Source organism: Micromonospora endolithica (assembly GCF_003626595.1).
Lineage (GTDB): Bacteria > Actinomycetota > Actinomycetes > Mycobacteriales > Micromonosporaceae > Micromonospora > Micromonospora endolithica.
The window spans coordinates 170,592-283,568 of sequence record NZ_RBAK01000007.1 but is presented as its reverse complement, the minus strand read 5'-3'; the positions used below and the strand labels follow the sequence as shown (position 1 = coordinate 283,568).

Here is a 112,977-nt window from a genome sequence, read left to right as displayed (position 1 = left end):
CCGGCGACGATCCGGGTGGTGCAGATGGCACCCGGCCCCACGCCCACCTTGACGCCGTCGGCACCGGCGTCGACCAGTGCCTTCGCGCCGGCGTAGGTGGCCACGTTGCCGCCGACGACGTCGACCGTCACGTCCTTCTTGAGCCGGCGGACCATCTCCAGCACGGCCCGCTGGTGGCCGTGCGCGGTGTCCACGATCAGCACGTCGACGCCCGCGTCGACCAGGGATCGAGCCCGCTTGTAGGCGTCCTCGCCCACCCCGATGGCGGCGGCGACCCGGAGCCGGCCGGCGTCGTCCTTGCTGGCGTCCGGGTACTGCTCACTCTTGGTGAAGTCCTTCACCGTGATCAACCCGCGCAGCCGGCCCGAGTCGTCCACGATCGGCAGCTTCTCGACCTTGTGCTGGCGCAGCAGCGCCAGCGCGTCGTCCTTGCTGACCCCGACCGGGGCGGTGACCAGCGGCGTCCGGGTCATGATCGAGTGGACCGGGGTGGCCGGGTCGGAGACGAACCGCATGTCGCGGTTGGTGACGATGCCGACCAGTTGGCCGTCCCGGTCGACCACCGGCACGCCGGAGATGCGGTACCGCCCGCACAGCTCGTCGACCTCGCGGAGGGTGTCCTCGGGGCTGGCCGTCACCGGATTGGTGATCATGCCGGACTCGGAACGCTTGACCAGGTCGACCTGGAGCGCCTGGTCCTCCGCGGAGAGGTTGCGGTGCAGGACGCCGATGCCGCCCTGGCGGGCCATGGCGATCGCCATCCGGGCCTCGGTCACGGTGTCCATCGCGCTGGACAGCAGCGGGATGGACAGCTCCACGTTGCGGGTCAGCTTCGTCCGGGTGTTGACCCGGCTGGGGACGACGTCCGACTCGCCCGGCTGGAGCAGCACGTCGTCGAAGGTCAGACCGAGGGGCACCACCCGGGCCGAGCCGGCGGGCAGCTCCGGCAGGTGGCCGCCCAGCTCGCCGTTGTCGACGCCGGCCGGAAGATCGGTGCTGGGCGAAATTTCCACTATTGCTCCCCTGAGCTGCTCGGTCGGGCTTCAGCGAGGTGGCGCGGCGGGCACCGGAACGCGCCGGCCTACGGCGCGTCGTCCCATCGTACCCAGTGGCCCTCCCGCCTCCCGCCGGTGGCGGGGCAGGTCACCGGGCAGGCGTCGGTGAGGCGTTGGGTCTACGGTGAGGGGGTGCACGACGAGCCCATCGACCCGTTCAACGGCGACCCCGCCGACCCATCGGCGGGGCTGCACGATCCCGGCGACGAACCCCTCGACCCGTTGACCGACGTCGAGCGGCAGGACGTGCTGGAGGACCTGGCCGACCTGGAGATCTACCAGGCGCTGCTGGCCCCGATCGGCGTACGTGGACTGGTCATCGACTGCGAGGACTGCCGCGAGCCGCACTACTTCGACTGGGACCTGCTCCGGGGCAACCTGCGGCACCTGCTCAGCTCCGGCCGCCCCCGGGTGCACGAACCGGCGTACGACCCGGACCCGGACCACTACGTCACCTGGGACTACGCGCGCGGCTACGCCGACGGGGTGCACGACACGCTGACCGAGAACGCCGACGAGGAGCCCGGCGAGCGCGGTCGCTGACCCGCCTCGGGTCGCTCCGCGGGCGGCGGCGTTCAGGCGACCAGACCGGCCCGGAAGCCGGCGGCGACCGCGTGCGCCCGGTCGCGTGCGCCGAGCTTGCGGAAGAGCCGTCGGGCGTGGGTCTTGACGGTGTCCTCCGACACGAACAACTCGCGACCGATCTCGGCGTTGCTCTTGCCCTCGGCCATGCCGAGCAGTACCTGCAACTCCCGCTCGGTGAGCCCCACCGCGGCGCGACCGGTGCGCCCGGCGGCCGCGGTCCGGGTCCCGCCCGTCGCCGGTTCGGGCTCGCCCGCCGGGTCGGCCGGGTCGTCGCCCCGCTGCACCGGCACCACCGCCGGGATGCCGCCCCCGCCGTCGGCGGGGCCCGCCGACCAGGACGTCGACTCGGCCGACGACCGCTTCGGCGGCGTGGCGCGGGCCGCGCCGCCGACCGTCGCGGTGTCCCGCGCCGGGTCGGTGATCCGGGGGCGGTTGGCCCGGCCCGGCGAGGACAGCAGCAGCAGCGCCTTGGCGACCGCGCTGGTCAGGTCGTGGTCGGCGCCCTGGATGAGGCCCCGGGCGCCGGCGTTGATGGTGGCCGCGGCCGCCTCGGACTCCTCGGTGCCGAGCAGCACCACGGCGGCCTGCGGCGCGCGGGCGAGCACCCGCCGGACGAAGCCGGCGCTGTCCGGCCGGGTGAGGGCCGTGTCGGCGAGCACCACGTCGGCCGGGCGCTCGGCCAGTCGCAGCATCACCTCCGGATCGGAGACGGCCGTCCGTACGACCGCGGACAGCCCCAGCCGCGCCGCGGCGGAGGTAAGGTGCTGCGCCGCCAATGGGGTCCGAACGCACACGAGAACCGTACGCACAGTGGGTCTCCTCTCCGCCAACGAGCAGACCATGGTCGGGTGCGCTCGGGAGGAGGTTCGGAGCAATCCTTCGAACTTTTCCGACATCTGGGGCATATGCCGCGATTTGTTCGAGGTTTTCGATCACAGACGTGTGAGTGCCGAATCCCGGGGGTACCGAGGGTCTCAGGCCGGAAACGGCGCGCCTGCGCGGACCGCCGCCCGGACGCCGGTTCACATGATCTCCGCGGTGCCGCGCGGAAGGAGGGGTGCTGATGTCGAACGTACGTAGGCTGCCCGGACCCATCGTCGATCTCTGGGACTGGCAGCGTCTCGGTGCCTGCCGGGGTCGCGACAGCGCTCAGTTCTTCCACCCCGACGGCGAGCGGGGCTCGTCCCGGCTACGGCGGGAGTCCGGTGCCAAGTCGGTCTGCCGGGCCTGCCCGGTGCGGGCCGAGTGCGCCGCGCACGCCCTCGCCGTACGCGAGCCGTACGGCGTCTGGGGTGGCTTCAGCGAGTCCGAGCGGCTTCGTCTGCTGGCCCTGGGCTGGGAGGACGTCGCCGATCGCCGGCAGAGCCGGGTCGACGTGGCGCGCCTGGAGGCCCGCCTGGGCCGCCCGCACAAGTCGACCGTCCCGGACCAGCGCAAGTCCGTCCCGGATCAGCGCAAGGTCGCCTAACCTCTTCCCGAAGACATTCACCGGCGCCGCGCCCCATCGGGGCGCGGCGCCGTCGTCCCACCACTGCCTTCCCACAGCACCGCCGTGCCCGCCACCGCCGTGCCCGCCACCGCCGTGCGCGACCGGGGTCGCCCCAGTCATGCGGGGGTGCCGCCTCACGCCGAGGGATACCAGACGCGATCGCTTCATGTCTCTCTGAAATAAATATGTCTCACAGAAATAAGGCGATCCCACGTCATGCCGTCCGGATCCAGAATCGGCGCACCGCACGGATCGGCGTACCACACCGGTCGGCTCAGGAGCGGCGCGGCGCCGCCCCGGGCCGGATCAGGAGTCGACCGCCCCCGAGCCGGGCCCGAGCCGCCCCGGGAGGCGGTCAGTCGACGGACACGTTGACGGTGTGCCAACCGGTGGCGCCGTCCGGGGCGACCGCGGTACGCCGCGCGGTCTGCGTCTCACCGGTCGAGTCGGTCGCCCGCACCTGGAGGGTGTGGTCACCGGGTGTCGCCTCCCAGCGCCAGGACCACTGCACCCAGGTGTCCACCGACACCGCGGCGGCCAGGGTGGCCTCCTGCCAGGGGCCGTCGTCGACGCGTACCTCCACCCGGCGGATGCCGCGCTGCTGGGCCCACGCCACGCCCGCCACGGTGACCGGGCCGGCGGTCAGGCGGTTGCGGCGGCGGGGGGTGTCGATCCGTGACTGCGTCTTGATCGGTCCCTGGGCGGACCAACCGCGCGGAACCCAGTACGCGTCGAAGTCCGCGAAGCTGGTCAGCTCCAGCTCGGTGACCCACTTGCAGGCGGACACGTAGCCGTAGAGGCCCGGCACCACCATCCGCACCGGGAAACCGTGCTCGACCGGCAGCGGCTCGCCGTTCATGCCCACCGCCAGCAGCGCGTCCCGGCCGTCGCGCAGCACCGCGGTCGGGGTACCGCAGGTCCACCCGTCGACGGACCGCCCGACCACCTGGTCGGCGCCCTCCTCCGGCTCCGCCTCGGCGAGCAGCTCGCGGATCGGCACGCCCAACCAGCGGGCGTTGCCGATCAGGTCACCGCCCACCTCGTTGGACACGCAGGCCAGCGTGATGTGCCGCTCCACCATCGGCCGCGCCAGCAGGTCGTCGAAGCTGAGCGTGATCGGGTTGCGCACCCGGCCGTGGATCCGCAGCTCCCAGGTGGCCGGGTCGACCTGCGGCACCACCAGGGCGGTGTCGATGCGGTAGAAGTCGGAGTTCGGCGTCACGTACGGCGCCAACTGGGAGACCTTCAGGTCGGCCGCCGCCGGCACCGGCGACGCGGCCGACGACGGGGTGGGCAGGGCCACGGCGGTCCGGGCCGCCGAGACGCCCCGCCGGCCGGCCAGCCACCGGCCACCCAGACCCACCGCACCGGCCGCCCCGAGCAGCACCGCGGTCGAGGTGAGGAACCGCCGCCGCGACTCCGGGTCGGTGACCCGCGGTGCCGCGGCGGGCCCGGGAGCGGCGGGCTCGGGAGCGGGCTCGACGGGCGCGGGCTCGGCGGGCGCGGGTGCGGCGGGGGTCGGCGAGGTCCAGGGCCAGGGGTTCAGCTCCAGGGGACCGGCGACGAAGGCCCAGAGCACCAGCGCGCCCAGGCCGGCGCCGACCAGGGCGGGTAGGGCGTCGAAGGCGTCCGCGCCGGCGCGGGTCAGGGCGGCGGCCACGCCGAGCGCGGCGAAGGCGGCGATGCCGGCCAGGCCCACCCACAACCGGCGCAACGCCAGGACACCGAGCAGGGCGGCGAACGCGCCGAGCAGCAGCGCCGTCCCCACCAGCAGGGCGATCTTGTCGTACGTGCCGAAGAGCGCGATGCCGAACTGCTTGAGCGGCTCGGGAACCGTGTCCACGACCAGTCCACCGACGGCGACCAGCGGCGCCGAACGGGGACCGGTCGCCACCGCCACCAGTTCGGCGGAGCCGATCGCCACGGCGGCGGCGGTGAGTCCGGCCAGGGCGGCGTACCGGGGCGTCGTACTGCTCATCGGACCAGTCTTTCCGATCGGCGTGGCGATCGGCCAGCGACGTCAGCGTTCCGTAACCACCACCGCCGGAACGCGGCGGGGCGCACCGTCGGTGAGGACGGTGCGCCCCGGTCGGGCGTACGGCAGGGGTCAGAAACCCGGGCCGTGCTGGTGGCCGTGCCCGTGCGAGTGGCCGTGACCACCCGCGGCGGCCGGCTCGGCCTGCTCCGGCTTCTCCACCACCAGGCTCTCGGTGGTGAGCAGCAGCCCGGCGATCGACGCGGCGTTGGAGACCGCGTTGCGGGTCACCTTCACCGGGTCGAGGATGCCGGCCTTGGCCAGGTCGACGTACTCGTCGGTGGCCGCGTTGAGACCGGTGCCCCACGGGCTCTCGACGACCTTCTGCACCACCACGTAGCCGTCGTGGCCGGCGTTCTGGGCGATCCAGCGCAGCGGCTCGACCAGCGCCTTGCGCACGATCGAGACACCCACCTTCTCGTCACCGGTGAAGCCGAGGTCGTCGTCGAGCACCGGCAGGATCTGGGCCAGGGCGGCACCGCCACCGGGCACCGTGCCCTCCTCGACCGCGGCCTTGGTCGCGGCGATGGCGTCCTCGATGCGGTGCTTGCGCTCCTTCATCTCGACCTCGGTCGCCGCGCCCACCTTGATGACGGCGATGCCGCCGGAGAGCTTGGCCAGCCGCTCGGCGAGCTTCTCCCGGTCCCACTCGGAGTCCGAGGCCTCGATCTCCTTGCGGATCTGGGAGACCCGGTCGGTGACGTCGGCGGACTGGCCGCCCCCGTCGACGACCGTGGTGGTCTCCTTGTCGACCACGACGCGCCGGGCGGTGCCGAGCACCTCCAGGCCGACCTGGTCCAGCTTGTAGCCCAGCTCCGGGGCGACCAGCTCGGCACCGGTCAGGATCGCCATGTCCTGGAGCATCGCCTTGCGGCGGTCGCCGAAGCCGGGCGCCTTGACCGCGCAGACCTTGATGGTCTTGCGCAGCGCGTTGACCACCAGGGTGGACAGCGCCTGACCCTCGACGTCCTCGGCGATGATCAGCAGCGGCTTGCTGTTCTGGAGGACCTTCTCCAGCAGCGGCAGCAGCTCCTCGATCGCCGAGATCTTCTGCGTGGTGATCAGGATGTACGGGTCTTCGAGGACCGCCTCCTGCCCCTCCACGTCGGTGACGAAGTTCGGCGAGATGAAGCCCTTGTCGAACTGGAGACCTTCGGTGACGTCCAGCTCGGTGGTGAGCATCGAGCCCTCCTCGACGGTGATGACACCGTCGCGGCCGACCCGCTCCATCGCCTCGGCGATCAGCTCGCCGATCGTGGCGTCCTGCGCGGAGATCGTCGCCACGTGCGCGATCGACTCCTTGTCGGAGACCTCGACGGCCTTGCCGAGCAGCGCCTCGGAAACCTTGGCCGCGGCGGCGTCGATGCCCCGCTTGATGCCCGCCGGGTTGGTACCGGCGGTCACGTTGCGCAGGCCCTCGCGGACCATCGCCTGGGCGAGCACGGTAGCGGTGGTGGTGCCGTCCCCGGCCACGTCGTTGGTCTTGGTCGCCACCTCCTTGACCAGCTGCGCGCCGAGGTTCTCGTACGGGTTGGTGAGCTCGATCTCCTTGGCGATGGTCACGCCGTCGTTGGTGATCGTGGGCACACCGAACTTCTTGTCCAGGACGACGTTGCGCCCGCGCGGTCCGAGGGTGACCTTGACCGCGTCCGCGAGGGCGTTGACACCGTGCTCGAGCAGGTGCCGGGCGTCGTCCGAAAAGCTCAGGATCTTCGCCATGGATGTCCCTTCGAAGCGACGTTGCCCCGGCCCGGCGAGCCGGACCGGGGCAACGACACTGATCGGTTGGTTACTTCTCGATGACCGCGAGGACGTCGCGGGCGGAGAGCACCAGGTACTCCTCGCCGGCGTACTTGACCTCGGTGCCGCCGTACTTCGAGTAGAGGACGGTGTCGCCGACCTTCACGTCGATCGGCACGCGGTTGCCCTTGTCGTCGATCCGGCCCGGGCCGACAGCGAGGACGGTGCCCTCCTGCGGCTTCTCCTTGGCGGTGTCGGGGATCACGATGCCCGACGCCGTGGTGGTCTCAGCCTCGTTCGCCTGGACCACGATCCGGTCCTCGAGCGGCTTGATCGCAACCTTGGTCGCGGTAGTCACGGGCATACCCTCCTGGGGTACTGGTTTCGTTACCGGCCGACCGGGGCCGGCCGGCGTCAATCTGCCACATGCCACCGGGCGGGGCCGTCGTCGCGGGTGCCGGTCCGCCTGGCGTTCAACCACCGGACACGAGGGCCCGGAAGTTGGCACCCTCAGGGTGAGAGTGCTAATCGCAGGTTATTCCTCGGCTAGCACTCCGTCAAGGAGAGTGCCAGCCGCCAACCCTCCGTGTCGCCACTCGTCCGCCACTTCTCCGCCACTGTTCACCGCGACACGCCGGCATTCACTTCCGGAGCGCGCGAGCACGCCACTACGTTCCGGCATCGACCGGACGACGGAGGGCGAGCGGATGATCGACATACCGACCCTGGGGTTCCTGCGCGACCAGCTGCGCCGGGCCCGGCAGACCCGCGGCCTCAGCCAGGAGGAGCTGGGCCGTCTGATCAACTATTCCTCGTCGGCGGTGAGTGCCGTCGAGCTCGGCCACCACCACCTCAACCCCGACTACCTGGGCCGGGTCGACACGGTGCTGGAGACCGGCGGGCTCTTCGTCAGCCTGCTGGAGCTGATCCGGCTGCACGCGGCACCGGACTGGTTCCGCCCGTGGGAGGAGGTGGAGCGGGAGGCCACCGCCCTGCGCTGGTACGACCCGACGGTGATCCCCGGGCTGCTCCAGACCGAGACGTACGCCCGGGCGATGCTCCGGGCCGGCCCGTTGCTGACCGACGACGAGGTCGACAAGCGGGTGCTGGCCCGGATGGCCCGGCAGGCGGTGCTGACCCGGGACGAGCCGCCGCAGCTAGTCGCCGTGCTGGACGAGCAGGCGCTGCGCCGCCAGGTCGGCGACCGGGCCACCATGCGGGAGCAACTGGAGCACCTGCTGACCATCGGCGGCACGCCGCACGTGCAGGTGCGGATCGTCCCGGCCGAGACACCGTGGCACGTCGGGCTCGCCGGGCCGTTCGTCCTGGCCCGGCTCGCCGACGGCACCGAGGTGGCCCACCTGGACAACCAGCTCCGCGGGCACACCGTGGACGGCCCGAACGACCTTGCCACCCTCGGACGGCGCTGGGAGACTGTGGCCGGTGAGGCGCTGCCGCGCCGGCAGTCCGCCCGCCTGATCGAGGAAGTGGCGAAGACATGGACCTGACCCACGCCGCCTGGCGCAAGTCCACCCGAAGCAACCAAAACGGCGGGGCCTGCGTCGAGGTCGCCGACAACCTGCCCGGCGTGGTCGCCGTCCGGGACAGCAAGGACCCGACCGGACCGGCACTGACCTTCACCCCGGCCGGCTGGCGGGCCTTCGTCGCCGCCGTCCCCGCCGACCGCTGACCCCGCCGCCTCCGCCGACACCCGCGCCCCACCAGCCCGCCGACACTGGCTGACACCGCCGGCCGGTCGGCCGGACCGGGGTCGGACAATGGGCGGGTGGACCTGGAACAACTGGCGGCGCTGCGTACCCCCGAGGGGTCGGCGGTGCTGGACGCGGCGGCGCGGGTGGCCGGCGGCGACCCGCTGACGGCGGCGGCGGCGCTCCGCTCGGCCGGCGTGCCCGCCGGGCTCGGCGCGGCGGCGCTCACCCAGACGGAGCTGCGCCGTCGCGCGGTCGGCAAGTTCGGCCCGGCGGCGGCCGGCATGTTCCTCACCCGGGCCGGCCTGGAGCAGGCCACCCGGGGCGTCGTCGCGGCCCGGCGCGCGGCCCGGCTGCACGCCGCCGGCGTCACCCGACTCGCCGACCTGGGATGCGGCCTCGGCGCGGACGCGCTCGCCGCCGCGCGTGCCGGCATCCGGGTCCACGGGGTGGAGGCCGACCCGCTGACCGCCGCGCTGGCCGCCGCGAACGCCGAGGCGGCCGGGCTGGCCGAGGTGTTCACCGTCGAATGTGGCGACGCCACCGCGTTCGACCTGTCCACGGTCGACGGGGTGTTCTGCGACCCGGCACGGCGCAGGGCGGGATCCGGCCGGCGGATCTTCGACCCGAACTCCTACTCACCGCCGTGGGATTTCGTCACCGCGCTGGCTGAACGGGTGCCGCGCACGGTGGTCAAGGTGGCCCCCGGGTTGGACCACGCGTTGATCCCGGCCGGCGCCGAGGCGGAGTGGGTGAGCGTGGACGGTGACCTGGTCGAGGCCGCACTGTGGTGCGGCCCGCTGGCCGAAGTCCCCCGCCGCGCCACCGTGCTGAAGGAAGGGCCCCTTCTTAACGCCTCCGGTAGAGGAAGGGCCCCCTGTTATCAGCTGACCGGCTCCGGTGACGTCGAGGCCACGGTAGGGCCGGTGCGGCGCTACCTGTACGACCCGGACCCGGCGGTGGTACGCGCACACCTGGTGGCCGAGCTGGCCGACCAGCTGGGCGCGACGATCGCCGACCCGAGCATCGCCTACCTGTACGCGGACACCCCGACCGCGACGCCGTTCGCGCGCTGCCTGGAGATCACCGACGTGCTGGCGTTCTCGCTCAAGCGACTGCGCGCACTGCTGCGCGAGCGCGGGGTCGGCCGGGTGGAGATCCTCAAGCGCGGCTCGGCGCTGGAACCGGAGAAACTGCGCCGCGACCTGAGACTGTCCGGCACCGGCGCGGCGAGCCTGGTGCTGACCCGGGTGGCGGGAGCGCCGACGGTGCTGGTCTGCCGTCCGGTCGACGGTTAGGTTGACGGGCGTGGCGGGACAGGGCACTCCGGCGACGGCGCTGCTGGCGAAACGGAAGGTGGCGTACCGTACCCATCCCTACGCCGTGTCGCCGGACGCGCCGAACTACGGCGCGCTGGTCGCGGCGGCCCTGGGTGCGCCGCCGGAGCGGGTGTTCAAGTCGTTGGTCGCCGAGGTCGACGGGGCGCTCGCGGTGGCGGTCGTGCCGGTGACCGGCGAGCTGGACCTCAAGGCTCTCGCGGCGGCCCTGGGCGGCAAGCGGGCCACGATGGCCGACCGGGTGGTCGCCGAGCGGGCCACCGGCTACGTACGGGGTGGCATCAGTCCGCTCGGCCAGCGCAAGCGCCTTCCGACGGTGGTCGACGAGTCGGCGCTGCGACACGAGACGGTGTACGTCTCGGCCGGCCGCCGCGGCCTTCAACTGGAACTGTCCCCCGGGGACCTGGTGAAGCTCACCGCGGCCGCCACCGCCCCCCTCGCCGCACCCTGACCCGTCCCGGCCCCGGACACATCCCGGCCTCTCCCGGCCGCGGCCCAGGTCCTCCCGCCGCCAAGACCAACACGCGATCAGTGAAGTTGGGGTATCTACGCCGGCCGGACACCCCGACCTCAATGACGTCGAGTTGATCTCGGTGTCGAGGTCCACCAGGTGGACAACGCCACCACCATCCGGAACGGCGCACTCGGGTGACGGCCCATGGAGCGGAGACGCGCGCGAGACCGGAGAAACCCCAACCCCCTGGCGAGCGGAGGCGAGAACGCGGGGTCGCCCAAGATCGACGGGCGCTCCGGAAGAGAGCGCTTCCCGGGCGGTGAAGGGGAGGCGTCGGGCACGTTGCTGAATTGTTACCGCCGCCAACAAACTCATGACCTCGACGCTCTTGTGTGCAACGTGCGCCGGGGAATACGTTGCCGGGCACAACAAAAGAACACCATCCCCCACCCTTCACCCTCTGAAAGGACCCTGCACATGCGCAAGGGCTTCCTCGCCGTCGCCGCCGTGGGCCTGCTGGCCACCGGCAGCATGGCGGCCTGTGGCGACAACTCCGGCGACGGCGACCAGGCCGGCGGCGCTCAGAAGACTCCGAAGATCGGCGTGATCCTTCCGGACAGCAAGTCCTCCGCCCGCTGGGAGGGCGCGGACCGCAAGTTCCTGGAGGAGGCGTTCAAGGCCGCCGGCGTCCAGTACGACATCCAGAACGCCCAGGGCGACAAGTCGCAGTTCTCCACCATCGCCGACCAGATGATCACCAACGGGGCGACCGCCCTGATGATCGTCAACCTGGACTCCGGCACCGGCAAGGCCGTGCTGGAGAAGGCGAAGTCCCAGGGTGTCGCCACGATCGACTACGACCGGCTCACCCTCGGCGGCGGCGCCGAGTACTACGTCAGCTTCGACAACGAGGCCGTCGGCAAGCTCCAGGGCGAGGGCCTGAGCAAGTGCCTGACCGACAAGGGCGCCAAGAACCCGGTCGTGGCCTACCTGAACGGCTCCCCGACCGACAACAACGCCACCCTGTTCAAGAACGGCTACGACTCGGTCCTCAAGCCGAAGTTCGACGCCAACGAGTACGTCAAGGGACCGGACCAGGCCGTTCCGGACTGGGACAACGCGCAGGCCGGCGTCATCTTCGAGCAGATGCTGACCGCGCAGAAGGGCAAGATCGACGGCGTCCTCGCCGCCAACGACGGCCTCGGCAACGCGGCCATCTCGGTGCTCAAGAAGAACAAGCTCAACGGCAAGGTGCCGGTGACCGGTCAGGACGCGACCCCGCAGGGCCTGCAGAACATCCTCGCCGGTGACCAGTGCATGACCGTCTACAAGGCCATCCGCGAGGAGGCCAAGGCCGCCTCCGACCTGGCCATAGCGCTGGCCAAGGGCGAGCGCAAGGACACCGGCCAGACGGTCAAGGACCCGGAGTCGGGCAAGGACGTCGCCTCCGTGCTGCTCACCCCGAAGGCGATCTACAAGGAGAACGTCAAGGACGTCATCGCCGACGGCTTCGTCACCAAGGACGAGGTCTGCACCGGGGCGTACGTCCAGCTCTGCGCCGCCGCCGGCATCAGCTGAACCCCGCCGTGGTACGGCCGCCCGGCACGGGACAACCCCGTGCCGGGCGGCCGGCCGCCGACGGACGGGCCCCGAGACCCTCCCTGAGCGCGTAAGGAGACACCCGTGTCCGCGACCCCCCTGCTGGAGCTGCGCGGGATCGACAAGAGCTTCGGTCCCGTCCAGGTCCTGCGCGACGTCGCCCTCACCGCCTATCCCGGCGAGGTGACCGCACTGGTCGGCGACAACGGCGCCGGCAAGTCCACGCTGGTCAAGTGCATCAGCGGCATCTACCCCACCGACTCCGGGGAGTTCGTCTTCGCTGGCACGCCGGTGAGCATCACCAGCCCGCGGGACGCCGCCGCCCTGGGCATCGAGGTCGTCTACCAGGACCTCGCGCTCTGCGACAACCTCGACATCGTGCAGAACATGTTCCTCGGCCGGGAGAAGCGCAGCGGGCTGGTGCTCGACGAGCCGACCATGGAGCAGATGGCCGCGGAGACCCTCGCCGGGCTCTCCGTGCGGACCGTCAAGTCGCTGCGCCAGCACGTGTCCAGCCTCTCCGGTGGCCAGCGGCAGACCGTCGCCATCGCCAAGGCGGTGCTCTGGAACAGCAAGCTGGTGATCCTCGACGAGCCCACCGCCGCCCTCGGCGTCGCGCAGACCGCGCAGGTGCTCGAACTCGTCCGCCGGTTGGCCGACAACGGTCTCGCGGTGGTGCTCATCTCGCACAACATGAACGACGTCTTCGCCGTCTCCGACCGGATCGCCGCGCTCTACCTCGGCCAGATGGTCGCCCAGGTGAAGACCACCGACATCACCCACGCCCAGGTGGTCGAGCTGATCACCGCCGGCCGGTCCGGCGCGCTCGGCCTCGGTGCGGGCAAGGGGCAGACCGACAACGGCGGCGAGCCCGCCGCGAGCACCCCGGGAGCCGTCCGATGACCACCACCACCACCGTCCGTAAGGACGGGCCGGCCGGGGTGACCCCGGCGCCCACCGTGGGCAGTCACGTCCGCAACTACCTGGGCCGGGTACGCGGCGGCGACCTCGGTTCCCTGCCGGCCGTCACCGGCCTGGTCGTCCTGTGCGTCGTCTTCGCGATCGTCCGGCCGGTCTTCTTCTCGGCGGCGAACTTCGCCAACCTGTTCACCCAGGGCGCGGCGGTCACCGCCATCGCGATGGGCCTGATCTTCGTCCTGCTGCTCGGCGAGATCGACCTCTCCGCCGGCTTCGCCAGCGGCGTCTGCGCGGCGATCCTGGCCAACGTGGCGACCGTGCTCGGCTACCCCTGGTACGTCGCGGTGGCCGCCGCGCTGGCCACCGGCATGGTCATCGGCCTCACCCTCGGCGTGCTGGTCGCCAAGGTCGGCATCCCGTCCTTCGTGGTCACCCTGGCCGGCTTCCTCGCCTTCCAGGGCGTGGTGCTGCTCCTGATGGAGGAGGGCACCAACATCTCGATCCGCGACGAGACGATCATCGCGATCGAGAACCGGTGGGTCTCGCCGCTGCTCGGCTGGGTGCTGTTCGCGGTCGCCGTCGGCGGGTACGCCGCCGTGCAGTTGCTGCGCCACCGCAACCGGACGTCCCGGGGCCTGGTCACCGACCCGATCCTGGTGGTCTTCGGCCGGATCGCCGCGCTGGCGGTCATCCTGGGCATCGCGGTGTACGTGCTCAACCAGGAGCGCAGCATCAACCCGCTGATCAGCTCCAACAAGGGCATGCCGATCGTGGTCCCGATCCTCGCCGTGCTGCTGGTCCTGTGGACCTTCGTGCTCAGCCGCACCGCGTACGGACGCCACCTGTACGCCGTCGGCGGCAACCGCGAGGCGGCCCGCCGGGCCGGCATCAACGTGGACAAGATCCGCATCTCCGCGTTCGTCATCTGCTCCGCGATGGCGGCGGTCGGCGGCATCATCGCGGCCAGCCGGGACAGGTCGGTGGACCCCAACACCGGTGGCAGTAACGTGCTGCTCTACGCGGTCGGCGCGGCGGTCATCGGCGGCACCAGCCTCTTCGGCGGCAAGGGCCGGGTCATCGACGCCGTCCTCGGCGGCGCGGTGGTTGCGGTGATCATCAACGGAATGGGACTGATGGGGTACAGCTCGGGCGTCAAGTACGTGCTGACCGGCCTGGTGCTGCTGCTCGCCGCCGGTGTGGACGCGCTGTCCCGACGGCGCTCCGCGTCAACCGGTACCCGCTGACCCCGCTTCACGGAAGTAACCACCCATGCGCGCAGGACCCAGCCAGGACGAGATCCGTCGGCAGAACCTGGGTGCCCTGCTGCGCCACGTGCACGTGCACGGGGCCACCTCACGGGCGGAACTCACCACCACGCTGGGGTTGAACCGGAGCACCATCGGCGCACTCACCACCGACCTCGCCGCGGCCGGACTGGTGAGCGAGGGGGCGCCGAAGGAGACCGGCCGGGCCGGACGACCGTCACTGGTCGTCCGGCCCGAGTCGGCCCGGGTGCACGCGTACGCGTACAGCATCGAGGTGGACCGGCTGCGGGTCGCCCGGGTAGGCCTGGGCGGTGTGGTACTCGACCGCCGGGAGCTGGACCGCCCGCCGGGGCTCACCGCGGCCGAGGCCGCGCCGCTGCTGGCCGGTGCGATCAAGGAGATGCGGCAGGCGGTGCCGGCGGACGCGATCTGCGTCGGTGCCGGCGTCGCCGTGTGCGGCATGGTCCGCCGCGACGACGGGCTGGTCCGGCTCGGCCCCACCACCGGCTGGGTGGACGAGCCGATCGGCGCGGCGCTCGTTGCGGAGCTGGGCCTGGACGTGCCGGTGATGGTCGGGAACGTCGCCGACGTCGCCGCGTTCGCCGAGCACGCCCGGGGCGCGGCGGCCGGCTGCGACAACGTCATCTACCTGTACGGCGACGTCGGCGTCGGTGCCGGCATCATCGCCGGCGGGCGGCGGCTGACCGGGCACGGCGGCTACAGCGGCGAGGTCGGGCACATGGTCGTGGTGCCCGACGGCAACCGCTGCGCGTGCGGCTCCCGGGGGTGCTGGGAGACCGAGATCGGCGAGTACGGGCTGCTCAGCGCCGCCGGTCGCGCCGAGGCACGCGGCCGGGAAGCCCTGCTGGCCGTCTTCGACGCCGCCGACCGGGGCGACGCGCGGGCCCAGACGGCGGTACGCAAGGCCGGCGACCTGCTCGGCTTCGGCGTGGCGAACCTGGTCAACATCTTCAACCCGGAGATGGTCATCTTCGGCGGCACCATGCGTGACCTCTACCTCGCGGCGGCGGCCCAGGTACGCAGTCGACTCAACTCGATCGCGCTGCCCGCCTGCCTGGAACACGTCCGGCTGCGGACCCCCACGCTCGGCGACGACGCGCCCCTGCTCGGCGCGGCCGAACTGGCCTTCGAGCGGCTGCTCGCCGACCCGCTCGACGTCGGCTGACCCCGTCGGCGGTTTCCGCGCCGCCGAAGTGAACTGATCCGGCACTCAATCCGTACCTCTGGACGGACGGGCGGCCGGTGGGTGCGGCGGCCCGGGCCACCCGTGTTCGGTCCGGCCCCGAGGAGGCACCGCAGACATGGCACCGCTCAGATCCCCCCGTCGCCGGCAGGGACACCGGACCCGCGTCGCGGTGCTGCTCGTCACGATCGCCGCCGGGCTGGGGCTGCTGCCCGGCGTGGCCGTCGCCGCCCCGGTCGGCCAGCAGCTCAACGCGGCCGACGCGGCGCTGCTCGCCGGCGTACGGCTGGCCGGGCTGTGGGAGATGCCGGCCGGGCAGATGGCCGCCGAGAAGGGCCAGAACCCCACCGTGCGGGAGATCGGCGCGGAGATCGCCAAGCAGCACGAGGAGTTGGACCGGATCACCGTGGACGCGGCCAACAAGCTCGGCGCGGCGATCCCGACCGATCCGACGCCCGAGCAGCAGGGCTGGTTGAAGGAGATGAAGGACGCCACCGGCGCCCGCTTCGACCAGATCTTCGTGACCCGGCTGCGGGTCGCCCACGGCAAGATCTTCCCGGTCATCGGCGCGGTTCGGGCCAGCACCCGCAACCCGGTCATCCGCGACCTCGCCGAGGCGGCCAACACGTTCGTCAACGACCACATGACCATGTTGGAGAGCACCGGCCTGGTGCGCTGGGCGGAACTGCCGCCGGCCGCGCTGCCGGCGCCGGGGCAGGACGGTCTGCTGGCCGCCGCCTCGGCCAACACCGGCCCGCGGATGAGTGTCAGCAGCACCCTGGTCTGGCTGGTCTTCCTCGCCGCGATCGGCACCGGGGGCGTCGCCACCTGGCGGATGCTCCGTCGAACCTGAGCACTCCGTGTCGACGGTGACCGCACCGGCGAGACCGCGACCGCCGCACGGACGTACCCGTGCGGCGGTTCTGCTCGCGCTGGTCCTGGCGGCGCTCTGCGGCACCCTGGCCCCGGCGAGCCCGGCGTCCGCGCACGCCGTGGTGGTCGCCACCACCCCGCAGCGCGACGCGGTGCTGGGGTACGCGCCGCGGGAGGTGCTGGTCACCTTCAGCGAACCCGTGTCGCCGGTGCCGGGCCGGGTCCAGGTGCTCGCGCCCGACGGCAAGCGGATCGACACCGGCGGCCCCCGCGTCCGGGGGACGACGATGCGGATCGCGCTGCGGGTACCCGGCCGGCCGCTCGGCACCTACCTGGTGAGCTACCGGGTGATCTCGGCCGACGGCCACCCGGTCGCCGGCAGCTTCACGTACTCCGCCGGGGCGCCGTCGGCCACCCCGCCGCGACCCGCCGACGCCGACGGGTCGCCGGGCGGGCCGCTGGTGCCGGCGGCCCGCTACCTCGGCTACCTGGGACTGGTCGCGGCGGTCGGTCCGCCCCTGCTGGCGGTCGCGCTCTGGCCCCGCCGGCGCTCCCGCTCCGGCGCGCTCGTCCTGGCCCGGGTGGGGCTCGGCCTGGTCGCCGTCGCCACCGCCGCGACCTGGGTGGGACAGGCGGCGCAGGCGGTCGGCGCGCCGGTCCGGCGGCTGTCCCCGGAGGACCTGGCCGCGGTGGGTACCGGCGGCACGGCTGCGGTGTTGGTGGTACGGCTGGCGCTGGTGGGCGTCGCCGCGATCCTGCTGCCGGCCGTGGTACGCGGTACCGCGGGCGGTCGACGCACCGCCCTGCTGGCCCTGGTGGGGCTGGCCGGGTTCGCCACCTGGCCGCTCGCCGGGCACCCGGTCGCCTCGCCGCTGCCGGCGGTGAGCATCGTCCTGGCCACCATCCACGTCGCGGCGGTGGCGGTCTGGCTGGGCGGGCTGCTCACCCTCACCGTGTTCCTCCTGCGCCGGACCCACGAGCGGGTACTGGCCCGGGTGCTGCCCGTCTGGTCGCGGTGGGCCACCGTCGCGGTGGGCTGGCTGCTCATCGCCGGGCTGGGCCAGGCGGCGATCGAACTCGGCCGGCCGGCCGCGCTGCTGGACAGCGCGTACGGGCGGCTGCTGGGTGCGAAGGCGGCACTGCTGGCCGTGGTCCTGGTGGTCGCCGCCGGCCAGCGGCGCCTGATCCGGCTGCGGGTGGCCGCCGGCCGTACCCGATGGGTGGTCCGCGCGGCCGGCGCGGAACTCGCGGCGACCGCGGTGGTGCTGGCCCTCACCGCGGTGCTGGTGCAGACCCCGCCGGGACGCACCGCCGGTACGGAGGCCGCCCGGGCCACCCGGGAGGGCGTCGCCCGCTCGCTCAGCACCGACCTGCTGACCGTGCAGTTCGACGTCTACCCGGCCCGGGCCGGTGAGCTGAACAGCCTGCACGCCTACGTCTACACCCCGGAGGCCGTACCGCAGCCGGTCGTCGAATGGACCGTCACCGCGGCCCTGCCCGGCGCCGGCATCGAGCCGATCACCGTCGACGTCGACGCACCGGAGCCGCACCACGGCAGCGCGGCGCTGCGCCTTCCCGTACCCGGCGACTGGACGCTGCGCATCACCGCGCGGATCTCCGACATCGACCAGTCCACGGTGACGGCGACCGTGCCGGTGCGCCCCTGACCGGTCGGCCGCGCCTCCGGCTACTCGCCGGTCGCCGGACCGAGCAGGCGGATCTCCTCGATGTCCAGGGCGGCCTGCACCTCGCGCAGGACGATGTCGTCGATCTCGTTGGCGTCCCGCAGCCGGGTCAGCTCGCGGCGCTTGTGGTCGAGTAGGGCCAGCCGCAGCCGCCGGTCCCGCTCGACGGCCTCCTCGGCGTCCTGGTCGGTGTCCGCCGACAGGGTGCGGTCGAGGTGGTCGGCGTAGTCGCCGCGCAACCGATCCACCGCGTCGGGCTCCACCCCCAGCCGGTCAGCGATTCCGGGCAACGCCGCCAGGCCGGCCTCGCCGGCCCGCCTGCGCGCCAGCCGCACCTCGTCACCGCGCCGCTGGTCACCGACCAGACCGGCCCACCGGACGACCAACGGCAACGTGGTGCCCTGCACCAGCATGACCAGCACGATGACCAGCACCGTCACGAAGACGATCAGGTCGTGCTCGAAGACCGGGTCGCCGCCGGAGGTCACCCTCGGCACCGCGAGGGCCGCCGCGAGGGACACCGCACCCCGGAAGCCGGCCCACCCGGCCGCCGTGGCCACCCGCGGCCGAAGTTCGGGGTCGTGCCGGGCCGACGGCCGGAGGGCCCGGGCCGCGAAGGTGCTCGCGTGGATCCAGACCAGCCGCACCGCCACCACCACCACGGCGATCACCACCGCGATCATCACCGCCCGGGCGGTCGTCACGCTGCTGACTCCGCGCAGGGCGCGCGGAACCTGCATGCCGAGGAGCACGAACAGGCTGCCGTTGAGCAGGAACGTGGACAGGTCCCAGAAGGCGTACGCCACCACCCGGGAGCGGGCCCGGATGACCCGGGGACCGGCGTAGGCGAGCACCAGTCCCGCGACCACCACCGCGAGGACCCCGCTGGCGTGGACCACCTCGGCGAGCAGGAAGGCGGCGAACGGGGTCAGCACGCTCAACGCGCCCTCCCGCATAGGATCGTCCAGGCGTCGCCGGACCTGGATCACCAACCAGCCGACCAGCAGACCGGCGGCGACACCACCGACCGAGGCGCCGACGAGCCGCTCGGCCAACGCCAGCGGCGTCGGTTCGGTACCGGTGACGATCAGGTCCACCGCGACGGCGAACAGCACCAGCGCGGTACCGTCGTTGATCAGGCTCTCCCCGCGCAGGGTGGTCAGGATGCGGCGGGGCATCCGCTTGGCCAGGCCGGCGACGGCGGCGGCGTCGGTCGGTGCGAGCACCGCGCCGAGCACCCAGGCCACCGCCGGGTCGACGCCGAGCCGCATGCCGACCACGGCGACCACGACCATGGTGGCGCCCACCAGGCCCACCGCCAGCAGGGCGATCACCAGAATGTTGGCCCGGATCTCCCGCAGGCTGGTGGTCAGGCTCTCCCGGTAGAGGATGGGCGGCAGGAACAACAGCAGCACGACCTCGGGGTCGAGCACGACGTGCGACAGCGGCGGGAGCAGCGCCAGCAGCGCGCCCATCGTGATCAGCAGGACCGGAGGCGCCACCCGGTACCGCCCACCGATCGTGGTGCCGACGATCACGGTGAGGCTCAGCACCACGATCAGGACCAGAGCTTCCACCGTCACGTCCCCGTCGCCCCGCCGACCGGCCACCCGGGCCTCTCCCCATGGTGTTACGAACCGCGGCGGAACACCCCGCAAACGCCGAACTGACGGCCGTCGGACGGGACATCCGAGGGAGCGTCGCACCGCTAGGCTGCGGCGGGACGTGAATCGTCTACGCTCCACAGTCGATCAGGGATCGAGGTTCAGGTGACCGACCAGTACGCCGGGCCGGACGGCCTTCTCGGCCGCTTCTCCGCCACCCGGGCCTCCGCCACGGCGGCGGACGGCCTGGTGCACCTGACCGTCGACGGCACCGGGGATCTCGTCGACCTCGACCTCGACCCGCGCTCCCTGCGGCTGCCGGCGGCCGACCTGGCGGCGGCCATCCGCGAGGCCTTCACCACCGCCCGCGGCGAGGTGCAGGCGGCCCTCCAGGAGCAGCTCACCGCCGCCCCGGTGACCCTCCCGGAAGGGCTGGGCCCCCTGCTGCGCGAGGTCTCCTCGAACGCACAGCGGAGGTTGGACGACCTGACCGCCACCGCGCAGCAGATCGCCGACCGGCTCGGCCGGACACACTGACGGGAGAGCACGATGAAGCCGATGCACACCGAGCCCGCGGTCCTGGCCGGCTCCGCCCAGGCGATCGCCGGGGCGGCGGTGGAGCTGGAGGACGGCCTCCGAGCCCTCGATGCCACCGTCACGTCCGGGAACCCGTGGGGCGCCGACGAGCCGGGCAGCCTGTTCGGCGCGGCCTACACCGAGGTCCTGTCGCACGCCCTCCAGACGTACGACTCCCACGTGCAGCAGCTGCTCGGCGCGGCGGAGGGGCTGGCCGACTGGGCCGGGCAGGTGGTCGAGGCCGACCAACGGTCGGAGGAACTGTTCCGGTCGTTGCACGGCCGACTGGGCGGCTGAGCGGTGGGCCTGGAGCTTCCTCCCGAGCTGACCGAACCGCTCGGCTGGGTCGGCCTGGAGTGGCCGGAGGCCGACGAGGAACTGCTCTTCGCCGCCGGCCAGCAGTGGTTGGCGTTCGGCACCCGGTTACAGAACGCCGCCGGGCGCGCCGACGCCGCCGCCGACGCGGTACGCCAGCACAACTCCGGCACCACGGCCGACGCCTTCGGACGCTGGTGGGACGCCGACGACGGCCCCCGGCGGCGGCTGCTGGAGGACGCGATCGCCGCCCAGCTCATCGGCAGCGTCCTCATCGTCTTCGCGGCCATGACGCTCGCCCTGAAGATCGCGTTCATCGTTCAGTTGATCATCCTGCTGGTGCAGGTGACCATGGCGATCGCCGCCGCGGTGGCCACCTTCGGGGCGTCCACGGCCACCGTGCCGGCCTTCGTCGCCGCCACCCGGCTCGCCTGCCGGCAACTGGTCAAACAGATCGTCAAGCAGGTGCAGACCCTGCTCAGGCAGATCCTCGACCGGGCGAAGAAGCTGCTCAAGATGGTGCGTACGGTCGGGGCGAAGCGGGCCGCGCGCAAGGTGGAGAAGCGCATCGCCGACGACCTCGCCCGGGTGAACCCGAAGTTCGACACCAGCACCCCGCACTACTCGGCCAACTGCACGCACTGCGTGCAGGCGTACGAGTTGCGCCGGCGGGGCGTCGACGTCGAGGCGACCGCCCTGCCCGACCGGTTCCACCTCTTCCGTGGACGCCCGCTCGCGGACGTGGAGAACACCTGGGGACGGAGCCTCGTCGACGGCACCCGGGACGACATCGAGAAGGCGTTCGACGGCTTCGGGCCCGGCTCCCGAGGTGTCGTGTACATCGAGTGGAACAACGGTCAGGGTGCCCACGTGTTCAACGTCGAGAACGTCGCCGGCAAGGTCCGCTTCGTTGACGGCCAGAACGCCGGCCGCGAGGTCTCCGACTACTTCGACCAGGGCGGGAACACCTCCTTCGTGCGCCTCGACGACATCCCCACGCCCAACGGCCTGACCGAGTTCGTCCAACCGCCCGGATAGGATTCCGCCCCATGGCTGTCACCTACGAGCAGGCCCGTGAGGTCGTCCGACGGGCGACCGAGCCGGACTGGCCCTTCGGCACCTACTGTCTGGACGACCGGCAGATCACGGAGAACGACACCGTCTTCGTCTTCCGTGTCGGCGCGCGGGAGCACATCGTCGACGGGAACAAGTCCTACGCCATGGTGGGATCGGTGCCGGTGGTCCACAAGGCCGACGGCCGCCTGGAGTGGGTGCCGTCCTTCCAGGTCGGCACCGACCGCTCGTTCCGAAACCGACCGAATCCCGCGCCCACGCTGCAGGTCTGAGTCGTCAGCGGTCGACCTGGGTGAAGTCCCAGGAGTGCGGTGGCCGGGCGAGCAGCATCGGCGGCGGGTCGGGCAGCGGGCGAGGGTTGCTGCGCCACTTGGAGATGACCACGACCCGGTGGTCGGTGGAGGAGAACACCTCACTGGACACGTGCAGCGGGTCGTGGTCGAAGTCCGGCAGGGCGGTGTCGCAGACCCAGGTGACCAGGTCCGCCACCCCGTACGACTCCGCCCGCGCCTCCCACATCCGTACGATCACGTCGGCCGTCCCCTCCCTCACACGCTGACCGTGGTCAGCGGCATCGCCGAGTCGGCGGGCAGGTCGAGCCGGCTGGCCGCGACGCCCGAGGCGACGAGATGCGAACCGAGCGCCGCGACCATCGCGCCGTTGTCCGTGCACAGCTGCGGCCGGGGCACCCGGACCCGGATCCCCCGCTCCGCCGCCCGCCGCTCGGCCATCACCCGCAGCCGGGAGTTGGCGGCCACTCCCCCGCCGATCACCAGGGTGTCCACGCCGTTGCTCCGGCAGGCGTCCAGCGCCTTGCCGACCAGCACGTCGCACACCGCCTCCTGGAAGGACGCCGCGACGTCGGCGACCGGCACCGGCTCGCCGGCCCGCTGCCGCGCCTCGACCCAGCGGGCCACCGCGGTCTTCAGCCCGGAGAAGGAGAAGTCGAAGCGGTGGGCGGCCAGGTCCTTGGCGGCGGTGAGCCCGCGCGGGAAGGCGATGGCGGCCGGGTCCCCGGCCCGGGCCTCCCGGTCGACGTACGGGCCGCCGGGGAACGGCAGGCCGAGCAGCCGGGCGACCTTGTCGAAGGCCTCACCGGCGGCGTCGTCGATGGTGGCGCCGAGCGGGGTGACCCCCCGGGCGAGATCGTCGACCAGGAGCAGCGAGGAGTGCCCGCCGGAGACCAGCAGGGCGACCGCCGGTTCCGGCAGCGGACCGTGTTCCAGGGTGTCCACGGCGACGTGCGCGGCCAGGTGGTTGACGCCGTAGACCGGCTTCTCGGCGGCCAGCGCGTACCCCTTGGCGGCGGCCACCCCGACGAGCAGGGCCCCGGCCAGGCCGGGACCGGCGGTGACCGCGATGGCGTCGATGTCGGCCAGGGTGACGCCGGCCTCGCGCAGCGCCCGGTCCATGGTCGGCACGATGGCCTCCAGGTGGGCGCGGCTGGCCACCTCGGGCACCACCCCGCCGAAGCGGGCGTGCTGCTCGACGCTGGAGGCGAGGGCGTCGGCGAGCAGGGTGTGCCCGCGGACGATGCCGACGCCGGTCTCGTCGCAGGACGTCTCGATGCCGAGGACCAGGGGTTCGTCAGCCATTGTCCACCGCCTCCTCGGGTCGCTGCATCACCAGCGCGTCGGTGTTGCTGGGTTGGTAGTAGCCGCGTCGGACGCCGATGACGTCGAAGCCGTAGGAGGCATAGAGCTTCTGGGCCGGGCCGTTGTTCGCCGCGACCTCCAACAGGGTGCTGCGGGCACCGAGCCGGGCCGCCTCGGCGAGCAACGCCTCCAGCAGCAGTCGACCGACGCCGCGCCGTTGGGTGTCCCGCCGGACGGCGACGACCTGCACCCACGCCTCGTCGGGCGGGGCGGCGGTGAGACCGGCGTAGCCGAGCACGGCGCCGTCGTCGTCCACCGCGACCAGGTAGTGGTGGCCGTTGGCCAACTCGTTCCAGAACATCGCCGGGGACCACTGCTCCGCAACGAACAGGTCCGCCTCGATCGGCTGCACCTCATCGACGTGCCACCAGCGGAACCGTTCCAGCCGTACGGCGCTCACGGCAGGACCGGCTTGCGCGCCGTCGCCGCGACGGCATCCGGCCGGCGCAGGTAGAGCGGGGTGAGCGCCTCGCCGGGCGCGCCGGCCCGAATCCGCTCGGCCGCGAGCGCCGCCAGCACGCCGGCCTCCGGGTAGCGTGGCTCGTCGCGCACCGGCAGGCCCAGCGTCTCCGCGTACCGGTGCGCGCCGTCGCCGACGGCCACGGTGACCGCCAGGTCGCGGGCCCGCTGCGCGGCGACCGCCGGGGCGGAGACCTCCGGCCCGGCGATCCGCTGGCCCGCGCCGTCGTAGACCGCCCAGTAGATCTCCCGGCGCCGCGCGTCGCTCGCGGCCAGGACCGGTTCGCCGGCGGCCGCCGGGTGGCCGATCCCGTCCAGCGAGCAGACACCGTACGTGGGGACGCCGAGCACCTGCCCCATCGTGGCGGCGGTGACCAGCCCCACCCGCAGCCCGGTGAACGGTCCCGGGCCGAGGCCGGCGACGATCGCGCCCAGGTCCGCCGGCCGGGCGTCGCAGTCGGCGAGGACCACGTCCACCTGCGGTGCGAGCAGTTCGCCGTGCGCCCGGGCGTCGACCGTGCGGCGGTGTGCCCGGAGCACGACCCCGCCCGCCGACACCTCCGCGAGGGCGGCCGTCACCGCGGGGGTCGAGCTGTCCACCACCAGTACGAGCACGGTGAACCAGCCTAGCCGCACCGGCGTTCCCGTCGTCCTCAGCCCGGACACGTCCTCCCCGGCACCCGCCCGGCCAGTCAGTGCCCGGCCCGCCACTGCGCGGGCCACCACTGCGCGGGCCACCACTGCGCGGGCCGCCAATGCGCGCGCCGCTACCGCTCGTAGCCGATCCGGGAGGCATGACTCACGACGGAGATATTTCTGCCTGACATAAGTATGTCTCAGCGAAATAATCTGTCTCCGGATCCGTCATCCTCGGTGGATGCCGGAGCAGCGCCTCGCCGTCCAGATCGCCACCGTGCTCCGCTGGGAGCGGGGCAAACGGTCGCTGACCCAGCAGGCCCTCGCCGAGCTGGCCGGGGTGAGCCAGGGCGCGGTGGCAAACATCGAGCGGGGCAACCGGCTGCCGAGCGTGACGCTCGTGGCGCGGGTGTTCGAGGCGATGGGCCTCCAGCTCACCGTCGGTGTCGAGCCACTTGACGCCCAGGTCGACGCACGGCTGGCCGAGCTGGCCAACCGGCCGCTTGCGGAACGGCTCGACGCGATCGGCCTGGACCGGATCATCGACCGGCTCGGTGACCTGCCCTTCGTGCTCACCGGGGCGACCGCCGCGCTGCTCCAGGGCGCGCCGATCCCGGTGGACATGCCGGAGATCGCCATCCGCTGGACCGACTCGGCCCGGTTCACCGGGTGGCTCAACGCCGCCCTGGCGCAGCGCTGGAACGCGCGGTGGGAGGAGTACGGCGGCGTGTACGTCGAGCCGGAGGAGCCGGGCGAGCACCGGTGGCGAACGAAGTACGGGGAGGTGCGGGCCCACATGTGTGACGAGCTGCCGGAGACGATCGAGGTGCGACACGGTGACCGGAACTACCAGGTGGTGCCACTGGTCGCGGTGGAGCTGACCGATTCGCACGCCGCCGACCTGCTGCGCCGCCACCGGCACCGGGCCGATGCCGCGGCGAGGTCAGCCGGCTGAGCGTTCCCAGTCGATCGTCGGCAGGCCGGCGTCGGCGAGGGCCTTGTTGGCGGCGCTGAACGGGCGGCTGCCGAGAAAACCCCGGGGATTCATCGGGCTCGGGTGGCCGGCCTCCAGCACCACGTGCTGCGGGTTGGTGACCAGGGCGGCCTTCTTCCGCGCGTAGCCGCCCCAGAGCAGGAACACCACCCGCGACCCCATCGCGTCCAGGGCGCGGATGGTGGCGTCGGTGAACTCCTCCCAGCCGGAGTTCGCGTGCGAGCCGGGCTTGGCCTCGCGGACGGTCAGCACCGCGTTGAGCAGCAACACGCCCTGCGCCGCCCAACCGCTCAGATTGCCGCCCCGTGGCTTGGGCACCCCGAGGTCCTCGCCGAGTTCCTTGAAGACGTTGCGCAGCGACGGCGGCACGGACACCCCGTCGCGGACGCTGAAGCTGAGCCCGTGCGCCTGCCCGGCCCGGTGGTAGGGGTCCTGCCCGAGGATCAGCACCCGACAGTCCTCCGGACGGCACAGCCGGTAGGCCGCGAACAGGTCCTCGACCGGCGGGAAGACCGTGCCGGTGGCGTATTCCCGGGCGACGAATCCGGCCAGCGCCTCGGTGCGGGCCGGGTCGAGGTGCGGGGTGAGCACCGCCCGCCACTCCTCCGGCAGCAGCGCCAGCAGGTCCAGGGTGGGTGCGTCGTCGGGCATCGGCAGCCTTCCGCCGGTGGGGTCAGGTCCCGGGCACTCTAAGCCGACGGTGCGACAGCCCTCAGCCCAGGGGCGCGAGGCGGCGCGCCCAGTCGCCGCCGACCGGCTCCAGCTCCACCACCCGCGTGTCGTCGTCCCGCCGATCGATGCGGACCCGCAGGTGGGCGTCGACCAGTTGCTCGACCAGCCCCTCGCCCCACTCGACCACGGTCACCGACTCGTCCACCGAGGCGTCCAGGTCGAGGTCGTCGATCTCGGCACGGGGGTCGGCCGCGTCCCCGAGGCGGTACGCGTCGGCGTGCACCAGCGCCACCCTGCCGCCCCGGTCCGGGTCCGGCCGGTGCACCCGGGCGATGACGAAGGTGGGCGAGGTGATGTCGCCGCGTACGCCCAGCCCGGCGCCGATCCCCTGGGTCAGGGCGGTCTTGCCGGCACCCAGTGGACCGGTCAGCAGCAGCAGGTCACCGGCGCGCAGCACCCCGGCGAGCCGGCGCCCGAAGTCCCGGGTGTCGTCCACCGTCGGCAGCTTCACCACGAGACTCACGACGCCGCCCCGCCGCAGGTCTCCAGGAAGCCGGTCAGCGCGTCGTTGACCTCGTCGGCGTGCTCCAGCATCACCACGTGCCCACTGTCGTGGATCTTGACGAAACCGGCGTGCGGCAGCCGCCGGACGATCTCCTCGGAGTGGACCACCGGCGTGATCATGTCCTTGTCCCCCACGATCACCAGCACCGGCGTGTCGGCCAGCGCGGCCAGCGCCGGGAACCGGGAGTGGGTGGCCAGCGTGCGCAGGTAGCGGGTGACCGTGTCGGCGGAGGTGCGCGAGTTCATCGTCTCGACGTAGGACACCAGGGCCGGGCTGGGTCGGGCGGTGCCGAAGCCGTACCTGCGGGTCAACAGCCAGGCGACGTTGGTGGTGGACCGGCGCGCCCGGTCGATCACCGGCCCACCGTAGCGGGTGACGTTGCCGACCATGTGCAGCACCGGCGCGCCGACCCGGCCGAGCAGCGCCGGCGCGACCAGCTTGGTCTCCGCCAGCAGACCGCCCGACGTGGCCATCAGCACGGTGCCGATCACCCGGTCGCCGAACATCTCCGGAAACAGCTCGGCGAACGCCATGATCGTCATGCCGCCCATCGAATGCCCGACCAGCACCAGCGGCCCCTCCGGCGCGGTCCGGTCGATCACCGCGCGCAGCGTGCGGCCCAGGGCGGTGAGGTCGTACTCGCCGGTCTCCAGGCGTCCCGAGCGGCCGTGGCCCGGCTGGTCGTACGCGACGATCCGGTGCTCACCCCGCTCGGCGAGCAGCTTGCGCTGGAAGTGGAAGGTGCCCATGTCCAGGCAGAAGCCGTGCACCAGCACGACCGTCGGGTTGCCGGGCCGGGGCCGGGTCGGCTCGACCACCTCGACGTGGATGTCGGTGCCGTCCGGCATCTCCAGCTTGACCGCCTGGTCGTACCGCTGCTCGTCGAAGGGCTCGTCGGCGTACCGGTCGGTGGGGTCGGTCTTGAACCGGCGGACCAGGGCGCGCTCGGTGGCCACGCCCGCCGCGAGCCCGGCGGCGGCGACCCCGACGGCCGCCAACGCGCCGACGGCGGCCCGGGCGTGCCCGGAGCGCGGGAACGGGATGCGGGGGCCGCTCATGGGCGCTCGCCGTCGTAGTGGCGGGGCACCCGGGTGCTGCCGAACCGGGTGACGATCTCGTAGTTGATCGTGCCGACGGCCTCCGCCCAGTCGTCGGCGGTCGGCTCCCCGTCGGCGCCGCTGCCGAACAGGGTGGCGACGTCGCCGGCGGCGACCGGGTCGTCGCCGCAGTCGAGCACGAACTGGTCCATGCAGACCCGGCCGGAGATGGTCCGCCGGACGCCGCCGAGCTGCACCGGGCCGCTGTTCGAGGCGTGCCGGGGTACGCCGTCGGCGTAGCCGAGCGGGACCACCGCGAGGTTCGCGTCCCGCTCGGTGACGTAGGTGTGGCCGTAGGAGACCCCGGAGCCGGCCGGTACCCGCTTGGCGATCATCACCCGGGCGCGGGCGGTCATCGCCGGCCGCAGGCCGTAGCTCTCGCCGGCCACCGGGGAGAGCCCGTAGACGGCCAGGCCGGGCCGGACCAGGTCGAAGTGGGTGTCCGGGCGGGTCAGCGTGGCGGCGGAGTTGGCCAGGTGCCGGTAACGCGGCCGGAGCCCCGCCTTCTCCACCATGCCCAGCCCCTCGTGGAAGACCGCCAATTGGCGGTCCGTGGTGGGGTGGCCGGGCGAGTCGGCGTACACGAAGTGGCTCCACACGCCGACCACCTCGACCAGGCCATCGGCCTGCGCCTTGGCGGCGGCGTCCAGTAGTGCCGGCCAGTCCGCGACGGTCGCCCCACCCCGGGCCAGCCCGGTATCGATCTTGAGGTGCAGCCGGGCGGGGCGGCCGGCGGTCCGACTGGCCTCGATCATCTCGTCGAGCTGCGGCATGCTCGCGGCCCCCAGGTCGACCCCGGCGGTGATCCCCTCGTGCAGGGGCAGTCCGGGCGCGAGCAGCCAGGCCAGCACCGGGACGTCGATCCCGGCACGGCGCAGCGTCAGCGCCTCGTCCAGCGTGCAGACCCCGAGCCAGTCCGCGCCGGCGTCCAGCGCCGCCCGGGCGGCCGGGACCATGCCGTGGCCGTACCCGTCGCCCTTGACCACCGCCATCAGCTCGGCGGTGGTACCGGAACGGAGCCGGCTGACGTTCTCACGGATCGCGTCGAGGTCGACGCGTACCTCGGCCTGCCACATGCCGACAGCCTACTTCCGCCGACGATCACCGCAGGCCGCGAGTCGCCGGACGGTAGGTACCGGTGGTTCGCGGCCCGCGGCCGGCCTCATTCGTCGGCGAGCAGATCGCCGGTCGTCGCGTCGACGTCGACCTCGCCCACCCGGGCACCGGCCAGCTTCATCTCCCAGATCGGCCGGCCGTCCTCCTCGTCCAGCTCGGCCCGGACCACCCGGCCACCGAACCGGTCGGTGACGATCCCGGCCGCCTGCACCGCGTTCACCCGGCGCGGACCGAACCGGGCGTCCAGCTCGGGGTCGATGCGCAGCTCGAACGCGGGCCCGCCGGGCGGGCTGGCCACCCGGTCCCGCCCGTCCTTGGCCGAGGCCAGGGCGGTGCCCACGACCAGCGGCACCACCACCCCGGCGACGGCGACGGACCAGGTGACAGCTCTGCGCATGGTTCCTCCTCAGGAACGTGTGCGGCCGGCCGCGTCCTCGACGCCCGCACACGCTGGAGTACGGACGTCCGTCGCCCCCGGTTCAGCGGGCGCGCCCCTCAGGGCAGCCGGCTCAGCACCGGGCGCAGCGCGACCGCCACGTCGGGCGCGGTCACCGGGCCGCCCCGGGCCGCCTCCCGGCCGGCCAGCCCGTGCAGGTACGCGGCGGCGACGGCGGCCCGGTCGGCGGGCAGGCCGGCGGCGAGCAGCGATCCGAGCAGGCCGGCCAGTACGTCGCCGGTGCCCCCGGTGGCCAGCGCCGGGGTGCCGGTCGGGTTGACGTACGCCCGCCCGTTTGGCGTGCCGACCACCGTGCGGTCCCCCTTGAGCAGCACCACCGCGTTCATCCAGGCGGCCAGCCGCAGCGCGGCGGAGACCCGGTCCGCGCCCGGCATCTCCCCGCAGAGCCGGGTGAACTCGCGGTCGTGCGGGGTGACCACGATCGGGGCGTCCCGCTTGCGGAGCCGGTCGGCGAGGGAGCCGTCGACGAGCAGGGTGAGCGCGTCGGCGTCGAGCACCACCGGCACCGGCGCGGCGAGCACCGCTCGCAGCTCCCCCGCCGCCTCCTCGCCGGTGCCCAGGCCGGAGCCGCAGACCCAGGCCTGCACCCGGCCGGCATCGGCGACCCGGTCGGTGGCGATCACCGAGGGATGCTGGTGCACCACCTCGGCCCGCGCCGAGCCGGCGTAGCGGACCAGACCGGTCGGGCCGGCCAACGCGCCGCCGACGGAGAGCACCGCCGCTCCCGGGTAGGTGGCCGACCCGGTGGCGACGCCGACCACGCCCCGCGTGTACTTCTCCGACGCCGCACCCAGCCGGGGCCACCAGTCGACGATGTCCGACCACTCGGTCACCCGCAGCGCCGGGCTGCCCCGCAACCACGGCCCCAGGCCGATGTCGACCAGCTCGACCGCGCCGGCCAGTGTGGCCGCCGGCCCCACCACCAGCGCCGGTTTCATCGCGCCGAACGCCACCGTCACGTCGGCGCGCACGGCGTTCGGCCGGCCGGACGCCGACAGCGGCACGTGGCCGGTGTCCACCGCCACGCCGCTGGGCACGTCCACCGCCACCACGGTCGCCCGGCCGCCGTCGCGGCCCCGCAGCTCACCGAGGCCGGTAACCAGCTGGTCGGCGGCCTCCCGCAGGCCGCCCGTGCCGCCGATGCCGACGATGCCGTCCACCACCAGGTCGACCACCGCCGGCGGCGTCCCGACCACCCGCCCACCGGCGGCGCGCAGCGCGGCGAGCCCCTCGGCGTGCGCCCGGCCAGGGGTCAGCAGCAGCGCCGACACGGCCGCCCCACGCCGGGCCAGCCGCTCACCGGCGAAGAGCGCGTCGCCACCGTTGTCGCCCGAGCCGACCAGCAGCAGCACCGGTGCCGCGTACACGCCGCCCCGCTGGGCGAGCACGACCGCGCAGCGCCGGGCCAGGCCGGCGGCCGCGCGCTGCATCAGCGTCCCCGGCGGGAGCGTGGCCATCAGGCCGGCCTCCGCCGCGCGTACGTCGGCAACCCGCCACACCGGTCTCATGCCATCACGTCCCGTCCTTGTCCGGCGCACCCGGCACGGCACGCCGCCGATCTCAGCGTTCCGCCACCACCATCGCCGACGCGATCCCACCGTCGTGCGACAGCGAGAGATGCCATCGGCTGACGCCCCGCTCGGTCGCCGCCGCCGCGACGGTGCCGGAGACGGTCAGCCAGGGGCGGCCGTCGGGGTCCGGCACGATCTCGCAGTCGTGCCAGCTCAGGCCGGCCGGCGCACCGAGCGCCTTGGCCACCGCCTCCTTGGCCGCGAAGCGGGCGGCCAGCGACTCCGGCGAGCGCGGATTGCCCGAGCGGGTGAAGCGCTCCGCCTCGGTGAAGAGCCGGTCGGCGAGCAGCGGCGTGCGCGCCAGGGCCCGGGTGAACCGGTCGACGAGCACGACGTCGATGCCGACAGCGACGATCACGGAACTCACCCTACCGGCGGGCGGGGGCGCAGATTAGCCGCCGTCGTCACCCGGGGCAATGCCTGTGGACAACGGGTGGGTAGGGCGGGTCGCGGCTGTCCACAGGGCACACCCGGGCCGACCCGGGCCGCCTAGCGTCACGCTGGTCGCTGTCGTCGTGCCACGGGGGGCCGGAGATGACCGAGGAGACCTTGACCGTCCGACCGGACGTGCTGCGCCGGAGCGCGGGTGCGCTCGGCGAGGACGCCTACCGGCTGGCGCACGGGCTGACCGGCCGGCCGGGGCTGGTGGTGCCCGCGCCGGAGTGGGCCACCGGCGCCGCCCTCGCCGGGCTGGAGTCGGCGGTGCACGGCTGGTTCGGCGGGCTCGCCGCCCGGGTGGCCGCCACCGGCGAGGCGGTCCGGGCGGCCGGCACCGCCTACGAGGCCGTGGACGACCGGGCAGCCGGCCGGTTCGCCAGGCTGTCCCGGTGACCGCCCCGGCGGCGGTGTCCCCGGCTCCGGCGGGTCGGGTCGGCTACCGGCAGCTCTGGGCGGCCGACCCGGGCGCGTGGCGGGCCGCCGGAGCGACGTGGCGCGACGGGGTGGGGGTCATCGAGCGCCGCGCCGGCGAGGTGGCCGCCGACGCGGCGACGCTGCGACAGGGGTGGGTCGGTCCGGCCGCCGCTGCCGCCGACGCCCGGCTCACCGCGCTGCGGGCCGACCTTGCCGCCGCGCTGCCCGCCCTGGTCGAGGTCGACCAGGTGCTGGACGGGTTCGCCGTCCGGCTGCGCGTGGCGAAGGCCCGGCTGGACGCGGCGGTCACGCTCGCCGATCGCAGCGGCGTCCGGGTGGACCGGCACGGTCGCGTCACCGTCGACCCGTCCGGCCCGGCGCCGCACCGGGCGGGGCCGGTGGTGGCCGGTGTCGCCGCCGCGCTGGACACCGCGCTGGACCTGGCCACGGCGGCCGACCGGGAGGCGGCCGGACTGCTGGCCGGACTGGCGGCGGCCGCCCGCACCACCTGGACCACCCCGCCCCCGCCCGGCCGGCCCGCGCCGGGCACCGGTCCCGCACTGGTGCACGCCTGGTGGGACGGGCTCACCGCGGCGCAGCGCCGGTGGCTGGTGGCGCACGAGCCGGAGCGGGTCGGTGCCCTGGACGGGATCCCGGTGGCGGCCCGGGACCAGGCGAACCGGCTGCTCCTCGCGGTACGCCGGGAGGAGCTGCTCGCCGAACGCCGGCGACTGTGCCTGCGGGTTCCGCCGGGGCCGGTCGAGGTGGCCGGGCTGCTCCGGGTCGACCGGTCGCTCGGTGGGCTGGACGCGCTGACCGGGCGCCTGGCGGCGGCCGAGGGTCCCCGGGCGTACCTGCTGGGGCTGGGCACCGGCGGTGAGGGACGGGCGGTGGTGGCGTTGGGCGACCCGGACCGGGCCGGCCGGGTCCTCACCTACGTGCCGGGGATGACGGCGGGCCTGGACGACGTGCCCGGCGAGCTGGACCGGGCAGGGCGGGTGCTGGCCCGCTGCGCCGTGCTGGCCCCGGGTGAGGAGAGCGCGGCGGTGCTCTGGCTGGACTACGACGCACCGGACTTTTTGCACGAGGCGGCCGGACCGGGGCGGGCGGTCGACGCCGGTCCGGCGCTGCACCGGTTCCAGGAGGGCCTGCGGGCCACCCACGACGGGCCGCCGGGCCGGCAGACCGTGCTGGGGCACAGCTACGGGTCGCTGGTGGTGGGCGCGACGGCCCGGGACCACGGGCTGGCCGCCGACGCGCTGGTCTTCGTCGGCTCGCCCGGGGTCGGCGTGGCCCACGCCGGGGAGCTGGGGGTGCCTCCGGGACAGGTGTGGGCCAGCACCGCCCCGGACGACGTGATCCGGGCGGTACGGTCGCCGGAGGAGTTGCTGCGCCGCCCGCTGCGGGCCGTCTCGCCGCTCGGCGCGGCGCTCACTCTGCTCGGCGGACCGGCGGACCGGCTGTGGTTCGGCCACGACCCGGCCGACCCGGGGTTCGGTGGGCGCACCTTCCCCAGTGGGCGGCACGGCCACAGCGGCTATTGGGAGGAGGGGAACCCGGCCCTGGACGGTATGGCCCGGGTGGTGCTCGGCCGGTGACGTCGGGCGGCGGTATCGACCTCTCACCGCCGCGAACGCGCCGACCCCGGGTCACCGGCGTGGTGGCCCGGGGTCGGCGGCGGTGCGGGCGTGGTTACTCGACGGTGACCGACTTGGCCAGGTTGCGCGGCTGGTCCACGTCGTGTCCCCGGGCGGCGGCGATCTCGGCGGCGAGCACCTGGAGCGGCACGGTGGTCACCAGTGGGGCGAGCAGCGTCGGCGTACGCGGCACGTAGATCAGGTGGTCGGCGTAGCGGACGACCGCCTCGTCGCCCTCCTCGGCGATGACGATGGTCCTGGCCCCCCTGGCGCGTACCTCCTGGATGTTGGAGACCACCTTGTCGTGCAGCATGCCCCGGCCCACCGGCGACGGCACGATGCAGATCACCGGGGTGCCCTTGTCGATCAGCGCGATCGGGCCGTGCTTCAGCTCGCCGGCGGCGAAGCCCTCGGCGTGCATGTACGCCAGTTCCTTGAGCTTGAGCGCGCCCTCCAGGGCCACCGGGTAGCCGACGTGCCGGCCGATGAACAGCACGGTCGGCTCGGACTTCAGGTCCCGGGCCAGCTCCCGGACCGGTTCGATCCGCTCCAGCAGCTCGCGCAGCTTGCCCGGCATCTCCTGGAGCTGGGACACCACCGCGGCCACCTCGTCGGCGAACTTGATCCCGCGCACCTGGGCGAGGTGCAGGCCGATGAGATAGCAGGCGACGAGCTGGGTGAGGAACGCCTTGGTGGAGGCGACGGCGATCTCCGGACCGCCGTGGGTGTAGAGGACCGCGTCGGACTCCCGGGGGATGGTCGACCCGTTGGTGTTGCAGATCGCCAGGACCCGGGCCTTCTGCTCCTTGGCGTGGCGCAGCGCCATCAGGGTGTCCATCGTCTCGCCGGACTGCGAGATCACCACGATCAGCGTGGACCGGTCGAGGACCGGGTCGCGGTAGCGGAACTCGCTGGCCAGCTCCACCTCGCACGGGATCCGGGTCCAGTGCTCGATGGCGTACTTGGCGACCATCCCGGAGTGGTACGCGGTGCCGCAGGCGACGATGAAGATCTTGTCGACGTCCCGCAGGTCCTGGTCGCTGAGCCGGACCTCGTCGAGCATGATCTCGCCGGTGTCGGTGAGGCGGCCGAGCAGCGTGTCGGCGATGGCCTGCGGCTGCTCCTCGATCTCCTTGAGCATGAACCAGTCGTAGCCACCCTTCTCCGCGGCCGAGGAGTCCCAGTCGATGTGGAAGTCCTTGCCGCTGGCCGGCTGGCCGGCGAAGTCGGTGATCTCGATGGTGTCGCCGGTGATCAGGACGATCTGGTCCTGGCCCAGCTCCACCGCCTCGCGGGTGTGCTCGATGAACGCGGCCACGTCGCTGGCGAGGTAGTTCTCCCCGTCGCCCCGGCCGACGACCAGCGGCGAGTTGCGCCGGGCGCCGACCACCGCGCCGGGCACCGAGGCGTCGACGGCGAGCAGCGTGAACGCGCCCTCCAGCCGCTGGCAGACCACCCGCATACCGGCGGCGAGCAGCTGCGGGCCGTCCGGTTGTCCGGCGGCGCGCAGGTCGGCCAGCGCGGCGGAGAGCAGGTGCGCGGCGCACTCGGTGTCGGTGTCGCTGGTGAACTGGACCCCGTCGGCCTCCAGTTCGGCGCGGAGCTTCGCGAAGTTCTCGATGATGCCGTTGTGGATGACCGCGACGCGGCCGTCCGGGGCCAGGTGCGGGTGGGCGTTGCGGTCGGTCGGCCCGCCGTGGGTGGCCCAGCGGGTGTGCCCGATGCCGGTGGTGCCGTCGCCGATGCCGATCGGGCTGGCGGCGCAGGAGGCCGGGTCCTCGGCGGCCCGCTCGGAGAGCACCTTCTCCAGGTTGGCCAGCTTGCCGGCCTTCTTCTCGGTCAGCAGCACGTCGTCGCAGACGATGGCCACGCCGGCCGAGTCGTAGCCGCGGTATTCCAGCCGCCGCAGTCCGTCCAGCACGATGCCGAGCGCCGGCCGGGCACCGGCGTATCCCACAATTCCACACATGGGTGGCAGCCTAACCCAGCTTCGCTCAGCACACGTGCTCGGAAGTCGGCAAAACGAACAGTTACTTTGAGCGAAGGGAACTATCCGCTACTCACGGTGAGGAAACGCCCCGGGTTGATCGGACCGCCGGAGTCCGTAGGCTGGCGGACGTGACGACCGCCGATGTCGATCCCCTGGTGCAGCGGATGCGCCCGTTCGGGACGACGATCTTCGCCGAGATGTCCGCGCTCGCCGTACGCACCGGCGCGGTGAACCTCGGCCAGGGCTTCCCCGACACCGACGGCCCGCCGGAGATGCTGGCCGCCGCCGAGGCGGCGCTGCGCGCCGGGCAGAACCAGTACCCGCCGGGACCGGGCATTCCGGCGCTGCGCACGGCGGTGGCCGCGCACCAGCGCCGCTTCTGGGGCCTGGAGTACGACCCGGACGGCGAGATCGCGGTCACCGCCGGCGCCACCGAGGCGGTCGCCGCCGCGATCCTCGGCCTCTGCGAGCCGGGCGACGAGGTGATCTGCTTCGAGCCGTACTACGACTCGTACGCCGCCTCGATCGCCCTGGCCGGCGCGGCCCGGCGGCCGGTCACGCTGCGTCCCGGCGCGGACGGCCGGTACGCCTTCGACCCGGACGCCCTGCGCGCCGCGTTCGGGCCCCGCACCCGGCTGGTCCTGCTCAACTCCCCGCACAACCCCACCGGCAAGGTGTTCACCCCGGACGAGCTCGCGCTGGTGGCCGAGCTGTGCCGGGAGAACGACGCCTACGCGGTGACCGACGAGGTGTACGAGCACCTGGTGTTCACCGACGCGGCCAGCCCCCACGTGCCGCTGGCGACGCTGCCCGGGATGCGCGAACGGACCCTGCGGATCTCCTCGGCCGGCAAGACGTTCTCCTGCACCGGGTGGAAGGTCGGCTGGGTCAGCGGCCCGGCCGCACTGGTGTCGGCGGTGCTGCGGGTCAAGCAGTTCCTCACCTTCGTCAACGCGGCGCCCCTGCAACCGGCGGTCGCGGTGGCGCTGGCGCTGCCGGACGACTACTTCACCGGGTTCCGCGACGGGATGCAGGCCCGCCGCGACCAGCTCGTCGGCGGCCTCACCGAGGCCGGGTTCGAGGTGCTGGCACCGGAGGGGACCTACTTCGTCACCGCCGACGTCGGCGCGCTCGGCGGCCGGGACGGGGTGGAGTTCTGCCGGGCCCTGCCCGAGCGGTGCGGGGTGGTGGCGGTGCCCACCCAGGTCTTCTACGACGACCCGGAGGCGGGCCGCCGGCTGGTCCGCTTCGCGTTCTGCAAACGCCCCGAGGTGCTGACCGAGGCGGTCTCCCGGCTGCGCCGGCTGGCGGTGCCGCGGTGAGCGGCTCCGACGCGTCCGCCCTGCGCACCCGGCGACTGCGGGCGCTGCGCGGCTGCCACACGGTGCTCTCCGGGATACGTCCGACGTCGGTCGCCGAGCAGCTCGACGCGATGCGGGCCGGCGCACCGGACGACCTGCTGCCGGACTTCTACGGCGAGGGCGGTGCGGTGGAGGCGCTGGAGCGCCGGGTCGCCGACCTGCTCGGCACCGAGACGGCCGTCTTCTTCCCGACCGGCACGATGGCCCAGCAGGTGGCCCTGCGGTACGGCGCCGAGCTGACCGGCCGGACCGGCGTCGGCCTGCACCCGCTCGGCCATCCGCGGCAACACGAGCGGGACGCGTACGCCGTGCTCGGCGGCCTGCGCGCGGTGCTCACCACCCGGGACCCACGCAACCCGACGGCCGAGGAGGTGGCCGCCCTCGACGAACCGGTCGGCAGCCTGATGCTGGAGCTGCCGCTGCGCGAGGCCGGCTTCGTGCTGCCCACCTGGGACGAGCTGGTCGACGTCGTCCGGGCGGCCCGGGACATCGGCGCCCGGGTGCACATCGACGGCGCCCGGCTCTGGGAGTCGACGGTCCACCTGGGCCGGCCGCTCGCCGAGGTGGCGGCGCTGGCGGACAGCGTCTACGTCTCCTTCTACAAGTCTCTCGACGGCATCTCCGGTGCGGCTCTGGCCGGTGACGCGGCGCTGGCCCGTTACGCGCGCGCCTGGCGGCACCGCTTCGGCGGCATGGTGTTCCAGCAGTGGCCGGCGGCCCTGGCCGCGCTGCACGGGCTGGACCACGAGCTGCCCAGGCTAGCCGGTTACGTGGCGCACGCCCGCACGGTCGCCGAGGTGCTCGCGGGCCTGCCGGGGGCGCGGGTGTTCCCCGCCCCGCCGCACACCCACCAGTTCCGGCTGTGGCTGCCGTACCCCGCCGACCTCCTCAACGACGCCAACCTGGCCCTCGCCGAGCAGGAGCAGGTCTGGTTCGCCGGCCAGTGGCGGGACGGTGAGGTGCCCGGACTGGCGATGACCGAGGTGACGGTGGCCGGGCCGGCGCTGGCGCTGGACGCCGAGCGGATCGTCGATCTCGCCGCCCGCTTCCTGCGCCGGGTCACGGCGGCCTGACGCCGTCGCCCCGGGGCGTCGCCGTCGCGTCCCCGCCACGTCAGGGAAGAGACCGGGACGCGAGGACCCGAGAACCCGGGGCATCGCGCGAGTGCGGCTGCCTCGCTTGCCGCCCTGTCGAGCTGATGTCGCCGATGCATCACCCGTGGACGGCGCACCGGAAGACGCCCGCATGAGCAGGAACCCCGACGCGCGGACGCCCACGGCGACAACTTCGGGGAAGATGCTGGCTCCGGTGCACGGGAGGGGACATCTTCCCCGAAGTTGTCGGCTCGTCCACGCGCACGACCTCGGCACGCTCCCCACGCCGGCGGACGCGTGACGTCATGGATGGCTCAGCTCGACAGTGTGCGTTGGCGAGATCGGCCGGTGGCAGCGGTCAAGAGGCACGGCGCTGCGACGCGGATGCACGCAGGACAGGGCGGCGGTGCGACGCGGAAGCGTGCAGGACAGGGCGGCGGCGCGACGCGGGGCGCGGGCCCCGGGAAGCGATGCGGGCGAGGTGACCACGTGGAGTCGACCTCGCCCGACGGCGGGGCGAACCGGACCTCAGGCGGGCGGGCTGGCGGCGCGGACCTGCTCGGCGATGCGCTCGGCGACCTGGCGGGCGGTCCGCTCGGTGGCGGCCTCCACCATGACCCGCACCAGCGGCTCGGTGCCGGAGGGACGCAGCAGCACCCGCCCGGTCTCGCCCAGTTCCGCCTCGGCCCGGGAAACCTCGGCCTGAACGGCGGGTGCCGCCGCGCCGACCGCACGGTCACCGACCGGCACGTTGATCAGCACCTGCGGCAGCCGGGTGATGACATCCGCCAGCTCGGCCAGGGACTTCCCGGTGGCCGCCATCCGCGACATCAGGTGCAGGCCGGTGAGGACGCCGTCGCCGGTGGTCGCGTGCGCGGGCATCACGATGTGGCCGCTCTGCTCGCCGCCCAGGGCCAGGCCCGAGGCGCGCAGCTCCTCCAGCACGTACCGGTCGCCGACCTTCGTCTCGACCAGCCGGATGCCCTCGGCGGACATCGCCAGGCGCAGGCCGAGGTTGCTCATCACGGTGGCCACCAGGGTGTCCCCGGTCAGCGTCCCGGCCTCCCGCATGGCCAGGGCGAGGATCGCCATGATCTGGTCGCCGTCGATCTCGTCGCCGTCGGCGGTGACCGCCAGGCACCGGTCCGCGTCGCCGTCGTGGGCGATGCCCAGGTGGGCGCCGTGCTCGACCACGGCGGCGCGCAGCGCCTCGATGTGGTTGGAGCCGCACTCGTCGTTGATGTTGAGCCCGTCCGGCTCGGCGTGGATCGCGACGACCTCCGCGCCGGCCTCCCGGTAGGCGACCGGGGCGACCTCGGCCGCCGCGCCGTTCGCGCAGTCCACCACGACCTTGATCCCGTCGAGGCGGTGACCGACGGAGGAGACCAGGTGCTGCACGTAGTGGTCGGCGCCGTCGAGCAGATCGTGCACCCGCCCGACGCCGGCCCCGATCGGCCGTTCCCAGGCGGTGGTGGCGTTCGTCTCGACGGCCGCCTCGATCTTCATCTCGATCTCGTCCGGCAGCTTGTGCCCGCCGGCGGCGAAGAGCTTGATCCCGTTGTCGGGCATCGGGTTGTGCGACGCGGAGAGCATGACGCCCAGGTCCGCCTTGGCCTCGGCGGTGAGGAACGCCACGGCGGGGGTGGGCAGTACCCCGACCCGGACCACGTTCGCGCCGGCGCTGGTGAGCCCGGCCACCACCGCGGCCTCCAGCATCTCGCCGCTGGCCCGGGTGTCCCGGCCGACCACGGCCAGCGGCGGATGGCTCCGGTCCGACTCGGCGAGTGTGTGGGCGGCGGCGACCGCCACCGCGAGCGCCAACTCGGGCGTGAGATCCGCGTTCGCGCGTCCGCGTACGCCGTCCGTGCCGAACAACCGGCCCATACCCGCCAACCTCCGATGAAACTGCCGATGAAGGAGAAAGCGAACGGCCGGACCACCTCCCGTCGTGGGGAGGCGATCCGGCCGTCCGTCAGAAGTACAACGCGACGCTGGTGGTCAGCGCTTCGAGTACTGGGGAGCCTTACGGGCCTTCTTGAGGCCGTACTTCTTGCTCTCCTTGACCCGGGCGTCCCGGGTGAGGAAGCCGGCCTTCTTGAGGGCCGGGCGGTCGTCGGGCTCGTTGACGATCAGCGCGCGGGCGATCGCCAGGCGGAGCGCGCCGGCCTGACCGGTGGTGCCGCCGCCACGCAGGTTGGCGATGACGTCGAACGCCTCGGGCTTCTCGGCGGTCACCAGCGGGTCCTTGATGAGCTGCTGGTGCACCTTGCTCGGGAAGTAGGCCTCGAGGTCCCGGCCGTTGCAGGTGATCTTGCCGGTGCCCGGGACGATGCGGACCCGGACGATGGCCTCCTTGCGGCGGCCGACGGTCTGGATCGGGCGGTCACCACGGGGGGCGCGGGCGACGGGCGCCGGCGCCTCGGTGGCCTCGGGGGCGACCTCGGTGGCGGTGATGTCGGTCATGCTGCTTTCCTCGCCCGCGCTCACTGCGCGATCTGCTTGATCTCGAACGGCACCGGCTGCTGCGCGCCGTGCGGGTGCTCGGCACCGGCGTAGACCTTCAGCTTCTTGATCAGCTGACGGCCGAGCTTGTTGTGCGGGAGCATCCCCTTCACGGCAAGCTCGATGGCCCGCTCGGGACGCTTGGTCAGCAGCTCGTCGTAGCCGACCTGCTTCAGACCACCCGGGTAACCGGAGTGGCGGTAGGCAATCTTGGTCTGCCGCTTGTTGCCGGTCAGCGCGATCTTGCCCGCGTTCACGACGACGACGAAGTCGCCGGTGTCGACGTGCGGCGCGAAAGTCGGCTTGTGCTTGCCGCGCAGCAGCGTGGCGGCGTGGGTGGCCAGGCGGCCCAGCACGACATCAGAGGCGTCGATGACGTGCCACTGACGCTCGATCTCACCCGGCTTCGGGCTGTACGTACGCACAGGTCTACCTTGTCTCGTCGTCGGTCTGGGGTCGCGCGCCGAGGTGACCAGATGTACCAGGCCGGACCAGCGCGCACGAACGACCAAGCGTACCTTACGCGGCACGCCTCTGGATGTCGTACAACAGCGGGCAACGATACTCGCCGCCCGGCGGGCAGGTCAAAACGGGGTGCCGCCCGCACCGGACGTCACCCCGGACCCCGCCGCAGAACGTCGCCGGCGTCACACCCCGGGCAGCTCCCGCCGGCCGGGACGCAGGTAGACCAGCCAGGTCACCCCAAAGCACACCGCGTACGCGACGATGAAGGCGACGTACGCGGCGTCGGCGCTGCCCCGGGTCAGGAACGACTGCCGGAAGGCGATGTTGACCAGCACCCCGCCGGACGCGCCGACCGCGCCGGCGATGCCGATCAGCGCCCCGGTCATCCGGATCGACCAGCGCCGGGCGGCCTCCGCCTCGCGCCGGCCGTCGTCCACGGCGGCGGTGGCCCGGGCCCGGAAGATCGCCGGGATCATCTTGTACGTCGATCCGTTGCCGATCCCGGAGAAGACGAACAGCGCCAGGAACCCGGCCAGGTAGAGCGGGAACGAGCGCTCGCGGGCGGCCCACAGCACCAGCCCGGCCCCGGCCGCCATCGCCACGAAGTTCCAGAAGGTGACCCGGGCCCCGCCGAGGCGGTCGGCGAGGTGACCGCCGACCGGGCGGATCAGCGAGCCGATCAGCGGGCCGAGGAAGGTCAGCCAGGCGGCGTCGACCGGGGTCGGGAAGCGGTCGGCGAACTGGAGCTGGAGCACCTGGCCGAAGGCGAAGCCGAAGCCGATGAACGAGCCGAAGGTACCGATGTACAGCAGCGACATGATCCAGGTGTGCGGGTCCCGGGCGGCCTCGCGCAGCGCGCCGGGCTCGTTGCGGGCGCCGGGGATGTTGTCCAACCAGCGCGACGCGGCCAGCGCGGCCAGCACGATCAGCGGGATGTACACGGCCGGGACCAGCCGGGGGTACGCGGCGCCGGCGGTGGCCAGCACCGCCAGGCCGACCAGCTGCACCGCCGGTACGCCGAGGTTGCCGCCACCGGCGTTGAGCCCGAGCGCCCGCCCCTTGAGCCGTTGCGGGTAGAACAGGTTGATGTTCGCCATCGAGGAGGCGAAGTTGCCGCCGCCGACACCGGTGAGGCAGGCGAGCACCATCAGGGTGGTGTAGGAGACGCCCGGTTCCAGCAGCACCGCCATCGGGATCGTCGGCAGGAGCAGCAGCAGCGCGCTGACGATGGTCCAGGTCCGTCCGCCGAACCGGGCCACGGCGAGGGTGTACGGCAGCCGCAGCACCGCCCCCAGCGCGGCGGGTACGGCGGTGAGCAGGAACTTCCCGGCCGGGTCGATGCCGTACGCGGGGCCGAGGAACAGCACGGTCACCGACCAGAGGCTCCACACCGAGAACCCGACGTGCTCGGCGAAGACGGAGACCCAGAGGTTGCGCCGCGCGATCGGCGCGCCGGTCGTACGCCAGAAGTCCGGGTCCTCCGGGCGCCAGTCGTCGATGCGGTGCCGGCGGCCGGTCGCGGCCGGCGGTGGCGTGACGACGGCGGGGGCTATCGTGCTCACGGCGGTTCCTCCTCGTCGGTGTGACCTGGAGGAACGCTAGGAATCCGGGGTTTCCCGGCAGTGCCCGGCGCGCGTCGTTCCGGAAACGGAGATCGCACGTGCGGCCGGAGTGACCGGTGAGATGTCAGATCTGTTGCAGGATGCGCAACGCCCGCCCGACCCGCTGCATGGTCTCGGTGTCGGCGACGTCCACGCACTCGGTGAACCACTTCTTCATCGGCGAGGAGAGCCGGTCGGGCATCACCACGTACACCCCCAGCGGCACCGCGAGCGGCGAGTCGCGCAGCTGCGACTCCTGCACCACCTCGGCGACGATGACGATGGGTACGTCGGTGGAGTTGTAGACGTCGGAGCTGACGACCAGCCCGAGCCGTTCCCGGGCGCCGGCGATGCGCCAGACCTCGCCCCTACGCAGCACGCGGGTGACCGCCGGCGAGCAGGTCGCCGACCATGCTCACCTCGCGGGCGTCGGCGAGCGCGGCGGTCTCCAGGTCGAGACCGGCCCGGTTGACCACGGCCGCGTGCGCGGCGAAGACCTCGCGCAGCGCCTTCTCCCGGGCGGCCTGGTCCATCCAGGCGGAGAGGGAGAGACCCTCGCGCTTGGCGAACCGCCGGGCCTCCTGGATCGTCTCGTCCGTGAACGACAGGGTCACCTTGGCAGTCATGCCGGGAAGACTACCGGCTGGTATGACCGCCGGTCATCCCCCGCTGGCGGTTTCCACGCTCCCGGACCGGCAGAACACCCACCGGGTGACATACCGCGCGCGAACGCCTCCGCCACACCCATGACTCGTCTCCCATCATGCGAGAAAGTTGTCTCACATTATTAGCCACGCGAACACGCCGGCACCGACCGTGCGGTGTGAGGCGCTCTTGACAGGACCGAAACAGACGGGACCCGGACCGGAAACCGCCCGGCGGCACGCTTCACGGACATGACAGACGGTGCGCGGTCCGCGACTGGAACGGGGGACGACCCCCGGGAGGTGGCGACGCACTGCCCGTACTGCGCACTCCAGTGCGGCATGACCCTGCGCGCGGAGGCGGGCCGGGTCACGGTCGCGGCCCGGCAGTTCCCGACCAACCGGGGTGGCCTCTGCCAGAAGGGCTGGACCGCCGCCGAGCTGCTCGACCATCCCGAACGGCTGACCACTCCACTGCTGCGCGACCGCCCCGGCGGGGAGCTGCGCCCGGCCAGCTGGGCGGAGGCGCTGGACCGGGTCGTCACCGGGATCCGCGCCGTCCAGACCGGACACGGCCGCGACGCGGTCGCGGTGTTCGGTGGCGGCGGGCTCACCAACGAGAAGGCGTACGCGCTGGGCCGGTTCGCCCGGGTCGCGCTGCGCACCCGGCACATCGACTACAACGGACGGTTCTGCATGTCCTCGGCGGCGGCGGCCGGGATGCGCGCCTTCGGCGTGGACCGCGGCCTGCCGTTCCCGCTGTCCGACCTCGGCCGGGCCGACACCCTGCTGCTGGTCGGCGCGAACCCCGCCGAGACGATGCCGCCGCTGGTGCGCTGGCTGACCGAGCAGCGGGAGCGCGGCGGGAATCTGATCGTGGTCGACCCCCGGGTCACCGCCACCGCCCGCCACGCCGACCTGCACCTGCAACCGCTGCCCGGCACCGACCTGGCGGTGGCCAACGCGCTGCTGCACGTGGCGCTCACCGAGGGCTGGGTCGACCGGGAGTACGTCGCCGGCCGCACCACCGGCTTCGACGCGGTGCGGCGCGGCGTGGCCGGGTGGTGGCCGGCCCGCGCCGAGGCGCTCTCCGGGGTGCCGGTGGCCGACATCGAGGCCACCGCCCGCGCCCTGGGCACCGCCGAGCGGGCGATCATCCTCACCGCCCGCGGCGCGGAGCAGCACGCCAAGGGCGTCGACACGGTCACCGGGTTCGTCAACCTCGCGCTCGCCCTCGGCCTGCCCGGCCGGCCCGGCTCCGGCTACGGCTGCCTCACCGGGCAGGGCAACGGCCAGGGCGGACGGGAGCACGGGCAGAAGGCCGACCAACTCCCCGGTTACCGGCGGATCGACGACCCGGTCGCCCGGGAGCACGTCGCCGGGGTCTGGGGCGTACCGGCCGAGGAACTGCCCGGCCCCGGCGTGCCCGCCTACCAGTTGCTCGACTCGCTGGGCACCGCCGGGGGACCGAAGGCGCTGCTGGTCTTCGGCTCCAACCCGGTGGTCTCCGCGCCCCGGGCGGCCCGCGTCGAGGGCCGGCTGCGCGACCTCGACCTGCTGGTGGTCGCCGACTTCCTGCTCTCCGAGACGGCCGCGCTGGCCGACGTGGTGCTGCCCACCGCACAGTGGGCGGAGGAGGACGGCACGATGACCAACCTGGAGGGTCGGGTGCTGCGCCGCCGGGCGCTGCGTGAGCCACCCCCCGGTGTCCGCACCGACCTCGCCGTCCTCGCCGACCTCACCCACCAGTTGCAAGGAGGGGCCCCTTCTTATCGCCTGGTGCATAGGAAGGGCCCCCTCCTAACACCCAAGCAGGAGCACGGCGCGACCCCGGAGCACGGCGCGGGGGCAGTCGACGCCGCCGATCCCCGGGTGGTCTTCGCCGAGCTGCGTCGGGCGTCGGCCGGCGGGGTCGCCGACTACGCCGGGGTGAGCTGGGAGCGGATCGACGAGAACGACGGGGTGTTCTGGCCCTGCCCGGACACCGACGGACCGGACACCCCTCGGCTGTTCGCCGACCGCTTCGGCACGCCGGACGGCCGCGCCCGCTTCCACGCCGTCGAGCACCGCCCGGCGGCCGAGGAGGTGTGCGCCGCGTACCCGCTGCACTTCACCACCGGCCGGGTCCTCGCGCAGTACCAGTCCGGCACCCAGACCCGACGGGTCGCCGCGCTGCGCCGGGTGGCCCCGGAGGCGTTCGTCGAGCTGCACCCCGACCTGGCCGGTCGGCTCGGCGTCGCCGAGGGTGAGCCGGTCCGGGTGGTGTCGCGCCGGGGCGACATGGTGGCCCCGGCCCGGCTCAGCCCGGGCATCCGCCCGGACACCGTCTTCGCGCCGTTCCACTGGGGCGGCGCGGCGCGGGCCAACTCGGTCACCAACGACGCCGTCGACCCCGTCTCCGGCATGCCGGAATTCAAGATCTGTGCCGTCCGCGTCGAGAAGGTGACGGAGCCATGAGCGAACAAGTCGTGATCATCGGCAACGGCATGGCCGGTGCGCGGCTCGCGGGCGAGCTGCACGCCCGGGGCGGCGACCGGAAGGTCACCGTGCTCGGCGCGGAGCCACACCGGGCGTACAACCGGATCATGCTCTCCACCCTGCTGGCCGGGAAGGTCGGCGAGTCGGACGTGGAACTGGCCGAGGTCGCCGGGCAGGGCGTCGACCTGCGTACCGGCGTGACCGCGACGGCGATCGACCGCGTCGACCGCACGGTGGCGACCGACGACGGCGACCGGATCTCCTACGACCACCTGGTGCTCGCCACCGGCAGCCGGGCGTTGGTGCCGCCCCTGCCCGGGCTGGACGCCCCGGAACTGCCGGAGCGGGTGGTCCCGTTCCGCACCCTCGACGACTGCCGGCGGATCCTGGCGGTGGCCGGCCGGGCCCGCACCGCGCTGGTGCTCGGCGGCGGGCTGCTCGGGCTGGAGGCGGCCCGCGGGCTCGCCGCCCGCGGGCTGGACGTGGCCGTCGTACACCCGGTGCCGTACCTGATGGAGCGCCAGCTCGACCCGGCCGGCGCGGCCGTGCTGGCCGGCACGCTCGCCGGCCTCGGGGTGACCACCCACCTGGCGGTCCCGGCGACCGCGGTACGCGCGGACGCCGACGGTGTCCGGCTCGACCTGGCCGACGGCCGGTCGCTGCACGCCGACCTCCTGGTGCTGTCCTGCGGGGTACGTCCGGACACCACGCTGGCCGCCGCAGCCGGGCTGGCCGTCCAACGGGGCGTGCTGGTCGACGACCAGCTGCGCACCGGCGACCGGCGGATCTCGGCGATCGGCGACTGCGCCCAGCACGACGGCGCGGTGAGCGGGCTGGTCGCACCGGCCTGGGCGCAGGCCCGGGTGGTGGCGCAGGTGCTCACCGGCGAGGACCCGCTGGCCCGGTACCGACCCCGCCCGCCGGTGACCCGGCTCAAGGCCGCCGGCATCGACCTGGCCGCCATGGGCGAACCGGGCGGCGCGGACGGCGAGGAGCTGACCTTCGCCGACCCGACCCGGGGCACCTACGCCCGGCTGCGGATCAGCGGCGAGCGGTTGACCGGCGCGATCCTGCTCGGCGACAACCCGGCGGTCGGCACGGTGATCCAGCTCTTCGACCGGGGGCAGCCGGTGCCGGCCGACCGCCGGTCGCTGCTGCTCGGCCGGGCGTTCGGCACCACGGCGGCGGAGCCGGCCACGTCACCGGCGCTGATGCCGGACGCGGCGACCGTCTGCCAGTGCAACAACGTGAGCAAGGGGGCGCTGGTGGGCTGCTGGCGCTCCGGGGCACGGACGGTCGACGCCGTGGTGGCGGGGACCCGGGCCGGCACCGGCTGCGGCAGCTGCCGGGACGCGGTCGCCGGGATCGTCGGCTGGTTGTCCGAAGCGGACTCGGTGGAGGTGGCGCGGTGAACACGGACAGACTGGTCGTGGTCGGCAACGGCATGGTGGGGCAGCGCTTCGTCGACGCGCTGCGGGCCCGCGACACGGACCGCCGCTGGCAGGTCACGGTGCTCGCGGAGGAGACCCGACCGGCGTACGACCGGGTGCGGCTCTCGGCGTTCTTCGACGGGGTGAGCGCCGACGAGCTGAACCTGCACACCCCCGACGACGGCGTGGACCTGCGGCTGGGCGAGCCGGCCACGTCGATCGACCGGGCGCGACGGGTGGTCGGCACGGCCACCGGCGAGCATCCGTACGACGCGCTGGTGCTGGCCACCGGCTCGTCCGCGTTCGTGCCGCCGATCGCCGGCGCGGACCTGCCCGGGGTGTTCGTCTACCGGACCCTCGACGACCTGGAGGCGCTGCGGGAGCACGCCCGGGGGCGCCGGACCGGCGCGGTGATCGGCGGCGGCCTGCTCGGCCTGGAGGCGGCGAACGCGCTGCGGCTGCTCGGCCTGACCACCAGCGTGGTGGAGTTCGCGCCCCGGCTGATGCCGGCGCAGGTCGACCTGGCCGGGGGCGCCCTGCTCCGCCGTTACGTGGAGGAGCTGGGCGTGACGTGCCACCTGGGGGTGGCCACCACGGCGCTGCGTCCCGGTCCGGACGGCACGGTCGCCGGACTGGAGCTGGCCGACGGCACGGTGGTCGAGGCCGAGCTGGTGGTGGTGGCCGCCGGCATCCGCCCCCGTGACGAACTGGCCCGGGCCGCCGACCTGCCGCTCGGCCCGCGTGGCGGGGTGCTGGTGGACGCCACCTGCGGTACCCCCGACGAGCGGATCTGGGCGTTGGGTGAGTGCGCCGCGGTGGACGGCGTCTGCCACGGCCTGGTCGCACCCGGGTACGCGATGGCCGAGGTGGTGGCCGACCGGCTGGTCGGCGGCGCGGCCACCTTCGCGGGTGCGGACACCGCCACGAAGCTGAAGCTGCTCGGGGTGGACGTGGCCTCGTTCGGCGACGCGCACGGCACCACACCGGGCTGCCTGGACGTGACGTATGTCGACCCGGCCACCCGCGTGTACGCGAAGCTGGTTCTCTCCGACGACGCGTCGACCCTGCTCGGCGGCGTGCTGGTGGGTGACGCGAGCGCCTACCCGACCCTGCGGGCCAGCGTCGGCGGTCCGCTGCCCGGTCCCCCGCTGGCGCTGCTCGCGCCGGCCGGCGCGGAGGGCACCGGCCTGGCCGCGTTGCCCGGCACCGCGCAGGTCTGCTCCTGCAACGCGGTCACCCGCGACGACGTCGAGGCCGCCATCGCGCAGGGCGCCGCCGACGTGCCGGCGTTGAAGGCGTGCACCCGGGCCGGTACGAGCTGCGGTTCCTGTGTGCCGATGCTCAAGCAGCTCCTCGACGCGGCCGGGGTGCGCCAGTCCACCGCGTTGTGCGAGCACTTCGACGCCAGCCGGCGGGAACTCTTCGAGATCGTCCGGGTCCGCGGCATCCGGACGTTCTCCCAGCTCGTCGCCGAGCACGGCCGGGGTCGGGGCTGCGACATCTGCAAGCCGGTGGTCGCCTCCATCCTCGCGTCGCTCGGCGGCGGGCACGTGCTCGACGGCGAGCAGGCGTCGTTGCAGGACACCAACGACCACTTCCTGGCCAACCTGCAACGCGACGGCAGCTACTCGGTGGTGCCCCGGATCCCCGGCGGCGAGATCACCCCGGAGAAACTGATCGTGATCGGTGAGGTCGCCCGGGACTTCCAGCTCTACACCAAGATCACCGGCGGTCAGCGGATCGACCTGTTCGGCGCCCGGGTGGAGCAGCTGCCGCAGATCTGGCGCCGGCTGGTCGACGCCGGGTTCGAGTCCGGCCACGCGTACGGCAAGGCGCTGCGGACCGTGAAGTCGTGCGTCGGCGAGACGTGGTGCCGGTACGGGGTGCAGGACTCGGTCGGGCTCGCCGTCGCCCTGGAACTGCGCTACCGGGGTCTGCGCGCCCCGCACAAGCTCAAGTCGGCGGTGTCCGGCTGTGCCCGGGAGTGCGCCGAGGCGCGGAGCAAGGACTTCGGGATCATCGCCACCGAGACCGGCTGGAACCTCTACGTCGGCGGCAACGGCGGTTTCCGGCCCCGGCACGCCGACCTGTTCGCCACTGATCTGTCTACAGAAGCTCTGATTTCCTTGGTCGATAGATTCTTGATGTATTACGTGCGCACCGCCGACCGGCTGCAACGCACCGCCGCCTGGATCGAGACGATGGACGGCGGCCTCGACCATCTCCGGGCGGTGATCGTGGACGACTCGCTGGGGCTCTGCGCCGAACTCGACGCGGCGATGAACCGGCACGTCACCTCGTACTCGGACGAGTGGCGGGACGTGCTGGAGGACCGGGACCGGCTGCGCCGGTTCACCTCCTTCGTCAACGCGCCGGACGTGCCCGATCCGTCCATCACCTTCACCGAAGAACGCGGCCAACCGGTGCCCGCCGTGGCGCGGACGACGCCGGTCGCCCTGGGAATGCCGGAGGTACGGCGATGACCGTCACGATCACCCCCACGACGCTGACCTGGACGACGGTCTGCCCGCTGGACCGGCTGGACACCGACCGGGGCGTCGCCGCCCTGGTCGCCGGTGAGCAGGTGGCGCTGTTCCGCACCGCCGACGGGATCTTCGCGGTCGACAACCGGGACCCGGTCACCGGCGCGTACGTGCTGTCCCGGGGGATCGTGGGCAGCCGCGGCGGGGCGCCCACGCTCGCCTCCCCGCTGCACAAGCAGGTGTACGACCTGCGCACCGGGCACTGCCTGGACCTGCCGGGAGTCTCCGTCGGGCGGCACGAGGTGCGGTGCCGGGACGGACTGGTCGAGGTGCGGCTGCGACAGGAGACCTGATGCGCGACGAGTTGTCCGGCTTCACCATCGGCGTGACCGCGGACCGGCGACGGGACGAGTTGGCCGCGCTGCTCCAGCGGCGGGGCGCCCGGGTGGTCCTGGCCCCCGCCCTGCGGATCGTGCCGCTGGCCGACGACACGGAGCTGCGCGAGGCCACCCGCGCCTGCCTCGACCGGCCGCCGGACATCCTGATGGCCAACACCGGCATCGGCATGCGCGGCTGGCTGGAGGCGGCCGAGGGGTGGGGGCTCGCCGAGCCGCTGCGCTCGGTGCTCGGCGAGGCGTACGTGGTGGCGCGCGGCCCCAAGGCACGCGGGGCGATCCGCGCCGCCGGTCTGCACGACCAGTGGTCACCGGCCTCGGAGAGCTGCGACGAGGTGGTCGACCACCTGCGCCGTCGTGGGGTGGCCGGCCAGGTCATCGCCATGCAGCTGCACGGCGAGCGGCAGCCGGACTGCACGATGGCGCTGGAGGACGCCGGGGCGACCGTCATCGAGGTGCCGGTCTACCGGTGGGCTCCACCGACCGACCCGGCCCCCCTGCACCGGCTGATCGACCTGGTCGCCGGCCGGCTGGTCGACGCGGTCACGTTCACCTCCGCGCCGGCCGCCGAGGCGCTGCTGCGCAGCGCGGGCGACCGCACCGAGGCGGTGCTCGACGCGCTCCGCGGTGACGTGCTGGCCGCCTGCGTCGGCGCGGTGACCGCTGAACCGCTGCTGCGGCGTGGGGTACCGGTGAGCGCCCCGAACCGGGCCCGGCTCGGCGCCCTGGTCCGCACCATCGTGGACGAGCTGCCCCGGCGTACCGTCACGCTGAAGGTGGCCGGTCACCTGCTCACGCTGCGCGGGCACGCGGCCGTCGTCGACGGCGACCTGCGGCCGCTCGCCCCGGCCCCGATGGCGGTGCTGCGGGCGCTGGCCGACACTCCCGGCCGGGTGCTGTCGCGTACCGCCCTGCTGCGGACGCTGCCGCGCGGCGCGGACGAGCACGCGGTGGAGATGGCGGTGGCCCGGCTGCGTGCCGGCCTGCGCGCGCCGCGGGTGGTGCAGACCGTGGTGAAACGCGGCTACCGGCTCCGCGTGGAATGAAAGGAAGGGCCCCCCGTTAACGCCTGCGGTAGAGGAAGGGCCCCCTCTTAACGCCGGGCACCGGACGCCGGACGCTCCGGGCGCCGCGCAACGGTCGCGCGGCGCCCGGGGGCGTCAGCCGACCGGTGCCGGGTAGCCCCGGTCGTGCTCGGCCTGGAGCCGGAGCATCGCGTGCTCCACGACGGTCACCAGCACCTGCTTCACCGACTCCCGGTTGCGGGCGTCGGTCATCACCAGCGGCACGTCGGGCCGGATGGCCAGGGCCTCGCGGACCTCGTCCAGCTCGTATTCCGGCGCGCCGTCGAAGTGGTTCAGCGCCACCACGTACGGCAGGTTGCGGTTCTCGAAGTAGTCCAGCGGCGCGAACGCGTCGGTGATCCGGCGGGTGTCCACCAGGACCGCCGCGCCCACCGCGCCCCGGATGATCTCGTCCCACATGAACCAGAAGCGGGTCTGGCCCGGCGTGCCGAAGAGATAGAGGATCAGGTCCTGCGCCATGGTGATCCGGCCGAAGTCCATGGCGACCGTGGTGGTCTCCTTGCCCGGCACCTTGGACGGGTCGTCGATGCCGACGCCGGCCGCGGTCATCACCGCTTCGGTGGTCAGCGGGGTGATCTCCGAGATCGCGCCGACCAGGGTCGTCTTGCCCACGCCGAACCCGCCCGCGACCACGATCTTCGCGGAGACGATTCCCCGGTTCTGGCGTGCCCCGGCGGGGTCATAGCCTGCGAAGTCCACTTAACACCCTTCCAAGGATCTCCATCCGCTCCTCGAACCCCTCGGCGGGAGCGGCAGTGTGTAGCGTGAGCAGGCCCTCGGCCACCATGTCGGCGACCAGCACCCGGGTCACCCCCAGCGGCATCCGGGTGTACGCGGCGATCTCCGCCAGCGACTGGGCCCGGCCCTCGCAGATCGTGGCGATGCGGTGCTTGTCGTGCCCGGCGAACCGTGACTCGGCGACCGCCGTCGGGCTGGCCATCAGCACCGCCTCCAGGGCGATGTCCTGCCGGGGCTCGGTACGCCCTCGGGTGACCGCGTACGGACGTACGAGCGCCCCGCGCGGGTCCTCACGACGGCGGTCCATCCGCGATCACCTCCCTCCCCGGCCGGAGCCCGTGGGCACCGGATCTGTCGTCACTGGCCGACGCGGGCCCGCGTCGCGCCCCGGTTACGAACGCACCGCGTCCCGGGGCAGCGGCACCAGGGCCGCGCCGACCCGCTCGACGAGCAGGGCCATCTCGTAGCCCACCTGGCCCACGTCGCAGCTGCGAGCCGCGAGCACGGCCATCGACGACCCGTCGCTGATCGACATCAGGAAGAGGTAGCCGCTGTCCATCTCGATGACGGTCTGGAGCACTCCACCGGCGCTGAACATCCGCGCGGCGCCTTCGGTCAGGCTCACCACACCCGAGGTGATCGCCGCGAGCTGGTCCGCCCGGTCCCCGGGCAGGTCCCGGGAGGAGGCGAGCAACAGCCCGTCGGCGGACACCGCCACCACGTGGGCGATCCCCGCCACGCTGTCGGCGAAGTTGGTGAGCAGCCAACCCATGTCCTGCATGGCCGCTGGCCTGTTCATCGGCTCGTCTCCTTGGTCGAGGTGCTGTTCTGGTCCGTGCCGGCCGCCCGGCCCCGCTGCACGCCGCGGTGGTAAGCCGACAGCAGGCCCCGTACTTCGTCCGGCGTACGCCGGCTGCGGTCCCGGCCACCCCGGGGTTCGATGCCGCCGGGCACCAACTGCGCCTGCGGCACCCGCTTGGGCAGGCCGGACCGGGTGGTGCCGGCGGCGGCCGGTTCGGCCGCCTTGCTGGCCCGGGTCCATCCCTCGTCGGCGGCGGTCCGCCAGGCGTCGGCGGACTCGCTGGCGGCAGGTGTCTCGGCGGCCGGCGCGGCCACCGGGTCGGCCGGCGCGGGCGGCGCGACCGGTGCGGGCGGCGCGACCGGTGCGGGCGCCGGCGGCGGCGCGACCGGCGTCGTGCTCCGGCTCACCGGCGGAGTGTACGACGGCGGAGGAGGCTGCGCCGGGGGCTGCGCGGGCGGCGCGGTGTCCGTCGTTCCCGGCGTCCGGGTGGGCAGCTTGGGCCGGGTGGCCGCGGTCGACGGCGACGGGGTGGCCGCGGCGGCGGCCGGAGGCTGGTCGAAGTCCGGCCGGGCGAAGATGGCGGTGGCGTCGTCGCCGTGCGAGCGGAACCAGACCGCCTCCATCTCCCGGAAGATCGGTGCCTCGGCCGGCAGGCCGGAACGGGACACGACCGGCGCGGCCGGGGCCAGCGGGGCGGTGGCGGCCAGGCCGGCGCCCAGCCCGGCCGCGCGGGTGCCACCGTCGACAGTGGGCAGGGGCGAGGGGTGCCCGCCGTTGGCTCCCCCGGCCAGGCCGGCGGACGGGGTGGTGGCCACCGGTCCGGCGACCGGGCCCACCGGCAGGACGGGTGCGGCCGGTTCGCCGGCGTCGCCGGCAGCCCGCCGGGGCAGCGGCTCGATGGTGGGGTAGGCCACGGTCGGCGTACCGACGGAGACGCCGCCGCTGCCCGCGAACGCCGGTGCGACCGGGACCCGGGCCGGGGTCGGCCCACCGGCCTGCACCGGCGCCGTGGTGTCCCGGGCCTGTCCCGTCGCCGACCACGGAGCCGGCGGGTCGACCCGCCAGGGGTCGGTGAGGGTCGCCGCGGCGGTACGGGCGCCGGCCAGGGGTTCGGCGTGGCCCACCGGGGTCAGCGGGGTCTGCTCGACCGGTAGCGACTGGCGCGGACGGACGATCGCCTGGTCGCGGCCCCGCGTGGCGGGGAGCACGACGGTGGTGGCCGGCAGGGTCACCTGCGCCACCGTGCCACCCTCGACGTTGCGGCGCAGCTCGACGCGGATGCCGTAGCGGGCGGCGAGCCGGCTCACCACGGCCAGACCCATCAGCCGGAACGCGGCGACGTCCACCGTGGACGGTCCGGCCAGGCGGCGGTTGAGCGAGTCCATCTGCTCGTCGGTCAGGCCGAGGCCGCGGTCCTCGACCTGGATGAGGACGTAGTCGCGGATCCGCCGGGCGTCGGCGACAACGGTGGTGTTCGGGGGCGAGAAGCGGGTGGCGTTGTCGAGCAGCTCGGCGACGAGCCGGACCACGTCGTTGACCGCGTTGGCGGCCACCGAGATGTCGGTGTCCACAGTGCCGAACTCGATCCGGTTGTACAGCTCCACCTCGGACTGCGCGGCCCGCAGCACGTCCACCAGCAGGGCGTCGTCGCGGCGCGGCACGGCCGAGTCGGCGCCCGCGAGAACCAGCAGGTTCTCGTCGTTGCGGCGCATCCGGGTGGCCAGGTGGTCCAGCTCGAACAGCTGCGCGAGGCGCTTCGGGTCCTCCTCGCCGCGCTCGATCGCGTCCAGCTCACCGATCATCCGGTCGACCAGGGTCTGACTACGCCGGGCCAGGTTGAGGAACATCGCCGAGACGCTGGTCCGCAGGGCGGCCTGCTCGGCCGCGACCCGGACCGCCTCGCGGTGGACCACGTTGAACGCGCTGGCGACCTGGCCGACCTCGTCCCGGTTGTCCAGCTTGATCGGGTCCCGGACCTGCTGGACGATGGCGTCCACGCCGCCGTCGCCGACGGTGTCGATGTGCTGCAGGCGGCGCACCGCGTCCGGCAGGTCGTGGTTGGCCACCGAGAGGGCACCCTCGCGCAGCCGGTAGAGCGACTCGTTGAGCGAGCGGGCGAGCACGACGGCGAGCGTGACCGCGATGAGCAGGGTCAGCAGCACCAGCAGCGACTCCACGATCGCCTGCCGGATCACGTCCGAGCGGGCCTGGTCGGCGTCGCTGAGCAGCTCGTCCTGGAGCCGGATCTCGGCCCACCGCATCAGGTCGTTGACGGCGCCGATCGCGGCGACGGCCTCCCGCGCGGCGACCGGGGGCCGCTGCCCGACGGACCGGGTGATGTCGCCGGCCACCCGGTCGGCGAGGGTCACCGCGTCACCGGAGACGGTGCTGTCCACCAGCGTCCGCTGGGCCGGGTCGGCGGCGAGCGAGAAGGCGGTCAGCGCCTCCTGCTGGCTGGTCAGGGTGGCCACGAAGGAGGAGAACTGCTCCTCGTCGAGCTGGCCGACGCTGAGCGCGGTGAACACGACCGCCTCCTCCTCGGCGACGGCCGCCTTCGCGCGGGCGAACGCGGCCACCGCACGGCGGGCGTCGGCCAGGCTCTCCTCGCCGGGCAGCTGGGCCAACCCGTCGCCGTACGCGACGAGGTCGGTGAGGATCACGCCGTACCGCAGGGTCGCCTCGGCGACCGCCATCTGCTTGCGGTCCAGCACCTGCTGCCGGGTGGCGTCGAGGGTCTCCAGGTGGTCGTCGATGGTGGCCAGGCGGTCGGCCAGCGCGGCCGGCGGCTCACCGATCCGGTCCCGCTCGGCCCGGTACTCCCGGACCCGCTCGTCGGTGGCCCGGACCCGGAGGTTGTACGGGTCGGGCTGGGCCCGCGTGGCGGCCAGGAACTCGGCGGCGGCCATCCGCTCGGAGTGCAGGTCCTGGGTGAGCGCCGAGACGTCGATGGACAGCTCGGTCAGCGCCAGTGCCCGGGTCGCGTCGTACGCGCCCTCGCCCACCGACACCAGTCGGACGGTGGCCAGCGCGATCACCGCGGCGACCGGGACCACCAGGATCAGCGCGAGCTTCGAGCGGATCCGGGCATCGCGGAGTCGGGGCAGCCGGCGTCGCCGGGACCGCGCGCCCTGGCCGCCAGCGGGCGGTGGGGCGGTTGGGCCACCGATCGGCGGCGGGGCGGGCTGGCCGCCGGCGGGCAGGGTCGTCGGTCCGGTGCTCACGACATCGCCTCCGTCGTATCTTCCACGCCTGACCCGCCGACCCGTGCCTGATGCAGCGGAGAGCGCCACGCGCGGCACGGCGGCGATTTCATCAGACGGGATCTGATTTGGGAAGCCGCAGTGAGGCAGGAAACGGTCGGAGGGCGTACAACGGCTTCCCGCATCACCCAATACCTGCAATTCGTACTGGCCGTGAACAGGGCATCTCACTCCAGAGTGGTCGCGCATGTCAGTTGCGTGAGCATTTGCAAACTTTTCGTTACCCCACGATGTGGGATCGGTGTCCCGAAAAGCCGTCGCCGCCCCCGCTTGACCGCAGCGCCCGCCATTGGCAAGGTTTTGCAGGCTTCGCGCACACCGTACGGCAGACCCATCCCGTTTCTCCACTGAGGACGGACGAACCGGCGGTGACCGGGCAGCGCCGGCGCCGCACCTGGAGGACTGAGTTGAGCCCCATCCGCTCCGCGACCGCCACGGCGATCGCATCGGCCGTGCTGGCCACCATGCTCACCGGCTGCCAGTTCGGCGCGGAGGAACAGGACACCAGCCCGATCGTCATCGCCGCCGACCTGGAACTCTCCGGCACCGCCGCGCCGGTCGGGAAGGCGTACCAGCGGGCACTGGATCTGAAGATCGACCAACTGAACTCGTCCGGCGCGTTGAACGGCCGCCGGATCGAACTCAGGTGGAAGGACAACCGCTCCGACGCGAGCGAGTCGTTGCGCAACATCCGCGACTTCAGCGACGATTCCAGGGTCAGCGCGATCATCATGGGCGGCTGCAACGAATGCGCGATCGGGGCGGTCCGCACCATCAACGAGAAGCAGATCCCCACCATCGCGCTGGCGCCGGCGGGGGCGGTGGCCACCCCGGTGGCCGAGCGCCGGTACGTGTTCAAGGTCGCACCGAACGCCGCCGACAACGCCGCCGCGCTCGCCGGTGAACTGCGCCGCAAGGGTGGCGTACGCAAGGTCGGCGTACTGCACAGCGACGACGACTACGGGCGCGAGGGTCTGGCCGCACTGCGCGGCGAACTGACCAAGGCCGGCGTCCGCACGATCCGGGCGCAGGCGGTGCGTCCCACCGACACCGAGGTCACCCAGCAGGTCGGTGAGCTGGTCGACGGTGAGCCCGACGCCCTGCTGGTGTGGACCTCGCCGGAGCAGGCGGCGCTGGCCGCCACCGCCGCCCAGGAGGCCACGTTCTCCGGCTCGCTGTTCTTCGACGCCGCCGCCGCCGGCAACCTGTTCCTCGGCGCCTCGGCCCGGGCCACCGAACAGGCCACCCTGATCTTCACCCAGACCATGGTGATCGACGACGTGATCGCGACGACACCCGCGAAGGCCGCCCGCCGCCAGTGGTTCCAGGACTACACCGCCAGCTACGGCGGCTACCACGGATCTTCGTCGTTCGCCGCGGACGCCGTCCAGCTCATCGCCGACGCCACGCTGCGCGCCGGCGGCGAACCGGGCAAGGTGAACCGCGACGGCATCCGGGACGCCCTGGAGACCTCCCAGTTGGACGGCCTCTCCGGTCCGATCCGGATGACCCCGGACAACCACTCCGGTCTGATGCCACAGGCGCTGACCGTGCTGGTCGCCCGCAACGGCCGCTGGCGACTGGCCGGCTGACGCCACACCGGGAGCGGCCCGCCGGAGACTCCTCCGGCGGGCCGTCGCGTCCACTCAGCGGCTACTGGTGGTCTCCCGCTGCCAGGGCAGGGCCCGCCGCTCCACCACCAGCAGGGCGGCGTACAGCAGGATGCTCACCAGCGCCACCAGCATGATCGCCGCCCACGCGGTGGCGGTGTCGCCGATGCCCGCGTACTGCTGGATGACGTAGCCCAGCCCGCCCTCGCCGGCCTGGAACTCACCGATCACCGCGCCGATCGCGGCCAGCGGCATGGCCACCTTCAGCCCGACGAAGATCTGCGGCAGCGCCGCCGGGAACCGCACCTTGCGGAACGCCTGCCAACGCGACGCGTTCAGTGACCGGGCCAGCTCGGCCAGGTCGGCCGGGGTGGTGGTCAGCCCGGTGGCCGTGGACAGCACGATCGGGAAGAAGCAGAGCAGGAACACCATCGTCAGGATCGGCTTCTGACCCCAACCCAGCGCCACCACCAGCAACGGCCCGAGGGTGATCTTCGGTACCGCGTTCACCGCCACCAGCAGCGGGGTGAACATCCGCTCCACCGTCCGGGACGCGGCCAGGGCCAGGCCGAGCAGCACACCGGCCGCCGCCGAGAGGGCGAATCCGAACAGGATCTCCCGGGTGGTGACCCAGGTGTGCTCCAGCATCCGGGCCGGCTGGTCGACGAACGCGGTCACCACGCTGCCCGGCGGCGGCAGGGCGGCGGGGTGGACCAGTTCCAGACGGGCCACCAGCCACCACGTGCCGAGCGCCACCAGCAGGCCGGCGACGGGCAGCAGGACGGTGGTGGCGCCGCCGCCGAGCCGCCGCAGCGGGCCGCGACCCCGCGGAGGCACGGCGGGCGCGGGCGGGGCGACCGTCACCGCCGGCTCCGGCGAGCGGACGTCGGTCATGGAGATCCTCCTGGGAACGTGCGGCCCTCCGGCCGGTACGAGAGCGGGGGCGCGCCCCACCGGCGGAACCGGTGGAACGCACCCCCTTGCGACGGTCGGACCGCTCAGGCCTTCGGCGCGAGACCGAAGTCGATGATCTGGTCGGGGGTGATGTTCGACTTGAGAGCGCCCGCGCCCTGCAGGATCGCGATGCTCTTGGCCACCCGGCCACTGTCCAGGGTGCCCAGCTGGGTGCCGGAGTTGCTGGACCGCACGTACGCGGCCATCAGCTTGAGCTCGGCGGCGGCCGCGGCCGGCACGGTGGCGTCCACGTTCTTCTTCAGGATCTCGGCCGCCTCCTCCGGGTTGGCCAGCGCGTACTCCAGGCCCTTCATCAGGGCGCCGGTGAACCGCTTGACCATCTCCGGGTTCTCCTTGGCGATCTTCGAGGACGTGATCAGCACGTTGCCGTACAGGTCCTGCATCACGTCGCTGTACGGCAGCACGACCGCCTTCTTCTTGGTGACCGCCTCGATGGTGGGCTGGCCGACCACGAACTGGCCGATGCCGTCGACCGAGCCGGAGGCGAGCGTGCCCATCAGGGTCTGCGCCTCGCCGTTGACCCAGGTCACCTTGTTGACGTCGACGCCGGCCAGCTGCGCGTACGTCGGGAAGAGGTTGCGCACGACGGACCCGGGGGTGTCGGCGAGCTTCTTGCCCTCCAGGTCCTTCGGGGAGGCGATGCCCTTGCCCTCGACCGTGGCGATGGCCGCCATCGTGCGCTGCTGGATCGCGGCGACCGCCACGAAGTCCTTCGCCTGCCCGTTGCCGAACTGGAGCAGACCACCGGTGAGGTCGATCGGGCCGAACTGGGCCTGACCGCCGACGATGTTCGTGATGACCGTACCGGTGCCCTGGCCCGGCTTGATCTCGACGTCGAACCCGGCCTCGGAGAAGTAGCCCTTCTCCTTGGCGACCCAGGCGTACGAGTCGCGGCCGAAGTTGCCGAAGGAGGTGAGGTAGGTCACCTTCTCCATCGCCTTGCCGTCGCCGCCCTTGGGCGACTCCGAGTCCGAGCCGCTGCTGCAGCCCGCGACCAGGGCGAGGGCGGTGGCCAGGGTGGCCGCGGCGACCGTGCGGGTCAGCCTTCTCATCTGTGCACCTTGTCCTTTCCGACCGGGGCCTGGGGGGCGTCCCGGCGGGGTTGTCTGGTGGCGTCCGCGCGGGGGGAAGCCGGCACCACCGTCGTGAGGGGACTCTTCGCGGGCACAGCGTACGAGAAACCCGCAGTTGCGACACCAGGCGTATCCGGTTTCGGAACGGAAACAACTCGTGTCCACCCCGGACCGTGCGATACGGAGACGAGACGGATAGCCTGTGCGGCGAATCGCTGACTGACGAATCAGGGAGGCACGCCGGAGATGATCCGTCTGTCCGGGGTGTCCCGCACCTTCGACGGCCGCGGTGGCCGGGTGGAGGCGCTGCGCGGCATCGACCTCGACGTCGCCGAGGGCGAGTTCGTCGCCGTCGTCGGCCGCTCGGGCTGCGGCAAGTCAACACTGCTGCGGCTGATCGCGGGGCTGCTGCCGACGACCGCCGGTGAGATCGCCGTCGCCGGTACGCCGATCACCCGGCCCCGGCCGGACATCGCCATGCTCTTCCAGCGGCCGGCCCTGCTCCCCTGGCGCACCGTGCTCGACAACGTCCTGCTGCCGGTGGAGATCTTCGGCTGGAAGCGCAGGGAGCACCGGGAGCGGGCCCGCGCGCTGCTCGACCTCGCCGGCCTGGCCGGCTTCGAGAAGCGCCTCCCGCACGAGCTGTCCGGCGGCATGCAGCAGCGCGTCTCGCTGTGCCGGTCGCTGATCGGCGAGCCCCGGGTGATGTTGATGGACGAGCCGTTCTCCGCGCTCGACGCGCTCACGCGCGAGGAACTGTCCGGCGAACTCCAGCGGGTGCACATGGAGACCTCGGCCACGGTCGTCTTCGTCACCCACTCGATCGACGAGGCGGTGCTGCTGGCCGACCGGGTGGTCGTCCTCAGCCCACGACCGGGACGGATCCGCAAGGTCGTCGACGTCACCATTCCCCGACCCCGCACCCTCGGCCGCAACGCGCACCTCGCCGACGTCGCCCGGGTCAGTGCCGACCTGCACGAGCTTCTGATGGAACAGGACCTGCCGGCCGGCGTCGGCGCGGAGGGACGATGACCATGCGGGTGTCGGTGTTCACCGAACCGCACCGCGGTGCCAGCTACGACGACCAGCTCCGCTTCGCCCTGGCGGCCGAGGCGGCGGGGTACGAGGGTTTCCTCCGCGCCGACCACTACCGGGCGATGGGCGACGATCCGGGGCTGCCGGGTCCGACCGACGCCTGGCTGACCCTGGCCGCGCTGGCCCGGGAGACCAGTCGCATCCGGCTCGGCACCCTGGTCAGCTCCGCCACGTTCCGGATGCCCGGTCCGCTCGCGGTGATGGTCGCCCAGGTCGACCAGATGAGCGGCGGCCGGGTCGAGCTGGGCATCGGCGCCGGATGGTACGAGCGTGAGCACACCGCGTACGGCATCCCGTTTCCGGGCGTCGGCGAGCGGTTCGACCGGCTGGCCGAGCAGTTGGAGATCGTGACCGGCCTCTGGGGCACCCCGTCGGGCGGGACGTTCAGCTACACCGGCGACCACTACCGGCTCCAGGACGCGCCGGCGCTGCCGAAGCCGGTGCAGGTGCCCGGGCCACCGGTGATCGTCGGCGGGCGGGGCCCGAAGCGCACCCCGGAACTGGCCGCCCGGTACGCCGACGAGTTCAACATGCCCTTCAAATCGGTCGAGGAGACCGCCGCGGCGTACGACCGGGTGCGGGAGGCGTGCGACCGCACCGGACGGACCGGGAGCGGGCGCGCGCCGCTGGTGCTCTCCGCCGGGATCGTGGTGGCGATCGGCCGTACCGACGCGGAGGCGCGACGCCGGGCCGCCCCGCTGCACGAGAAGAGCGCCCTGCCGCCGGAGGACCCGGTGGTGGGCTCGCCCGCGCAGCTCGTCGAGCGGATCGGGGAGTTCGCCGCGATCGGCGCCACCCGGGTCCACCTGCGGCTGATCGACCTCGCCGACCTCGACCACCTGGAGCTCGTCGCCGCCGAGGTGCTCCCCCACCTGGACGGAGTCCGATGACCGACACGCCGCTCGACCTCGGGCCGGTGGGCCAGGAGATCGTGTACGAGAACGACCGGATCCGGGTGTGGCACATCCGCCTGGAGCCGGGCGAGCGTCAGCCGCTGCACCGGCACGACCACCCGTACCTGGTGGTGGCGGTGCAGGGCGCGAAGAACGTCGTGCAGACCGTGGACGGCACCCGGATCGACGCGGACGAGCCGACCGGAGGCGTGGTCTACCGGGACCCGGGAGCCGTGCACACGCTCACCAACGTCGGCGACACCACTTACCTGGCCCGGCTGGTCGAACTCAAGTAGACCCGCCGGGGGCGGTGTCGCCACGCCGCACGGCGCGCCGGTGGCGGTCGGCCGCACCCGGTGCGTAACGTGCCGGACATGGCCTTTCGGACCTGGGGCAGACTGCTGCTCACCGCGCTCGGGGTGAGCCTGCTGGCCGGGGCCGGCCAGCTCGGCATCGCGTTCGGCTTCGGCATCGTCCGCCTCGACGGCAGCTTCACCGGTGGGAGCGTCAACCAGTGGCCGGCGCAGCTCGTCTGGGCGGGCTGGTTCGCGGCGAACGCCGCCGTCGCCGGCGCCGTGCTCACCGAGCGCCTGGCCCGCCGCGACGGGCTGCTGACCGGGACGGCACGGCCGGTCGCGGTGGCCGCCGCCGCCGCGCTGGGCGGCACCGTCGTCGCACCGCTGTGCATGCGACCCGCGCGGGCCGCCGAGCTGATCTCGGTCGACCCGGTGTGGGCGGTCGCCATCTGCGCCACGGCCGGCGCGGTGGTCGGCGCGGGCGCCGCCACGGCCGTCCTGCTGCGACCGCCGGCCGGTTGGAACATGGCGCTGGTCGCCGCCGCGGTGTGGCTGCTCGCGCTGGTCTCGGCCGCGCCGGACCTGCTCCGGTCCGGCCCGCTGTCCACGGTACGACTCGGCGTGCTGGAGCCGTCCTGGCTCGATCCCGACGCGGCCCAGCGGCTGTCCATCCTCGTCCTTCCGCTGGTGGCCCTGCTCGCCGGCGCCGCCAGCGGCGGGCTGGCGCGCTGGCGGGGACACCCACCGCTGATCAGCGGTGCGACCGGCGTGGCGGGTCCGGTAATGGTCGCCTTCGCCTACCTGACCGCGAGCCCGGGTGACGCCATCGACCGCTACCAGGCCACCCCGTACTACGGCGCGCTGATCGCCGTCGCGGTCGGCGCCCTCGGCTCGGCCGCCGCCGCGTTGCTGCGCTGGCCCCTCGTGCCGAGCCGGGCGACGAGCACCGCGATCGAGCCGACCGAGGTCCTCCGGGCCCTGCCCGCCGGCCCGGCCCTGCCGTCGACCACCGCGTCGGCGAACACGTCGTCCGACGGCACCGCCTCCGACACCACGGCCTCCGACATCACGGCCTCCGACCTCACGCCAGCGACCTCACCCTCCGCCACCACGCTCGTCGCGCCCTTCCGCGACGGACCGGCCCCGACCGCCGTCGGCGGCCAGGATCGCGGTACGCCCCACCCGCCCGCCGCCCGCTCCGCCGGCCCCGGCGCGACGCCGCCGGTCCACTGGGACTGGCCGAGCGCGACCCCCGCACCGGCACCGACGCCGGCACCGACGCCGGCACCGGCACCGGCACCGGCACCGAAGGCTCGGCGCTCCCGCCCGGCGCCGGAAAACACCGCATCGCCGGAGCCCACGACGACCACCGAGCTGACGGCGACCACGGAGTCGGTGGACGGCACCGGAACGCCGGGCCTCCTCGATCCGGAAGAACCGCTCGGATCCGGCACGATCCCCGGTGCCGTCTCCACGGTGTCCGCACCGCCCACCACCCCGCGCCCCGCCGCGGTGCCGACCGCCGGTTCGACCCGGACCACCACATCGGGCCAGGACACCGAGGCCACGCCCCGTCCCGACGAGGTACCGACCACCACCACCCGGACGCCGGACGGCTCCGGGCCGGAACGGACGGCACCCCCCGACCCCACACCCTCTTCCGACGACGCACGGACCGCCGATCGGACGCCGACCGCCGACGCCACGCTGAATGCCGGGTCGGTAGCGACCGGGGACGACCCGGAACCGACCGTGGGCGCCCCGAAGACGCCGCCGGCCCGATCCGCACGATCGAAGCGGATCGCGCCCGTCCGTGACGTGTCCGAAGCCGGTGCACCGGCACCGCTCAACCCGCCGCCCACCCCGCAGGCTCCACCACCCACCCCGCCAGCCCCGCTCAATCCCCTGGCGCCGCCCATCCCGGCCACGCCACTCACGGCGACGCCACCCGCCCCCGTCCCGCCGCTCGTGGGAACCCCGCCCACGCCGCTCACCGACCCGGCACACCGACCGGCAGTGAGCGGGAATCCAGAACCTCCGCCCCGGCCACGGCACCGGGCACCACTGCCGGACCTGAGCCGGGCCGCGACCTGGGACGCCTTCGCCACCGCGCGGCGTGCCGGAACCGTCGGTACCCCCGCAGGGGCGCGACCGGCCGGCAAACCCGACGCCGCCGGAGCGGTGCCGCCGGCCGACACGCCCGGCCCGGTACACGAGGCCGGTCTCCCCGGCTCTACCGGTTCGGCGCAGGATGCCGGTCTTCCCGGCGTCGTGGGCTCGGACTCGGCGGACGCTGCCGCCGCCTCGGACGGCACCGCCGCCGGACCGTCGCAGGGCACCGACCCCGAGAAGCCGGCCGGCCGGACGCGCGGCCGGCGTGGGTTGTTCCGCCGCAAGGGGCGTACCGAGCAGGGGGCCGCCCCTGCGCCGGAACGCGAGGGCGGGCACCTGCCGGCGAAGGACGAAGAGTTCGTGGACTGGGTCGCCGGGCTGAGCAAGCCGCTGCCCGACAACGAGCCGGAGCAGGAGAGCGGCCGTCGCTCGCTGCGCTCAAGCGGCCGGCACCACCGCGACTGACGACCCGACCCGACCGGCAGGAGACAGGCTTGGCTTATTTCTGTCAGACATATTCATGTCCGGCAGAAATAAGCCAACGACATCTCCTGCCTTCTGGAGGACGACACGCCGGACCGCGGGCCAGACGCACGGGACGGCGCTGGATCAGGCCAGCGGCAGGTAGACCCGGCTTCCGGCGGCGAGGAACTCGTCGGACTTGTCCTTCATGCCGCGGGCGGCATACTCCTTCAACTCCTGGGTGATCTTCATCGAGCAGAACTTCGGCCCGCACATCGAGCAGAAGTGCGCGGTCTTCGCCGGCTCGGCGGGCAGCGTCGCGTCGTGGTACGACCGCGCGGTCTCCGGGTCCAGCGACAGGTTGAACTGGTCCTCCCACCGGAACTCGAAGCGCGCCTTGGAGAGCGCGTCGTCCCACGCCTGCGCCCCCGGGTGTCCCTTTGCCAGGTCGGCCGCGTGGGCGGCGATCTTGTAGGCGATCACGCCCGCCTTCACGTCGTCCCGGTCCGGCAGGCCGAGGTGCTCCTTCGGGGTGACGTAACAGAGCATGGCGGTGCCGAACATGCCGATCATCGCGGCGCCGATCGCCGAGGTGATGTGGTCGTAGGCCGGCGCGATGTCGGTGGTCAGCGGCCCGAGCGTGTAGAAGGGCGCCTCGTGGCACCACTCCTGCTGGAGGTCCACGTTCTCTTTGATCTTGTGCATCGGCACGTGCCCGGGACCCTCGATCATCACCTGGACGTCGTACTCCCAGGCGACCTTGGTCAGCTCACCGAGGGTGCGCAGTTCGGCGAACTGTGCCGCGTCGTTGGCGTCCGCGATGGAGCCGGGCCGCAGCCCGTCACCGAGGGAGAACGTCACGTCGTACGCCGCGAGCAGCGCACACAGCTCGCGGAAGTTCGTGTAGAGGAAGTTCTCCTCGTGGTGCGCCAGGCACCAGGCCGCCATGATGGAGCCGCCCCGGGAGACGATGCCGGTCACCCGGTCCACGGCCAGCGGCACGTACGGCAGCAGCACACCGGCGTGCACGGTCATGTAGTCCACGCCCTGCTCGGCCTGCTCGATCACGGTCTCCCGGAAGACCTCCCAGCTCAGCTTCACCGGGTCACCGCCGACCTTCTCCAGCGCCTGGTAGATCGGCACGGTGCCGATCGGCACCGGCGAGTTCCGCACGATCGCCTCGCGGGTCTCGTGGATCCGCTTGCCGGTGGACAGGTCCATCACCGTGTCCGCGCCCCAGCGGGTGGCCCAGGTCAGCTTCTCCACCTCCTCGGCGACCGAGGAGGTGACCGCCGAGGTGCCGATGTTGGCGTTGACCTTCACCAGGAACGCCTTGCCGATGATCGCGGGCTCGCACTCCGGGTGGTTGACGTTGAGCGGCAGCACCGCCCGACCGGCCGCGATCTCGTCCCGGACGAACTCGGGCTCGACCCCCTCCCGGATCGCCACGAACTCCATCTCCGGCGTGACCACGCCGGCGCGGGCGTACGCGAGCTGCGTCGCCCGCCGTCCGTCCACCCCGGCCAGCGGGGTGCCCGCACCGCGTACCGGCGCGACGTCCCCCCGGTCGGCGATCCACCCGCCGCGCAGCGGCGGCAACCCCACCTCCGGGTCGGAACCCGGGCCGGAGGTGTCGTAGAGCCGGACCGGCGGGTTGTCCCCGGCCAGGTCCACCTCGGCGAACGGCACCCGGACGTCCGGTCGGGATCCCTCGACGTAGACCTTGCGACGTGCCTGCATGACAGCCTCCCTGTCGCTCAAGCGGACCAACCGAAGTGGTCCAGCGGGCCGTGACCCGCGCCCAACTCCCAGTCCCGGGCGCCGGTCAGCGCCCGGGTGACGTACTCCTTGGCGGCGGTGACCGCGACCGGCACCGGCTCGCCCAGGGCGAGCCGGACGGCGATCGCCGCCGAGAACGAACACCCCGTCCCGTGGTTGTGCAAGGTGGGCACCCGGGGCGCCCGCAGCAGGGTGGTGCTGCCCCCACCGCAGAGCACGTCGACCGCCTCGCCGTCGGCGTCGACGTCACCGCCGGTGACCACCACGTACGCCGGCCCGGCGGCCACCAGGGCCTCGGCGGCGGCCACCATCTCCTCGACCGTGGTCACCGGCCCTCCGGTGAGGGCGGCGGCCTCCGCGCAGTTCGGCGTGACGACCTCGGCGTACGGCAGCAACCGCTCCACCGCCGCCACCACGCCGAGCGGGTGCCCGCTGGTGGCGACCAGCACCGGGTCGACGACGAGGTGCGGCAGCCGCCCGTTCCGGGCCGCCTCGGCCACCACCTCGGCGACGGCCGGGCTGCCCAGCATCCCGGTCTTGACCGCGCGGACGGTGAAGTCGACGAGCACGCTGTCGAGCTGGTCGGTGACCGTCCGTGGCGGCAGCGGCAGGACGGCGTCCACACCCCGGGTGTTCTGCGCGGTCACGGCGGTGAGCACACTGGTGCCGTACGCGCCGAGGGCGGCGAAGACCTTCAGGTCGGCCTGGATGCCGGCGCCGGCGCCGGAGTCCGAGCCGGCGATGGTGAGAACGGTCGTGGGTGTCACGGTTTCCCCTCGGTGGTGGCCGCGTCCCGGAAGGCGCTGCCCAGCGTGGTCGCCGTCTCGGCGGGGTCGGTGGCGCGCATGATCGCGCCGAGCACCGCCACCCCGGCCGCACCCGCCTCGACGCAGTCCCGCACCTGGTCGGGCCGCTCGATGCCGCCGAGGGCCAGCACCGGAACGGGGCAGACCCGGATCAGCGCGCGCAGTCCGGCCGGTCGCAGGGGCGGGCCGTAGCCGGGTTTGGTCCGGGTGGGCCAGACCGGCGAGAGGACGGCGTAGTCCTCGGTGGTCAGCCGGGCCAGTTCGGCCGGATCGTGGCAGGAGCGGCCGACCAGCCGCAGGCGCGGCGGCGGGTACGGGCCGGCGGCGGGCAGGTGGACGGCGTCGCCGTCGAGCGGGTCGGGGCCGGCGACGACCAGCGTCCCGCCCGCCTCGGTGAGGACCGCGCGCAGGTCCGCGGCGAGGGCGGCCCGCTCGGACCGGGGCAGGTCCTTGTCCCGGAGCACCACCCACCGCACTCCCCCGGCGACGGCCGCCGCGACCACCTCGACCAGCGGCCGCCGCGCCAGGCGTCGGTCGGTCAGGACCACCACCCCGGCGGGCCCGACGCCCGTCGGTCCCGGGTCGGGTGCGAGCAGACCGGGTCGCGTCACAGGTCCGGCCTGCCCTCGTCGGGGGTGGAGGCGAGCGCGTGGAAGCGGCGCTCGATCCGCCCGGCACCGTACGCGAGCCGGCCGGCCTGGACCGCGTACCGCATCGCGGTGGCCATCGCCTGCGGGTCGGCGGCCCGGGTCACCGCGCTGGCCAGCAACACCGCGTCGCAGCCGAGTTCCATGGCCAGCGCGGCGTCGGAGGCGGTGCCGATGCCGGCGTCGAGGATGACCGGCACGTCGACGCTCTGCCGGATCAGCCGGATGTGGTGCGGGTTGCTCACGCCCAGCCCGGAGCCGATCGGCGCCCCGGCCGGCATGACCGCCGCGCAGCCGACGTCGGCCAGCCGGCGGGCCAGGACCGGGTCGTCCGAGGTGTACGGCAGCACGGTGAAGCCGTCGGCGACCAGGTCCTCGGCGGCCCGCAGCGTCTCCACCCCGTCGGGCAGCAGCGTCCGCTCGTCGCCGATCACCTCCAGCTTCACCCAGTCGGTGTCGAACGCCTCCCGGGCAAGGTGGGCGACCTTGACCGCCTCGGCGGCGGTGTAGCAGCCGGCCGTGTTCGGCAGCAGCCGTACGCCGCAGCGGTCGAGCAGGTCGAGCAGTCCGCCGGCGGTGCCCGGTGCGGTGTCCACCCGGCGCAGCGCGAGGGTCACCAGTTCGGTGCCGGAGGCCCGGATCGCCCGCTCCAGGACGTGCAGGTTGGCCGCGCCGCCGGTGCCGAGCACGAGGCGGGAGGTGAAGGTCACGCCGCCCAGGTCGAAGGTCACCGCGCTCACCCGCCCTGGGCGGCGCTGAGCACCTCGACGCGGTCGCCGTCCCGCAGCACGGTCGCCGGCCAGCCGGTCCGGGGCACCACCTCGCCGTTCACCGCGACCGCCAGGCCGCGCTGCTGGTCGGTGACCGCGCGGACCAGGTCCGCGACGGTGGCGCCGCCGGGCAGGGTCCGGCCGGCGCCGTTCACGGTCAGTTCCACGGATTTCCCTCCTCGGTGGTGAACCGGTCCGGGGTGAAGGGGGCGAGCAGCGGGTCCGCCACCCCGGTGGTGATCAGGTCGGCGATCAGGTCGGCGGTGACCGGGGTGAGCACGATGCCGTGCCGGTGGTGGCCGGTGGCGGCCAGCACGCCGGGCCGGCCGGGCAGCGGGCCGAGGATCGGGGCGTTGTCCGGGGTGCCGGGACGCAGCCCGGCGACCGTCTCGACCAGGTCGTACCCGGCCAGTTCCGGCAGCAGGTCCACGGCGGCGCGGAGCAGTCGCAGCACCGCCTCGGCGGTGACGGTGGTGTCGGTGCGCTCCTCGACGGTCGCCCCGACCACCACCTCGCCGTCGACTCTCGGGACGAGGTAGACGTGCTCGCCGTCGGCGTACCCCCGGATCACGTGCCGGAAGCCCGGCGCGACGCCGCCGGGCGCGCGGAGCCGGACCACCTGGCCCTTCACCGGCCGGACCGGCAGCCCGGCGAGCGCGGCGGCGCCGCAGCCGGCGGCGACCACGGTGACCCCGGCGTCCAGGTCGGACAGCCGATCGACGGCGCTGGGCGCCAGGGTGGCGCCGGCCCGGACGGCCGCGGTACGCAGCGCCGCGACCAGGCGGCGCGGATCGACCTGGTGGTCGGTGGGGGCGAACGCGCCGCCGCGGACCCGGGTGGCCAGCGCCGGTTCGCGGTCGCGCAGCTCCGAGGGGCGCAGCGGGGTCACCGGCAGCCCGAGTCCCTGCTGGTACGCCCACAGTCGCCGCGCCTCGGCCAGGTCGTCGGCGGTGAGCCCGACCAGCAGGGTGCCGTCGGTGCGGTACCCGAGGTCGGCGCCGGTCGCCTCGGTCAGCTCGGCGGCGAAGGCCGGCCAGCGCGCGGCCGACGCGGTGAGCAGACCGGTCAGCTCGTGCTCGCCGAAGTACGCCTCGGCGACCGGGGCGAGCATCCCCGCGGCCACCCACGAGGCCCCCGACCCGGGCGCCGGATCGTGCACCACGACCCGCAGCCCGCGCGCGGCACACCGCCACGCGATCGCCAGCCCGACCGGCCCCGCCCCCACCACCGCCACATCCGGTGTAAGGAAGGGCCCCCCATTAACGCCTGCGGTAGAGGAAGGGCCCCCGCTTAACACGTCAGCGCCCCGAGCAGCTCCGCCGTGGCGCGGGCCGGATCGGCCGCACCGGAGAGCGCACCGACCACCGCCACCCCGTACGCCCCGGCGGCGCGCAGCGCGGCCACGTCCGCGACCGTGACGCCGCCGATGGCGATGACCGGCACCGGGACCGCCTCGGCGACGGCCCGCACCCCCGCCACCCCGATCGCCGGCGGCAGGCCGTCCTTGGTCGTCGTTGACCGGTAGGGCCCCACGCCGAGGTAGGTCGCACCGGCGGCGACCGCGGCGGCGGCGGTCACCGGCTCGCGCGAGGTGGCGCCGAGCACCGCGGTCGGGCCGAGCACCCGGCGGGCGGCGTCCACCGGCAGGTCGCCGGCACCGACGTGCCCACCGCCCGCGCCGGCAGCCAGGGCCACGTGCAGGCGGTCGTTGACCAGGCAGGTCGCACCGTAGGTCGCGCACATCGCGACGATCCGACAGGCGAGGTCGTACGCCTCCCGGTCGGTGGCGTCGTCGAGCACCCGGACCTGGACGACCAGCTCGGTACGGGCCACCGGCAGGGCGGCGCGCAGCACGGCGAGCGGGTCCCGGCCGGGCCGGGTGTCGGTGATCAGATGCAGTCGTCCCAGGGACGGCACGGCAACTCTCCTCCCTGCGCCGGCATTACCCGGATCAGGTTCGACGGTCGGGGGCTCACAGCCCCCCTCTCAGCCCGGTACACCGGGCTCCCGTGGGTCACTTGGCTGTCACCGTACGGCAGATCGGCCGGGCTGCCAACCCGGGTCTCGGGGCCGCCCCGGCGTTAAGAAGGGGCCCTTCCTCTACCGGAGGCGTTAACAGGGGGCCCTTCCTTACCCGTGGGCATCGAGGGCTTTGCACTGTCCTGAGGGGAATGTCGGCCGTCGTTGCCGAAACGTTATGTTGCCAAGGCTTGCCCCCGAGGCATCTACCGAGATTAATTTGTTCAGCGATTCGACATAATGCCGGAACGGGCGCCCTGACACAGCGTCCGACCGGCTCCATCCGGGACGGTCTTCGGCGAGCCGGCCCCCGCGACCCCTGTCCACCAGGACAAAGGAGACCGGAGTGTCCCTACCCCGCCGTGCCCGCAGACCCTTCACCGCCGCACTGCTCGCCTTCGGCCTCGCCACGTCCGCGCTCGTCGGCGCGCCCGCCGCGCAGGCCGCGCCGGCCACCCGTACCGCCCAGGCCGCGCCGCTGGCGGCCCCCGCCCCGAACGCCGCCGCCGACCCGTTCTCGGTCCTGGTGTTCTCCAAGACCGCCGGCTTCCGGCACGACTCCATCCCCACCGCCGTCGCCGCGATCCAGCAGCTCGGCGCGGAGAACGGCTTCACCGTCGACGCGACCGAGGACGCCGGCGCGTTCACCGACGAGAACCTGGCGAACTACCAGGCCGTCGTCTGGGTCTCCACCACCGGCGACGTGCTCAACCCCGACCAGCAGGCCGCGTTCGAGCGCTACATCAGGGCCGGCGGTGGCTACGCCGGCATCCACGCCGCCTCGGACACCGAGTACAGCTGGGCCTGGTACGGCGAGCTGGTCGGCGCGTACTTCGCCAGCCACCCGGCCAACCAGCAGGCCACCATCAAGGTCGAGGACCCGGCCCACCCGTCCACCGCCGGCCTGCCGGAGCGCTGGTCCCGCTTCGACGAGTGGTACAACTTCCAGTCCAACCCGCGCGGCGACGTGCACGTGCTGGCCAGCCTGGACGAGAAGAGCTACGCGCCGGGGGCCGGCGCGATGGGCGCCGACCACCCGATCGCCTGGTGCCAGGACTACGACGGTGGCCGCGCCTGGTACACCGGCGCCGGGCACACCCGCGAGTCGTACGCCGAGCCGCAGTTCCTGACCCACCTGCTCGGCGGCATCCGGACCGCCGCCGGGGCGCAGGACGCCGACTGCGGCGCCTCGCTGACCGAGAGCTTCGAGAAGGTGACGCTGGACAGCAACACCAGCAACCCGATGGAGCTGGACGTCGCGCCGGACGGACGGGTCTTCTACGTGGAGCGCGACGGGCGGGTGCAGATCGTCAAGCCGGACACCGGCAACACGGTCACCGCCGTCGACCTGGACGTCTTCACCGGCAACGAGGACGGCCTGATCGGCATCCGGCTCGACCCGGACTTCGCCACCAACAACTGGGTCTACCTGTACTACGCGCCGAACGACGGGATCGCCCGCAACCTGCTGTCCCGGTTCACGGTGACCGGGGACAGCATCGACCTGGCCAGCGAGAAGGAGGTGCTGCGGGTCGACACCCAGCGCAACACGTGCTGCCACGCCGGCGGCAGCATGGCCTTCGACTCCGACGGCAACCTCTACCTGGCCACCGGTGACAACACCAACCCGTTCGAGTCGAGCGCGTACACGCCGATCGACGAGCGACCCGGCCGGCAGGACTACGACGCCCAGCGCACCTCGGGCAACACCAACGACCTGCGCGGCAAGGTCCTCCGGATCCACCCGGAGGACGACGGCACCTACACCGTCCCGGCGGGCAACCTCTTCGCGCCGGGGACCGAGAAGACCCGGCCGGAAATCTACGGCATGGGCTTCCGCAACCCGTTCCGGATCGGCATCGACCCGCAGACCGACACCCTCTACGTCGCCGACTACGGGCCGGACGCCAACGCGGACAACCCGAACCGGGGTCCCCGTGGCCTGGTGGAGTGGAACATCGTCGGCGCACCGGGCAACTACGGCTGGCCGTACTGCACCGGGACGAACGAGGCATACAACGACTATCCGTTCCCGTCCGGGCCGAGCGGTGCCAAGTTCGACTGCGCCGCCCCGGTGAACAACTCGCCCAACAACACCGGTCTGACCGACCTGCCGCCGGCGATCCCGGCCACCGTCGACTACGGATACGCCGCCGACCCGCGGTACCCGGAGATCGGCGGCGGTGGTGCGCCGATGGGTGGCCCGGTCTACCGGTACGACGCCGACCTGGACTCGAACCGGAAGTGGCCGGCCTACTACGACGGCAAGGCGCTGCTCGGCGAGTGGAACCAGAACAAGATGTACACCATGCAGGTGACCGCCGACGGAAAGTCGTTGGTGGACATCAACCAGCTGCTCACCGGGCTGAGCATGATCCGGCCGATGGACTTCGAGTTCGGCCCGGACGGCGCGCTCTACCTGATCGAGTGGGGCAGTGGCTTCGGCGGCAACAACGACAACTCCGGCGTCTACCGGATCGACTACATCGCCGGTGACCGCGCGCCGATCGCGGCGGCCAGCGCCGAGCCGACCTCCGGGCCGGCCCCGCTGACGGTGACCTTCTCCAGCTCCGGCTCCCGGGACCCGGACGGCGGCGAGCTGACCTACGCGTGGGCGTTCGGCGACGGACAGACCTCCACCGAGGCCAACCCGACACACACGTACGCCACGGCGGGCAACTACACCGCCCAGCTCACCGTCACCAACCCCAAGGGCCGTACGGCGGTCGCGAACGTCCCGGTCACCGTGGGCAACACCGCGCCGACGGTGCAGATCGAGTTCCCGCCGGAGGGTGGCTTCTTCGACTGGGGCGACCAGGTCCGTTACACGATCACCGTCACCGACCCGGAGGACGGGGAGATCGACTGCGACCGGGTCCAGCTCCAGGTGCTGCTCGGTCACGACGAGCACGCCCACCCGCTGGAGCAGCACACCGGCTGCACCGGCACCGTCCAGACGTCGCTGGCCTCCGGGCACGGTGCCGAGGCCAACGTCTTCGCCGTCTTCGAGGCCACCTACACCGACGACGGTGGCGCCGGCGGAGCCGGGGCGCTGACCGGTCGCGACATCGAGCAGTTGCAGCCCAAGCGCAAGCAGGCCGAGTACTTCACCGCGACCGGCCGGACGCCGGTCAGCACCGGCGGCGGCGACGCCGGCGTGCAGCGGGAGACCGCCAGCGACACCGCCGGCGGCGGCCAGAGCATCGCGTTCATCGAGGACGGCGACTGGTGGTCGGTCGTGCCGGCCGACCTGACCAACATCGACCAGATCCGGTTCCGGGTCGCCTCGGCGAGCAACGGCGGCGTGATCGAGGTACGCGCCGGCGCGCTGGACGGTCCGGTCGTCGCCACCGCCACCGTGCCGGCCACCGGCGCCTGGCAGACGTACACCGACGTCACGGCACCGGTGACCGGCGCCGCGAGCGGGTCGCTGTACTTCGTGGCCCGGGATCCGGCCGGCGGCTCGGGTTCGCTGTTCAACGTCAACTGGGCCGACTTCCTCGGCCGGGGCGTCACCGAGAACGCACCGCCGGTGGTCACCGCCACCGCCACGCCGGCCACCGGCACCGCGCCGGTCACCGTCGCGTTCGACGGCACGGCCACCGACGCCGAGGGCGACACCCCCCTGACGTACGCGTGGGACTTCGGGGACGGCGGTTCCGCGACGACGCTGGACGCGACCCACACGTACACCACCCCCGGTGCCTTCACCGCCACCCTGACGGTGACCGACAGCAAGGGTGCGAAGTCGTACGCCACCGTCCCGGTGCGCGTCGACGCGCCGAACACGTCCTGCTTCGGGGCGCGCTCGGACGACTTCACCGGCAACACGTTGGACCGGGACCGGTGGACCAGCGTGGTCCGGGAGAACCAGTTCCTGTCGGTCGGCGACGGGGCGCTGCGGCTGCCCACCGGCGTCGGCGACCTGTACGGCTCCCGCAACGACGCCACCAACCTGGTGCTCCAGCCGGCGCCCTCGGGCGCCTGGCAGGTGACCACCCGGGTGACGGTGCCGGTGACGGCCACCTATCAGCAGGCCGGTCTGCTGCTCTACGGCGACGACGACAACTACGCCAAGGTGGACCTGCTCTACAACGGCAGCCGGCGGGTGGAGTTCCTCCGGGAGACCGCGGGCACCCCACGCAACGATGCCGCCGACAACGTCGAAGCCCCGGCGGGTGACACGATCCACCTCCGGTTGACCAGTGACGGGACGAACCTGACCGCCGCGATGTCCGCCGACGGGCAGACCTTCACCCCGGTGGGCCGGTCGGCCGAGCTGGCCGGCATCGAGAACCCGCGGATCGGGTTGTTCGCGCTCAACGGCGGCACCGACGCGCCGGTGGTCGACGCCGCGTTCGACTGGTTCCAGGTCACGCCGGACGCGCCGGCCGGCCCGGTCGATCCGTCCGACGAGTTCACCGGTGACGCGCTGGACAAGTGCCGGTGGGACGCGATCCTCCGGGAGGACCCGAACGGCTACCGGGTGACCGGTGGCGCGCTGCGGATCGACGTGCCGAACGGTGACATCTACGGCACCGACAACACCGGGCCGGAGAACTTCATCCTGCAGACCGCGCCGGCCGGCGACTGGACCCTGGAGACGAAGGTCGACGGCAGCCTGCTGGACGAGCAGTACCAGCAGGCCGGACTGATCGTGCTCGCCGACGACGACAACTACCTGAAGTTCGACTTCATCGCGGACAACCAGGTGGGGCAGCCGGTGACGCGGCGGATCGAGTTCCGCAGCGAGATCGGCGGGGCGGTGCAGAGCCCGCAGCCGGAGGTGACCGGCCTGACCGAATCGGTATGGCACCTGCGGCTGGCCCGCGGCGGTGACACCTTCACCGCCTCGTACTCGGCGGACGGCACGACCTGGACGGCGCTGACCGAGCTGACCAACACCGCGGTCGGCGCGACGCCGAAGGTGGGTCTGTTCACCCTCGGCGGCAACCAGACCGCGTCGAAGACGGCGTCGTTCGACTACTTCCGGGTCTCCACCGAGGCGGGCGACGACACCGCGCCGGTGACCACCGCAGAGGTGTCCGGTACGCCGGTCGAGGGGTGGCACACCGGGCCGGTCACGGTCACGCTGACCGCCGCCGACCCCGACGGCGGCAGCGGGGTGGCGCGCACCGAGTACCAGCTCGACGCCGCCACCGCCTGGACCGCGTACTCCGCCCCGGTGCAGGTGACCGGGGACGGCGAGCACGAGTTGCGGTTCCGGTCGGTCGACGAGGCCGGCAACGTGGAGGAGACGAGGACGGTCACCGTCCGGATCGACGCCACCGCTCCGGTCAGCTCCGCGGTGTTCGCCCCGGCGAACGACGAGGGTTGGCACGCCGGCACCGTTCCCGTGGTGCTCACCTCGACCGACGCCGGTTCCGGGGTGGAGCTGCTGGAGTGGTCGCTGGACGGCGGCGCGTGGACGCCGTACACCGAGCCGGTCGAGGTGACCGGCGACGGGTCGCACGAGCTGCTCTACCGGGCCACCGACAAGGCGGGCAACGCCGAGACGCTGAAGTCGGCGGTGGTGCGGATCGACGGCGAGAAGCCGACGCTGCTGGTGTCCGGACTGGCCGACGGCCAGCTCTACGGGGACAGCCAGGACGTCCGGGTGTCCTGGCAGGCGGTGGACCCGACGTCGGGCCTCGCCACCGTGGTCGGCCGGTTGGACGGCCGGCCGTACGCCAGCGGCACCCTGCAGGCGATGTACGAGCTGCCGCTGGGGCTGCACGAGCTCTCCGTGACCGCGACCGACAAGGCCGGCAACGCGACCACCTCGTCGGTCCGGTTCTTCGTCACCACCTCGTTCCGGGACATGCAGAACCTGCTGGACCGGTTCAAGGCGACCGGGCGGCTCTCGGCCGACGCGCACAAGCAGTTGAAGGCGAAGCTCGACGCGGCCCGTAAGGCCGAGGCGGCCGGCAACGACACCAAGGCGGTCAAGCAGTTGACCGACTTCCGCAACCTCGCCTCCGGCGCCACCCTGGTGCCGGAGGCCGAGGTCCGGGACGTGTTGGTCCGGGACGCCGACGCGATGATCGTCCGGCTCGGCGGCACCGCCAGCACGGCGGGCGTGAAGGCGAACGACGGTGCGTCGGTGAAGGGCAGCGGCCGGCTCGGCGGCGACCCGACCCGGCTCGCTCCCGGCCGTCGCCTGTGATCCCGGGGGTCCCGCCCGGCACCGTCGGTGCCGGGCGGGGCCCCACCCCACCCACGGCCCGAGAGGAGCTGAAGATGCGGATCGGCAAGGTGGTCGCCGCCGTGCTCGCCGGACTGGTGCTGGCGTTCCCGGCCGCGGCTCCGGCCGCGGCGCACACCGGCAAGCTCAAGCTGACGGTGGCCGGTGACGGCGCCGAAGGGATCACCATCCAGGCGAGGTACGCCGACGGCCACCTGCTGGACAGGGTGGTGCGGTTGACCGTGACCGCGTCGGGCGTCGGCGGCCGGACGGTGGGCCCGCTGCAACTGGAGCCGGCCGCCGAGGGGCAGGGTTTCTACGCCACCGGCCCGATCCTGTCCCCCGGCGACTGGCGGGTGACGGTGACCGCGCCGGCCCCGCACGCCGCCGAGGTGACCTCCCAGGTGCGGGCCCGGGTGGCGCAGACACCCGCGCCGGTGCCCGTCGCGGACACCGCGCGAGCCCCGGGCCGGACCGGTGCCGGCGGAGCGGCCGGCTGGTGGCGGCCGGTCGCGTTCGGCGTCGCCGGGCTCGTCGCGGTGGCGGTGCTGGTACCGCTGCTGACCCGGCGACGCCGGCCGTCTTGATCAACTCGACATCACTGGAAGCGGGTTGTCCGGCCGAGCAGACAGTCCGACTTCAGTGATGTCGAGTGGGTCTTGCCGGATCGCCACCTCGACCGCGCCGGCCTAGCGGTCGAGCAGGTCGCGCAGCGCCTCGGCGTCGGAGTCGGTGGGCTGCCAGGAGCCGGCCGCGGCATTGGCGCGGACCTGCTCGGCGGTGGTGGCACCGGCGATCACCGAGGTCACCGCGGGCTGGGCGGCCAGCCCGCCGATCGCCACCTGGAGCATGGACAGGTCCCGCTCGGCCGCGTACGCCTCGATCGCCTCGATGGTGTCCCAGTCGGCGGCGGCCAGGCGCGCCGCGTACCGGCCGCCACCGGCGAGGCGGCTACCGGCCGGCGGGGCCTGGTCCCGGCGGTACTTGCCGGTCAGCAGCCCGTTGGCCAGCGGGAAGAACGGCAGCAGGCCGAGCCCGAAGCGCTCGCACGCCGGGACCACCTCGGCCTCGACGCCCCGCTCCAGCAGCGAGTAGTGGTTCTGCGCGGAGACGAACCGGGTGCGGCCCTGCGACGACGCGGTCCAGTCGGCGTCGGCGATCTCCCAGCCGGCGAAGTTGGAGTTGCCCAGGTAGCGCACCTTGCCCGCGCGGACCAGGTCGTCCAGGGCGGCGAGCGTCTCCTCGATCGGGGTGTCCGGGTCCGGCTCGTGCATCTGGTAGAGGTCGATGTGGTCGGTGCCGAGCCGGCGCAGCGACGCCTCCACCGCCCGGGCGATGTAGCGCCGGGAGCCCCGCGCGCCGAAGTCGGCGCCGTTCAGGCCGTGCATGTCCATGCCGAACTTGGTGGCCAGCACCACGTCGTCCCGGCGGCCCTTGAGCGCCTGGCCGAGCAGCTCCTCGGAGCCGCCCTGCGGCTCGCCGTAGATGTCGGCCGTGTCGAAGAAGGTGATGCCGGCGTCCAGGGCGGCGTCCACCACCGCCCGGGTGCCGTCGAGGTCGAGCTTGCGGCCGAAGTTGTTGCAGCCGATGCCGACCACGGACACCACGAGTCCGGAGTCGCCCAGCCGGCGGTAGGTCATCTCAGTCACGAGATCCACCCTATGCCGGGCCCACCGGCGCCACCCGGGGAAGCCCGACCGGCCCCGGGCGGATCAGCCCAGCACGTCGTCGGCGAGACGACGGGCGGCGGCGAGCGTCACGGCCAGCTCGTCCGGGGTACGTCCGACCGCACCGAGCAGCGCCTGCGCCCGACCGGCGAACTCCGGCGGCGCGCCGGGCAGCCGGCCCGCCGACGCGACCGCGCCCTTCTCGTTGAGCAGCCACCGCCCGGCCTTCGCGTGCAGGACCTGTACCAGCACACCGACCGCCCGGAACAGGCAGCCCGCGACGTAGCCGCTGTCGCCCGCCGGGGCGGCCTTGGCAGCCCCGGCGAGCAGGAGGTCCACCTCCCAGGCGCCCCCGGCGAGGGCGGCGGCCAGCTCCGGCGGGTACGACGACGTCTCCGCCCGGAGCGCGGTCAGCTCGCCCGTCGGGTCGGCCAGCACCCGGGACAGGGCCACCTCTCCCGCGTACGTGTGCGAGTAGAACCCGAGCGGATGCCCCGGCTGCACGCCGACCTCGTACCGCCCGGCCCGACAGTCGGCCCAGATGCGGTGTACCCGGTCGAGGTCGCGGTAGATCCAGTCGACCGCGACCCCGCCGATCCGCAGCCAGCCGCCACCGTCCACCCACGGACCCCAGCCGCCGGGCTCCGCGAGCGCGACGTCCGGGTCGTCGCCCACAGCCGTGGCGAGCGCCCGCAGGGTCGGCACGTCGAGCGGCCCCCGGTAGTAGAGGCCGAGGTCCCAGTCGGAGTCGGGGCGGTGCTCGCCGCGGGCACGGCTGCCGCCCAGCGCGACGGCGACGACGCCGTCGACGGCGCAGAGGCGTTCGGCCAGGTCGTCGGGGATCACCGGACGTCCCAGACCGGCTTGGGGGTCTCCACCACCTCGCCGTCGCCCCGGAACAGCACGAACCGGTCGAAGGACCGGGTGAACCACCGGTCGTGGGTGACCGCGACGACCGTCCCGGCGAAGGCCGCGAGGCCCGTCTCCAGCGCCTCCGCGCTGGCCAGGTCGAGGTTGTCGGTGGGTTCGTCGAGCAACAGCAGCGTCGCCCCGGACAGCTCCAGCAGGAGTACGAGGAACCGCGCCTGCTGCCCGCCGGAGAGCGTGCCGAAGAGCTGGTCGCCCTGACCGGCCAGCTCGTACCGGGACAGCGCCGCCATCGCCGCGTGCCGGTCCATGCCGGTGCGGTGCTCGTCACCCCGCCAGAGGATGTCGACCAGCGTCCGTTCCATCAGCTCCGGCCGGTCGTGGGTCTGGGAGAAGTGGCCGGGGCGGACGCGGGCGCCGAGCCGGGCGACCCCGTCGTGGGTGACCGGGGCGAGCTTCTCCGCGCCGTCGACGGGTCCGTTGGCCGGGTCGGGGTCGGTGCCGCCCCGGGCCAGCAGCCGCAGGAAGTGCGACTTGCCGGTGCCGTTCGCGCCGAGCACGGCGACCCGGTCGCCGTACCAGATCTCCAGGTCGAAGGGGTAGGTCAGGCCGTCGAGTTCGAGCTGCTCGCAGATCACCGCGCGCTTGCCGGTCCGGCCGCCGGACAGCCGCATCCGGATGTCCTGGTCCTTGGGCGGCACGGGCGGCGGCCCGGCCTCCTCGAACTTGCGCAGCTTGGTCTGCGCCGACTGGTAGCGCGAGGCCATGTCGGAGTTGTACGCGGCCTTCTGCTTGTACATCAGCATCTGCTCGCGCAGCTTCTGGTGCTCCTCGTCCCACCGCCTGCGCAGCTCGTCGAGGCGGGCGTGGCGGGCGACCCGGGCGGCGTGCCAGGTGGTGAAGCCGCCGGGGTGCACCCAGGCGCCGCCGCCCTCCACGGCGACCACCCGGTCGGCGGTGTGCGACAGCAGCTCCCGGTCGTGCGAGACGTAGAGGACCGACTTGCCGGACTCCCGCAGCCGCGCCTCCAGCCAGCGCTTGCCGGGCACGTCGAGGAAGTTGTCCGGCTCGTCGAGAAGCAGCACCTCGTCGGGACCGCGCAGCAGCAGTTCCAGGGCGAAGCGTTTCTGCTGGCCGCCGGAGAGCGTGCGGACGGGCCGTTCCCGTGCGGCGTCCCAGGGCAGGTCGAGCACGATGGTGGCGACGGTGTCGAAGAGCACCTCCGCGTCGTACCCGCCGGCCTCACCCCACCCGGCGAGCGCGTCGGCGTACGCCAGCTGGGCCCTGCCGGCGGCGGTGCTGTACTTGCCGCGGACCTCGGCGGACCGCATGGCCGCCTCGGTGTCGGCGAGGCGGCGGCCGGCGGCCCGCAGCGCGGGTGGGGCGAGCGAGAGCGCCAGGTCGGCCAGCGTGGACTCGTCACCGATCATCCCGATGAACTGGCGCATCACGCCGAGCCCGCCGGTACGCGCGATCGCCCCGGTCCGCACCGGGAGGTCACCGGCCACCATCCGGAGCAGCGTCGTCTTGCCGGCGCCGTTCGGGCCGACCAGTGCGACCTTGGCCCCCTCACCGACCCGGAACGACACGTCGGTGAAGAGTTCCCGGCCGTCGGGCAGGATGTGCCCCACCCCCGCCACGTCCACGTATCCCACGCCGGCATCCTCCCCGAGTCGGTGCCCGCGGGCCCATCCAATTACCGGGTGACCCGCAGCACCCGGTAGCCCTTCTGGCTGGCGTGCCGGCCCACCTGCCAGCCGGAGTCGACCAACCAGCGGTGCAGCGAGTCGCCGCCGAGGTGCCGGGCCACGACCAGCCAGGCGACCCCGTCCGGGGCGAGCCGGGGCAACCAGCGCGCCAGCAGGTCGTGCAGTCCCTCCTTGCCGATCCGGATCGGCGGGTTCGACCAGATCTCGGCGAAGGTCACGTCGGCGGGAACGTCGTCCGGCGCGGCGACCCGTACCCGCTCGGCCGCGCCGACCCGTGCGGCGTTGGCGGCGGTCAGCTCCCGGGCCCGTTCGTTGACGTCGACCGCCCAGACCGTGGCGGCGGTGGCGCAGGTGGCCAGTACGCAGGTGATCGGTCCGAAGCCGCAGCCGATGTCGAGCAGGTGCCCGGTGGTGCTGGCGGACGGCAGGTCGGCCTTGCGGAGCAGGACCGCGGTGCCGGGGTCCAGTCGCGCGGCGGAGAACACCCCGCCGGCCGAGGCGAGTGTCCAGTCGCGGCCGGCGACGGTGAACTCGACCTCGCGCGGCTGGGCGGCGGTCGACGGTTCCGCGGTGAAGTAGTGGTCGCCGGTCACCGGGCGATTCTCGCAGGCGGTCGGTGCCGCCGGGACGGCGGTGGCCGCCGGGACGGGGGCGGCGGCGCTGCACGGCGACACACCACCGTCGCCCAATTTCCGATTTTTACCTTCTAAAGGGACAATCACTCCTAGTCTGGGCGACATGGTGTATCGGTACGAGTCCGATGAGGACGCATTCCTGGAGTACCCGGACCCGGCATCCGGGCCACCGTCGGGGCTCGGCGCCGCTGAACGACCCGCCGCCGGACCGTCCCCGTCCCGCTTCCCCGTGCCCTCGTTGCCCCGGACCAACCGGCTGGCCCTGCCCTCCATGGATCCGACGCCGGCACCCGGCACACATCCCCGGCAGCCACCCCGCGCCGCCGTCTACGCCACCACCGGCACGGCGCCTTCGCGGGCGACCCGGGGCGGCCGCGGCGGCGGCGGCCGGATGTGGCAGGTGGTCGTTGGTGGCGCGGCGGTGCTCGTCCTGCTGGCCCTCTGCGGCCTCGGCGCCGCCGCCCTGGTGAACGAACGGAACGCCGACCCGCGGACCACCCCGACCGAGGAACCCGCCGCGGCGCGCCCGACCGCGCCCGCGCAGCAGAACCTCGACGCCCGGGGGACTGACCCGGTGCCGCTGACCGCCCGGGAGGTCTTCGGCGGCAGGCGGCTGGTGCCCGGTGACGGTCAGGCCACCTACCAGGTGCTGAAGACGCACTCCAGCGGCAGTTGCGCGGTGGCCGCCACCGGCGAGGTCGCCGAACTGCTGGTCCGGCTCGGTTGCAGCCAGGTGGTCCGGGCGACCCTGCGCACCCCGGACGGTCAGCACCTGGTCACCACCGGCCTGTTCAACCTGGTCGACCGGGCCAGCGCCGAGGATGCCCGCGACCGGATCCGCCAGGTCCTCGACGACCGGGAGGGCCGGTTCCGGGGCATGGTGGCCGACGAGGAGACCGAGGCGATCGGCACCGCCCCGGCCCGGGTCGGCTGGCAGGTACGCGGCCACTACCTCGCGTACGCCCTGGTGGCCCGGGTCGACTCCGAGGCCATCCGGTCCGGCGACCCCACGGCCCGCGAGATCCTCTTCGACATGATCGAGCTGCACCTGAACCAGGGGGTGCTGGAACGTCGCGCCACCGGCGGCACGGCCGCCCAGCCCACCGAGGAGGCCACCGGGTCCCAGGAGGGTGGGTCGGCCGGCGACTGAGCCGGATCCACATCGGGGGACGCGGGTGCGGGGCCGGGCGGCTCCGCACCCGCCGTACGTCTCAGCCCTCCACGGGCACCCGCAGCCGCCGGGTCACCTCGGCACGGCTGGCGTACCCGGCCGGGTCCGCCGGGTAGCCGACCGCCACCAGGGTCAGCCCGTGCGCCGGCGCGACGGTCACCTCGCTGGACCGGTCCCGGCGGGCGAGCAGGCCGCCCGGCCACTCGACCGGTCGACGGCCGTCACCGGCGGCCAGCATCGCGCCGACCAGACTGCGCACCATCGCCTGGCAGAACGCGTCGGCCTGCACGGTGGCCACCAGGATCCCGTCCGGGTCACGCCGCCAGTCCAACCGGGTGACCTCGCGCAGGGTGGTCGCGTTCTCCTTGCGCCGGCAGTACGCGGCGAAGTCGTGCTCCCCCACCAACCCACCGGCGGCGGTGTTCAGCGCGTCCAGGTCGAGCGGCCGCGCCCAGGCCAGGGTGTCCCGTCGGCGCAGCGGATCGGCGCCCCACGGCGCGTCGGTCACCCGGTACTCGTAGCGGCGGAAGGTGGCCGAGAACCGGGCGTCGAACTCTGCGGGCACCTCGGTCATCGACCGGACCCGCACGTCGGTGGGGAGCAACCGGGCCAGCCGGCGCAGCAGCCGCCCCTCGTACCCGGCCCACACCGCGGCCGGCAGGTCGACGTGGCAGACCTGGCCGCTGGCGTGCACCCCGGCGTCGGTCCGGCCGGCCACGGTCAGTCCGGTGGCCGTTCCCGCCCCGAGCACCAGGTCCAGGGTCTCGACGAGCACCCCGGCCACCGTCCGCCGGGTCGGCTGGACGGCCCAGCCGGAGAAGTCGGTGCCGTCGTACGAGACGTCCAGCCGGAGCCGGATGCGCTCGTCCACTCGTACCTCCTCCACGGGTCGGGCCCGGCACCCACGAGGGGTGCCGGGCCCGGTCGCGGCCTCGATCAGGCCTTGTCGTTCTTGTCGTTCTCGCCGGCCTCGTCGCTGTCCTCGCGGGCGGCGGCGGTGTCACCGGAGGCCGAGACGGGCGCCTCGGCGTCCTGGTCGCCGGTGGAGGTCGACTGCGGGGTCTCGTCCGCTCCGGCGAGCGCCTCGACCTTGTCCTGCTGGGCGGCCTTGCGGGCGGCCGTCTTGCGGTTCGCCTTCGGCTCGGCGACCTGCAGCTCCTCGACCAGCTCGATGATCGCCATCGGCGCGGCGTCACCCTTGCGCGGACCGGTCTTCACGATCCGGGTGTAGCCACCCTGACGGTTGGCGTACCGCGGCGCGATCTGGTCGAACAGGGCGTAGACCACGTCCTTGTCCTTGACGACGCCCAGCACCCGCCGACGCGCGGCCAGGTCGCCCCGCTTCGCCTTGGTGATGAGCTGCTCCGCGAGCGGACGCAGCCGCCGGGCCTTGGTCTCGGTGGTCTGGATCTTGCCGTGCTGGAACAGCGCGGTGGCCAGGTTGGCCAGCATCAGCCGCTCGTGGGCCGGGCTGCCGCCGAGGCGGGGACCCTTGGTGGGCGTGGGCATTCTCGGTGCTCCTCGTTAATCCTCAGCCGCGCTTACAGCTGCTCGGTCTCGCGGTAGTCGTCGCTGTCGTAGTCGGCCTCACCGAAGCTGTCCACGACGTGCGCCGGGTCGAAGTTCGGGGCCGAGTCCTTCAGCCCCAGGCCCATCCCGGCGAGCTTCATCTTGACCTCGTCGATCGACTTCTGACCGAAGTTGCGGATGTCGAGGAGGTCGGCCTCGGTGCGCCCGATGAGCTCACCAACGGAGTTGATGCCCTCGCGCTTGAGGCAGTTGTAGGAGCGGACGGTCAGGTCCAGCTCCTCGATCGGCAGCGCCAGGTCGGCCGCCAGCTGGGCGTCCTGCGGGGACGGCCCGATGTCGATGCCCTCGGCGGTCTCGTCCAGCTCCCGGGCCAGACCGAACAGCTCGACCAGGGTCGAACCGGCCGAGGCCAGGGCGGTACGCGGACCCATCGACGGCTTGGTCTCGACGTCGATGATCAGCCGGTCGAAGTCGGTCCGCTGCTCGACACGGGTCGCCTCGACGCGGTAGGTCACCTTCAGCACCGGCGAGTAGATCGAGTCGACCGGGATCCGGCCGATCTCGGCGCCGGCCTGCTTGTTCTGCGCCGCCGTGACGTAGCCCCGGCCCCGCTCGACGGTCAGCTCCATGTCGAGCCGGCCCTTGCCGTTCAGGGTGGCGAGCTTCAGGTCCGGGTTGTGCACCGAGACGCCGGCCGGCGGCTGGATGTCGCCCGCCGTCACGTCGCCCGGGCCCTGCTTGCGCAGGTACATGCTGACCGGCTCGTCGTGCTCGGAGCTGACGCACAGCTCCTTGATGTTCATGACGAGCTCGACCACGTCCTCCTTGACGCCGGGGATCGTGGTGAACTCGTGCAGCACACCGTCGATCTTGATCGAGGTGACCGCCGCACCCGGGATCGACGACAGCAGCGTACGCCGCAGCGAGTTGCCCAGGGTGTAGCCGAAGCCGGGCTCCAGCGGCTCGATGGTGAACCGGGAGCGGGTCTCGTTGATCGACTCTTCGGAGAGAGACGGTCGCTGGCTGATGAGCATTTCTTCTCTTCTCTTCCGGGGCGCCCGCTATTTGACGCCCACGACACAAACTGTTCCGGTGGCCCGCCCCGGTGAGGGCGGGCCACCGCAACGAGCCCCTACTTGGAGTAGAGCTCGACGATCAGCTGCTCCTGGACCTGGGTGTCGATCACCTGGCGGGCCGGGAGCGAGTGCACGAGAACCTTCATCTGGCTGGGGATGGCCTCGAGCCACGCCGGGACGCTCTTGGAGCCGGCCTCGGCCTGCGCGACGATGAACGGGGTGAGCTCCTTGCTCTTGCCCCGGACCTCGATGATGTCGTGCTCCTTGACGCGGTACGACGGGATGTCGACCTTCTTGCCGTTCACCGTGAAGTGACCGTGCTTGACCAGCTGACGGGCCATGTCCCGGGACTTGGCGTAGCCGGCCCGGTAGACCACGTTGTCCAGCCGCGACTCGAGGATCTGCAGCAGGACCTCGCCGGTCTTGGCCTTCTTGCCCACGGCCTCTTCGTAGTAGCCGCGGAACTGCTTCTCCAGCACGCCGTAGACGCGGCGGGCCTTCTGCTTCTCACGGAGCTGGAGCAGGTACTCCGTCTCCTTCGTGCGGCCGCGGCCGTGCTGCCCGGGCGGGAACGGCCGGGACTCGAACGGGCACTTCGGACCATCGCACTTGCTGCCCTTGAGGAACAGCTTCATCTTCTCCCGCCGGCAACGGCGGCAGTCAGCACCGGTGTAACGAGCCATCTCTCTCTACCTCTCAGACCCGACGACGCTTGGGCGGACGGCATCCGTTGTGCGGCTGCGGGGTGACGTCGGAGATCTGCCCGACCTCGAGGCCCACGGCCTGCAGCGAACGGATGGCGGTCTCCCGGCCGGAGCCGGGGCCCTTGACGAACACGTCGACCTTGCGCATGCCGTGCTCCATGGCCCGACGCGCGGCGGCCTCGGCGGCCAGCTGCGCGGCGAACGGAGTCGACTTGCGGGAGCCCTTGAAGCCCACCTGGCCGGACGAGGCCCAGGAGATGACGGCACCGGTCGGGTCGGTGATCGACACGATGGTGTTGTTGAAGGTGCTCTTGATGTGCGCCTGCCCGTGGGCGACGTTCTTGCGTTCCTTGCGCCGGACCTTCTTGACAGCGGCTCCGGCACGAGCCTTCGGTGGCATAAGTCTGTGCGCTCCTGAATGATTTTGGCTTGTCGCCCCGTGGATGACGTAGACACCGGTTCCGGTTGGAGCCCGGCCTACCTCGACGGAGAACGACCAGAATTCCGGTTAAAGAATTACTTCTTGCCGGGCTTCTTCTTGCCGGCGACGGTCCGCTTCGGGCCCTTCCGGGTCCGCGCGTTGGTCTTGGTCCGCTGGCCACGCACGGGCAGGCCCCGGCGGTGCCGGATGCCGGCGTAGCAGCCGATCTCGACCTTGCGGCGGATGTCAGCGGCGACCTCGCGGCGCAGGTCGCCTTCGATCTTGTAGTTGCCCTCGAGGTGGTTGCGGAGCTGCACCAGCTCCTCGTCCGTGAGGTCCCGGACGCGCTTGTCCGGCGAGATGCCAGTGGCGGTGAGCGTCTCCAGGGCGCGGGTGCGACCCACGCCGAAGATGTAGGTGAGCGCGATCTCCATCCGCTTTTCGCGGGGAAGGTCGACGCCGACTAGACGTGCCATGTGCGGGCTTACTCCTCGTGGTGTGCTGGCGGAGGTGTGGACCCGTCCCACCCCGCTACCGACCGTCCCTGTCCTTCCGACGCCGGTGGCGCCGGCGACCGGGATCGGTCGCTGCCCGAGCGGGCCCCGGCCTCCGACCGGGGGTCAACCACGATGAGGTACGCGCTGCGCACCGCTCGCGGCTGGAACGAGCATGTGATGTGTTCTCTGGATCTGCGGCCCGGGCCGGTCAGACCGACCGCTCACACGGTCGGACGTGACGGGTTCAGCCCTGGCGCTGCTTGTGGCGCGGGTCGGAGCAAATGACCATGACCCGGCCGTGCCGGCGAATGACGCGGCACTTGTTGCAGATCCTCTTGACGCTCGGCTTGACCTTCACGGTTGCCTTACTTCCCATCTGGCCCGGTGACGCGAGGCGCGACCCCGGACGACGAAGACGGACACGGGACTCACCCGGCCGCCGTCAGGCTTACTTGTAGCGGTAGACGATGCGCCCGCGGGTCAGGTCGTACGGCGAGAGTTCGACGACGACCCGGTCCTCCGGCAGGATGCGGATGTAGTGCTGCCGCATCTTGCCGCTGATGTGAGCCAGCACCTTGTGACCGTTCGCGAGCTCCACCCGGAACATTGCGTTCGGCAGGGGCTCGATGACCCGACCCTCGATCTCGATGGCTCCGTCTTTTTTCGGCATGTCCTCCGCTGTCCTGACGTCGGTTACTCCGGACGGCTCACAACGTCTTACACGGGTTGACTGATCAAGATCAGGTGGCCCGCGCCAGCCGCGGCTCCGAGTCCCACCGAAGCGCAGGGTGGGCATGCCGGAGTGGACGCTGTGCGCCGATCTGAAAGTGTACGCCCGACCGCGCGCCGTCGCCAAACCGCCCGGCCCTCCCGCCCGGACGGGTCGCGAAAAGCGGGTTCGAGGACCGTTCCCGGGCCGGCTCGGCGGTGTCAGCCCTCGCCCAACGCCCGCTTCGCGGCCTTCCGCTCCCGCTTCCGGGCCCGCTTCTCGCGCCGGCGCTGCCGCCGCCGTTCCTCCTGCGCGGCCCACCGCCGCGGCTCCCCCGACGTGATCCCGGACACGGTCCGGACCAGGACCACCGCGCCCCACGGCCCGGCCACCCAGCCGGGCCAGAAATAGAGCGCCTCACCGGACAGCACCGAGGTCACCGCCCACACCGCCAGCACGATCCCGACGACCTTCAGGTACGGCTCCCACACCTCGGCCAGCCACCGCGCGGTCACCGGCCGGCCGGAAGGGTCCGCCGTCCGGGCCGGGACCGCGGCGCCGGCGACCGCGAGCGCCGAGGCCTCCGCGCCGGCCGGGGCCGGCCGTTCCGCGCCCCACGTCGGTCCTGCGGCGGGTGCCGGCAGGTCGGCCACCAGATCGGTCAGGTCGGCGTACGTCCGGGCGGCGTACGCCCGCTGGAGACGCTCGTCGTACTCGTGCAGGTCCAACCGGCCCTCGTCGACCGCCACCCGCAGCCGGTCGGCGACCGCCTGCCGGTCCGCGTCGGCGGCCCGCATCTCACCCCGCCCGTCCATGCGTTCCAGCATGCCACCGTCGGACCACCGGCCCGCCGGGGGCGATCCGGGCGACGGGCCGCTCCGGAGGTCAGACCGCCGGCGAGTCGGCCGGCTGGCGGGCGGTCACCAGCTCGCCGAGGCGGGCCCGGCCACCGTCCGGGGCGGTGAGCACCCACACCCCGTCCGGCAGCAGCGCCATGGTGTGCTCCACGTGCACCGCCATCGACCCGTCCCGGGTCACCACGGTCCAGCCGTCGGCCAGCTCGGCGGTGCGCGGCGAACCCATGGTGATCATCGGCTCGATGGCGAGCGCCATGCCCGGCACCAGGCGGGGCCCCTTGCCCGGCCGGCCGTGGTTGAGCACGTGCGGGTCCTGGTGCATCTCGGTGCCGATGCCGTGGCCGCCGTAGCCGTCCACGATCCCGTAGCGACCGCCCCGGCGGACGGTGTCCTCCACCGCGTGCGAGATGTCGGTGAGCCGGCCCCTGCCGCTCGCCGCGCCCCGGGCCGCGGCGGCGATGCCGGCCCACATGGCGTCCTCGGCGACCGAGGTCATCCTGCGCAGCGCCGGATCCACCTCGCCCACCTCGACGGTGATCGCCGCGTCGCCGTGCCAGCCGTCGAGGATCGCGCCGCAGTCGATGGAGATGATGTCCCCGTCGCGCAGCACCTGGGCGGCCGACGGGATGGCGTGCACGATCTGCTCGTTGACCGACGAGCAGATCGACGCCGGGAAGCCGTGGTAGCCCTTGAACGACGGGACGGCTCCCGCCTCGCGGATCGTCGCCTCGGCTATCGCGTCCAGGTCCGCGGTGCTGACCCCGGGAGCGACGGCCTCCCGCATCCGACGCAGCGCCTCGGCGACCACGAGGCCGGCGGCGCGCATCTTCTCGATCTGGTCAGGGGTCTTCAGCTGGATGTCCAGCTGGGGACGACGCATGGAGGCGTACCTTTCGTCACCGAAGCCGAAGAGCGAGGCACGTCGCGCGTACCCCGCTCTTCGCACTCTATCCGCCGCCGTCCGGCGGTGCCTCAGCCGCCGTACGACCGCAGGGCGTCGATGGCGCGGACGGTGACGTCCTCCACCGGCCCGGTCGCGTCGATGCCGACCAGCTTGCCCTGGGCGCCGTAGTAGTCCACCAGCGGCGCGGTCTTGTCGGCGTATTCGCGCAGCCGGGTGGCGATCGTCTCCGGCTTGTCGTCGTCGCGCTGGAACAGCTCGGCGCCGCACCGGTCACAGATGTCCTCGCGGGTGGTCGCGTCGAACTCGACGTGCCAGATCTTCCCGCAGCCCCGGCAGGTGCGCCGGCCGGACAGCCGCCGGATCACCTCGTCGTCGTCGACGACCAGTTCCAGCACCAGGTCCAGGGCGGTGCCGAGGTCGGCGAGGAGCTTGTCCAGCGCGGCGGCCTGCGGCGTGGTGCGCGGGAAGCCGTCGAGGAGGAAGCCCTCGCTGGCGTCCGGCTCGGCGAGCCGGTCCCGGACCATGTTGATGGTGACCTCGTCGGGCACCAGCTCGCCGGCGTCCATGTAACGCTTCGCCTCGACGCCCAGCGGGGTGCCCTGCGAGACGTTCGACCGGAAGATGTCACCGGTGGAGATCTTCGGCACCGAGAGGTGCGCGGCGACGAACTCCGCCTGTGTGCCCTTGCCTGCACCCGGCGGGCCAACCAGAACGAGTCTCATCTACCGCAGGAACCCTTCATAGTTCCGCTGCATGAGTTGGCTCTCGATCTGCTTGGTGGTCTCCAGGCCGACGCCAACCATGATCAGCACAGCGGTGCCACCGAACGGGAAGTTCAGGTACTGCTGCCGGTCCAGCCAGATGAAGAAGAAGTTCGGCAGGATCGAGATCAACGCCAGGTAGAGAGCGCCGGGCAGGGTGATCCGGCTGAGGATGAAGTCGAGGTAGTCGGCGGTCGGCTTGCCGGGGCGGATGCCCGGCACGAAGCCGCCGTACTTCTTCATGTTGTCCGCGACCTCGGTCGGGTTGAACGTGATCGAGACGTAGAAGTACGTGAAGAAGATGATCAGCAGGAAGTAGACCGCGATGTAGATCGGGCTGGTCGGGTCGACCAGGTTGTTCTGGATCCACGCCTGGGTCTTGCCGGGGTTGTTCTGGTCGAAGAACTGGAGCGCCAGCTGCGGCAGGTAGAGCAGCGACGAGCCGAAGATGACCGGGATGACACCCGCCTGGTTGACCTTCAGCGGGATGTAGGTCGAGGTGCCGCCGTACATCCGCCGGCCGATCATCCGCTTGGCGTACTGCACCGGGATCCGGCGCTGCGCCTGCTCGATGAAGGTGACCGCGCAGATGACCACCAGGACTAGGGCGATGACGAGCAGGAACTTGCCCCAGCCCTGGGTCTGCTTGATCTGCCAGCCCTCGCTGGGGAGGCGCGCGGCGATCGAGGTGAAGATCAGGACGGACATGCCGTTGCCCACGCCGCGGTCGGTGATCAGCTCGCCGAGCCACATCACCACGCCGGTGCCGGCCGTCATCGTCATGACCAGGATGGTCAGCGTCAGCCAGTTCGGGATGCCGGTCCCCTCGGGGATGATCGGGAACTGGTCGCACTGGTTGTTGAAGAGCTGCCCGGAGCGGGCGAGCGCGACGAAGGCCGACGCCTGGAGGACACCCAGACCCAGGGTCAGGTAGCGGGTGTACTGGGTGATCTTCGCCTGGCCGGCCTGGCCCTCCTTGCGGAGCTGCTCCAACCGCGGGATGACCACGGTGAGCAACTGCAGGATGATCGACGCGGTGATGTAGGGCATGATGCCCAGCGCGAAGACCGAGAGCTGCAGCAGGGCACCGCCGGAGAACAGGTTCAGCAGGTTGAGAACACCCGTGGAACCGTTCTCCAGGGTGTCCAGGCACTTCTGCACGTTGCCGAAGGACACACCCGGGCTGGGCAGCGTCGCGCCGAGCCGGTAGATCGCAATGATGCCTACCGTAAACAGCAGCTTCTTGCGCAGGTCAGGCGTACGGAACGCACTGATGAAGGCGGACAACAACTGGATCCTCCTGCGCGGAAGGCCCGCCCGGCTCTGCATCCAGGAACCGAGGGGCGCCATCAGACTGGCGGACAGGACCAAGCCGCCGAGGTGACACCTTAACAGTCTCGTCGGCTGGCACGCCACGGGTTGCCGGCACCCCCGTCTGCCAGCGTGATTGGGGGTCCGACACGTCGACGCCGGCCGTCCCGACCGGCCACCCGGCCGGTACCGCCGGACACCCGCTCTGACCGGCCGATGTGCCAGGTGAACGCGCTGCGCGACCGGGACGTCGCATGCCGTCCACGGGCGTCCGGCGGGCCGCCTACCACTCTTCGCGGGTGGAGCGCACCGGGTCGGGGCAAGCCAGTGGGCGACGTCACAACCCCGTCGGACGAGACCGCCGTCCACACCGAACGGTGCTCCCTCGGCCGCGCCGGCCATCGCTTCGACCGGCCCGGCAAGACGCCGACGCCCGCCCGGTCACACCGGGCGGGCGTCGAGCGGTCGTACGGTCCTACAGCTCGGTGGTGGACCCACCGGCGGCGGCGATCTTCTCCTTGGCCGACGCGCTGAACGCGTGCGCCGTCACCTGGAGCGCGACCCCGCCGAGGTCGCCGGTGCCGAGCACCTTGACCGGCTGGCCCTTGCGGACCGCACCGGCCTCGACCATCTCCAGCGGGCCGACCTGGCCGCCGTTGGGGAAGAGTTCGGCGAGCCGGTCCAGGTTGACCACCTGGAACACGACCTTGAACTTGTTCTTGAAGCCCTTCATCTTCGGCAGGCGCATGTGGATGGGCATCTGCCCACCCTCGAACGCCGCCGAGATGTTCTTCCGGGCCTTCGAACCCTTGGTACCGCGGCCGGCGGTCTTGCCCTTGGAGCCCTCACCACGACCCACGCGGGTCTTGGCGGTCTTGGACCCCGGCGCCGGACGCAGGTGGTGGACCTTGATCGTCATTACTCGACCTCCTCGACCTTCACGAGGTGGTTGACCGTGAAGATCATGCCGCGGATCTCCGGACGGTCCTCCTTGACCACCACGTCGTTGATCCGCTTGAGACCGAGCGAACGCAGCGACTCACGCTGGTTCCGCTTGGTCCCGATCTCGGACCGGAGCTGGGTGACCTTCAGGCGAGCCATCAGGAATTCACCCCCGCCCGCGACGCCAGCATGGCGGCCGGCGCGACGTCCTCGACCGGCAGACCACGACGCGCGGCGACGGCCTCGGGGGATTCGAGCCCCTTCAGCGCCGCCACGGTGGCGTGCACGATGTTGATCGGGTTCGACGATCCGAGGCTCTTGGAGAGCACGTCGTGGATACCCGCGCACTCCAGCACGGCACGCACCGGACCACCGGCGATGACACCCGTACCGGCCGAGGCCGGCTTGAGCAGCACCACACCGGCGGCGTCCTCGCCCGTGACCGGGTGCGGGATCGAGGCTCCGATCCGCGGCACCTTGAAGAAGTGCTTCTTGGCCTCCTCGACACCCTTGGCGATGGCCGCGGGCACCTCCTTGGCCTTTCCGTAGCCCACACCGACGGTGCCGTCGCCGTCGCCCACGATCACCAGGGCGGTGAAGCTGAAGCGACGACCACCCTTCACGACCTTGGCGACGCGGTTGATCGCGACGACCCGCTCGAGGTGCGGGGTCTTCTCGACGGGCGCGTTTCCGCGGCCGCCCTCACGGCGGTTGTCGCGGCGACCACCCTCGTTGCCACCGGACCCGCCGCCACGGCGCTGTTGACCTGGCATCAGCAGCCTTCCTTATCTCTCGTGACGGGGTTTCTAGAACTCGAGCCCGGCTTCGCGGGCGGCGTCGGCCAGCGCGGCGACACGCCCCGCGTACCGGTTGCCACCGCGGTCGAACACGACCTTGGAGACACCGGCGGCCTTGGCCCGCTCGGCGAGCAGCGCACCGACCTTGCCGGCCAGGGCGCTCTTGTCGCCCTCCGTGCCGCGCAGCGAGGCGTCCAGGGTCGACGCCGACGCCAGGGTGTGCCCCTTGGTGTCGTCGACGATCTGGGCCACCATGTGCCGCAGGGAGCGGGTGACGACCAGGCGCGGACGCTCGGCGGTGCCGCTGATGTTCTTGCGGACCCGGAAGTGCCGACGCGCACGCCCGACGGCGCGCTTGGCGGCAACGCCGCGGCGGCGCTTGAGCAGCGTGGCGCTCACTTCTTACCTGCCTTTCCAGCCTTGCGGCGGATGACCTCGCCCTGGTACTTGACACCCTTGCCCTTGTAGGGCTCCGGCGGGCGGATCTTCCGGATGTTGGCGGCGACCTCACCGACCAGCTGCTTGTCGATGCCGGCCACGTGGAACAGGGTCGGCCGCTCCACGGTGAAGGTGATGCCCTCCGGCGCCGGCACGACCACCGGGTGCGAGAACCCGAGCGCGAACTCCAGGTCCTTGCCCTTGGCGGTGACCCGGTAACCGGTACCGGCGATCTCCAGGCTCTTGCGGTAGCCCTCGGTCACGCCGACGATCATGTTGGCGACCAGGGTACGGCTCAGGCCGTGCAGTTCCTTGGCCTTGCGCTCGTCGTTCGGGCGGTTGACGTTCAGCTGCCCGTCCTCGGCCCGCTCGACCTTGATCGGCTCGGCAAGGGTGTGCGACAGCTCGCCCTTGGGGCCCTTCACCTTGACGGTCTGGCCGTCGATCGTGATGTCGACGCCGGAAGGCACCGGGATCGACTTACGTCCAATACGCGACATTTCTACCTGTCTCCCGTTACCAGACGAAGGCGAGGACTTCCCCGCCAACGCTCCGCTTGCGGGCCTGCCGGTCGGTGAGCAGCCCCTGGGACGTCGAAATGATCGCCACACCCAGCCCACCGAGCACCCGCGGGAGCCCGTCCGACTTGGCGTACACCCGGAGACCGGGCTTGGACACGCGCTTGATGCCGGCCAGGCTCCGCTCGCGGTTCTGGCCGTACTTCAGCTCGACGACCAGTCGCTTGCCGACGGCGCCCTCCTCGGGCTCCTCGACCGACCAGGTGGCGATGTAGCCCTCGGCCTTGAGGACCTCGGCGATGTTCGCCTTGATCTTCGAGTAGGGCATCGTCACCTGGTCGTGGTACGCCTGGTTGGCGTTCCGCAGACGCGTGAGCATGTCTGCGATCGGGTCGGTCATCGTCATGAAACTCGTCAGCCTTTCTCGCCGGGGTTCCCGGGGCCTGTCGCCCCGGGCCTACGGCGAAGAGCAATACGTGATCGGTGCAAGGGGTCCCGGCCGTGCGACCGGGACTCGGTCGCCCTTACCAGGAAGCCTTGGACACGCCCGGCAGCTCACCGCGGTGGGCCATCTCCCGGATGCACACCCGGCAGAGCCCGAACTTGCGGTAGACCGCCTTGGGACGCCCGCACCGCTGGCAGCGGGTGTACGCGCGAACCGAGAACTTCGGCTTCGCGGCCGCCTTGAGGATCAGCGCCTTCTTGGCCATCTCAGTTCTCCTTGAACGGGAAGCCCAGGAGCTTGAGCAGCGCCCGGCCCTCGTCGTCGGTCGTGGCGGTCGTGACCACCGTGATGTCCATGCCCCGCTGGCGATCGATCTTGTCCTGGTCGATCTCGTGGAACACCGACTGCTCGGTCAGACCGAACGTGTAGTTGCCGTGCCCGTCGAGCTTGCGCCCGTCCAGACCGCGGAAGTCGCGGATACGCGGCAGCGCGATGGACAGCAGCCGGTCCAGGAACTCCCACATCCGGTCACCGCGAAGGGTGACCTTCGCGCCGATCGGCATGCCCTCCCGGAGCTTGAACTGCGCGATGGACTTGGTCGCCCGCCGCACCTGCGGCTTCTGACCGGTGATGGTGGCCAGGTCCCGGACGGCGCCGTCGATCAGCTTGGCGTCCCGGGCGGCCTCGCCGACACCCATGTTGACGACGATCTTGACCAGCCGCGGCACCTGCATGGCGTTGCCGTACTCGTACTGCTCGCGCAGCTGGTTCACGATCTCGTTGCGGTACCGCTCCTTGAGGCGCGGCATGGTCTTTTCGGTAGCCGTGGTCATCACAGGTCCTTACCGGTGCTACGCGCGATGCGGACCTTCTGGCCGTTGTCGTCGATCCGGTAACCGACGCGGGTCGGCTTGCCGTCGGAGTCCAGGACCTGCACGTTCGAGACGTGGATCGGGGCCTCCTGGGTGACGATGCCACCGGTCTTGGCGCCACGCTGGGTGGTGCTGATGCGGGTGTGCTTCTTGACCCGGTTCACGCCCTCGACCAGGACCTTGTCCTGCCGCGGGTAGGCCGCGATGACCTTGCCCTTGGCACCCTTGTCCTTGCCGGCGATGACGACGACCGTGTCGCCCTTCTTGACCTTCACGGTCACAACACCTCCGGCGCGAGAGAGATGATCTTCATGAACCGCTTGTCCCGCAGCTCCCGGCCCACCGGGCCGAAGATACGGGTACCGCGCGGGTCCCCGCCGTCCTTGATGATGACGGCGGCGTTCTCGTCGAAGCGGATGTACGACCCGTCCGGGCGCCGCTTCTCCTTGGCGGTGCGAACGACGACGGCCTTGACGACGTCGCCCTTCTTCACACCGGCACCCGGGATCGCGTCCTTGACGGTGGCCACGATGACGTCGCCGATGCTCGCGTAGCGCCGACCGGAGCCACCGAGAACCCGGATGCACAGGATCTCCCTGGCACCCGTGTTGTCGGCGACGCGCAGTCGCGACTCCTGCTGAATCACGTCTATCTCCTATGTCTGCCGGTTCTCCGGCCGCACGTGGCGGCCGGAGCCTGGCGGAACCTGCGCCCGACCGTCGCCGGGCGAGCTCGAGCCTTCGCTACTTGGCCTTTTCCAGGATCTCCACGATCCGCCAACGCTTGGTGGCGGACAGCGGCCGGGTCTCCATGATCAGAACCCGGTCGCCGATGCCGGCGGCGTTCGGCTCGTCGTGCACCTTCAGCTTGCGCGTACGGCGCATGATCTTGCCGTAGAGCGCGTGCTTGACCCGGTCCTCGACCTCGACCACGACGGTCTTGTCCATCTTGTCGCTGACCACCAGGCCCTCACGGACCTTGCGGCGAGCCCGCACGGTGGCGGTGGTGTTCTCGTCGGTCATGATGCAGTCACCTCAGTCGGCGCGGCCGAGAGCCCCAGCTCGCGCTCACGCATGATCGTGTAGATCCGGGCGATCTCCCGACGGATGACCTGCAACCGCCGGTTGTTGTCCAGCTGCCCGGTTGCGGCCTGCACGCGGAGGTTGAACAGCTCCGCCTTGGCCTCACGCAGCTTCGTGACCAGCTCCTCCTCGGAGAGCTCACGCAGCTCGGAAGGCTTGACGCCCGCTGCCATCAGGATTCACCCACTTCGCGCGTAACAATCCGGCACTTCATCGGGAGCTTGTGGATCGCGCGACGCATCGCCTCTCGCGCGATCTGCTCGTTGGGGAAGGACATCTCGAAGAGAACCCGCCCCGGCTTCACGTTGGCGACCCACCACTCGGGCGAGCCCTTGCCGGAACCCATCCGGGTCTCGGCGGGCTTCTTGGTCAGCGCCTGGTCCGGGAAGATCGTGATCCAGACCTTGCCGCCACGCTTGATGTGACGGGTCATCGCGATACGCGCCGACTCGATCTGGCGGTTCGTCACGTACGCCGGCTCAAGAGCCTGGATCCCGAACTCGCCGAACACCACCCGGTTACCACCCTTGGACGCGCCACTGCGGTCCGGGTGGTGCGGCTTGCGGAAGCCCTTCGGGGGCTTGCGCGGCATCAGCATCTGTCAGCCCTCCTGCTGCGTTTCTGCCGGCTGGGTGGCCGGAGCGGACGCGGCCGCGGCGACAGCAGCGCTGTCGATCGGCTCGCCGCTCGGCGTCTCCGCCTGCTGCGCGATGGTGGTCGCGGCGGCCCGACCGGCCTCGGTGCCGCCGGCGGTCGTGCCGGACGAACCGGACCGACCACGACGCGGCCGCTCGGGGCGGTCGCCGCGCTCACGGCGCGGGCGCGACGGGGCCTCGGTCGGGGTCTCCCGACCCGGCACCGCGTCACCCTTGTAGATCCACACCTTCACGCCGATCCGGCCGAAGGTGGTACGCGCCTCGAAGAAGCCGTACTCGATGTTGGCCCGCAGCGTGTGCAGCGGAACCCGGCCCTCGCGGTAGAACTCGGTCCGGCTCATCTCGGCGCCGCCCAGACGACCCGAGACCTGGACCCGGATGCCCTTGCAGACCGGGTTCTTCATCGCGGACTGCATCGCCTTGCGCATCGCCCGACGGAAGCTGACCCGGCTGGACAGCTGCTCCGCCACGCCCTGCGCGACGAGCTGCGCGTCCGACTCGGGGTTCTTCACCTCGATGATGTTCAGCTGGACCTGCTTGCCGGTGAGCTTCTCGAGCTCGCCGCGGATCCGGTCGGCCTCCGCGCCCTTACGGCCGATGACGATGCCCGGCCGGGCGGTGTGGATGTCGACGCGGACCCGGTCGCGGGTGCGCTCGATGTCGACCTTGGAGATCCCGGCGCGCTCGAGGCCCTTGGACATCATCCGGCGGATCTTGACGTCCTCGCCGATGTAGTCCTTGTAGAGCTTGTCCGCGAACCAGCGGGACTTCCAGTCGGTCGAGATGCCGAGCCGGAACCCGTGCGGGTGAACCTTCTGACCCATTACTCGGCACCCTCCGTCTTGCTCTGCGTCTCAGCCGGCTCGGCCTGCTTCGCCGGGGCCGCCTTCTTCGCCGCCGCCTTCTTCGGCGCGGCCGGAGCCACCGCCTCGACCGCGACGGTGATGTGGCACGTGCGCTTGCGGATCCGGAAGGCCCGGCCCTGCGCCCGCGGCTGGAACCGCTTCATGGTCGGGCCCTCGTCCACGAACGCCTCGCTGACGAGCAGCGCGTCAGGGTCCAGCCGCTCGTTGTTCTCCGCGTTGGCGATCGCGCTCGCGAGCACCTTGTAAACCTGCTCGCTCGCAGCCTGCGGCGCGAACTGCAGCACCGTGAGCGCCTCCTTCGCGGGCAGGCCGCGGACGAGGTTGACCACCCGGCGCGCCTTCATCGGCGAGATGCGCACGTGCCGCGCAACCGCCCGCGCGCCCGGAAGCACCGGAGCGTCGCCCTTTCCTGGCATCGCTGTAACCCCTTGTTCCTCTATCCGTATGCCCGCGGCGTCAGCGCCGACGGCTCTTCCGGTCGTCCTTCTCGTGACCCTTGAACGTGCGGGTCAGCGCGAACTCGCCGAGCTTGTGCCCGACCATCGCCTCGGTCACGAACACCGGGACGTGCTTGCGTCCGTCGTGCACGGCGATCGTGTGACCCAGCATCTCCGGGATGATCGTCGAGCGCCGCGACCAGGTCTTGATCACGTTCTTCGAGCCCTTGTCGTTCTGCGTCTCCACCTTCTTGAGCAGGTGGTCGTCGACGAACGGGCCCTTCTTCAGGCTGCGAGGCATGTCTTATCTCCCTCAGCCGCGCTTACGCGTGGCGTAGCGGCGGCGGACGATCAGCCGGTCACTCGGCTGGCCCTTACGACGGGTGCGGCCCTCGGGCTTACCCTGCGGGTTGACCGGGTGGCGACCGCCGGAGGTCTTACCCTCACCACCACCGTGCGGGTGGTCGACCGGGTTCATGGCGACACCACGGACCGTCGGGCGCTTGCCCTTCCAGCGCATGCGGCCGGCCTTGCCCCAGTTGATGTTCGACTGGTCGGCGTTGCCGATCTCGCCGATGCTGGCGCGGCAGCGGACGTCGACCCGCCGGATCTCGCCGGACGGCATGCGGAGAGTCGCGTACGCGCCCTCCCGGCCGAGCAGCTGGATGCCGACGCCGGCCGAGCGGGCCAGCTTGGCACCGCCGCCCGGACGCAGCTCCACGTTGTGGATGGTGGTACCGACCGGGATGTTGCGCAGCGGCAGGTTGTTGCCCGGCTTGATGTCGGCGCTCGGACCCGACTCGACCGCGTCGCCCTGCTTCAGGTCCTTCGGCGCGAGGATGTATCGCTTCTCGCCGTCGGCGTAGTGCAGCAGCGCGATGCGGGCGGTGCGGTTCGGGTCGTACTCGATGTGGGCGACCTTCGCCGGCACGCCGTCCTTGTCGACCCGCTTGAAGTCGATCAGACGGTACTGGCGCTTGTGACCGCCACCGTGGTGCCGCGTGGTGATCCGGCCGTGGGCGTTACGCCCGCCCTTCTTCGGCAGCGGAGCCAGCAGCGACTTCTCCGGCGTGGACCGGGTGATCTCGGCGAAGTCGGCGACACTCGAACCACGTCGGCCCGGCGTCGTCGGCTTGTACTTACGGATAGCCATTGTCTACACCCCTCAGCTGACCGGGCCGCCGAAGGCCTCGATACGGTCACCGTCAGCCAGCTTCACCATCGCCCGCTTGGTGTCCTTGCGCTTACCGAACCCGGTACGGGTCCGCTTGCGCTTGCCCTCGCGGTTGAGCGTGTTGACCGTCAGGACGCGGACGTTGAAGATCTGCTGGATAGCGATCTTGATCTCGGTCTTGTTCGCGTCCGGGTGCACCAGGAAGGTGTACCAGTTGCGGTTCAGCTCGCTGTAGCTCTTCTCCGAGACGACCGGCGCGACGATGATGTCGCGCGGATCGGCGATCGTGCTCACTTGCCACCCTCCTCGGTGGTCTCGGCGGGCTCGGCCGCCTGGCCGACCTCCGTCGGCAGACCCAGGAACTCGTCCAGGGCCTCCTTGGTGAAGACCACGTCGTCGGCAACCAGCACGTCGTACGTGTTGAGCTGGCCGGCCTCGATCAGGTGCACGCGGCTGTCCCGGGCGCTGCGCAGGTTGCGCAGCGACACCCAGTTCAGCTCGTCGGTGCCGCTCAGCACGACCAGGACCCGACGGGACTCGGTCAGCTTGGTCAGCGTCGCCAGCGCGGCCTTCGTGGACGGCTTCTCGCCCGAGACGAACGCCTCGACGACGTGCACCCGCCCGGCGCGGGCCCGGTCCGACAGGGCGCCACGGAGCGCGGCGGCCTTCATCTTCTTCGGGGTGCGCTGGCTGTAGTCGCGCGGGACCGGGCCGTGCACCACGCCACCGCCGGCGAACTGCGGCGCGCGGATCGAGCCCTGCCGGGCACGACCGGTGCCCTTCTGCTTGTACGGCTTCTTGCCGCCGCCGGCGACCTCGCCGCGGGTCTTGACCTTGTGCGTGCCCTGCCGGGCCGCCGCGAGCTGGGCCACCACGACCTGGTGCATCAGCGCGACGTTGGCCTGGACGTCGAAGATGTCGGCGGGCAGCTCGACCGAGCCGGCCTTGGCGCCTTCGACGTTGCGGACGTCAACGGTGGTCACTTGGCCGCACCGCCCTTCTTCACCTTGGTCTTGGCCGCGGTACGGACCAGGACCAGCGCGCCCTTCGGGCCGGGAATGGCACCGCGGACGAGCAGGAGGTTGTTCTCGGTGTCGACCGCCTGGACGGTCAGGTTCTGAACGGTGTAGCGCACGCCACCCATCCGGCCGGCCATCCGGGTGCCCTTGAAGACACGACCCGGGGTGGCGCAGGCGCCGATGGAGCCCGGCGAGCGGTGCTTGCGCTCGACACCGTGGCTGGCGCGCAGACCGTGGAAGCCGTGCCGCTTCATCGGGCCGGCGTAGCCCTTGCCCTTGGTCTTGCCGGTCACGTCGATCGCGACACCCGCCGGGAACTCCTCGACCGTGACCTCCTGGCCGAGCGAGTAGTCCGCGGCGTCGACGGTGCGCAGCTCGACGATGTGCCGGCGCGGCGCGACGTCCGCCTTGGCGTAGTGCCCGCTGATCGGCTTCTTGACCTTACGCGGGTCGATCGTGCCGTACGCCAGCTGGACCGCGGAGTAACCGTCCTTCTCGGCGCTACGAACCTGGCTGATGACGCAGGGGCCGGCCTGAACCACGGTCACGGGGACAACCTTGTTGTTGTCCCAGACCTGGGTCATGCCGAGCTTTGCGCCCAGGATCCCCTTGACTTGCCTGTCCATTTGTCCGGTCCCTACAGCTTGATCTCGATGTCGACGCCAGCCGGCAGGTCGAGGCGCATGAGCGAGTCGACCGTCTTCGGGGTCGGGTCGATGATGTCGATCAGCCGCTTGTGCGTGCGCATCTCGAAGTGCTCGCGCGAGTCCTTGTACTTGTGCGGCGAGCGGATAACGCAGAAACGGTTGATCTCCGTGGGCAGCGGCACCGGGCCCGCGACCTGCGCCCCGGTACGCGTCACCGTCTCGACGATCTTCCGAGCCGAGGAGTCGACGACCTCGTGGTCATAGGCCTTGAGCCGGATGCGGATCTTCTGTCCCGCCATGGTGGCTTCTGTTCCTTCTCTCGATGCCGCTGTGTCGCGGGTGCCCTGTACCGGCTGGTACAGACCCTCTTCGCCCACCCCCGCGGTCGGGCGTGTCGCGCCCTGGGGCCAGGCTCCGCCCCGGGTCTCCGGAGCGGCTCTGACCGCGCGGTGGGTCAAGGCGCCGATCGCATTACCGCGACCTGAACGCCGTGCGAGGGTGGTTGGCGGACGGGCCGCCAACCACCCCACGCCCGACTGCTCTGCCTGCACCGGAGGTTCAGCGTAAGCCGAACACGGCGCAGCGAACTGTCGTTACGCAACCTGACTAGTATGCCGCACGACCGGCGGCGGGTCTAATCGGGGTTACCTAGCTCACTTGATGATCTTGGTGACGAACCCGGCGCCGACGGTACGGCCACCCTCGCGGATCGCGAACTTGAGGTTCTCCTCCATGGCGATGGGCTGGATCAGCTTCACCGACATGGTGGTGTTGTCACCCGGCATGACCATCTCGGTGCCCTCGGGGAGGGTGACGACACCGGTGACGTCCGTGGTGCGGAAGTAGAACTGCGGACGGTAGTTCTGGAAGAACGGGGTGTGCCGGCCGCCCTCCTCCTTGGAGAGGATGTAGACCGTCGCCTCGAACTCCGTGTGCGGGGTCGTGGTGCCCGGCTTGACGACCACCATGCCGCGCTCGACGTCCTCGCGCTTGATGCCACGCAGCAGCAGACCGACGTTCTCACCCGCGCGGGCCTCGTCGAGCAGCTTGCGGAACATCTCGATGCCGGTGCAGACCGTCTTGGTCGACTTCTCGCGGATGCCGACGATCTCCACCTCCTCGTTCGGCTTGAGCACGCCGCGCTCCGCGCGACCGGTGACGACGGTGCCACGACCGGTGATCGTGAAGACGTCCTCGATCGGCATCAGGAACGGCTTCTCGGTCTCGCGCTCCGGCTGCGGGATCGCGGTGTCGACCGCGGTCATCAGGTCCATCAGCTTCGAGGTCCACTCGGGGTCACCCTCGAGGGCCTTCAGCGCCGACACCCGCACGACCGGCAGGTCGTCACCCGGGTAGTCCTGGTTCGACAGCAGCTCACGGACCTCGAGCTCGACGAGCTCCAGGAGCTCCTCGTCGTCGACCATGTCGCTCTTGTTGAGCGCCACGACGATGTACGGCACGCCGACCTGGCGGGCCAGCAGCACGTGCTCGCGGGTCTGCGGCATCGGGCCGTCGGTCGCCGCGACCACCAGGATCGCGCCGTCCATCTGCGCGGCACCGGTGATCATGTTCTTGATGTAGTCGGCGTGCCCGGGGCAGTCGACGTGCGCGTAGTGCCGCGCCTCGGTCTGGTACTCGACGTGCGCGATCGAGATCGTGATGCCGCGGGCCTTCTCCTCCGGCGCCTTGTCGATCTCGTCGAACGGCGTGTACGGGTTCAGGTCCGGGAACTGGTCGTGCAGGACCTTGGTGATGGCCGCCGTCAGCGTCGTCTTACCGTGGTCGATGTGACCAATGGTGCCGATGTTGACGTGCGGCTTAGTCCGCTCGAACTTCGCCTTCGCCACTGGTGTCCTCCTGTGGACTTCTGGTTCTTCTCGCCCCGGTACGCCGATTGGCGCTTAGGACTCTGTCGACAGCCTTTCCGGCCTGACGGCCGGAGAGCTTGGTGGGTTCTGCGGCGATGAAGCCTACAGGCCCGGTTCTCACGCAACCCGACCGCGGTGGCCGCGGGCGGGAGTTCCCCTCCCGCGACCACCGACGATCATCGGTTCAGCTCAGGTGAGCGTCACTCACCGGTCGCCTTGGCGATGATCTCCTTCGCCACGCTCTGCGGAACCTCGGCGTAGGAGTCGAACTGCATGCTGTAGCTAGCCCGGCCCTGGGTCTTCGACCGCAGGTCGCCGACGTAGCCGAACATCTCCGACAGCGGCACCAGGGCCCGGACGACGCGAGCGCCGCTGCGCTCCTCCATCGCCTGGATGATGCCCCGCCGGGAGTTGAGGTCGCCGATGACGTCACCCATGTTCTCCTCAGGAGTGGTGACCTCAACGGCCATCATCGGCTCGAGCAGTGCGGGGTCGGCCTTACGGGCCGCCTCCTTCATCACCATCGAGCCGGCGATCTTGAACGCCATTTCCGACGAGTCGACCTCGTGGTACTGGCCGTCCAGCAGGGTCAGCTTGACACCCACCAGCGGGAAGCCGGCGAGAATGCCGTACTGCATCGCGTCCTGCGCGCCCGCGTCCACCGAAGGGATGAACTCCCGGGGGATGCGACCACCGGTGACGGCGTTGGCGAACTCGTAGGTCGGCGAGTCGTTGCCCAGCGGCAGCGGCTCGACGCTCACGATGACGCGGGCGTACTGGCCGGAGCCACCGGTCTGCTTCTTGTGGGTGTACTCGATCTTGTCCACCTTGCGGCGGACCGTCTCGCGGTACGCGACCTGCGGCTTACCGATGTTCGCCTCGACGTTGAACTCGCGGCGCATCCGGTCGACCAGGATGTCCAGGTGCAGCTCGCCCATGCCGGAGATGACCGTCTGACCGGTCTGGTCGTCCAGCTTGACGCGGAAGGTCGGGTCCTCCTCGGCCAGCCGCTGGATGGCGGTGCTGAGCTTCTCCTGGTCGGCCTTCGTCTTCGGCTCGATGGCCACCTCGATGACCGGCTCCGGGAAGGTCATCGACTCCAGGATCACCGGGTTCGCCGGGTCGCACAGGGTGTCACCGGTGGTGGTCTGCTTCAGACCCTGCACCGCGATGATGTCGCCAGCCTGGGCCGAGCCGCGCTCTTCCCGCTTGTTGGCGTGCATCTGGTAGATCTTGCCGACCCGCTCCTTGCGGTCCTTGGTGGAGTTGACCACCTGGGTGCCGGTCTCGACCACGCCGGAGTAGACCCGGACGTAGGTGAGCTTGCCGAGGTGCTTGTCGGTCTGGATCTTGAAGGCCAGGCCGGAGAACGGCTCGTTCTTCGACGGCTTCCGCTGCATCGGGGTCTCGCCGTCGGTGGCCGTACCCTCGATGGCCGGCACGTCGAGCGGCGACGGCAGGAAGTCGATGACCGCGTCGAGCATCGGCTGGACGCCCTTGTTCTTGAACGCCGAGCCGCAGAGCACCGGGTTGGCCTTGCTGGCGATGGTGGCCCGCCGGATGGCGGCCTTGATCTCCTCGACGGAGATCTCCTCGCCCTCCAGGTACTTCTCCATCACCGCGTCGTCGACGTCGGCCAGGGTCTCCATCAGCTTCTCGCGCCACTCCGCCGCGGAGTCGGCAAGCTCGGCCGGGATCTCCTCGATGGTGTAGTCGTCACCCTTCTGGGTCTCCCCGCGCCAGGTGAGGGCGCGCATGCCGATCAGGTCGACGACACCGATGTGGTCACCCTCGAGCCCGATCGGGATCTGAAGCACCAGCGGGGTGGCGTTGAGCCGGTCGATCATCATCTGCACGCAGCGGAAGAAGTCGGCACCGGTCCGGTCGAGCTTGTTGACGAAGCACATCCGGGGGACGTGGTACTTGTCGGCCTGACGCCAGACGTTCTCCGTCTGCGGCTCCACGCCGGCGACGCCGTCGTAGACCGCGACCGCACCATCCAGCACCCGCAGCGACCGCTCGACCTCGACCGTGAAGTCGACGTGACCGGGCGTGTCGATGATCTGGATCGTGTGGCCCTTCCACTCACACTTGGTGGCAGCGGAGGTGATGGTGATGCCACGCTCCTGCTCCTGCTCCATCCAGTCCATGACGGCAGCGCCCTCGTGAACCTCACCGATCTTGTACGTGATACCGGTGTAGAACAGGATCCGCTCGGTGGTCGTGGTCTTACCGGCATCGATGTGCGCCATGATGCCGATGTTGCGTACGTTGGCGAGCGCGTCTGCGGCGGCCACTTCAATCCCTACTTATCGTCGTCTCGACACAACTGGTGGCGGTTCCGGCGCCGGACCGGCGCCGGAACCAGGGTGTTACCAGCGGTAGTGCGCGAAGGCCTTGTTCGACTCGGCCATCTTGTGCGTGTCCTCGCGCCGCTTGACGGCGGCACCCAGACCGTTGCTCGCGTCCAGCAGCTCGTTCATCAGCCGCTCGACCATGGTCTTCTCACGACGGGCCTTGGAGTAGGTCACCAGCCAGCGCAGACCCAGGGTGGTCGCGCGGGCCGGGCGGACCTCGACCGGCACCTGGTAGGTCGCGCCACCGACACGGCGGCTGCGGACCTCCAGGGTCGGCTTCACGTTGTCCATCGCGCGCTTGAGCGTGACGACCGGGTCGGTGCCGGACTTCTCGCGGCAGCCCTCCAGGGCGGCGTACACGATGCGCTCGGCGAGCTGACGCTTGCCGCGCAGCAGGATCTTGTTCACCAGCTGGGTGACCAGCGGCGAGTTGTACACCGGGTCAGCGACCAGCGGCTTCCGCGGAGCGGGTCCCTTACGCGGCATGTCAGCTCTTCTCCTTCTTCGCGCCGTAACGGCTGCGCGCCTGCTTGCGGTTGCGGACACCCTGGGTGTCCAGCGAACCGCGGACGATCTTGTAACGCACGCCGGGGAGGTCCTTCACCCGGCCGCCGCGAACGAGCACGATCGAGTGCTCCTGGAGGTTGTGACCCACGCCCGGGATGTAGGCGGTCACCTCGATCTGGCTGCTGAGCTTGACACGAGCGACCTTGCGGAGCGCCGAGTTCGGCTTCTTCGGGGTGGTGGTGTACACGCGGGTGCACACACCGCGCCGCTGAGGGGATCCCTTCAGCGCCGGGGTCTTGGTCTTGGTCGTCTTGGCCTGGCGGCCCTTTCGGACCAGCTGCTGAATGGTGGGCACCGGGTTTCTCCGCTCCCTTCGGCCGCTCGCGCGACCGCGCCGTCTGCTCGTTAGCCGCCCTGCTGGACGACTCTCCTACATTCCCACCGGGTCCACCTCGCGGTGGCCCCGGCACCCGCGGTCGGGCGTGTCGCCCCGATCACGGTCCCGGCGTCGTCGCTCGCACGCGACCCCGGGGTGTGTCACCGGCACGCAGCAGGCCGCGCGCCAGTTCTTGTGGCTTTGTCGTGCCGTCGCCGGACCGTCGGCTCACCGGATCCAGCGCACGCACGAGTTGCCCGGGCTGGCCCGGGCACAAGGGGAAAGAGTACCTACCACAACCGCGCTGGTCAAAACGGAGTGACCGGTGGGGTGTCCCACCGCCCGTCCTTCGGCTCCGTCGTGCCGGCCCGCCCGTGATGGGCACCTACGAACACAAGTGTACCGGCTGTTCCCCGAGCACGGCCCGTCGGGCCCGGTGACCGCCGCGCCAGGCCCGCCCGGGAAGGTGCCCGGCCGCCCGGGTCAGCCGCGCCGCCCGGGTCCGCCGCCACCACCCGGGTCGCTCCGGCGGACGGCAGCACCGGCCGTGCGGGTCACGCGAATGACACCAGCAACGCCAGCCCCACGCCGACCAGGCTCAACAGCACTCCCGCCGCCCCGCAGCCGACTCCGGCCACCGCCAGTCCCCGACCGGTGAAGCGGACCGCGGGCGGCGTCACCGGTCGGCGGATCTGCCGCATCGCGAGCAGCCCCGCGACGACCGCCCCCGCCCCGGTCAGCGCGCCCAACAGGGTGAACGCCCCGGCGGCCCAGACACCGCCGTCACCGCCCACCAGGCCGACGCAGATCACCAGGAACGACACCAGGATCGAGACGACGCCACCCACCAGCGAGCCGACCGCCAGCCCGGACGACACCGGCGGCACGTCCAGGTGCACGATGCCGAACGGCGTACCTGCCACCGGATCGACGCGGCGCGGCCGGGGCGAATCCCGGGGCGGAACCGGCGACGTTCCGGACCCCGACGGCGCGCCCCAACCGGACCCACCACCGGACGATCCGGGCGCGCCCCAACCCGAACCACCGGTGGGCGACCCGGGCGCACCCCAACCGGGACCACCGCTTGAGGACGGCGGCGCGCCCCGACCAGGACCACCGCCCGGCGACCCCGGCGCACCCCAACCCGGGCCGACGCCGGGCGACGACGCCGGGGCGCCGGACGGCATGCCCCATCCGGGGCCGGCGGGTGCGGGGCCGGCACCGCCGGCGTACCCGGGGTCGACCGCCGGGGACGGGTGCGGCCCCTGCGGGTGCGTGCCCCAGCCCGCCGGTGGCGCGCCCCACCCGGGGGTCGGCGGCGGCGTCCAGGGGCCGGCCGGCGCGGACGTCGGTGGTGGCGCGGTCTCCGGCGGCCCGCTCGGTCCCACCGCCGGCCGCGCCCACCCACCCGGATCGGGCCGGGCGTCGTACGGGCCGTCGGGATACGGCGCCGCGGGGTCGGTACCCGGTGGGCGCGCCGGTTCCGTCACGGATCCTCCTGTCGGAAGTGGGCGTCCACCGCCGCGCGACGGACACCGGCCAGGCTACCGCCGCCGGTCACCTCGCCGACGCCCGGCGGCGAGGAGTTCCCCCGGCGGGCGGTCAGTCGACGTTCGGGGCGAAATCCTGCCCGAAGGGCGCCTGGGCCAACCGCACGACGGCGATCACCAACGCGACCACCACGCTCACCGCGGCGAGCGTCAGGCCCGTCCAGGCCAGCCGCTCCCCCCGTCGCAGCCAGGCCGCGCCGGTGAGGAAACCCCCCGAGGCGTACGCCTCCAGGCGCGCCTGGCGCGCCAGCAACAGGGCGGTCGTGGCGGGCACCACCCCGCCGAGGAACAGGCCGGTCAGCGCGCCGATCAGGCCCAGCGCGAACACCGCGCGCGCCTTGGTCGAGCGCTTCGGGTCCGGGTCGAGCGGGTGGCGCGGCGGACCCGGCGGGGCGAGGGGCACCGGCCCGGGCGGGGTCGTCATCCCCCCATCATGCCGCCTCCGCCGGCCTCCGGTGCCGGCACGCCGGGCCGCGGACACGACGAGGCCCCCGGCGGCTGCCGGGGGCCTCGTCGTCGGAACTTGCTTAGCGGTACGACCCGAAGTCGAAGTCGTCCAGCGGCACCGCCTGGCCGCTGGCCGGTCCGAAGCCGTAGTCGGTCTCCGGGTAGCCGGTCATCGAGTAGACCTTGGCCTTCGCCTCCTCGGTCGGCTCGACCCGGACGTTGCGGTACTTGCTGATGCCGGTACCGGCCGGGATGAGCTTACCGATGATCACGTTCTCCTTGAGGCCGACCAGCGAGTCGCTGCGCGAGTTGATCGCCGCGTCGGTCAGCACCCGGGTGGTCTCCTGGAAGGAGGCCGCCGAGAGCCAGGAGTCCGTGGCCAGCGAGGCCTTGGTGATGCCCATCAGCACCGGGCGACCGGCGGCGGGCTCGCCGCCCTCGCCGACGAGCCGGCGGTTCTCCGACTCGAACAGCGCCCGGTCGACCAGCACACCCGGCAGGAACTCGGTCGAGCCGGAGTCGATGACCGTCACCCGCTTGAGCATCTGGCGAATGATGATCTCGATGTGCTTGTCGTGGATGAGCACACCCTGCGAGCGGTAGACCTCCTGGACCTCCTGGGTCAGGTGGACCTGGACCGCGCGCGGGCCGAGGATGCGGAGCAGCTCGTGCGGGTCGACCGTACCCACGGTGAGCTTCTCGCCGACCTCGACGTGGTCGCCGTCGTTGGCCAGCAGACGGACCCGCTTGGAGATCTTGTCGTAGACGATCTCGTCGCTGCCGTCGTCCGGCACCACGATGATCTTCCGCGAGCGCTCGCCGTCCTCGATCCGGATCCGGCCCGGGGTGTCGGCGATCGGCGCCTTGCCCTTCGGGACCCGGGCCTCGAAGATCTCCTGCACACGCGGCAGACCCTGGGTGATGTCCTCACCCGCGACACCACCGGTGTGGAAGGTACGCATCGTCAGCTGGGTACCCGGCTCACCGATCGACTGGGCGGCGATGATGCCGACCGCCTCGCCGACGTCCACGGTCTTGCCGGTCGGCAGCGAGCGGCCGTAGCACGCACCGCAGACGCCCAGCTTCGACTCGCAGGTCAGCACGCTGCGCACCCGGACGGTCTCGGTCCCGGCGGCGACGATCCGGTCGACCAGGATCGAGTTGATGTCCGAGCCACGCTCGGCCACCACGGTGCCGTCCGGCCCCTTGATGTCGTCGGCCAGCGTACGGGCGTGCACGCTGGTCTCGGCGTGCTCGTGCACGACCAGCCCACCGTCGCGCCGCTGCCCGATCTGCATCGGGATGGCCCGGTCGGTGCCGCAGTCCTCCTCGCGGATGATGACGTCCTGCGAGACGTCCACCAGACGCCGGGTCAGGTAACCCGAGTCGGCGGTACGCAGAGCGGTGTCGGCGAGGCCCTTACGGGCGCCGTGCGTGGAGATGAAGTACTCCAGCACGGACAGACCCTCCCGGTAGCTGGCCTTGATCGGCCGCGGGATGATCTCGCCCTTCGGGTTGGCCACCAGACCACGGATCGCCGCGATCTGCCGGAGCTGGAGCAGGTTACCGCGGGCACCCGAGTTGATCATCTTCCACAGTGGGTTCTCCTGCGGCAGCGCGGTGTCCATCTCCTGGGCGACCTCGTTGGTCGCGTCGGTCCAGATCTGGATCAGCTCGCCACGACGCTCCTCGGCGGTGATCAGACCACGCTGGTACTGCTTGTCGATCTTGTCGGCGTCCTTCTCGTACCGCTCCAGGATCTCCCGCTTGCGCGGCGGCGCGATGACGTCCTCCATGCCGATGGTGACGCCGGACCAGGTGGCCCAGTGGAAACCGGCCTCCTTGAGCCCGTCCAGGGTCGCCGCGAGGGCCACCTTCGGGAAGCGCTCGGCGAGGTCGTTGACGATCGCGGAGAGCTGGCCCTTGCGGATCTCGTAGTTCACGAACCGGTAGCCCTGCGGCAGCGTCTCGTTGAACAGGACCCGGCCCAGCGTGGTCTCCACGGTCAGCGCGTCGCCCTCGACCCAGCCCTCCGGCGCGGTCCACGCCTCGGCGCGGGCACCGTTGTCGACACCGACGACGCCCCGCAGCCGGATCTTGACCGGAGCCTGCAGGTGCAGTTCGCCGTTGTCGAACGCCATCCGCGCCTCGGCGTCCGAGCTGAACGCGCGGCCCTCGCCCCGCTCACCCTCGGTGCGGTGGGTGAGGTGGTAGAGACCGATGATCATGTCCTGGGTGGGCATGGTCACCGGCTTGCCGTCGGCCGGCTTGAGGATGTTGTTCGACGAGAGCATCAGGATCCGCGCCTCGGCCTGGGCCTCGGCGGACAGCGGCACGTGCACCGCCATCTGGTCACCGTCGAAGTCGGCGTTGAACGCGGTGCAGACCAGCGGGTGGATCTGGATGGCCTTGCCCTCGACCAGCTGCGGCTCGAAGGCCTGGATGCCCAGGCGGTGCAGGGTCGGCGCCCGGTTGAGCAGCACCGGGTGCTCGCCGATGACCTCTTCCAGCACGTCCCACACGACCGGGCGCTGCCGCTCGACCATCCGCTTGGCGGACTTGATGTTCTGTGCGTGGTTGAGGTCGACCAGCCGCTTCATGACGAAGGGCTTGAACAGCTCCAGCGCCATCTGCTTGGGCAGACCGCACTGGTGCAGCTTGAGCTTCGGGCCGACCACGATGACCGAACGGCCGGAGTAGTCGACGCGCTTGCCGAGCAGGTTCTGCCGGAAGCGGCCCTGCTTGCCCTTGAGCATGTCGGACAGCGACTTGAGCGGGCGGTTACCCGGACCGGTGACCGGCCGGCCCCGACGGCCGTTGTCGAACAGCGCGTCGACGGCCTCCTGGAGCATCCGCTTCTCGTTGTTGACGATGATCTCGGGCGCGCCGAGGTCGATCAGCCGCTTGAGGCGGTTGTTCCGGTTGATCACGCGGCGGTACAGGTCGTTCAGGTCGGAGGTCGCGAAACGGCCACCGTCCAGCTGCACCATCGGACGCAGGTCCGGCGGGATGACCGGCACGCAGTCGAGCACCATGCCGAGCGGCGAGTTGCGGGTGTTCAGGAACGCCGCGACGACCTTGAGCCGCTTGAGCGCCCGGATCTTCCGCTGCCCCTTACCGGTGCGGATGGTCTCCCGCAGGCTCTCCGCCTCGGCGTCCAGGTCCATGTTCTGGACCAGCGCCTTGATGGCCTCGGCACCCATCCCGCCGGTGAAGTACTCGCCGAACCGGTCGCGCAGCTCGCGGTAGAGCAGCTCGTCGGTGACCAGCTGCTTCGGCTCCAGCTTGCGGAAGGTGTCCAGCACCTCGTCCAGGCGGTCGATCTCGCGCTGGGCCCGGTCGCGGATCTGGCGCATCTCGCGCTCTCCGCCCTCCTTGACCTTGCGCCGGACGTCCGCCTTGGCACCCTCGGCCTCCAGCTCGGCCAGGTCGGCCTCGAGCTTGGCGGCCCGCTTCTCGATCTCCGAGTCGCGGCTGTTCTCGGCCTGCCGCTTCTCGGCGAGGATCTCGTTCTCGATCGTCGAGAGGTCGCGGTGACGCGACTCGGCGTCCACGCTCGTCACCACGTACGAGGCGAAGTAGATGATCTTTTCGAGGTCCTTGGGGGCGAGGTCCAGCAGGTAGCCCAGCCGGCTCGGCACGCCCTTGAAGTACCAGATGTGGGTCACCGGAGCGGCCAGCTCGATGTGCCCCATCCGCTCACGACGGACCTTCGACCGGGTCACCTCGACGCCACAGCGCTCGCAGATGATGCCCTTGAAGCGGACCCGCTTGTACTTACCGCAGTAGCACTCCCAGTCCCGCTGCGGACCGAAGATCTTCTCGCAGAAGAGCCCGTCCTTTTCCGGCTTGAGGGTGCGGTAGTTGATCGTCTCGGGCTTCTTGACCTCACCGTGCGACCACTGACGGATGTCGTCTGCGGTGGCGAGGCCGATGCGCAGCTCGTCGAAGAAGTTGACGTCGAGCACTATGTCCCCTATGTCGTCGTCTGTACTGCTAGCTAGTGGGTGGGGTCGGGAGCCGGCGAACCGGCTCCCGACCGCTCACCTCAGACCTCTTCGACCGAGCTCGGCTCGCGCCGGGACAGGTCGATGCCCAGCTCCTCCGCCGCCCGGAACACCTCGTCGTCGGTCTCGCGCATCTCCAGGGCCACACCGTCGCTGGACAGCACCTCGACGTTGAGGCACAGCGACTGCAGCTCCTTGAGCAGCACCTTGAACGACTCCGGGATGCCCGGCTCGGGGATGTTCTCGCCCTTGACGATGGCCTCGTAGACCTTGACCCGGCCGAGGACGTCGTCGGACTTGATGGTCAGCAGTTCCTGCAGGGCGTAGGCGGCGCCGTACGCCTGCATGGCCCAGCACTCCATCTCACCGAAGCGCTGGCCACCGAACTGCGCCTTACCACCCAGCGGCTGCTGCGTGATCATCGAGTACGGGCCGGTCGAGCGAGCGTGGATCTTGTCGTCGACCAGGTGGTTGAGCTTGAGGATGTAGATGTAGCCGACCGCGATCGGGTCCGGCAGCGGCTCGCCGGAGCGACCGTCGAACAGCTGCGCCTTGCCGGTGGCACCGATCAGCTGCTTGCCGTCCCGGTTGGGCAGGGTCGACGCGAGCAGACCGGAGATCTCCTCCTCGCGGGCGCCGTCGAAGACCGGGGTCGCCACGTTCGTGTCGCCCACGGACTCGTGCGCGTCGATCGACCGCAGCGCCTTCTTCCAGTCCGCGTCGTCCCCGTCGACACTCCAGCCGGTCTTGGCCACCCACCCGAGGTGGGTCTCCAGGACCTGGCCGATGTTCATCCGGGACGGGACGCCCAGCGGGTTCAGCACGATGTCGACCGGCGTGCCGTCCTCGAGGAACGGCATGTCCTCGACCGGCAGG

116 protein-coding genes and 1 riboswitch (2 of these 117 running past the window's edge) are annotated in these 112,977 nt (G+C 72.2%); of the genes, 34 read left to right on the top strand and 82 right to left on the bottom strand.

Annotated elements, in window-relative coordinates:
- Positions 1 to 1,013: the 5' portion of an IMP dehydrogenase gene (gene guaB / locus D7223_RS19480; protein WP_120729824.1), read on the bottom strand. 550 nt of this gene lie to the left of the window's left edge; the window shows 1,013 of its 1,563 coding nt (coding positions 1–1,013); its start codon is at positions 1,011 to 1,013; the stop codon falls past the left edge of the window.
- Positions 1,014 to 1,187: 174 nt separating this feature from the next.
- On the opposite strand from guaB, the gene D7223_RS19475 reads away from it, so the two are divergent.
- On the top strand, positions 1,188 to 1,598 hold the full coding sequence (locus D7223_RS19475; protein ID WP_120729929.1) for a DUF5319 domain-containing protein: 411 nt from the start codon (positions 1,188 to 1,190) through the stop codon (positions 1,596 to 1,598).
- Positions 1,599 to 1,630: 32 nt separating this feature from the next.
- Here the strand turns inward: D7223_RS19475 and D7223_RS19470 are convergent, their stop codons facing one another.
- Positions 1,631 to 2,449: a helix-turn-helix transcriptional regulator gene (locus D7223_RS19470; RefSeq protein WP_120729823.1), complete on the bottom strand. Its 819-nt coding sequence runs from the start codon at positions 2,447 to 2,449 to the stop codon at positions 1,631 to 1,633.
- A 254-nt stretch (positions 2,450 to 2,703) separates the two neighbouring features.
- On the opposite strand from D7223_RS19470, the gene D7223_RS19465 reads away from it, so the two are divergent.
- Positions 2,704 to 3,108, top strand: a complete 405-nt coding sequence (locus D7223_RS19465; RefSeq protein WP_120729928.1) for a WhiB family transcriptional regulator — start codon at positions 2,704 to 2,706, stop codon at positions 3,106 to 3,108.
- 376 nt (positions 3,109 to 3,484) lie between these two features.
- Here D7223_RS19465 and D7223_RS19460 read toward each other — a convergent pair whose 3' ends face one another.
- From D7223_RS19460 to groES, 3 genes are all read right to left on the bottom strand, one after another.
- Positions 3,485 to 5,107, bottom strand: coding sequence for a molybdopterin-dependent oxidoreductase (locus tag D7223_RS19460; protein WP_120729822.1), 1,623 nt, complete (start codon positions 5,105 to 5,107; stop codon positions 3,485 to 3,487).
- Positions 5,108 to 5,236: 129 nt separating this feature from the next.
- Complete coding sequence (groL, locus tag D7223_RS19455) at positions 5,237 to 6,883, bottom strand: chaperonin GroEL (protein ID WP_120729821.1); 1,647 nt, start codon at positions 6,881 to 6,883, stop codon at positions 5,237 to 5,239.
- 70 nt (positions 6,884 to 6,953) lie between these two features.
- Positions 6,954 to 7,268 (bottom strand): co-chaperone GroES, encoded by a 315-nt coding sequence (gene groES, locus D7223_RS19450; protein WP_018222648.1) that lies wholly within the window; start codon positions 7,266 to 7,268, stop codon positions 6,954 to 6,956.
- A 343-nt stretch (positions 7,269 to 7,611) separates the two neighbouring features.
- Between groES and D7223_RS19445 the strand changes: the two genes are divergently transcribed.
- From D7223_RS19445 to D7223_RS19395, 10 genes are all read left to right on the top strand, one after another.
- A complete protein-coding gene (locus D7223_RS19445) occupies positions 7,612 to 8,412 on the top strand; it encodes a helix-turn-helix domain-containing protein (RefSeq protein ID WP_120729820.1) in 801 nt (266 codons plus the stop codon).
- Positions 8,403 to 8,594 (top strand): DUF397 domain-containing protein, encoded by a 192-nt coding sequence (locus D7223_RS19440; RefSeq protein WP_120729819.1) that lies wholly within the window; start codon positions 8,403 to 8,405, stop codon positions 8,592 to 8,594. The genes D7223_RS19445 and D7223_RS19440 overlap by 10 nt, the downstream gene beginning before the upstream one ends.
- Positions 8,595 to 8,690: 96 nt before the next feature.
- Complete coding sequence (locus D7223_RS19435; protein WP_120729818.1) at positions 8,691 to 9,911, top strand: THUMP-like domain-containing protein; 1,221 nt, start codon at positions 8,691 to 8,693, stop codon at positions 9,909 to 9,911.
- A gap of 10 nt (positions 9,912 to 9,921) precedes the next feature.
- Positions 9,922 to 10,401: a Cys-tRNA(Pro) deacylase gene (ybaK, locus tag D7223_RS19430; RefSeq protein WP_120729927.1), complete on the top strand. Its 480-nt coding sequence runs from the start codon at positions 9,922 to 9,924 to the stop codon at positions 10,399 to 10,401.
- 480 nt (positions 10,402 to 10,881) lie between these two features.
- Positions 10,882 to 11,982, top strand: coding sequence for a sugar ABC transporter substrate-binding protein (locus tag D7223_RS19420; protein ID WP_120729816.1), 1,101 nt, complete (start codon positions 10,882 to 10,884; stop codon positions 11,980 to 11,982).
- Between the two features lie 105 nt (positions 11,983 to 12,087).
- Positions 12,088 to 12,906 carry an ATP-binding cassette domain-containing protein gene (locus D7223_RS19415; RefSeq protein WP_120729815.1) on the top strand — a complete coding sequence of 273 codons (819 nt, stop codon included), beginning with the start codon at positions 12,088 to 12,090 and terminating at the stop codon, positions 12,904 to 12,906.
- Positions 12,903 to 14,165 (top strand): sugar ABC transporter permease, encoded by a 1,263-nt coding sequence (locus D7223_RS19410; RefSeq protein ID WP_120729814.1) that lies wholly within the window; start codon positions 12,903 to 12,905, stop codon positions 14,163 to 14,165. Before D7223_RS19415 ends, D7223_RS19410 begins: the two co-directional genes overlap by 4 nt.
- 25 nt (positions 14,166 to 14,190) lie before the next feature.
- Positions 14,191 to 15,372 carry an ROK family protein gene (locus D7223_RS19405; RefSeq protein ID WP_120729813.1) on the top strand — a complete coding sequence of 394 codons (1,182 nt, stop codon included), beginning with the start codon at positions 14,191 to 14,193 and terminating at the stop codon, positions 15,370 to 15,372.
- Positions 15,373 to 15,508: 136 nt separating this feature from the next.
- A complete protein-coding gene (locus D7223_RS19400; protein WP_120729812.1) occupies positions 15,509 to 16,243 on the top strand; it encodes a DUF4142 domain-containing protein in 735 nt (244 codons plus the stop codon).
- Between the two features lie 7 nt (positions 16,244 to 16,250).
- The gene (locus D7223_RS19395) at positions 16,251 to 17,930 is read left to right on the top strand and encodes a copper resistance CopC/CopD family protein (RefSeq protein ID WP_238162119.1); all 1,680 of its coding nucleotides are present in this window, start codon (positions 16,251 to 16,253) and stop codon (positions 17,928 to 17,930) included.
- Between the two features lie 20 nt (positions 17,931 to 17,950).
- On the opposite strand, the gene D7223_RS19390 is transcribed toward D7223_RS19395, so the two are convergent.
- Positions 17,951 to 19,558, bottom strand: coding sequence for a Na+/H+ antiporter (locus D7223_RS19390; RefSeq protein WP_238162118.1), 1,608 nt, complete (start codon positions 19,556 to 19,558; stop codon positions 17,951 to 17,953).
- Positions 19,559 to 19,717: 159 nt separating this feature from the next.
- On the opposite strand from D7223_RS19390, the gene D7223_RS19385 reads away from it, so the two are divergent.
- From D7223_RS19385 to D7223_RS19370, 4 genes are read left to right on the top strand one after another with little or no spacing between them, the layout of a single operon-like run.
- Positions 19,718 to 20,089 (top strand): YbaB/EbfC family nucleoid-associated protein, encoded by a 372-nt coding sequence (locus tag D7223_RS19385; protein WP_158610914.1) that lies wholly within the window; start codon positions 19,718 to 19,720, stop codon positions 20,087 to 20,089.
- Positions 20,090 to 20,110: 21 nt separating this feature from the next.
- On the top strand, positions 20,111 to 20,425 hold the full coding sequence (locus D7223_RS19380; protein WP_147252679.1) for a hypothetical protein: 315 nt from the start codon (positions 20,111 to 20,113) through the stop codon (positions 20,423 to 20,425).
- A 3-nt stretch (positions 20,426 to 20,428) separates the two neighbouring features.
- The gene (locus D7223_RS19375) at positions 20,429 to 21,481 is read left to right on the top strand and encodes a toxin glutamine deamidase domain-containing protein (RefSeq protein ID WP_120729809.1); all 1,053 of its coding nucleotides are present in this window, start codon (positions 20,429 to 20,431) and stop codon (positions 21,479 to 21,481) included.
- Positions 21,482 to 21,492: 11 nt separating this feature from the next.
- Entirely contained in the window at positions 21,493 to 21,789 is a 297-nt protein-coding gene (locus tag D7223_RS19370) for a hypothetical protein (RefSeq protein ID WP_120729808.1), read from the top strand.
- Between the two features lie 4 nt (positions 21,790 to 21,793).
- On the opposite strand, the gene D7223_RS19365 is transcribed toward D7223_RS19370, so the two are convergent.
- From D7223_RS19365 to tsaB, 4 genes are read right to left on the bottom strand one after another with little or no spacing between them, the layout of a single operon-like run.
- Positions 21,794 to 22,048, bottom strand: a complete 255-nt coding sequence (locus D7223_RS19365) for a hypothetical protein (protein WP_120729924.1) — start codon at positions 22,046 to 22,048, stop codon at positions 21,794 to 21,796.
- A gap of 17 nt (positions 22,049 to 22,065) precedes the next feature.
- Complete coding sequence (gene tsaD, locus D7223_RS19360) at positions 22,066 to 23,112, bottom strand: tRNA (adenosine(37)-N6)-threonylcarbamoyltransferase complex transferase subunit TsaD (protein WP_120729807.1); 1,047 nt, start codon at positions 23,110 to 23,112, stop codon at positions 22,066 to 22,068.
- The gene (rimI, locus tag D7223_RS19355) at positions 23,105 to 23,572 is read right to left on the bottom strand and encodes a ribosomal protein S18-alanine N-acetyltransferase (RefSeq protein WP_120729806.1); all 468 of its coding nucleotides are present in this window, start codon (positions 23,570 to 23,572) and stop codon (positions 23,105 to 23,107) included. Before rimI ends, tsaD begins: the two co-directional genes overlap by 8 nt.
- A complete protein-coding gene (gene tsaB, locus D7223_RS19350; protein ID WP_120729923.1) occupies positions 23,569 to 24,246 on the bottom strand; it encodes a tRNA (adenosine(37)-N6)-threonylcarbamoyltransferase complex dimerization subunit type 1 TsaB in 678 nt (225 codons plus the stop codon). The genes rimI and tsaB overlap by 4 nt, the downstream gene beginning before the upstream one ends.
- A 262-nt stretch (positions 24,247 to 24,508) precedes the next feature.
- On the opposite strand from tsaB, the gene D7223_RS19345 reads away from it, so the two are divergent.
- The gene (locus D7223_RS19345; RefSeq protein ID WP_120729805.1) at positions 24,509 to 25,222 is read left to right on the top strand and encodes a helix-turn-helix transcriptional regulator; all 714 of its coding nucleotides are present in this window, start codon (positions 24,509 to 24,511) and stop codon (positions 25,220 to 25,222) included.
- Here D7223_RS19345 and ung read toward each other — a convergent pair.
- The 7 genes from ung to D7223_RS19310 all read right to left on the bottom strand — a co-directional run bounded on the left by ung (position 25,211) and on the right by D7223_RS19310 (position 31,097).
- Complete coding sequence (ung, locus tag D7223_RS19340) at positions 25,211 to 25,912, bottom strand: uracil-DNA glycosylase (RefSeq protein ID WP_120729804.1); 702 nt, start codon at positions 25,910 to 25,912, stop codon at positions 25,211 to 25,213. The genes D7223_RS19345 and ung overlap by 12 nt on opposite strands.
- A gap of 61 nt (positions 25,913 to 25,973) precedes the next feature.
- A complete protein-coding gene (gene tsaE, locus D7223_RS19335) occupies positions 25,974 to 26,456 on the bottom strand; it encodes a tRNA (adenosine(37)-N6)-threonylcarbamoyltransferase complex ATPase subunit type 1 TsaE (RefSeq protein ID WP_120729803.1) in 483 nt (160 codons plus the stop codon).
- Positions 26,453 to 27,556: an alpha/beta fold hydrolase gene (locus D7223_RS19330; protein ID WP_120729802.1), complete on the bottom strand. Its 1,104-nt coding sequence runs from the start codon at positions 27,554 to 27,556 to the stop codon at positions 26,453 to 26,455. Before D7223_RS19330 ends, tsaE begins: the two co-directional genes overlap by 4 nt.
- Complete coding sequence (alr, locus tag D7223_RS19325) at positions 27,553 to 28,671, bottom strand: alanine racemase (protein WP_120729801.1); 1,119 nt, start codon at positions 28,669 to 28,671, stop codon at positions 27,553 to 27,555. Before alr ends, D7223_RS19330 begins: the two co-directional genes overlap by 4 nt.
- A gap of 86 nt (positions 28,672 to 28,757) precedes the next feature.
- Complete coding sequence (locus tag D7223_RS19320; protein ID WP_120729800.1) at positions 28,758 to 29,108, bottom strand: PepSY domain-containing protein; 351 nt, start codon at positions 29,106 to 29,108, stop codon at positions 28,758 to 28,760.
- Positions 29,109 to 29,206: 98 nt separating this feature from the next.
- Positions 29,207 to 30,676, bottom strand: a complete 1,470-nt coding sequence (locus D7223_RS19315) for an NAD(P)H-hydrate dehydratase (RefSeq protein WP_120729799.1) — start codon at positions 30,674 to 30,676, stop codon at positions 29,207 to 29,209.
- 52 nt (positions 30,677 to 30,728) lie between these two features.
- Positions 30,729 to 31,097 (bottom strand): holo-ACP synthase, encoded by a 369-nt coding sequence (locus D7223_RS19310; protein ID WP_120729798.1) that lies wholly within the window; start codon positions 31,095 to 31,097, stop codon positions 30,729 to 30,731.
- A gap of 176 nt (positions 31,098 to 31,273) precedes the next feature.
- Between D7223_RS19310 and D7223_RS19305 the strand changes: the two genes are divergently transcribed.
- Complete coding sequence (locus D7223_RS19305) at positions 31,274 to 31,570, top strand: type VII secretion target (protein ID WP_120729797.1); 297 nt, start codon at positions 31,274 to 31,276, stop codon at positions 31,568 to 31,570.
- Positions 31,567 to 33,189, top strand: coding sequence for an alpha/beta hydrolase (locus D7223_RS19300; protein WP_238162117.1), 1,623 nt, complete (start codon positions 31,567 to 31,569; stop codon positions 33,187 to 33,189). Before D7223_RS19305 ends, D7223_RS19300 begins: the two co-directional genes overlap by 4 nt.
- A 94-nt stretch (positions 33,190 to 33,283) precedes the next feature.
- Here the strand turns inward: D7223_RS19300 and glmS are convergent, their stop codons facing one another.
- Positions 33,284 to 35,197: a glutamine--fructose-6-phosphate transaminase (isomerizing) gene (gene glmS / locus D7223_RS19295; RefSeq protein ID WP_120729796.1), complete on the bottom strand. Its 1,914-nt coding sequence runs from the start codon at positions 35,195 to 35,197 to the stop codon at positions 33,284 to 33,286.
- Between the two features lie 149 nt (positions 35,198 to 35,346).
- Between glmS and D7223_RS19290 the strand changes: the two genes are divergently transcribed.
- Together D7223_RS19290 and D7223_RS19285 are read left to right on the top strand one after the other, a co-directional pair.
- On the top strand, positions 35,347 to 36,540 hold the full coding sequence (locus tag D7223_RS19290; RefSeq protein ID WP_120729795.1) for a pyridoxal phosphate-dependent aminotransferase: 1,194 nt from the start codon (positions 35,347 to 35,349) through the stop codon (positions 36,538 to 36,540).
- Positions 36,537 to 37,652, top strand: coding sequence for a threonine aldolase family protein (locus tag D7223_RS19285; RefSeq protein WP_120729794.1), 1,116 nt, complete (start codon positions 36,537 to 36,539; stop codon positions 37,650 to 37,652). Before D7223_RS19290 ends, D7223_RS19285 begins: the two co-directional genes overlap by 4 nt.
- A gap of 549 nt (positions 37,653 to 38,201) precedes the next feature.
- Here the strand turns inward: D7223_RS19285 and glmM are convergent.
- From glmM to D7223_RS19255, 6 genes are all read right to left on the bottom strand, one after another.
- Positions 38,202 to 39,557, bottom strand: a complete 1,356-nt coding sequence (gene glmM, locus D7223_RS19280; RefSeq protein WP_120729793.1) for a phosphoglucosamine mutase — start codon at positions 39,555 to 39,557, stop codon at positions 38,202 to 38,204.
- A gap of 114 nt (positions 39,558 to 39,671) precedes the next feature.
- Positions 39,672 to 40,136 (bottom strand): 30S ribosomal protein S9, encoded by a 465-nt coding sequence (gene rpsI / locus D7223_RS19275; protein ID WP_102658823.1) that lies wholly within the window; start codon positions 40,134 to 40,136, stop codon positions 39,672 to 39,674.
- A gap of 20 nt (positions 40,137 to 40,156) precedes the next feature.
- Positions 40,157 to 40,600, bottom strand: a complete 444-nt coding sequence (gene rplM / locus D7223_RS19270) for a 50S ribosomal protein L13 (protein ID WP_120729792.1) — start codon at positions 40,598 to 40,600, stop codon at positions 40,157 to 40,159.
- Positions 40,601 to 40,822: 222 nt separating this feature from the next.
- Positions 40,823 to 42,202, bottom strand: a complete 1,380-nt coding sequence (locus tag D7223_RS19265) for an MFS transporter (protein WP_186832339.1) — start codon at positions 42,200 to 42,202, stop codon at positions 40,823 to 40,825.
- Between the two features lie 124 nt (positions 42,203 to 42,326).
- Positions 42,327 to 42,620 carry a type II toxin-antitoxin system PemK/MazF family toxin gene (locus D7223_RS19260; RefSeq protein ID WP_120729791.1) on the bottom strand — a complete coding sequence of 98 codons (294 nt, stop codon included), beginning with the start codon at positions 42,618 to 42,620 and terminating at the stop codon, positions 42,327 to 42,329.
- Positions 42,610 to 42,867, bottom strand: coding sequence for a DUF6364 family protein (locus D7223_RS19255; protein ID WP_120729790.1), 258 nt, complete (start codon positions 42,865 to 42,867; stop codon positions 42,610 to 42,612). The genes D7223_RS19260 and D7223_RS19255 overlap by 11 nt, the downstream gene beginning before the upstream one ends.
- 270 nt (positions 42,868 to 43,137) lie before the next feature.
- Here D7223_RS19255 and D7223_RS19250 point away from each other — a divergent pair, with 270 nt between their 5' ends.
- From D7223_RS19250 to D7223_RS19230, 5 genes are read left to right on the top strand one after another with little or no spacing between them, the layout of a single operon-like run.
- Positions 43,138 to 45,342, top strand: coding sequence for a molybdopterin oxidoreductase family protein (locus D7223_RS19250; protein ID WP_120729789.1), 2,205 nt, complete (start codon positions 43,138 to 43,140; stop codon positions 45,340 to 45,342).
- Positions 45,339 to 46,775 (top strand): FAD-dependent oxidoreductase, encoded by a 1,437-nt coding sequence (locus D7223_RS19245; protein WP_120729788.1) that lies wholly within the window; start codon positions 45,339 to 45,341, stop codon positions 46,773 to 46,775. Before D7223_RS19250 ends, D7223_RS19245 begins: the two co-directional genes overlap by 4 nt.
- Positions 46,772 to 49,276: a nitrite reductase large subunit NirB gene (gene nirB / locus D7223_RS19240; RefSeq protein ID WP_120729787.1), complete on the top strand. Its 2,505-nt coding sequence runs from the start codon at positions 46,772 to 46,774 to the stop codon at positions 49,274 to 49,276. Before D7223_RS19245 ends, nirB begins: the two co-directional genes overlap by 4 nt.
- An 8-nt stretch (positions 49,277 to 49,284) precedes the next feature.
- Complete coding sequence (nirD, locus tag D7223_RS19235) at positions 49,285 to 49,629, top strand: nitrite reductase small subunit NirD (RefSeq protein WP_120729920.1); 345 nt, start codon at positions 49,285 to 49,287, stop codon at positions 49,627 to 49,629.
- The gene (locus D7223_RS19230) at positions 49,629 to 50,717 is read left to right on the top strand and encodes a uroporphyrinogen-III synthase (protein ID WP_120729786.1); all 1,089 of its coding nucleotides are present in this window, start codon (positions 49,629 to 49,631) and stop codon (positions 50,715 to 50,717) included. Before nirD ends, D7223_RS19230 begins: the two co-directional genes overlap by 1 nt.
- 114 nt (positions 50,718 to 50,831) lie before the next feature.
- Here D7223_RS19230 and D7223_RS19225 read toward each other — a convergent pair whose 3' ends face one another.
- The 4 genes from D7223_RS19225 to D7223_RS19210 all read right to left on the bottom strand — a co-directional run bounded on the left by D7223_RS19225 (position 50,832) and on the right by D7223_RS19210 (position 55,517).
- Positions 50,832 to 51,455: a GTP-binding protein gene (locus D7223_RS19225; RefSeq protein ID WP_120729785.1), complete on the bottom strand. Its 624-nt coding sequence runs from the start codon at positions 51,453 to 51,455 to the stop codon at positions 50,832 to 50,834.
- Positions 51,436 to 51,801, bottom strand: a complete 366-nt coding sequence (locus D7223_RS19220; protein WP_120729784.1) for a DUF742 domain-containing protein — start codon at positions 51,799 to 51,801, stop codon at positions 51,436 to 51,438. Before D7223_RS19220 ends, D7223_RS19225 begins: the two co-directional genes overlap by 20 nt.
- A gap of 84 nt (positions 51,802 to 51,885) precedes the next feature.
- A complete protein-coding gene (locus D7223_RS19215; RefSeq protein WP_007465177.1) occupies positions 51,886 to 52,293 on the bottom strand; it encodes a roadblock/LC7 domain-containing protein in 408 nt (135 codons plus the stop codon).
- Positions 52,290 to 55,517, bottom strand: coding sequence for a sensor histidine kinase (locus tag D7223_RS19210; RefSeq protein ID WP_420330328.1), 3,228 nt, complete (start codon positions 55,515 to 55,517; stop codon positions 52,290 to 52,292). Before D7223_RS19210 ends, D7223_RS19215 begins: the two co-directional genes overlap by 4 nt.
- Positions 55,518 to 55,963: 446 nt before the next feature.
- Here D7223_RS19210 and D7223_RS19205 point away from each other — a divergent pair, with 446 nt between their 5' ends.
- A complete protein-coding gene (locus D7223_RS19205; RefSeq protein WP_120729782.1) occupies positions 55,964 to 57,148 on the top strand; it encodes an ABC transporter substrate-binding protein in 1,185 nt (394 codons plus the stop codon).
- Between the two features lie 54 nt (positions 57,149 to 57,202).
- Here D7223_RS19205 and D7223_RS19200 read toward each other — a convergent pair whose 3' ends face one another.
- A complete protein-coding gene (locus tag D7223_RS19200; RefSeq protein ID WP_120729781.1) occupies positions 57,203 to 58,060 on the bottom strand; it encodes an ABC transporter permease in 858 nt (285 codons plus the stop codon).
- A gap of 104 nt (positions 58,061 to 58,164) precedes the next feature.
- Complete coding sequence (locus D7223_RS19195) at positions 58,165 to 59,193, bottom strand: ABC transporter substrate-binding protein (protein ID WP_120729780.1); 1,029 nt, start codon at positions 59,191 to 59,193, stop codon at positions 58,165 to 58,167.
- Between the two features lie 267 nt (positions 59,194 to 59,460).
- On the opposite strand from D7223_RS19195, the gene D7223_RS19190 reads away from it, so the two are divergent.
- The 4 genes from D7223_RS19190 to D7223_RS19175 all read left to right on the top strand — a co-directional run bounded on the left by D7223_RS19190 (position 59,461) and on the right by D7223_RS19175 (position 64,075).
- Positions 59,461 to 60,246 (top strand): ABC transporter ATP-binding protein, encoded by a 786-nt coding sequence (locus D7223_RS19190; RefSeq protein WP_120729779.1) that lies wholly within the window; start codon positions 59,461 to 59,463, stop codon positions 60,244 to 60,246.
- 2 nt (positions 60,247 to 60,248) lie between these two features.
- Positions 60,249 to 61,199: an LLM class F420-dependent oxidoreductase gene (locus D7223_RS19185; protein ID WP_120729778.1), complete on the top strand. Its 951-nt coding sequence runs from the start codon at positions 60,249 to 60,251 to the stop codon at positions 61,197 to 61,199.
- Positions 61,196 to 61,498, top strand: a complete 303-nt coding sequence (locus D7223_RS19180; RefSeq protein ID WP_120729777.1) for a cupin domain-containing protein — start codon at positions 61,196 to 61,198, stop codon at positions 61,496 to 61,498. The genes D7223_RS19185 and D7223_RS19180 overlap by 4 nt, the downstream gene beginning before the upstream one ends.
- Positions 61,499 to 61,576: 78 nt before the next feature.
- Positions 61,577 to 64,075, top strand: coding sequence for a hypothetical protein (locus D7223_RS19175; RefSeq protein WP_120729776.1), 2,499 nt, complete (start codon positions 61,577 to 61,579; stop codon positions 64,073 to 64,075).
- Positions 64,076 to 64,219: 144 nt separating this feature from the next.
- Here D7223_RS19175 and thiC read toward each other — a convergent pair whose 3' ends face one another.
- The 7 genes from thiC to D7223_RS19140 form a co-directional block, all read right to left on the bottom strand.
- Complete coding sequence (gene thiC, locus D7223_RS19170) at positions 64,220 to 65,812, bottom strand: phosphomethylpyrimidine synthase ThiC (RefSeq protein WP_120729775.1); 1,593 nt, start codon at positions 65,810 to 65,812, stop codon at positions 64,220 to 64,222.
- Positions 65,813 to 65,829: 17 nt separating this feature from the next.
- Positions 65,830 to 66,618 carry a bifunctional hydroxymethylpyrimidine kinase/phosphomethylpyrimidine kinase gene (thiD, locus tag D7223_RS19165; RefSeq protein ID WP_120729774.1) on the bottom strand — a complete coding sequence of 263 codons (789 nt, stop codon included), beginning with the start codon at positions 66,616 to 66,618 and terminating at the stop codon, positions 65,830 to 65,832.
- Positions 66,615 to 67,268 carry a thiamine phosphate synthase gene (locus D7223_RS19160; protein ID WP_238162116.1) on the bottom strand — a complete coding sequence of 218 codons (654 nt, stop codon included), beginning with the start codon at positions 67,266 to 67,268 and terminating at the stop codon, positions 66,615 to 66,617. Before D7223_RS19160 ends, thiD begins: the two co-directional genes overlap by 4 nt.
- Positions 67,265 to 68,044: a thiazole synthase gene (locus D7223_RS19155; RefSeq protein ID WP_120729773.1), complete on the bottom strand. Its 780-nt coding sequence runs from the start codon at positions 68,042 to 68,044 to the stop codon at positions 67,265 to 67,267. Before D7223_RS19155 ends, D7223_RS19160 begins: the two co-directional genes overlap by 4 nt.
- Positions 68,041 to 68,241 (bottom strand): sulfur carrier protein ThiS, encoded by a 201-nt coding sequence (gene thiS, locus D7223_RS19150; RefSeq protein ID WP_120729772.1) that lies wholly within the window; start codon positions 68,239 to 68,241, stop codon positions 68,041 to 68,043. Before thiS ends, D7223_RS19155 begins: the two co-directional genes overlap by 4 nt.
- Positions 68,232 to 69,371: a glycine oxidase ThiO gene (thiO, locus tag D7223_RS19145; RefSeq protein WP_186832338.1), complete on the bottom strand. Its 1,140-nt coding sequence runs from the start codon at positions 69,369 to 69,371 to the stop codon at positions 68,232 to 68,234. The genes thiS and thiO overlap by 10 nt, the downstream gene beginning before the upstream one ends.
- Positions 69,365 to 69,991 carry a thiamine phosphate synthase gene (locus D7223_RS19140; protein WP_120729770.1) on the bottom strand — a complete coding sequence of 209 codons (627 nt, stop codon included), beginning with the start codon at positions 69,989 to 69,991 and terminating at the stop codon, positions 69,365 to 69,367. The genes thiO and D7223_RS19140 overlap by 7 nt, the downstream gene beginning before the upstream one ends.
- Positions 69,986 to 70,095: riboswitch (TPP riboswitch) on the bottom strand. It overlaps the preceding gene by 6 nt.
- Before the next feature lie 344 nt (positions 70,096 to 70,439).
- Here D7223_RS19140 and D7223_RS19135 point away from each other — a divergent pair.
- Positions 70,440 to 76,259 carry a ThuA domain-containing protein gene (locus D7223_RS19135; protein WP_120729769.1) on the top strand — a complete coding sequence of 1,940 codons (5,820 nt, stop codon included), beginning with the start codon at positions 70,440 to 70,442 and terminating at the stop codon, positions 76,257 to 76,259.
- Between the two features lie 74 nt (positions 76,260 to 76,333).
- Complete coding sequence (locus tag D7223_RS19130; RefSeq protein ID WP_120729768.1) at positions 76,334 to 76,864, top strand: hypothetical protein; 531 nt, start codon at positions 76,334 to 76,336, stop codon at positions 76,862 to 76,864.
- A 102-nt stretch (positions 76,865 to 76,966) separates the two neighbouring features.
- On the opposite strand, the gene D7223_RS19125 is transcribed toward D7223_RS19130, so the two are convergent.
- From D7223_RS19125 to D7223_RS19110, 4 genes are read right to left on the bottom strand one after another with little or no spacing between them, the layout of a single operon-like run.
- Complete coding sequence (locus D7223_RS19125; protein ID WP_186832337.1) at positions 76,967 to 77,935, bottom strand: aldo/keto reductase; 969 nt, start codon at positions 77,933 to 77,935, stop codon at positions 76,967 to 76,969.
- A 54-nt stretch (positions 77,936 to 77,989) separates the two neighbouring features.
- On the bottom strand, positions 77,990 to 78,790 hold the full coding sequence (locus tag D7223_RS19120) for a nucleotidyltransferase domain-containing protein (protein ID WP_120729766.1): 801 nt from the start codon (positions 78,788 to 78,790) through the stop codon (positions 77,990 to 77,992).
- Positions 78,787 to 80,466, bottom strand: coding sequence for an ABC-F family ATP-binding cassette domain-containing protein (locus D7223_RS19115; RefSeq protein ID WP_120729765.1), 1,680 nt, complete (start codon positions 80,464 to 80,466; stop codon positions 78,787 to 78,789). The genes D7223_RS19120 and D7223_RS19115 overlap by 4 nt, the downstream gene beginning before the upstream one ends.
- Before the next feature lie 41 nt (positions 80,467 to 80,507).
- Positions 80,508 to 81,113, bottom strand: coding sequence for a class I SAM-dependent methyltransferase (locus tag D7223_RS19110; protein WP_120729918.1), 606 nt, complete (start codon positions 81,111 to 81,113; stop codon positions 80,508 to 80,510).
- Positions 81,114 to 81,258: 145 nt separating this feature from the next.
- Between D7223_RS19110 and D7223_RS19105 the strand changes: the two genes are divergently transcribed.
- Entirely contained in the window at positions 81,259 to 82,305 is a 1,047-nt protein-coding gene (locus D7223_RS19105; protein ID WP_120729764.1) for a hypothetical protein, read from the top strand.
- Positions 82,306 to 82,366: 61 nt separating this feature from the next.
- Here D7223_RS19105 and truA read toward each other — a convergent pair whose 3' ends face one another.
- The 41 genes from truA to rpoB form a co-directional block, all read right to left on the bottom strand.
- Positions 82,367 to 83,197, bottom strand: a complete 831-nt coding sequence (gene truA / locus D7223_RS19100; RefSeq protein ID WP_120729763.1) for a tRNA pseudouridine(38-40) synthase TruA — start codon at positions 83,195 to 83,197, stop codon at positions 82,367 to 82,369.
- 65 nt (positions 83,198 to 83,262) lie between these two features.
- A complete protein-coding gene (rplQ, locus tag D7223_RS19095) occupies positions 83,263 to 83,835 on the bottom strand; it encodes a 50S ribosomal protein L17 (protein ID WP_120729762.1) in 573 nt (190 codons plus the stop codon).
- A gap of 32 nt (positions 83,836 to 83,867) precedes the next feature.
- A complete protein-coding gene (locus tag D7223_RS19090; protein WP_120729761.1) occupies positions 83,868 to 84,890 on the bottom strand; it encodes a DNA-directed RNA polymerase subunit alpha in 1,023 nt (340 codons plus the stop codon).
- A gap of 98 nt (positions 84,891 to 84,988) precedes the next feature.
- Positions 84,989 to 85,615 carry a 30S ribosomal protein S4 gene (rpsD, locus tag D7223_RS19085; protein ID WP_088998366.1) on the bottom strand — a complete coding sequence of 209 codons (627 nt, stop codon included), beginning with the start codon at positions 85,613 to 85,615 and terminating at the stop codon, positions 84,989 to 84,991.
- 13 nt (positions 85,616 to 85,628) lie between these two features.
- Positions 85,629 to 86,036: a 30S ribosomal protein S11 gene (gene rpsK / locus D7223_RS19080; RefSeq protein ID WP_013288613.1), complete on the bottom strand. Its 408-nt coding sequence runs from the start codon at positions 86,034 to 86,036 to the stop codon at positions 85,629 to 85,631.
- Between the two features lie 116 nt (positions 86,037 to 86,152).
- Positions 86,153 to 86,533 carry a 30S ribosomal protein S13 gene (rpsM, locus tag D7223_RS19075; protein ID WP_120729760.1) on the bottom strand — a complete coding sequence of 127 codons (381 nt, stop codon included), beginning with the start codon at positions 86,531 to 86,533 and terminating at the stop codon, positions 86,153 to 86,155.
- Positions 86,534 to 86,798: 265 nt separating this feature from the next.
- A complete protein-coding gene (gene rpmJ / locus D7223_RS19070) occupies positions 86,799 to 86,912 on the bottom strand; it encodes a 50S ribosomal protein L36 (RefSeq protein ID WP_043965539.1) in 114 nt (37 codons plus the stop codon).
- Positions 86,913 to 87,002: 90 nt separating this feature from the next.
- Positions 87,003 to 87,224 (bottom strand): translation initiation factor IF-1, encoded by a 222-nt coding sequence (infA, locus tag D7223_RS19065; RefSeq protein ID WP_007073013.1) that lies wholly within the window; start codon positions 87,222 to 87,224, stop codon positions 87,003 to 87,005.
- Positions 87,225 to 87,484: 260 nt separating this feature from the next.
- The gene (locus tag D7223_RS19060; protein ID WP_420330327.1) at positions 87,485 to 88,078 is read right to left on the bottom strand and encodes a DUF1707 SHOCT-like domain-containing protein; all 594 of its coding nucleotides are present in this window, start codon (positions 88,076 to 88,078) and stop codon (positions 87,485 to 87,487) included.
- 70 nt (positions 88,079 to 88,148) lie between these two features.
- Positions 88,149 to 89,000: a type I methionyl aminopeptidase gene (gene map / locus D7223_RS19055; RefSeq protein WP_120729759.1), complete on the bottom strand. Its 852-nt coding sequence runs from the start codon at positions 88,998 to 89,000 to the stop codon at positions 88,149 to 88,151.
- Positions 89,001 to 89,092: 92 nt separating this feature from the next.
- Positions 89,093 to 89,746 carry an adenylate kinase gene (locus D7223_RS19050; protein ID WP_120729758.1) on the bottom strand — a complete coding sequence of 218 codons (654 nt, stop codon included), beginning with the start codon at positions 89,744 to 89,746 and terminating at the stop codon, positions 89,093 to 89,095.
- Positions 89,747 to 91,075: a preprotein translocase subunit SecY gene (secY, locus tag D7223_RS19045; RefSeq protein WP_120729757.1), complete on the bottom strand. Its 1,329-nt coding sequence runs from the start codon at positions 91,073 to 91,075 to the stop codon at positions 89,747 to 89,749.
- 496 nt (positions 91,076 to 91,571) lie between these two features.
- Positions 91,572 to 92,015, bottom strand: a complete 444-nt coding sequence (rplO, locus tag D7223_RS19040; RefSeq protein ID WP_120729756.1) for a 50S ribosomal protein L15 — start codon at positions 92,013 to 92,015, stop codon at positions 91,572 to 91,574.
- Positions 92,015 to 92,197: a 50S ribosomal protein L30 gene (gene rpmD, locus D7223_RS19035; RefSeq protein WP_120729755.1), complete on the bottom strand. Its 183-nt coding sequence runs from the start codon at positions 92,195 to 92,197 to the stop codon at positions 92,015 to 92,017. The genes rplO and rpmD overlap by 1 nt, the downstream gene beginning before the upstream one ends.
- On the bottom strand, positions 92,197 to 92,811 hold the full coding sequence (rpsE, locus tag D7223_RS19030; RefSeq protein ID WP_120729754.1) for a 30S ribosomal protein S5: 615 nt from the start codon (positions 92,809 to 92,811) through the stop codon (positions 92,197 to 92,199). The genes rpmD and rpsE overlap by 1 nt, the downstream gene beginning before the upstream one ends.
- Positions 92,812 to 92,844: 33 nt before the next feature.
- Positions 92,845 to 93,234: a 50S ribosomal protein L18 gene (rplR, locus tag D7223_RS19025; RefSeq protein WP_120729753.1), complete on the bottom strand. Its 390-nt coding sequence runs from the start codon at positions 93,232 to 93,234 to the stop codon at positions 92,845 to 92,847.
- Entirely contained in the window at positions 93,231 to 93,773 is a 543-nt protein-coding gene (gene rplF, locus D7223_RS19020; protein WP_120729752.1) for a 50S ribosomal protein L6, read from the bottom strand. The genes rplR and rplF overlap by 4 nt, the downstream gene beginning before the upstream one ends.
- A gap of 16 nt (positions 93,774 to 93,789) precedes the next feature.
- A complete protein-coding gene (rpsH, locus tag D7223_RS19015) occupies positions 93,790 to 94,197 on the bottom strand; it encodes a 30S ribosomal protein S8 (RefSeq protein ID WP_073828943.1) in 408 nt (135 codons plus the stop codon).
- Between the two features lie 118 nt (positions 94,198 to 94,315).
- A complete protein-coding gene (locus D7223_RS19010) occupies positions 94,316 to 94,501 on the bottom strand; it encodes a type Z 30S ribosomal protein S14 (RefSeq protein WP_007073023.1) in 186 nt (61 codons plus the stop codon).
- 1 nt (position 94,502) lies between these two features.
- The gene (gene rplE / locus D7223_RS19005) at positions 94,503 to 95,069 is read right to left on the bottom strand and encodes a 50S ribosomal protein L5 (protein WP_120729751.1); all 567 of its coding nucleotides are present in this window, start codon (positions 95,067 to 95,069) and stop codon (positions 94,503 to 94,505) included.
- On the bottom strand, positions 95,069 to 95,389 hold the full coding sequence (gene rplX, locus D7223_RS19000) for a 50S ribosomal protein L24 (RefSeq protein ID WP_007465276.1): 321 nt from the start codon (positions 95,387 to 95,389) through the stop codon (positions 95,069 to 95,071). The genes rplE and rplX overlap by 1 nt, the downstream gene beginning before the upstream one ends.
- Positions 95,386 to 95,754, bottom strand: a complete 369-nt coding sequence (gene rplN / locus D7223_RS18995) for a 50S ribosomal protein L14 (RefSeq protein ID WP_007073026.1) — start codon at positions 95,752 to 95,754, stop codon at positions 95,386 to 95,388. The genes rplX and rplN overlap by 4 nt, the downstream gene beginning before the upstream one ends.
- A gap of 97 nt (positions 95,755 to 95,851) precedes the next feature.
- Positions 95,852 to 96,130: a 30S ribosomal protein S17 gene (gene rpsQ, locus D7223_RS18990; protein WP_120729750.1), complete on the bottom strand. Its 279-nt coding sequence runs from the start codon at positions 96,128 to 96,130 to the stop codon at positions 95,852 to 95,854.
- Positions 96,127 to 96,363, bottom strand: coding sequence for a 50S ribosomal protein L29 (rpmC, locus tag D7223_RS18985; protein WP_013288628.1), 237 nt, complete (start codon positions 96,361 to 96,363; stop codon positions 96,127 to 96,129). The genes rpsQ and rpmC overlap by 4 nt, the downstream gene beginning before the upstream one ends.
- Positions 96,363 to 96,788 carry a 50S ribosomal protein L16 gene (rplP, locus tag D7223_RS18980; protein WP_007465292.1) on the bottom strand — a complete coding sequence of 142 codons (426 nt, stop codon included), beginning with the start codon at positions 96,786 to 96,788 and terminating at the stop codon, positions 96,363 to 96,365. The genes rpmC and rplP overlap by 1 nt, the downstream gene beginning before the upstream one ends.
- A 3-nt stretch (positions 96,789 to 96,791) precedes the next feature.
- Positions 96,792 to 97,670 (bottom strand): 30S ribosomal protein S3, encoded by an 879-nt coding sequence (gene rpsC, locus D7223_RS18975; RefSeq protein WP_120729749.1) that lies wholly within the window; start codon positions 97,668 to 97,670, stop codon positions 96,792 to 96,794.
- On the bottom strand, positions 97,670 to 98,128 hold the full coding sequence (gene rplV, locus D7223_RS18970; protein WP_120729748.1) for a 50S ribosomal protein L22: 459 nt from the start codon (positions 98,126 to 98,128) through the stop codon (positions 97,670 to 97,672). The genes rpsC and rplV overlap by 1 nt, the downstream gene beginning before the upstream one ends.
- Positions 98,129 to 98,168: 40 nt before the next feature.
- Positions 98,169 to 98,450, bottom strand: coding sequence for a 30S ribosomal protein S19 (gene rpsS / locus D7223_RS18965; RefSeq protein ID WP_007073032.1), 282 nt, complete (start codon positions 98,448 to 98,450; stop codon positions 98,169 to 98,171).
- 12 nt (positions 98,451 to 98,462) lie between these two features.
- Positions 98,463 to 99,302, bottom strand: a complete 840-nt coding sequence (gene rplB, locus D7223_RS18960) for a 50S ribosomal protein L2 (protein ID WP_120729747.1) — start codon at positions 99,300 to 99,302, stop codon at positions 98,463 to 98,465.
- A gap of 12 nt (positions 99,303 to 99,314) precedes the next feature.
- On the bottom strand, positions 99,315 to 99,617 hold the full coding sequence (gene rplW / locus D7223_RS18955) for a 50S ribosomal protein L23 (protein WP_076466668.1): 303 nt from the start codon (positions 99,615 to 99,617) through the stop codon (positions 99,315 to 99,317).
- Positions 99,614 to 100,306 (bottom strand): 50S ribosomal protein L4, encoded by a 693-nt coding sequence (gene rplD, locus D7223_RS18950; RefSeq protein WP_120729746.1) that lies wholly within the window; start codon positions 100,304 to 100,306, stop codon positions 99,614 to 99,616. Before rplD ends, rplW begins: the two co-directional genes overlap by 4 nt.
- Positions 100,303 to 100,968 (bottom strand): 50S ribosomal protein L3, encoded by a 666-nt coding sequence (rplC, locus tag D7223_RS18945; protein ID WP_120729745.1) that lies wholly within the window; start codon positions 100,966 to 100,968, stop codon positions 100,303 to 100,305. Before rplC ends, rplD begins: the two co-directional genes overlap by 4 nt.
- 11 nt (positions 100,969 to 100,979) lie before the next feature.
- Positions 100,980 to 101,288: a 30S ribosomal protein S10 gene (rpsJ, locus tag D7223_RS18940; protein WP_007073037.1), complete on the bottom strand. Its 309-nt coding sequence runs from the start codon at positions 101,286 to 101,288 to the stop codon at positions 100,980 to 100,982.
- A gap of 354 nt (positions 101,289 to 101,642) precedes the next feature.
- The gene (tuf, locus tag D7223_RS18935) at positions 101,643 to 102,836 is read right to left on the bottom strand and encodes an elongation factor Tu (protein WP_120729744.1); all 1,194 of its coding nucleotides are present in this window, start codon (positions 102,834 to 102,836) and stop codon (positions 101,643 to 101,645) included.
- A gap of 221 nt (positions 102,837 to 103,057) precedes the next feature.
- Entirely contained in the window at positions 103,058 to 105,154 is a 2,097-nt protein-coding gene (gene fusA, locus D7223_RS18930; RefSeq protein ID WP_120729743.1) for an elongation factor G, read from the bottom strand.
- 75 nt (positions 105,155 to 105,229) lie between these two features.
- Positions 105,230 to 105,700 (bottom strand): 30S ribosomal protein S7, encoded by a 471-nt coding sequence (rpsG, locus tag D7223_RS18925; protein ID WP_091079418.1) that lies wholly within the window; start codon positions 105,698 to 105,700, stop codon positions 105,230 to 105,232.
- 1 nt (position 105,701) lies between these two features.
- Positions 105,702 to 106,076 (bottom strand): 30S ribosomal protein S12, encoded by a 375-nt coding sequence (rpsL, locus tag D7223_RS18920; RefSeq protein ID WP_007465318.1) that lies wholly within the window; start codon positions 106,074 to 106,076, stop codon positions 105,702 to 105,704.
- Between the two features lie 575 nt (positions 106,077 to 106,651).
- Positions 106,652 to 107,020 carry a hypothetical protein gene (locus D7223_RS18915; protein ID WP_120729742.1) on the bottom strand — a complete coding sequence of 123 codons (369 nt, stop codon included), beginning with the start codon at positions 107,018 to 107,020 and terminating at the stop codon, positions 106,652 to 106,654.
- Positions 107,021 to 107,699: 679 nt separating this feature from the next.
- Positions 107,700 to 108,071, bottom strand: coding sequence for a hypothetical protein (locus D7223_RS18910; protein ID WP_120729741.1), 372 nt, complete (start codon positions 108,069 to 108,071; stop codon positions 107,700 to 107,702).
- 103 nt (positions 108,072 to 108,174) lie between these two features.
- The gene (locus D7223_RS18905; protein ID WP_120729740.1) at positions 108,175 to 112,062 is read right to left on the bottom strand and encodes a DNA-directed RNA polymerase subunit beta'; all 3,888 of its coding nucleotides are present in this window, start codon (positions 112,060 to 112,062) and stop codon (positions 108,175 to 108,177) included.
- A gap of 80 nt (positions 112,063 to 112,142) precedes the next feature.
- On the bottom strand, positions 112,143 to 112,977 hold the end of the coding sequence (gene rpoB / locus D7223_RS18900) for a DNA-directed RNA polymerase subunit beta (protein ID WP_120729739.1). The gene runs 2,597 nt beyond the window's last position; 835 of the gene's 3,432 nt are visible here — the last part of the coding sequence; its start codon lies off the right edge, out of view; it ends in the stop codon at positions 112,143 to 112,145.

Excerpts from the sequence above, each read along its gene's own strand:
- D7223_RS19465 (WP_120729928.1), top strand. The coding sequence starts at position 2,704 with ATGTCGAACGTACGTAGGCTGCCCGGACCCATCGTCGATCTCTGGGAC.
- D7223_RS19460 (WP_120729822.1), bottom strand. The coding sequence starts at position 5,107 with ATGAGCAGTACGACGCCCCGGTACGCCGCCCTGGCCGGACTCACCGCC.
- groL (WP_120729821.1), bottom strand. The coding sequence starts at position 6,883 with ATGGCGAAGATCCTGAGCTTTTCGGACGACGCCCGGCACCTGCTCGAG.
- groES (WP_018222648.1), bottom strand. The coding sequence starts at position 7,268 with ATGCCCGTGACTACCGCGACCAAGGTTGCGATCAAGCCGCTCGAGGAC.
- D7223_RS19445 (WP_120729820.1), top strand. The coding sequence starts at position 7,612 with ATGATCGACATACCGACCCTGGGGTTCCTGCGCGACCAGCTGCGCCGG.
- D7223_RS19440 (WP_120729819.1), top strand. The coding sequence starts at position 8,403 with ATGGACCTGACCCACGCCGCCTGGCGCAAGTCCACCCGAAGCAACCAA.
- D7223_RS19420 (WP_120729816.1), top strand. The coding sequence starts at position 10,882 with ATGCGCAAGGGCTTCCTCGCCGTCGCCGCCGTGGGCCTGCTGGCCACC.
- D7223_RS19410 (WP_120729814.1), top strand. The coding sequence starts at position 12,903 with ATGACCACCACCACCACCGTCCGTAAGGACGGGCCGGCCGGGGTGACC.
- D7223_RS19405 (WP_120729813.1), top strand. The coding sequence starts at position 14,191 with ATGCGCGCAGGACCCAGCCAGGACGAGATCCGTCGGCAGAACCTGGGT.
- D7223_RS19400 (WP_120729812.1), top strand. The coding sequence starts at position 15,509 with ATGGCACCGCTCAGATCCCCCCGTCGCCGGCAGGGACACCGGACCCGC.
- D7223_RS19380 (WP_147252679.1), top strand. The coding sequence starts at position 20,111 with ATGCACACCGAGCCCGCGGTCCTGGCCGGCTCCGCCCAGGCGATCGCC.
- D7223_RS19370 (WP_120729808.1), top strand. The coding sequence starts at position 21,493 with ATGGCTGTCACCTACGAGCAGGCCCGTGAGGTCGTCCGACGGGCGACC.
- tsaD (WP_120729807.1), bottom strand. The coding sequence starts at position 23,112 with ATGGCTGACGAACCCCTGGTCCTCGGCATCGAGACGTCCTGCGACGAG.
- D7223_RS19345 (WP_120729805.1), top strand. The coding sequence starts at position 24,509 with ATGCCGGAGCAGCGCCTCGCCGTCCAGATCGCCACCGTGCTCCGCTGG.
- ung (WP_120729804.1), bottom strand. The coding sequence starts at position 25,912 with ATGCCCGACGACGCACCCACCCTGGACCTGCTGGCGCTGCTGCCGGAG.
- D7223_RS19330 (WP_120729802.1), bottom strand. The coding sequence starts at position 27,556 with ATGAGCGGCCCCCGCATCCCGTTCCCGCGCTCCGGGCACGCCCGGGCC.
- alr (WP_120729801.1), bottom strand. The coding sequence starts at position 28,671 with ATGTGGCAGGCCGAGGTACGCGTCGACCTCGACGCGATCCGTGAGAAC.
- D7223_RS19320 (WP_120729800.1), bottom strand. The coding sequence starts at position 29,108 with ATGCGCAGAGCTGTCACCTGGTCCGTCGCCGTCGCCGGGGTGGTGGTG.
- D7223_RS19315 (WP_120729799.1), bottom strand. The coding sequence starts at position 30,676 with ATGAGACCGGTGTGGCGGGTTGCCGACGTACGCGCGGCGGAGGCCGGC.
- D7223_RS19305 (WP_120729797.1), top strand. The coding sequence starts at position 31,274 with ATGACCGAGGAGACCTTGACCGTCCGACCGGACGTGCTGCGCCGGAGC.
- glmS (WP_120729796.1), bottom strand. The coding sequence starts at position 35,197 with ATGTGTGGAATTGTGGGATACGCCGGTGCCCGGCCGGCGCTCGGCATC.
- glmM (WP_120729793.1), bottom strand. The coding sequence starts at position 39,557 with ATGGGCCGGTTGTTCGGCACGGACGGCGTACGCGGACGCGCGAACGCG.
- rpsI (WP_102658823.1), bottom strand. The coding sequence starts at position 40,136 with ATGACCGACATCACCGCCACCGAGGTCGCCCCCGAGGCCACCGAGGCG.
- D7223_RS19255 (WP_120729790.1), bottom strand. The coding sequence starts at position 42,867 with ATGACTGCCAAGGTGACCCTGTCGTTCACGGACGAGACGATCCAGGAG.
- D7223_RS19250 (WP_120729789.1), top strand. The coding sequence starts at position 43,138 with ATGACAGACGGTGCGCGGTCCGCGACTGGAACGGGGGACGACCCCCGG.
- D7223_RS19245 (WP_120729788.1), top strand. The coding sequence starts at position 45,339 with ATGAGCGAACAAGTCGTGATCATCGGCAACGGCATGGCCGGTGCGCGG.
- D7223_RS19230 (WP_120729786.1), top strand. The coding sequence starts at position 49,629 with ATGCGCGACGAGTTGTCCGGCTTCACCATCGGCGTGACCGCGGACCGG.
- D7223_RS19220 (WP_120729784.1), bottom strand. The coding sequence starts at position 51,801 with ATGGACCGCCGTCGTGAGGACCCGCGCGGGGCGCTCGTACGTCCGTAC.
- D7223_RS19215 (WP_007465177.1), bottom strand. The coding sequence starts at position 52,293 with ATGAACAGGCCAGCGGCCATGCAGGACATGGGTTGGCTGCTCACCAAC.
- D7223_RS19200 (WP_120729781.1), bottom strand. The coding sequence starts at position 58,060 with ATGACCGACGTCCGCTCGCCGGAGCCGGCGGTGACGGTCGCCCCGCCC.
- D7223_RS19195 (WP_120729780.1), bottom strand. The coding sequence starts at position 59,193 with ATGAGAAGGCTGACCCGCACGGTCGCCGCGGCCACCCTGGCCACCGCC.
- D7223_RS19190 (WP_120729779.1), top strand. The coding sequence starts at position 59,461 with ATGATCCGTCTGTCCGGGGTGTCCCGCACCTTCGACGGCCGCGGTGGC.
- D7223_RS19185 (WP_120729778.1), top strand. The coding sequence starts at position 60,249 with ATGCGGGTGTCGGTGTTCACCGAACCGCACCGCGGTGCCAGCTACGAC.
- D7223_RS19180 (WP_120729777.1), top strand. The coding sequence starts at position 61,196 with ATGACCGACACGCCGCTCGACCTCGGGCCGGTGGGCCAGGAGATCGTG.
- D7223_RS19175 (WP_120729776.1), top strand. The coding sequence starts at position 61,577 with ATGGCCTTTCGGACCTGGGGCAGACTGCTGCTCACCGCGCTCGGGGTG.
- thiC (WP_120729775.1), bottom strand. The coding sequence starts at position 65,812 with ATGCAGGCACGTCGCAAGGTCTACGTCGAGGGATCCCGACCGGACGTC.
- D7223_RS19130 (WP_120729768.1), top strand. The coding sequence starts at position 76,334 with ATGCGGATCGGCAAGGTGGTCGCCGCCGTGCTCGCCGGACTGGTGCTG.
- D7223_RS19105 (WP_120729764.1), top strand. The coding sequence starts at position 81,259 with ATGGTGTATCGGTACGAGTCCGATGAGGACGCATTCCTGGAGTACCCG.
- rplQ (WP_120729762.1), bottom strand. The coding sequence starts at position 83,835 with ATGCCCACGCCCACCAAGGGTCCCCGCCTCGGCGGCAGCCCGGCCCAC.
- D7223_RS19090 (WP_120729761.1), bottom strand. The coding sequence starts at position 84,890 with ATGCTCATCAGCCAGCGACCGTCTCTCTCCGAAGAGTCGATCAACGAG.
- rpsD (WP_088998366.1), bottom strand. The coding sequence starts at position 85,615 with ATGGCTCGTTACACCGGTGCTGACTGCCGCCGTTGCCGGCGGGAGAAG.
- rpsK (WP_013288613.1), bottom strand. The coding sequence starts at position 86,036 with ATGCCACCGAAGGCTCGTGCCGGAGCCGCTGTCAAGAAGGTCCGGCGC.
- rpsM (WP_120729760.1), bottom strand. The coding sequence starts at position 86,533 with ATGGCACGTCTAGTCGGCGTCGACCTTCCCCGCGAAAAGCGGATGGAG.
- infA (WP_007073013.1), bottom strand. The coding sequence starts at position 87,224 with ATGCCGAAAAAAGACGGAGCCATCGAGATCGAGGGTCGGGTCATCGAG.
- D7223_RS19060 (WP_420330327.1), bottom strand. The coding sequence starts at position 88,078 with ATGGACGGGCGGGGTGAGATGCGGGCCGCCGACGCGGACCGGCAGGCG.
- map (WP_120729759.1), bottom strand. The coding sequence starts at position 89,000 with ATGCGTCGTCCCCAGCTGGACATCCAGCTGAAGACCCCTGACCAGATC.
- D7223_RS19050 (WP_120729758.1), bottom strand. The coding sequence starts at position 89,746 with ATGAGACTCGTTCTGGTTGGCCCGCCGGGTGCAGGCAAGGGCACACAG.
- rplO (WP_120729756.1), bottom strand. The coding sequence starts at position 92,015 with ATGACGATCAAGGTCCACCACCTGCGTCCGGCGCCGGGGTCCAAGACC.
- rpmD (WP_120729755.1), bottom strand. The coding sequence starts at position 92,197 with ATGGCTCGCCTGAAGGTCACCCAGCTCCGGTCCGAGATCGGGACCAAG.
- rpsE (WP_120729754.1), bottom strand. The coding sequence starts at position 92,811 with ATGCCAGGTCAACAGCGCCGTGGCGGCGGGTCCGGTGGCAACGAGGGT.
- rplF (WP_120729752.1), bottom strand. The coding sequence starts at position 93,773 with ATGTCGCGTATTGGACGTAAGTCGATCCCGGTGCCTTCCGGCGTCGAC.
- rpsH (WP_073828943.1), bottom strand. The coding sequence starts at position 94,197 with ATGACGATGACCGACCCGATCGCAGACATGCTCACGCGTCTGCGGAAC.
- D7223_RS19010 (WP_007073023.1), bottom strand. The coding sequence starts at position 94,501 with ATGGCCAAGAAGGCGCTGATCCTCAAGGCGGCCGCGAAGCCGAAGTTC.
- rplE (WP_120729751.1), bottom strand. The coding sequence starts at position 95,069 with ATGACCACGGCTACCGAAAAGACCATGCCGCGCCTCAAGGAGCGGTAC.
- rpsQ (WP_120729750.1), bottom strand. The coding sequence starts at position 96,130 with ATGACCGACGAGAACACCACCGCCACCGTGCGGGCTCGCCGCAAGGTC.
- rpmC (WP_013288628.1), bottom strand. The coding sequence starts at position 96,363 with ATGGCAGCGGGCGTCAAGCCTTCCGAGCTGCGTGAGCTCTCCGAGGAG.
- rplP (WP_007465292.1), bottom strand. The coding sequence starts at position 96,788 with ATGCTGATGCCGCGCAAGCCCCCGAAGGGCTTCCGCAAGCCGCACCAC.
- rpsC (WP_120729749.1), bottom strand. The coding sequence starts at position 97,670 with ATGGGTCAGAAGGTTCACCCGCACGGGTTCCGGCTCGGCATCTCGACC.
- rplV (WP_120729748.1), bottom strand. The coding sequence starts at position 98,128 with ATGCCAGGAAAGGGCGACGCTCCGGTGCTTCCGGGCGCGCGGGCGGTT.
- rpsS (WP_007073032.1), bottom strand. The coding sequence starts at position 98,450 with ATGCCTCGCAGCCTGAAGAAGGGCCCGTTCGTCGACGACCACCTGCTC.
- rplB (WP_120729747.1), bottom strand. The coding sequence starts at position 99,302 with ATGGCTATCCGTAAGTACAAGCCGACGACGCCGGGCCGACGTGGTTCG.
- rplC (WP_120729745.1), bottom strand. The coding sequence starts at position 100,968 with ATGGACAGGCAAGTCAAGGGGATCCTGGGCGCAAAGCTCGGCATGACC.
- rpsJ (WP_007073037.1), bottom strand. The coding sequence starts at position 101,288 with ATGGCGGGACAGAAGATCCGCATCCGGCTCAAGGCCTATGACCACGAG.
- rpsG (WP_091079418.1), bottom strand. The coding sequence starts at position 105,700 with ATGCCGCGTAAGGGACCCGCTCCGCGGAAGCCGCTGGTCGCTGACCCG.
- D7223_RS18910 (WP_120729741.1), bottom strand. The coding sequence starts at position 108,071 with ATGACGACCCCGCCCGGGCCGGTGCCCCTCGCCCCGCCGGGTCCGCCG.